The 115,343-nt window shown below is 35.6% G+C and carries 103 protein-coding genes and 3 tRNA genes (1 of these 106 running past the window's edge); 59 read left to right on the top strand and 47 right to left on the bottom strand.

What is annotated here, in order from left to right; translation table 11 throughout:
• The 9 genes from NK356_RS06540 to NK356_RS06500 form a co-directional block, all read left to right on the top strand.
• On the top strand, positions 1 to 1,697 hold the 3' portion of the coding sequence (locus NK356_RS06540; protein ID WP_253316529.1) for a TonB-dependent siderophore receptor. It extends 367 nt beyond the left edge of the window; the window shows 1,697 of its 2,064 coding nt (coding positions 368–2,064); the start codon falls outside the window, past its left edge; the stop codon is at positions 1,695 to 1,697.
• 10 nt (positions 1,698 to 1,707) lie between these two features.
• Positions 1,708 to 1,941, top strand: coding sequence for a MoaD/ThiS family protein (locus NK356_RS06535; protein WP_253316528.1), 234 nt, complete (start codon positions 1,708 to 1,710; stop codon positions 1,939 to 1,941).
• 87 nt (positions 1,942 to 2,028) lie between these two features.
• Positions 2,029 to 3,114 carry a HesA/MoeB/ThiF family protein gene (locus NK356_RS06530; protein WP_253316527.1) on the top strand — a complete coding sequence of 362 codons (1,086 nt, stop codon included), beginning with the start codon at positions 2,029 to 2,031 and terminating at the stop codon, positions 3,112 to 3,114.
• On the top strand, positions 3,111 to 3,548 hold the full coding sequence (locus tag NK356_RS06525; protein ID WP_253316526.1) for a molybdenum cofactor biosynthesis protein MoaE: 438 nt from the start codon (positions 3,111 to 3,113) through the stop codon (positions 3,546 to 3,548). Before NK356_RS06530 ends, NK356_RS06525 begins: the two co-directional genes overlap by 4 nt.
• A gap of 37 nt (positions 3,549 to 3,585) precedes the next feature.
• A complete protein-coding gene (gene moaCB / locus NK356_RS06520) occupies positions 3,586 to 4,491 on the top strand; it encodes a bifunctional molybdenum cofactor biosynthesis protein MoaC/MoaB (RefSeq protein WP_253316525.1) in 906 nt (301 codons plus the stop codon).
• A 45-nt stretch (positions 4,492 to 4,536) separates the two neighbouring features.
• Positions 4,537 to 4,761, top strand: coding sequence for a hypothetical protein (locus tag NK356_RS06515; RefSeq protein ID WP_253316524.1), 225 nt, complete (start codon positions 4,537 to 4,539; stop codon positions 4,759 to 4,761).
• Between the two features lie 272 nt (positions 4,762 to 5,033).
• Positions 5,034 to 5,834, top strand: a complete 801-nt coding sequence (modA, locus tag NK356_RS06510; RefSeq protein WP_253316523.1) for a molybdate ABC transporter substrate-binding protein — start codon at positions 5,034 to 5,036, stop codon at positions 5,832 to 5,834.
• Entirely contained in the window at positions 5,834 to 6,517 is a 684-nt protein-coding gene (gene modB / locus NK356_RS06505; RefSeq protein ID WP_253316522.1) for a molybdate ABC transporter permease subunit, read from the top strand. Before modA ends, modB begins: the two co-directional genes overlap by 1 nt.
• Positions 6,514 to 7,137: an ATP-binding cassette domain-containing protein gene (locus tag NK356_RS06500; RefSeq protein ID WP_253316521.1), complete on the top strand. Its 624-nt coding sequence runs from the start codon at positions 6,514 to 6,516 to the stop codon at positions 7,135 to 7,137. The genes modB and NK356_RS06500 overlap by 4 nt, the downstream gene beginning before the upstream one ends.
• A gap of 18 nt (positions 7,138 to 7,155) precedes the next feature.
• On the opposite strand, the gene NK356_RS06495 is transcribed toward NK356_RS06500, so the two are convergent.
• Together NK356_RS06495 and NK356_RS06490 are read right to left on the bottom strand one after the other, a co-directional pair.
• Positions 7,156 to 7,377: a hypothetical protein gene (locus tag NK356_RS06495; RefSeq protein WP_034698751.1), complete on the bottom strand. Its 222-nt coding sequence runs from the start codon at positions 7,375 to 7,377 to the stop codon at positions 7,156 to 7,158.
• A gap of 137 nt (positions 7,378 to 7,514) precedes the next feature.
• A complete protein-coding gene (locus NK356_RS06490; protein WP_156106559.1) occupies positions 7,515 to 7,676 on the bottom strand; it encodes a hypothetical protein in 162 nt (53 codons plus the stop codon).
• Between the two features lie 328 nt (positions 7,677 to 8,004).
• On the opposite strand from NK356_RS06490, the gene NK356_RS06485 reads away from it, so the two are divergent.
• The 5 genes from NK356_RS06485 to NK356_RS06465 all read left to right on the top strand — a co-directional run bounded on the left by NK356_RS06485 (position 8,005) and on the right by NK356_RS06465 (position 11,577).
• Positions 8,005 to 8,077, top strand: a tRNA-Lys gene (locus NK356_RS06485).
• Positions 8,078 to 8,303: 226 nt separating this feature from the next.
• On the top strand, positions 8,304 to 9,167 hold the full coding sequence (locus NK356_RS06480) for an AraC family transcriptional regulator (protein ID WP_034698725.1): 864 nt from the start codon (positions 8,304 to 8,306) through the stop codon (positions 9,165 to 9,167).
• 182 nt (positions 9,168 to 9,349) lie between these two features.
• The gene (locus NK356_RS06475; RefSeq protein ID WP_034698909.1) at positions 9,350 to 10,267 is read left to right on the top strand and encodes an alpha/beta hydrolase; all 918 of its coding nucleotides are present in this window, start codon (positions 9,350 to 9,352) and stop codon (positions 10,265 to 10,267) included.
• Positions 10,268 to 10,288: 21 nt separating this feature from the next.
• Positions 10,289 to 11,215 (top strand): alpha/beta hydrolase, encoded by a 927-nt coding sequence (locus tag NK356_RS06470; RefSeq protein WP_253316520.1) that lies wholly within the window; start codon positions 10,289 to 10,291, stop codon positions 11,213 to 11,215.
• Between the two features lie 289 nt (positions 11,216 to 11,504).
• Positions 11,505 to 11,577, top strand: a tRNA-Lys gene (locus tag NK356_RS06465).
• A 110-nt stretch (positions 11,578 to 11,687) separates the two neighbouring features.
• Here the strand turns inward: NK356_RS06465 and NK356_RS06460 are convergent.
• Together NK356_RS06460 and NK356_RS06455 are read right to left on the bottom strand one after the other, a co-directional pair.
• Positions 11,688 to 12,554, bottom strand: a complete 867-nt coding sequence (locus tag NK356_RS06460) for an alpha/beta fold hydrolase (protein ID WP_034698715.1) — start codon at positions 12,552 to 12,554, stop codon at positions 11,688 to 11,690.
• 158 nt (positions 12,555 to 12,712) lie between these two features.
• Positions 12,713 to 13,201: a GNAT family N-acetyltransferase gene (locus NK356_RS06455; protein ID WP_051934571.1), complete on the bottom strand. Its 489-nt coding sequence runs from the start codon at positions 13,199 to 13,201 to the stop codon at positions 12,713 to 12,715.
• 401 nt (positions 13,202 to 13,602) lie between these two features.
• Here NK356_RS06455 and NK356_RS06450 point away from each other — a divergent pair, with 401 nt between their 5' ends.
• The 3 genes from NK356_RS06450 (at position 13,603) to NK356_RS06440 (ending at position 20,375) form a co-directional block, all read left to right on the top strand.
• Complete coding sequence (locus tag NK356_RS06450; protein WP_253316519.1) at positions 13,603 to 15,096, top strand: hypothetical protein; 1,494 nt, start codon at positions 13,603 to 13,605, stop codon at positions 15,094 to 15,096.
• A 171-nt stretch (positions 15,097 to 15,267) separates the two neighbouring features.
• Positions 15,268 to 16,689, top strand: coding sequence for a hypothetical protein (locus tag NK356_RS06445; RefSeq protein ID WP_253316518.1), 1,422 nt, complete (start codon positions 15,268 to 15,270; stop codon positions 16,687 to 16,689).
• Positions 16,690 to 17,339: 650 nt separating this feature from the next.
• Entirely contained in the window at positions 17,340 to 20,375 is a 3,036-nt protein-coding gene (locus tag NK356_RS06440) for a reprolysin-like metallopeptidase (protein ID WP_034698712.1), read from the top strand.
• 114 nt (positions 20,376 to 20,489) lie between these two features.
• On the opposite strand, the gene NK356_RS06435 is transcribed toward NK356_RS06440, so the two are convergent.
• Positions 20,490 to 21,650 (bottom strand): NAD(P)/FAD-dependent oxidoreductase, encoded by a 1,161-nt coding sequence (locus NK356_RS06435; protein WP_253316517.1) that lies wholly within the window; start codon positions 21,648 to 21,650, stop codon positions 20,490 to 20,492.
• A gap of 27 nt (positions 21,651 to 21,677) precedes the next feature.
• The gene (locus NK356_RS06430; RefSeq protein ID WP_253316516.1) at positions 21,678 to 22,433 is read right to left on the bottom strand and encodes an AraC family transcriptional regulator; all 756 of its coding nucleotides are present in this window, start codon (positions 22,431 to 22,433) and stop codon (positions 21,678 to 21,680) included.
• A gap of 194 nt (positions 22,434 to 22,627) precedes the next feature.
• Between NK356_RS06430 and NK356_RS06425 the strand changes: the two genes are divergently transcribed.
• The 3 genes from NK356_RS06425 to NK356_RS06415 all read left to right on the top strand — a co-directional run bounded on the left by NK356_RS06425 (position 22,628) and on the right by NK356_RS06415 (position 25,195).
• The gene (locus NK356_RS06425) at positions 22,628 to 23,422 is read left to right on the top strand and encodes a class I SAM-dependent methyltransferase (protein WP_253316515.1); all 795 of its coding nucleotides are present in this window, start codon (positions 22,628 to 22,630) and stop codon (positions 23,420 to 23,422) included.
• 191 nt (positions 23,423 to 23,613) lie between these two features.
• On the top strand, positions 23,614 to 24,195 hold the full coding sequence (locus NK356_RS06420; RefSeq protein ID WP_034698705.1) for a Crp/Fnr family transcriptional regulator: 582 nt from the start codon (positions 23,614 to 23,616) through the stop codon (positions 24,193 to 24,195).
• Between the two features lie 64 nt (positions 24,196 to 24,259).
• Entirely contained in the window at positions 24,260 to 25,195 is a 936-nt protein-coding gene (locus tag NK356_RS06415) for a ketopantoate reductase family protein (protein ID WP_253316514.1), read from the top strand.
• Positions 25,196 to 25,283: 88 nt separating this feature from the next.
• Here the strand turns inward: NK356_RS06415 and NK356_RS06410 are convergent, their stop codons facing one another.
• The 6 genes from NK356_RS06410 to NK356_RS06385 all read right to left on the bottom strand — a co-directional run bounded on the left by NK356_RS06410 (position 25,284) and on the right by NK356_RS06385 (position 28,886).
• Positions 25,284 to 25,634 carry a 4Fe-4S dicluster domain-containing protein gene (locus NK356_RS06410; RefSeq protein ID WP_253316513.1) on the bottom strand — a complete coding sequence of 117 codons (351 nt, stop codon included), beginning with the start codon at positions 25,632 to 25,634 and terminating at the stop codon, positions 25,284 to 25,286.
• A 144-nt stretch (positions 25,635 to 25,778) separates the two neighbouring features.
• Positions 25,779 to 26,102, bottom strand: coding sequence for a 2Fe-2S iron-sulfur cluster-binding protein (locus NK356_RS06405; RefSeq protein ID WP_034698697.1), 324 nt, complete (start codon positions 26,100 to 26,102; stop codon positions 25,779 to 25,781).
• 5 nt (positions 26,103 to 26,107) lie between these two features.
• Complete coding sequence (locus tag NK356_RS06400; RefSeq protein ID WP_034698695.1) at positions 26,108 to 27,160, bottom strand: NAD(P)/FAD-dependent oxidoreductase; 1,053 nt, start codon at positions 27,158 to 27,160, stop codon at positions 26,108 to 26,110.
• Position 27,161: 1 nt separating this feature from the next.
• A complete protein-coding gene (locus NK356_RS06395; RefSeq protein ID WP_034698693.1) occupies positions 27,162 to 27,731 on the bottom strand; it encodes an NADPH-dependent FMN reductase in 570 nt (189 codons plus the stop codon).
• Between the two features lie 4 nt (positions 27,732 to 27,735).
• Positions 27,736 to 28,236, bottom strand: a complete 501-nt coding sequence (locus tag NK356_RS06390) for a DUF2480 family protein (RefSeq protein ID WP_034698691.1) — start codon at positions 28,234 to 28,236, stop codon at positions 27,736 to 27,738.
• 23 nt (positions 28,237 to 28,259) lie between these two features.
• Positions 28,260 to 28,886 carry a superoxide dismutase gene (locus tag NK356_RS06385; protein WP_034698689.1) on the bottom strand — a complete coding sequence of 209 codons (627 nt, stop codon included), beginning with the start codon at positions 28,884 to 28,886 and terminating at the stop codon, positions 28,260 to 28,262.
• Between the two features lie 194 nt (positions 28,887 to 29,080).
• Here NK356_RS06385 and NK356_RS06380 point away from each other — a divergent pair, with 194 nt between their 5' ends.
• On the top strand, positions 29,081 to 29,701 hold the full coding sequence (locus tag NK356_RS06380; RefSeq protein WP_034698686.1) for a metalloregulator ArsR/SmtB family transcription factor: 621 nt from the start codon (positions 29,081 to 29,083) through the stop codon (positions 29,699 to 29,701).
• A 36-nt stretch (positions 29,702 to 29,737) separates the two neighbouring features.
• Positions 29,738 to 30,385 (top strand): hexitol phosphatase HxpB, encoded by a 648-nt coding sequence (hxpB, locus tag NK356_RS06375; RefSeq protein WP_253316512.1) that lies wholly within the window; start codon positions 29,738 to 29,740, stop codon positions 30,383 to 30,385.
• Positions 30,386 to 30,689: 304 nt separating this feature from the next.
• Here the strand turns inward: hxpB and NK356_RS06370 are convergent, their stop codons facing one another.
• The gene (locus tag NK356_RS06370; RefSeq protein WP_253316511.1) at positions 30,690 to 31,316 is read right to left on the bottom strand and encodes an RNA polymerase sigma factor; all 627 of its coding nucleotides are present in this window, start codon (positions 31,314 to 31,316) and stop codon (positions 30,690 to 30,692) included.
• Between the two features lie 240 nt (positions 31,317 to 31,556).
• Between NK356_RS06370 and NK356_RS06365 the strand changes: the two genes are divergently transcribed.
• The 8 genes from NK356_RS06365 (at position 31,557) to NK356_RS06330 (ending at position 42,057) form a co-directional block, all read left to right on the top strand.
• Positions 31,557 to 32,513 (top strand): FecR family protein, encoded by a 957-nt coding sequence (locus NK356_RS06365; protein ID WP_253316510.1) that lies wholly within the window; start codon positions 31,557 to 31,559, stop codon positions 32,511 to 32,513.
• A gap of 52 nt (positions 32,514 to 32,565) precedes the next feature.
• Entirely contained in the window at positions 32,566 to 35,853 is a 3,288-nt protein-coding gene (locus NK356_RS06360; RefSeq protein ID WP_051934564.1) for a TonB-dependent receptor, read from the top strand.
• A gap of 315 nt (positions 35,854 to 36,168) precedes the next feature.
• Complete coding sequence (locus NK356_RS06355) at positions 36,169 to 37,461, top strand: hypothetical protein (RefSeq protein ID WP_034698675.1); 1,293 nt, start codon at positions 36,169 to 36,171, stop codon at positions 37,459 to 37,461.
• A 76-nt stretch (positions 37,462 to 37,537) separates the two neighbouring features.
• The gene (locus tag NK356_RS06350; RefSeq protein ID WP_253316509.1) at positions 37,538 to 38,461 is read left to right on the top strand and encodes a T9SS type A sorting domain-containing protein; all 924 of its coding nucleotides are present in this window, start codon (positions 37,538 to 37,540) and stop codon (positions 38,459 to 38,461) included.
• A 180-nt stretch (positions 38,462 to 38,641) separates the two neighbouring features.
• On the top strand, positions 38,642 to 39,385 hold the full coding sequence (locus NK356_RS06345) for a hypothetical protein (RefSeq protein ID WP_253316508.1): 744 nt from the start codon (positions 38,642 to 38,644) through the stop codon (positions 39,383 to 39,385).
• Between the two features lie 6 nt (positions 39,386 to 39,391).
• Entirely contained in the window at positions 39,392 to 40,732 is a 1,341-nt protein-coding gene (locus tag NK356_RS06340; protein ID WP_253316507.1) for a S41 family peptidase, read from the top strand.
• Between the two features lie 253 nt (positions 40,733 to 40,985).
• Entirely contained in the window at positions 40,986 to 41,255 is a 270-nt protein-coding gene (locus NK356_RS06335) for a hypothetical protein (RefSeq protein WP_253316506.1), read from the top strand.
• Positions 41,256 to 41,334: 79 nt separating this feature from the next.
• A complete protein-coding gene (locus tag NK356_RS06330) occupies positions 41,335 to 42,057 on the top strand; it encodes a sterol desaturase family protein (RefSeq protein ID WP_253316505.1) in 723 nt (240 codons plus the stop codon).
• Positions 42,058 to 42,065: 8 nt separating this feature from the next.
• Here the strand turns inward: NK356_RS06330 and NK356_RS06325 are convergent, their stop codons facing one another.
• Positions 42,066 to 42,488: a MarR family winged helix-turn-helix transcriptional regulator gene (locus NK356_RS06325; protein ID WP_253316504.1), complete on the bottom strand. Its 423-nt coding sequence runs from the start codon at positions 42,486 to 42,488 to the stop codon at positions 42,066 to 42,068.
• Positions 42,489 to 42,539: 51 nt separating this feature from the next.
• On the opposite strand from NK356_RS06325, the gene NK356_RS06320 reads away from it, so the two are divergent.
• Positions 42,540 to 44,789 (top strand): excinuclease ABC subunit UvrA, encoded by a 2,250-nt coding sequence (locus tag NK356_RS06320; RefSeq protein ID WP_253316503.1) that lies wholly within the window; start codon positions 42,540 to 42,542, stop codon positions 44,787 to 44,789.
• A 298-nt stretch (positions 44,790 to 45,087) separates the two neighbouring features.
• On the opposite strand, the gene NK356_RS06315 is transcribed toward NK356_RS06320, so the two are convergent.
• From NK356_RS06315 to NK356_RS06295, 5 genes are all read right to left on the bottom strand, one after another.
• Positions 45,088 to 46,128: a phytase gene (locus tag NK356_RS06315; protein ID WP_253316502.1), complete on the bottom strand. Its 1,041-nt coding sequence runs from the start codon at positions 46,126 to 46,128 to the stop codon at positions 45,088 to 45,090.
• A gap of 7 nt (positions 46,129 to 46,135) precedes the next feature.
• The gene (locus NK356_RS06310; RefSeq protein ID WP_253316501.1) at positions 46,136 to 48,946 is read right to left on the bottom strand and encodes a TonB-dependent receptor; all 2,811 of its coding nucleotides are present in this window, start codon (positions 48,944 to 48,946) and stop codon (positions 46,136 to 46,138) included.
• Positions 48,947 to 49,164: 218 nt separating this feature from the next.
• Positions 49,165 to 49,701 carry a TetR/AcrR family transcriptional regulator gene (locus tag NK356_RS06305; protein ID WP_034698653.1) on the bottom strand — a complete coding sequence of 179 codons (537 nt, stop codon included), beginning with the start codon at positions 49,699 to 49,701 and terminating at the stop codon, positions 49,165 to 49,167.
• 51 nt (positions 49,702 to 49,752) lie between these two features.
• Positions 49,753 to 50,466 (bottom strand): hypothetical protein, encoded by a 714-nt coding sequence (locus tag NK356_RS06300; RefSeq protein ID WP_034698649.1) that lies wholly within the window; start codon positions 50,464 to 50,466, stop codon positions 49,753 to 49,755.
• A gap of 123 nt (positions 50,467 to 50,589) precedes the next feature.
• Positions 50,590 to 51,474 (bottom strand): cupin-like domain-containing protein, encoded by an 885-nt coding sequence (locus tag NK356_RS06295; protein ID WP_034698646.1) that lies wholly within the window; start codon positions 51,472 to 51,474, stop codon positions 50,590 to 50,592.
• Positions 51,475 to 51,710: 236 nt separating this feature from the next.
• Here NK356_RS06295 and NK356_RS06290 point away from each other — a divergent pair, with 236 nt between their 5' ends.
• From NK356_RS06290 to NK356_RS06255, 8 genes are all read left to right on the top strand, one after another.
• The gene (locus NK356_RS06290; protein WP_253316500.1) at positions 51,711 to 53,006 is read left to right on the top strand and encodes an Ig-like domain-containing protein; all 1,296 of its coding nucleotides are present in this window, start codon (positions 51,711 to 51,713) and stop codon (positions 53,004 to 53,006) included.
• Positions 53,007 to 53,199: 193 nt separating this feature from the next.
• Positions 53,200 to 54,696, top strand: coding sequence for a sodium/proline symporter PutP (putP, locus tag NK356_RS06285; protein ID WP_034698643.1), 1,497 nt, complete (start codon positions 53,200 to 53,202; stop codon positions 54,694 to 54,696).
• A 165-nt stretch (positions 54,697 to 54,861) separates the two neighbouring features.
• Positions 54,862 to 55,773 carry a hypothetical protein gene (locus NK356_RS06280; protein WP_253316499.1) on the top strand — a complete coding sequence of 304 codons (912 nt, stop codon included), beginning with the start codon at positions 54,862 to 54,864 and terminating at the stop codon, positions 55,771 to 55,773.
• Entirely contained in the window at positions 55,760 to 56,395 is a 636-nt protein-coding gene (locus NK356_RS06275; protein WP_034698637.1) for an ATP-binding cassette domain-containing protein, read from the top strand. The genes NK356_RS06280 and NK356_RS06275 overlap by 14 nt, the downstream gene beginning before the upstream one ends.
• Positions 56,396 to 56,495: 100 nt before the next feature.
• Complete coding sequence (locus tag NK356_RS06270) at positions 56,496 to 56,660, top strand: hypothetical protein (protein ID WP_156106547.1); 165 nt, start codon at positions 56,496 to 56,498, stop codon at positions 56,658 to 56,660.
• A gap of 74 nt (positions 56,661 to 56,734) precedes the next feature.
• A complete protein-coding gene (locus tag NK356_RS06265; RefSeq protein ID WP_253316498.1) occupies positions 56,735 to 57,730 on the top strand; it encodes an MsnO8 family LLM class oxidoreductase in 996 nt (331 codons plus the stop codon).
• 58 nt (positions 57,731 to 57,788) lie between these two features.
• Complete coding sequence (locus NK356_RS06260; protein ID WP_253316497.1) at positions 57,789 to 58,340, top strand: AAA family ATPase; 552 nt, start codon at positions 57,789 to 57,791, stop codon at positions 58,338 to 58,340.
• Positions 58,341 to 58,382: 42 nt separating this feature from the next.
• A complete protein-coding gene (locus NK356_RS06255) occupies positions 58,383 to 58,946 on the top strand; it encodes a DUF6624 domain-containing protein (protein ID WP_034698631.1) in 564 nt (187 codons plus the stop codon).
• A gap of 61 nt (positions 58,947 to 59,007) precedes the next feature.
• Here the strand turns inward: NK356_RS06255 and NK356_RS06250 are convergent, their stop codons facing one another.
• From NK356_RS06250 to NK356_RS06240, 3 genes are all read right to left on the bottom strand, one after another.
• Positions 59,008 to 59,352 (bottom strand): YciI family protein, encoded by a 345-nt coding sequence (locus NK356_RS06250; RefSeq protein WP_253316496.1) that lies wholly within the window; start codon positions 59,350 to 59,352, stop codon positions 59,008 to 59,010.
• A 64-nt stretch (positions 59,353 to 59,416) separates the two neighbouring features.
• Positions 59,417 to 59,752 carry a nuclear transport factor 2 family protein gene (locus NK356_RS06245; RefSeq protein WP_253316495.1) on the bottom strand — a complete coding sequence of 112 codons (336 nt, stop codon included), beginning with the start codon at positions 59,750 to 59,752 and terminating at the stop codon, positions 59,417 to 59,419.
• A 93-nt stretch (positions 59,753 to 59,845) separates the two neighbouring features.
• Positions 59,846 to 60,982 carry a tetratricopeptide repeat protein gene (locus tag NK356_RS06240; RefSeq protein ID WP_253316494.1) on the bottom strand — a complete coding sequence of 379 codons (1,137 nt, stop codon included), beginning with the start codon at positions 60,980 to 60,982 and terminating at the stop codon, positions 59,846 to 59,848.
• Positions 60,983 to 61,139: 157 nt separating this feature from the next.
• Between NK356_RS06240 and NK356_RS06235 the strand changes: the two genes are divergently transcribed.
• The 8 genes from NK356_RS06235 (at position 61,140) to NK356_RS06200 (ending at position 73,837) form a co-directional block, all read left to right on the top strand.
• Complete coding sequence (locus tag NK356_RS06235) at positions 61,140 to 61,658, top strand: DinB family protein (protein WP_034698623.1); 519 nt, start codon at positions 61,140 to 61,142, stop codon at positions 61,656 to 61,658.
• 59 nt (positions 61,659 to 61,717) lie between these two features.
• Positions 61,718 to 63,481, top strand: coding sequence for a S41 family peptidase (locus tag NK356_RS06230; protein WP_253316493.1), 1,764 nt, complete (start codon positions 61,718 to 61,720; stop codon positions 63,479 to 63,481).
• A 553-nt stretch (positions 63,482 to 64,034) separates the two neighbouring features.
• Positions 64,035 to 66,197 carry a type VI secretion system Vgr family protein gene (locus NK356_RS06225; RefSeq protein ID WP_034698617.1) on the top strand — a complete coding sequence of 721 codons (2,163 nt, stop codon included), beginning with the start codon at positions 64,035 to 64,037 and terminating at the stop codon, positions 66,195 to 66,197.
• A gap of 5 nt (positions 66,198 to 66,202) precedes the next feature.
• Positions 66,203 to 67,462: a lipopolysaccharide assembly protein LapB gene (locus NK356_RS06220; RefSeq protein WP_253316492.1), complete on the top strand. Its 1,260-nt coding sequence runs from the start codon at positions 66,203 to 66,205 to the stop codon at positions 67,460 to 67,462.
• Positions 67,463 to 67,480: 18 nt separating this feature from the next.
• The gene (locus NK356_RS06215) at positions 67,481 to 72,274 is read left to right on the top strand and encodes an RHS repeat-associated core domain-containing protein (protein WP_253316491.1); all 4,794 of its coding nucleotides are present in this window, start codon (positions 67,481 to 67,483) and stop codon (positions 72,272 to 72,274) included.
• Positions 72,275 to 72,280: 6 nt separating this feature from the next.
• The gene (locus NK356_RS06210; RefSeq protein ID WP_034698612.1) at positions 72,281 to 72,871 is read left to right on the top strand and encodes a hypothetical protein; all 591 of its coding nucleotides are present in this window, start codon (positions 72,281 to 72,283) and stop codon (positions 72,869 to 72,871) included.
• Positions 72,872 to 73,039: 168 nt separating this feature from the next.
• A complete protein-coding gene (locus tag NK356_RS06205) occupies positions 73,040 to 73,534 on the top strand; it encodes a hypothetical protein (RefSeq protein ID WP_253316490.1) in 495 nt (164 codons plus the stop codon).
• A gap of 218 nt (positions 73,535 to 73,752) precedes the next feature.
• A tRNA-Ser gene (locus tag NK356_RS06200) sits at positions 73,753 to 73,837 on the top strand.
• Between the two features lie 453 nt (positions 73,838 to 74,290).
• Here NK356_RS06200 and NK356_RS06195 read toward each other — a convergent pair.
• The 6 genes from NK356_RS06195 to NK356_RS06170 form a co-directional block, all read right to left on the bottom strand.
• Positions 74,291 to 74,911, bottom strand: coding sequence for an NAD(P)H-dependent oxidoreductase (locus NK356_RS06195; protein WP_253316489.1), 621 nt, complete (start codon positions 74,909 to 74,911; stop codon positions 74,291 to 74,293).
• Positions 74,911 to 75,546, bottom strand: coding sequence for an NAD(P)H-binding protein (locus NK356_RS06190; protein WP_253316488.1), 636 nt, complete (start codon positions 75,544 to 75,546; stop codon positions 74,911 to 74,913). Before NK356_RS06190 ends, NK356_RS06195 begins: the two co-directional genes overlap by 1 nt.
• Positions 75,547 to 75,566: 20 nt before the next feature.
• Positions 75,567 to 75,968: a cupin domain-containing protein gene (locus tag NK356_RS06185; RefSeq protein WP_253316487.1), complete on the bottom strand. Its 402-nt coding sequence runs from the start codon at positions 75,966 to 75,968 to the stop codon at positions 75,567 to 75,569.
• Between the two features lie 72 nt (positions 75,969 to 76,040).
• On the bottom strand, positions 76,041 to 76,952 hold the full coding sequence (locus tag NK356_RS06180; protein ID WP_253316486.1) for an alpha/beta hydrolase: 912 nt from the start codon (positions 76,950 to 76,952) through the stop codon (positions 76,041 to 76,043).
• A 36-nt stretch (positions 76,953 to 76,988) separates the two neighbouring features.
• Positions 76,989 to 77,894 carry an alpha/beta hydrolase gene (locus NK356_RS06175; RefSeq protein ID WP_253316485.1) on the bottom strand — a complete coding sequence of 302 codons (906 nt, stop codon included), beginning with the start codon at positions 77,892 to 77,894 and terminating at the stop codon, positions 76,989 to 76,991.
• Positions 77,895 to 78,007: 113 nt separating this feature from the next.
• The gene (locus NK356_RS06170; protein ID WP_253316484.1) at positions 78,008 to 78,853 is read right to left on the bottom strand and encodes an AraC family transcriptional regulator; all 846 of its coding nucleotides are present in this window, start codon (positions 78,851 to 78,853) and stop codon (positions 78,008 to 78,010) included.
• Positions 78,854 to 79,426: 573 nt separating this feature from the next.
• Between NK356_RS06170 and NK356_RS06165 the strand changes: the two genes are divergently transcribed.
• On the top strand, positions 79,427 to 79,894 hold the full coding sequence (locus NK356_RS06165) for an NUDIX domain-containing protein (RefSeq protein ID WP_228421760.1): 468 nt from the start codon (positions 79,427 to 79,429) through the stop codon (positions 79,892 to 79,894).
• Between the two features lie 13 nt (positions 79,895 to 79,907).
• The gene (locus NK356_RS06160) at positions 79,908 to 80,612 is read left to right on the top strand and encodes an HAD family hydrolase (protein ID WP_253316540.1); all 705 of its coding nucleotides are present in this window, start codon (positions 79,908 to 79,910) and stop codon (positions 80,610 to 80,612) included.
• Positions 80,613 to 80,907: 295 nt separating this feature from the next.
• Here the strand turns inward: NK356_RS06160 and NK356_RS06155 are convergent, their stop codons facing one another.
• Positions 80,908 to 82,596: a recombinase family protein gene (locus NK356_RS06155; protein WP_253316483.1), complete on the bottom strand. Its 1,689-nt coding sequence runs from the start codon at positions 82,594 to 82,596 to the stop codon at positions 80,908 to 80,910.
• Positions 82,597 to 82,978: 382 nt separating this feature from the next.
• On the opposite strand from NK356_RS06155, the gene NK356_RS06150 reads away from it, so the two are divergent.
• On the top strand, positions 82,979 to 83,281 hold the full coding sequence (locus NK356_RS06150) for an aldo/keto reductase (protein ID WP_301287939.1): 303 nt from the start codon (positions 82,979 to 82,981) through the stop codon (positions 83,279 to 83,281).
• A 171-nt stretch (positions 83,282 to 83,452) separates the two neighbouring features.
• Here NK356_RS06150 and NK356_RS06145 read toward each other — a convergent pair whose 3' ends face one another.
• On the bottom strand, positions 83,453 to 84,631 hold the full coding sequence (locus NK356_RS06145) for a hypothetical protein (protein ID WP_253316481.1): 1,179 nt from the start codon (positions 84,629 to 84,631) through the stop codon (positions 83,453 to 83,455).
• A gap of 762 nt (positions 84,632 to 85,393) precedes the next feature.
• Here NK356_RS06145 and NK356_RS06140 point away from each other — a divergent pair.
• The 3 genes from NK356_RS06140 to NK356_RS06130 are packed head-to-tail and all read left to right on the top strand — an operon-like array spanning position 85,394 to position 88,130.
• On the top strand, positions 85,394 to 86,677 hold the full coding sequence (locus tag NK356_RS06140; protein ID WP_253316480.1) for a nucleotidyltransferase: 1,284 nt from the start codon (positions 85,394 to 85,396) through the stop codon (positions 86,675 to 86,677).
• Positions 86,661 to 87,089, top strand: coding sequence for a hypothetical protein (locus tag NK356_RS06135; protein ID WP_253316479.1), 429 nt, complete (start codon positions 86,661 to 86,663; stop codon positions 87,087 to 87,089). Before NK356_RS06140 ends, NK356_RS06135 begins: the two co-directional genes overlap by 17 nt.
• 15 nt (positions 87,090 to 87,104) lie before the next feature.
• Positions 87,105 to 88,130: a CBASS cGAMP-activated phospholipase gene (locus NK356_RS06130; RefSeq protein WP_253316478.1), complete on the top strand. Its 1,026-nt coding sequence runs from the start codon at positions 87,105 to 87,107 to the stop codon at positions 88,128 to 88,130.
• A gap of 319 nt (positions 88,131 to 88,449) precedes the next feature.
• Here the strand turns inward: NK356_RS06130 and NK356_RS06125 are convergent, their stop codons facing one another.
• Genes NK356_RS06125 through NK356_RS06115 form a run of 3 tightly spaced genes read right to left on the bottom strand, consistent with a single transcriptional unit; the run spans position 88,450 to position 93,901 of the window.
• On the bottom strand, positions 88,450 to 92,463 hold the full coding sequence (locus NK356_RS06125; protein WP_253316477.1) for a hypothetical protein: 4,014 nt from the start codon (positions 92,461 to 92,463) through the stop codon (positions 88,450 to 88,452).
• Complete coding sequence (locus NK356_RS06120; protein ID WP_253316476.1) at positions 92,460 to 93,509, bottom strand: radical SAM protein; 1,050 nt, start codon at positions 93,507 to 93,509, stop codon at positions 92,460 to 92,462. Before NK356_RS06120 ends, NK356_RS06125 begins: the two co-directional genes overlap by 4 nt.
• 2 nt (positions 93,510 to 93,511) lie before the next feature.
• Positions 93,512 to 93,901: a hypothetical protein gene (locus NK356_RS06115; RefSeq protein ID WP_253316475.1), complete on the bottom strand. Its 390-nt coding sequence runs from the start codon at positions 93,899 to 93,901 to the stop codon at positions 93,512 to 93,514.
• 784 nt (positions 93,902 to 94,685) lie between these two features.
• On the opposite strand from NK356_RS06115, the gene NK356_RS06110 reads away from it, so the two are divergent.
• Positions 94,686 to 95,915 carry a site-specific integrase gene (locus NK356_RS06110; protein ID WP_253316474.1) on the top strand — a complete coding sequence of 410 codons (1,230 nt, stop codon included), beginning with the start codon at positions 94,686 to 94,688 and terminating at the stop codon, positions 95,913 to 95,915.
• 92 nt (positions 95,916 to 96,007) lie between these two features.
• Here the strand turns inward: NK356_RS06110 and NK356_RS06105 are convergent, their stop codons facing one another.
• Together NK356_RS06105 and NK356_RS06100 are read right to left on the bottom strand one after the other, a co-directional pair.
• The gene (locus tag NK356_RS06105; protein ID WP_253316473.1) at positions 96,008 to 96,286 is read right to left on the bottom strand and encodes a hypothetical protein; all 279 of its coding nucleotides are present in this window, start codon (positions 96,284 to 96,286) and stop codon (positions 96,008 to 96,010) included.
• Positions 96,287 to 96,288: 2 nt separating this feature from the next.
• A complete protein-coding gene (locus NK356_RS06100; protein WP_253316472.1) occupies positions 96,289 to 96,558 on the bottom strand; it encodes a helix-turn-helix domain-containing protein in 270 nt (89 codons plus the stop codon).
• A gap of 379 nt (positions 96,559 to 96,937) precedes the next feature.
• Between NK356_RS06100 and NK356_RS06095 the strand changes: the two genes are divergently transcribed.
• The 3 genes from NK356_RS06095 (at position 96,938) to NK356_RS06085 (ending at position 98,968) form a co-directional block, all read left to right on the top strand.
• Positions 96,938 to 97,348 carry a single-stranded DNA-binding protein gene (locus NK356_RS06095; protein ID WP_253316471.1) on the top strand — a complete coding sequence of 137 codons (411 nt, stop codon included), beginning with the start codon at positions 96,938 to 96,940 and terminating at the stop codon, positions 97,346 to 97,348.
• A 39-nt stretch (positions 97,349 to 97,387) separates the two neighbouring features.
• On the top strand, positions 97,388 to 98,461 hold the full coding sequence (locus NK356_RS06090; RefSeq protein ID WP_253316470.1) for a DUF932 domain-containing protein: 1,074 nt from the start codon (positions 97,388 to 97,390) through the stop codon (positions 98,459 to 98,461).
• A gap of 63 nt (positions 98,462 to 98,524) precedes the next feature.
• A complete protein-coding gene (locus tag NK356_RS06085) occupies positions 98,525 to 98,968 on the top strand; it encodes a RadC family protein (protein WP_253316469.1) in 444 nt (147 codons plus the stop codon).
• 256 nt (positions 98,969 to 99,224) lie between these two features.
• Here the strand turns inward: NK356_RS06085 and NK356_RS06080 are convergent, their stop codons facing one another.
• From NK356_RS06080 to NK356_RS06025, 12 genes are all read right to left on the bottom strand, one after another.
• Positions 99,225 to 99,683, bottom strand: a complete 459-nt coding sequence (locus NK356_RS06080; RefSeq protein WP_253316468.1) for a DUF3872 domain-containing protein — start codon at positions 99,681 to 99,683, stop codon at positions 99,225 to 99,227.
• A gap of 13 nt (positions 99,684 to 99,696) precedes the next feature.
• The gene (locus tag NK356_RS06075) at positions 99,697 to 100,026 is read right to left on the bottom strand and encodes a conjugal transfer protein TraO (RefSeq protein WP_367399296.1); all 330 of its coding nucleotides are present in this window, start codon (positions 100,024 to 100,026) and stop codon (positions 99,697 to 99,699) included.
• 6 nt (positions 100,027 to 100,032) lie between these two features.
• A complete protein-coding gene (locus NK356_RS06070; protein ID WP_253316466.1) occupies positions 100,033 to 100,188 on the bottom strand; it encodes a hypothetical protein in 156 nt (51 codons plus the stop codon).
• A 64-nt stretch (positions 100,189 to 100,252) separates the two neighbouring features.
• The gene (gene traN / locus NK356_RS06065) at positions 100,253 to 101,152 is read right to left on the bottom strand and encodes a conjugative transposon protein TraN (RefSeq protein WP_253316465.1); all 900 of its coding nucleotides are present in this window, start codon (positions 101,150 to 101,152) and stop codon (positions 100,253 to 100,255) included.
• A 21-nt stretch (positions 101,153 to 101,173) separates the two neighbouring features.
• Positions 101,174 to 102,466, bottom strand: coding sequence for a conjugative transposon protein TraM (gene traM, locus NK356_RS06060; protein ID WP_253316464.1), 1,293 nt, complete (start codon positions 102,464 to 102,466; stop codon positions 101,174 to 101,176).
• Entirely contained in the window at positions 102,463 to 102,741 is a 279-nt protein-coding gene (locus NK356_RS06055; protein ID WP_253316463.1) for a hypothetical protein, read from the bottom strand. The genes traM and NK356_RS06055 overlap by 4 nt, the downstream gene beginning before the upstream one ends.
• Positions 102,742 to 102,751: 10 nt before the next feature.
• Positions 102,752 to 103,375, bottom strand: coding sequence for a conjugative transposon protein TraK (gene traK / locus NK356_RS06050; protein WP_115929551.1), 624 nt, complete (start codon positions 103,373 to 103,375; stop codon positions 102,752 to 102,754).
• 16 nt (positions 103,376 to 103,391) lie between these two features.
• Complete coding sequence (gene traJ, locus NK356_RS06045; RefSeq protein WP_253316462.1) at positions 103,392 to 104,384, bottom strand: conjugative transposon protein TraJ; 993 nt, start codon at positions 104,382 to 104,384, stop codon at positions 103,392 to 103,394.
• A gap of 1 nt (position 104,385) precedes the next feature.
• A complete protein-coding gene (locus NK356_RS06040; protein ID WP_227942496.1) occupies positions 104,386 to 105,018 on the bottom strand; it encodes a DUF4141 domain-containing protein in 633 nt (210 codons plus the stop codon).
• 20 nt (positions 105,019 to 105,038) lie between these two features.
• The gene (locus NK356_RS06035; RefSeq protein ID WP_253316461.1) at positions 105,039 to 107,549 is read right to left on the bottom strand and encodes a TraG family conjugative transposon ATPase; all 2,511 of its coding nucleotides are present in this window, start codon (positions 107,547 to 107,549) and stop codon (positions 105,039 to 105,041) included.
• Entirely contained in the window at positions 107,546 to 107,878 is a 333-nt protein-coding gene (locus NK356_RS06030) for a DUF4133 domain-containing protein (RefSeq protein ID WP_159478902.1), read from the bottom strand. The genes NK356_RS06035 and NK356_RS06030 overlap by 4 nt, the downstream gene beginning before the upstream one ends.
• An 11-nt stretch (positions 107,879 to 107,889) precedes the next feature.
• On the bottom strand, positions 107,890 to 108,195 hold the full coding sequence (locus NK356_RS06025; protein WP_159478904.1) for a DUF4134 domain-containing protein: 306 nt from the start codon (positions 108,193 to 108,195) through the stop codon (positions 107,890 to 107,892).
• A 181-nt stretch (positions 108,196 to 108,376) separates the two neighbouring features.
• Between NK356_RS06025 and NK356_RS06020 the strand changes: the two genes are divergently transcribed.
• Entirely contained in the window at positions 108,377 to 114,640 is a 6,264-nt protein-coding gene (locus NK356_RS06020) for a hypothetical protein (RefSeq protein ID WP_253316460.1), read from the top strand.
• Positions 114,597 to 115,271, top strand: a complete 675-nt coding sequence (locus tag NK356_RS06015) for a hypothetical protein (RefSeq protein WP_253316459.1) — start codon at positions 114,597 to 114,599, stop codon at positions 115,269 to 115,271. The genes NK356_RS06020 and NK356_RS06015 overlap by 44 nt, the downstream gene beginning before the upstream one ends.
• Positions 115,272 to 115,343 lie beyond the last annotated feature (72 nt).

Raw genomic sequence — 115,343 nt, 5'->3', positions numbered from 1 at the left:
TTGATATCAACAGTATTTCTGTGGAAAAAGGATTGGTTTCCGTTCAGTATGGTCCCAATACAATGGGTGGTGCTGTGAACATTATATCCAGAAAACCTGTAAAGGCCTTGGATATTGATGGGCAGTCAGGCGTAGGTTTTGCGGACGGGACGGGTATAAACTCTTATTTTACTGCGCTCAACATCGGGACAAGACAAAATAAATATTACCTGATGGGTTCCGCTTCCATATTGAAAATTGATAATTATTTAATTTCCAGAAAGTTTGACCGTACAGAACTACAGCCGTCATTGGAAAGAGAAAATTCAGGGTCTGTTGATGCCAGATTAAGTGCTAAATTCGGGTATACACCTAACAAAACAGATGAATACTCATTGAGTATTCTTTCACAAAATGCTGAAAAGAATATCTCACCCAATGCTTATAATAAAGGAAACAGCAATTGGCGGGATTATCCGGTATATGATAAGAAAAGTATATACATTAAGACAAAGACCTTAGTGGCTCCCAAAACGTTCCTGAATTTTACCGGATATTATGATACCTATTACAATAAAATGAAACAGTATGACGATAATACCTATACTTTGCTCAACAAAAACTCTTCTTTTTCGAGTGTGTATGATGACTATTCATTAGGTGCGATCCTCAATCTGACTACTGAAGCGGTTAAAAATAATGTCATTACGCTTTCAGTGAATAACAAATATGATTCACATACAGAATACAACGAAGAAATTTCAGCTGACAGCACTTCAGGGCAAAAGTTCAAAGCCGGAGAACCGGAACAAAACTATAAAGACAATACTTTTTATGTGGGTTTAGAAGATGTTGTGGCTATAAATTCCTTTTTAAAAGCAGTTGTTGGGGCATCGTTTAATGCAAGAAACAACATCAAAGCTCAGGAATACGGAACTCATTATGAGACAGGAGAAAAAAATGTTTTATATGACTTCCCGAAAGGATCTGATCATGCCTTTGATTACAAAGGAGGAATGATCATACAACCTTTTAAAAATCATACCATTACTGCATCTGCATCCAAAAGATCAAGATTTGCTTCTCAGAAAGAAAGATATTCCAGCCGTTTTGGAAATCAGGTTCCCAATCCGGATTTGAAATCAGAATATACGTGGGCTTACGACCTTACTTATTCCGCAAAATTGGGGAATAAGTTCAACTATGAAGTTTCAGGATTTATCAATACGATACGGGATGCCATTTTTGCAAGAACAGTGGGACATCAGGACAATGGAAATCCCATTATCCAGAATGTAAATATCGGTAAAGCAATATTTCAGGGATATGAATTGGCCCTGAATTATATTCCGGTTAAGAATATCACGTTAGGAGCCAACTATAGTTATATTGAGATGAAAGATATGACGGATGGAAGTGACGAGAAATTCACCGATGTTCCTAACCATAAAATGATGGCTTACACAAAATTAGAAGCTCCGTCGCTTCGTTCTGTCCTTAATGTCAATGTAGAATTTTATGGGAAAAGATATATAACCAGTACAGGAGATCAGGCTCCTGAATTTACTTTGGTGAATGCCAAACTCTCTGTAAATATTGTAAAAGGAGTAAACTTTGACTTCGGTGTAAGAAACCTGTTAGATAGAAATTATTATCTGTCTTATGGTTACCCGAAAGAAGGAAGATCATTCATAACAGCATTAAATTATCACTTTTAAAAATGAAATAATGACACTTAAAATATTTGGAAAACTTACAGACATCTTCAGGAAAGGTCAATATGATTTAGATACAGAAAACATCAATACTATTTCTGATTTAAAAAAACTGTTGTATGAAAAATTTCCGGCTTTAAAAGAACTTACATTTTTAATTGTAGTGAACGGGGTAAAGGCTGAAGACGGGCAATCCATTTCCGGTGATGCAGAAATAGCTTTGTTGCCGCCTTATTCAGGAGGTTGATTTTAATGGTTTGATAATCAGTAAGAATGAAAACCTTTGAGTCAGCCGTTGGCTAAACTTATGTTGAAAATAAAAACTTCTTTGAGAATGGATTTAAAAAGATACAACAGACAAATGATACTCCCGGACTTCGGCATCACTGCACAGGAAAAACTTGCTGAATCTTCAGTTTTGGTTGTCGGTGCAGGCGGTTTGGGGTGTCCGGTTCTTCAGATTCTGGTTTCTTCCGGAATAGGAGCAATAGGAATTGTTGATTTTGATATTGTAGAGATGGATAATCTCCACAGGCAGTTTCTGTATGATGAACAGGATGTGGGAACACCAAAAGTAATTGCTGCAGTTGAACATTTGAATAAGATGAATACAGATACAGAGATGGCTGCATTTCAGGAAATGCTCACATCAGATAATGTATTTTCCATTATTCATAATTTCGATGTCATTGTAGACTGTACGGATAATTTTACCACCCGGTATTTGCTCAATGATGCCTGCGCGCTGCTGAAGAAACCATTGGCCTATGCATCTATTTTCAGGCATGAAGGTCAGATTTCTGTTTTCAATGTGGAAAAAGACAATAAGGTAACCAATTATCGAGATCTTTTTCCGGTACCACCCAATCAGAATGAAGTCCCTGATTGTAATGAAGCAGGAGTTTTGCCAGCGCATTCGGCTGTGATAGGTACTTTTCAGGCCAATGAAGTAATCAAGCTGTTAATTGGCTCGGAAGATGTGCTGATTCATCAACTGTTGTCTTTCAATACCAGAAATTACCAATCAATGATTGTTAATTTTAATCCTTGTCAAGAAAAATCAGGACCCGAAACAATTGAACAATTTAAAAATTTCAACTATGAAGAATTCTGTAATATCAGGAAAGAAAATGAGATTCGGTCAACTGCAGATTTACAGATATTCCTGAATCAGAAAAACAGTATTCTGATTGATGTCCGGGAAGCAGATGAACTGCCGAGATTAAACTCATTTCAGGCTTTGGAAATTCCCTTAGCTTCCCTCGGACAAAATTTGAAAACATTAGAAAACTACGAGAATCTCTGCTTTATCTGTGCTTCAGGAAAAAGAAGCAGAAAAGCATTAGAACTTACAAAAACCTATTTTCCGGAAAAAGAAATCAAACATTTTCCAGCCGGAGCAAAATCAATATTATCATGAAAAAAATAAAAAATATATTTATTGAAGGCCCTATCAGTCCCTCATTTGTTGCAGAAAGTATCGCCAAACATACCGTTAAAACCAATATTGGCGGACACAGTATTTTTCTGGGGCAGATTCGTGAAGACATGATTCATGATAAAAAAATTCAATCCATGGAATTTACTGCTTATCAGGAAATGGCATTGGAAAAAGCCCATGATATCCGGGAAGAAATCATCTCAAAATATAAGCTGATATGTGCGCATATCTACCATTCATTAGGAAATATCAAAGTTGGAGAGATCTGTTTGTTTGTCTTCACTTCTGCTGAGCATAGAAAAGAAGCTATCGATGCCTGTGACGAAATGGTAGATAGAATTAAGAAAGAAATTCCTTTGTGGGGAAAAGAGATTCTGGAAGACCAATCCTATACGTGGAAAGAAAACAGATAAACATAGAATAAGGTTTCAACAATAAATTAATACAAAAATGGTCAATATCACCCATAAAAACAGTACCCTTAGAAAAGCTATTGCAGAGGCTATAGTAAGCGTAAGCTCACAGGATACGATCGATGCGATTGTAAATCACAAAGTTCCGAAAGGAAATGTATTTGAAATGTCAAAGACTGCAGGATTGTTTGCTGCCAAAAAAACAAGCGATGTTATTCCGGACTGCCATCCGCTTCCGATAGAATATACCTCAATTCAGTTTGAAATCAGGAATCTCGATATTCATGTCACCTCAGAAATTCATACCATTTACAAGACCGGAGTAGAAGTGGAGGCCATGCACTCTGCTTCTGTAGTTGCACTCACCATGTATGATATGCTGAAACCGATTGATAAAAATATCGAAATCAAAAATATTAAACTGCTGGAGAAAAAAGGAGGAAAATCAGATAGTAAAGATTCAGGGGAAGGTATTGATGCATCTGTAATTGTTTGTTCAGACAGCATTTTTGCCGGAAAAAAAGAAGATAAAGCAGGAAAAGCGATTATTGCGGCTCTGGAAAAACATCATGTAGATATCAATGATTATGTTGTTATCCCTGATGAAATCAAGGAAATTCAGGAAAAAATAAAATCAGATGTAGAGCAGGGGACAAGGCTTATCATTATCACCGGAGGAACCGGATTGTCAAAACGGGATGTAACTCCTGAAGCTGTTCGTCCGCTTCTGGAGCGGGAAATCCCCGGTGTTGCAGAAGCTATAAGAAGCTATGGACAGCTGCGTACTCCCTATTCAATGCTTTCCAGAAGTCTTGCAGGCATGATTGGCGATACTCTTGTAATAGCGCTTCCCGGTTCCACAAAAGGTGCTGAGGAATCAATGGATGCCATATTTCCGGGAATTCTTCATATCTATAAAATAGTGAAAGGAGCACAGCACTAAGAACGGAGCAAGATCAACACAACAAAATAATTTAAATATTTAAAAATGAGCATCAACATCCAATCCGCATTAGGAGAATATCTGTTTTTAGCCATGGGAGAATGCAACGGACATAAAGTCGTTATGGGAATTGGCTACACCCCCGAATATGCTGATAAAAAAGCTAAACAATTTGAATCATCAAGTGGTGGAGCCGTGAAATATATTGATATTTCTGTCATAAAAACCGGTGATAAAGAAAAATGTAAAACATTGGAAAAGCTAAAGTAATCTTGTTTTGTCATACTTTGATTGATTAGAAAACCTTATTTTTTAATCAGCAATTTGTTTAAACTTTTGTTTTTGAACCATTAAGACTGTATTAAGGTGTTAAGAATATTAAGATAAGCTTCGCTTTAGCTTAAAATCAGAATGATTCATCTTAACTATACTTTATTTCTTAAATCATTCTTAAGGGTTTTAATAAATATCCAATGTTTTTTGATAAGTTTAAACAAGTTCCAGATAATAATTTTACATCTTTCTTTTATGCAGTAAATGTTATGAATAAATTGACTCAGTTAAAATTTGTATTAAGTATATTTTTAATTTTCCTAGTTGTTTTCAGTTGCAAAGAAAAGCAATCCGGAAGCCAAAAAAGCAATGAAACCTCTGTGATTTCTATTGCTGCTGCTGCCAACCTCAGAGATGTTTTAGAAGAATTGAAGGAAGCTTATATACAAGAAAATTATGGTAGAAAAGTTGAAATAAGCTTTGCATCTTCAGGATTACTTGTTCAGCAAATTATAAATGGAGCACCTTTCGATCTGTTTCTTTCAGCAGATTCTTCATTTCCTGAAAAGCTTAAAAGTAACAATAAAACTTTCGGTAATTCTTCGGTCTACACTTACGGAAGAATTGCTTTGTGGAGCTCGAATTTGGACGTTTCCGAAGGTCTGAAGCTGGTATTAAATCCGAAGGTTAAAAAAATAGCCGTTGCCAATCCGCAATTTGCTCCATACGGCAAAAATGCTGTTGAAGCTTTGAAAAAATCAGGTTTATATGCGGCGATTGAACATAAAATCGTCTGGGCAGAAAATATTAATCAGGCAGCACAATTTGCCTCTTCCGGTAATGCTGATATTGCCTTTGTTGCTCTTTCCAACGTAGTGGGAAAAGAAATGAAAGGAAAAGGAAAATTTTATGAGCTTTCAGAACAGGAATCATCACCAATTCCGCAAAGCGGTATTATTCTTAAAGGAAAAACAACAACGGAAGCACAGCTTTTTTTCGATTTTATTAAAAGTGAAAAATCAATAAAAATCTGGAAAAAATATGGTTACAAACCTGTAATTGAATTCTAATGCTAGATCAGGATTTTATATATACTTTACTTCTCACCGGAAAATTGGCATTGGTGACAACTATTATTTTAATCATCATTGGAATCCCTGTTGCTTACTGGATTACATATTCACGGTTTAGATTAAAATTTATAGCAGAAGCACTCATTTGTATGCCTATGGTTTTGCCACCAACGGTGATGGGGTATTACCTTCTGGTGGCTTTCAGTCCTGACAATACTTTTGGACAATTTTTAGAGCAGTATTTTGATGTCCGGCTTGCCTTTTCTTTCAACGGAATTGTTCTTGCAAGCCTCATCGCCAACTTACCATTTATGATTCAGCCTTTACAGAACGGTTTTTCTTCATTACCGGATGAGTTGAGGCAGGCTTCCTATACGATGGGTAAATCCAAAATAGTTACTCTGATTAAAGTTCTTCTTCCCAACATAAAAACTTCCGTTATTACCGGAATTGCTCTTACATTTGCACATTGTATCGGCGAATTCGGTATTGTCATTATGGTGGGCGGAAACATTCCCAAAGAAACCAGAATTGCATCCGTTGCAATATATGACCAGGTTCAGGCGCTTAATTTTGAAGCGGCAAACCGATATGCATTTGTACTTTTTATTCTTTCATTTCTTACTTTGGTACTGATTTATAGTATCAACCGTAAAGTTAATATAACAACATTCCGATGATTGATATTTATATAAAGCACCAGATTTTTACCTCCTCAGGAAATCAGTTTCTTGAGATTAATGAGCAGCTTGAAGCGGGAAGTATTATACATGTTTCCGGAGATTCGGGAATTGGAAAAACTACTTTTTTTAAAATTGTATCAGGATTAATTACTCCGGATTCCGGACTCATTACAGTAAATAATACAGTTTTAACGGATACAAAAGGCAAAACCTTTCTGTCACCTCAAAAACGTGATATTGCATTGATGTTTCAGAACTATGCTTTGTTTCCCAACATGACTGTAAAGAAAAATATTGAATTTGCGCAGAAAAAAAAGAATGAAGAGATTATTAATCATGTTTTGAAAATATTTAATCTGGAAAATCTGAAAAATGCATTTCCTTCCAGGCTTTCCGGTGGCCAGCAGCAAAGAGTTGCGCTGGCAAGAACATTGGTTCAGAATGCCAGGATTGCCCTCTTAGACGAACCTTTTTCTGCTGTTGATCCTTCAATGAGGAAGATAATGAAAGAAGAGATCGTGAAAACCTCTATCAACCAGGGATCAACCTTTTTTGTGATCAGTCATAACGAAAATGAATTTGAAGATTATGCTCATAAAAAACTGGTTATCAGATGATTTTTTAAACCAATGAGCTTAACCGGGATATTCCATCATTTTCATTACACTTCCGAGATCTTTTAAATCTTTAATTTTATACTCGAAAATTATTTTAACCTTTTCTTTCACTGCAACAGCCAAATCATGAATAGGACAGGGATTTTTGCTGCTGCAGATTTTAAGACCTAAAAGACATGAAGTTAGAACTCCTTTTCTTTCAAGGCTTTCGTATATATCCTGAAAAGCATCAAAAAGCATTAAAAAACCTGCAAATTATTTTTGCAGGTCTTTTTATTTATAGTGTTTGCTATAATGTTTCAAAATGGCCGATTATTTAAATTAACGGACCAGTTGATTCTACTCGTACTTTTTGCAATTGAAATTCAGCTATTTCTTTACTCCTCATTTTTGGGCTTAAAGTTTCTCCCGACTCCCTGACGGAGAAATGTAATTTTTCCTTGTACTTTTTTCGCTTTTTCAAGGACTTCCAATGCTTTTGTTCGTTCGTTAATTTTGCCAGCGTGTGTTATATTATCCTGACGTTCATTTTTTTTCATATATCAATATAGTGATTTTTTTTGAGAAAAACAAATTATTGATATTAAGGCTGTTTCAAATTTTAAGAAAATAAAATTGATTTACTGATCGCCTGCGAGTAGCAAAGGGATTCACTGCTGTTTTCAATTTTTCAACGGAAGTCTTTTTGGCTCATTTTTGAAATTTACATTAAGAACCTCCTAAGGTGTGTAAAATTTTTATGTCTGATATTGTAAAAGTTAGCAGAATCACCGGCATAAAATGTCCGGAAAGTATTGTAAATAAAGAAAAAGTTTCTATCTTTGCAGTCCCTTAAATAAAGGGATTTACTTAAAAAAGTAAGTGGCCGACTCGGTAGCTCAGCTGGTAGAGCAATACACTTTTAATGTATGGGTCCTGGGTTCGAATCCCAGCCGGGTCACTTGAAAAAGCTTCAACGCACGTTGAAGCTTTTTTTATTCTCTTCCATGTAATATTTTTAATTTTCGTCATTCTGATAGCCTTATTTTATACTATCGATAAATAAGATGAAGATTATGAAGCACTCGTCTTTGAAAATCAGTAAAATATTTCTTTTTTACCTTAAAATGTATCCTTATGTTAGCAGATAAAGAAACTACTTTTGTATACACATTATTTCTGAAGCAATGGCTAATAAAATATTTAATATAAAAGAATTTGCATCATATCTGAACGTTGCTCAACCTAAAAATGAAGATTTGCTTATCATCAATTTTGAAAACGAGCAAAATATAAGGTTGAAATCTGATCTTGTTACCATAGATTTCTATTTGCTGGCTATAAAACCTCCTTTGGAAAAGAACTTTAAGAAAACCGATTTTTTGGAAGATCAGGCAAAATCCTTTATGTATGTTGATTGTCCGCAGAATAATCTGGATTGGGATATTAATACTCCTGAGTCCGGTTATAATATTCTGGTAAGCGCCAAATATATCAATAAGCTGGCAAAAGAATATAATTTCCCCCACTACAATAACCATGAGGCTTTGTTTCTTACAAAAGAAGAGGAGGAAATCCTGTGGGATCTTTATAAAAAGGCATATAATGAATTCCAAAAAGAAAATTATTCCAGAGATATTATCCTGTCTTATATTACCTTGATCTTGTCTTATACACAAGTGTTTTACGACAGACAGTTTGATTCAAGAAGCAGTATTTATGATTCAGTAATTGAAAATTTTTATGAAAACCTGAAACAGTATTTCAGTCAGAAAGAAGAAGTTTCAGGTCTTCCGTCTGTTGCATTTTTTGCACAGAAGGCCAACCTGTCTGCTAATTATTTTGGAGATCTGATCAAGCATTTTACCGGCGAATCACCTATAGAGCATATTCATAATTTTGTATTAAAACAGGCAAAAGACAAGCTTAAAAACACGTCACTTTCCATCAGTGAAATTTCTTACAGTCTGGGGTTTGATTATCCTAATTATTTTGCGAGATTTTTCCGTAAAAAAACCGGTATGTCTCCAAAAGTGTTCCGAGGAATGTAGCCATAAAACATCTGAATTATTCACATATTAAGCAGCCTTTGAGGTTGCTTTTTTTATTGGAGAAAAATTACAAACTGTAAAAAGTCTCCGTTTTAGAGTAATCTGTCTACGTATCTGAGCAGGTGCTCATGGTAACTTTGTTCTATCAAAATAACAAATGTTTTAATTTAAAAAATAAGATCATGTTACAAAAGAAAATCAGTATTAAAAATGGAAACGGACAGGATATTACCTTATCAGCAATTGTCAATTTCCCTGAAGGATTTGATGAAAATAAAAAGTATCCGGTGATAGTCGTTTCGCATCCCGGTGGTGGCGTAAAAGAACAGGCAGCCGGATTATATGCAAAGAAACTGGCAGAAAAAGGGTGGCTCACTATTGCTTATGATGCTTCTTATCAGGGTGAAAGTACAGGTGAACCACGCCAGCTGGAAAATCCTTATATCAGAACGGAGGATATAAGTGCAGTAATAGATTATCTGACCACTATTTCTTATGTAGATGCAGAAAGAATAGGAGCGATGGGTATCTGTGCCGGTGCTGGATATACTGCAAATGCAGCCATTAACGATCACAGAATTAAAGCTGTTGGAATGGTAAGCGCTGTAAATATTGGTTCCATGTTTCGTAATGGCTGGGAAAATAATATAAAAGATGCAGATGCAATGCCATATCTTATGGCAGGAGCCGGTGCAAGAACCAATGATGCAAAAGAAGGACTGCAGACTATGCCTTTAGCACCTATGAAAGAAGAAGATGCTCCTAACGAAGAATTGCGGGAAGCATGGGAATATTATCATACAGACCGCTGCCAATATCCTACAGCTCCGGGATGGGCAACATTAAGAAGCCTTACCCAGATTATTACCTATGATGCTTACAATAAAGCAGAATCATTCTTCACACAACCTCTGCTGGCAATTGTAGGAAGTGTGGCAGGAAGTGCTTGGATGAGTGATGATCTTTTAAAGATTGCAGCAACTTCAGATAAGAAAAAATATATCATAGAAGGAGCAAACCATATGTCATTGTACGACAGAGAAAATAATGTAAATGAGGCTGTTGATCAGCTGGTAACTTTCTTTTCTGAAAAATTATAAACATTACCCAATTTAATTACAATGAATACACAAAAAATAACATTTAAAAACATAGCTTGGGACAATGCTGGAATTTTGCATTTTCCATCCGACTTTAATCAGAATAAAAAATATCCAACCATTATTTCCATGCATCCTATTGGAAGCTGCAAAGAACAGACAGCAGGAAATGTTTATGGTAAAGCATTAGCAGAAGCAGGGTTTGTTGTGTTGGTATTTGATGCTTCTTTTCAGGGTGAAAGTGGAGGAACACCCAGATATATTGAAAATCCATACCAGCGTACAGACGATGTACGTTATGCCATTGACTATCTGGAAACTCTGCCTTATGTAGATACTGAAAAAATCGGGATATTGGGAGTTTGTGGAGGAGGTGCATATTCTTTGAATATTGCGATGACTGAACGCCGTATTAAAGCAGTGGTTTCCATTACCGGAGTAAACTTTGGACGTCTTTTACGTGACGGTTTTGCAGGCGGAAGCCCTATGGAAGTCCTGGGCCAGATAGCTGCACAAAGAAGTTCTGAAGCCAAGGGTGGTGATTTGTTGACTATCAATATGTTGCCTGAAAGTGTAGAAGCGGGTAAAGCCGCCGGGATTGAAGATATAGATGTACTGGAGGCTACGGATTATTATAAAACTTCAAGAGGGCAGACTGTTGGAGGAGCCACAAGTGCTGTATATTCACGTTTAGGTATAGGAATGGGCTGGGACGCGTTTTATCTTGCAGAAACCTTATTGACCCAACCCATCCTGGTAGTGGTGGGTGATAAACCAGGTGGATTCGGAGCATATAGAGACGGATACGAAATTATTCGCCGTGCTGCAGCTAAGAAAAAAGAATTATTGGTTATAAAAGGCTTTTCCCATTATGATCTTTACGACCAGCCTGAGCCGGTAAGACAGGCATTGGAAAAAGTTGTTCCTTTTTTCAAAGAAAATTTATAAGAATTTTAGGAAAGAAAGTAGCTTTAACAGGGTCTCTGGTTTTTATGATAAAAAGGATTGTTCAATAGAATAATCCTTTTTTATTGATAGTCTATTTTTGATCCGTTGTAGAAGATTTGAAATTTAAAATTTATATCTGTGGCAGAAGCAGTAAAATTTTTGTCTCTGATTTTGTAAAAGTTAACGAAATTCAGTTCTTGAAATTTTGCGAAAGTATTGTAAATAAAGAAAAAGTTTCTATCTTTGCAGTCCCTTAAACAAAGGGATTTACTTAAAAAAGTAAGTGGCCGACTCGGTAGCTCAGCTGGTAGAGCAATACACTTTTAATGTATGGGTCCTGGGTTCGAATCCCAGCCGGGTCACAATAAACGGATAAACTATTTTATAATGGTTTGTCCGTTTTTCTTTATACTGAGATTTTAATTTTGTGATATCAATACAAGTTGAGATGAATACATTCAGAATTACATGTTTAAATAAAATGATTGAGTTTCTCTACGACATGTATCCAAAGCCTGTCTTTCATATTTTTTTTGAAAAAACCAAAGTGGTCAATTTTTTTTAATCCTAATTCCGAAGGAATCAGTTTTGTGAAAGTGATATCTTCTTTACTGTCAATGTGCTGCCAATATGTTTCGGTGTTTTTCTGGCTTGAAATGGTATCATCAGTAGTCCAGAATAGATGAATGGGGAATGTATAATTCTTGAAATGCCCTATAGGGACAGTGGTGCCGTAAAATTGAGCATCGAAAAAATAATCTTTCTTTTCAAGCCAGTTTCGCCACTCATATACTACATTTTTGGGCAGGTTTTCCATTAATCCAAAGGTTTTGGCTTTTACATATCCTGTCATCAGAACACTTATGGGAGCAAACATATAAAAATAAAAATAGGCCTTCATTCTGTATGAGAACGGCATGTTCATATAATAGCCTGCAGATACAGCAAAATTGATCATTCCCTTTACATTGTCCAGGTTTTTCATAAATCCGATTTGCTGCCCACCGGCACTGTGCCCTACAATCATAAACGGAAGATCGGGAAACTTTTTATTTAAAAAATCTTTGATGGCAGGCATATCCTTTACTCCATAATCTGAAAAGGTAAACTCACAGGTTTTCAGATTTCCGGAAAAAGAATCTCCGCTTCCTCTGTAATCCCAAAGACAGCACAGAAAATCATTTTCAGCAAGATAGGAGAGGAAAGACAAATAGAATTCTTTTTTTGTTCCGGTTCCACAGTTAAACTGAATCACTGCTTTTGGATGATCCGGAATAAGAAGTACACCTTTAAGCTTTACACCATCATCACATATTGTTTCAAAATTTTCCGTTTTCATGTTTTAATTTAACTTAAAAAATTAATGATACATTGTATGGTAGATAGCTGTATCCTTTTTTCGTTGTTAAATTTAGTAAATAGCCTGATTCCATTATAATATTTAACTATGCAGTACTAGGTTTCTACATCAGGATTTTGTTGAGGGGTATTCAATTTTTATTCAGGTATATATTTCATCATAATACAATTGCTGATATCGTGGGCAGAAGTGTTTTCTACTTCCAAAAATCCGGTCTTTCTGTATAAATTGTAAGCTTTATCATTTCCCGGTGCAACTTCTAAAAAAATTTCAATATCATTAAATCGTCTGCCTGCTTCATGAATAACAGCTTCAATCAATCCCTGACCTATATTCTTTCCTTGAAATTCCTTTTTTACATACATTTGGTAAATAGTACCGGTATTTTCGTCACTTTTAACAAAAGTACATATGCCTATAAGCAGATCATCTGCGTAGGCACCCAATACAAATCTTCCAAAACTCTGTTCTTCAATATCGCTTTCTATTTGAAATTTTTCAATTTTCAGAGCTTCATGATAGTTGGCTCCAAATGATTCCGGGAACTGCTCCAGACTTTCCAGACGGATTGCTCGGTATGCTTTACTTTCTTCGGAAAGAAGTTTTCGATAGCTAATAATATTCATGCTAATCAGGTTTTTCATTTAAATATACAATATTAAGATCATTTTTATACAGCCTGCATTTTAAATAATGGATTAAAATTTTAAAACGATCTCATCTATTTGTAACAATTTTCATTTCAGATAGTCTTATTATAAACAAAACATACCTTTTTTGATCAGAAAAGCATATCAGTGCAGTCTGTAAATTTTGAAAAGTGTTTGTTTAAAGGGGGAATATTACATTACTTTATTTGAATGTTACATTTTTGCGAAATAACTCGTTTATTTCATAAGGAACATGATAAATTATGTATATTTATAACACTCATTGGGGAATAATATTTAAATAACGGTAGAAAATTATCAACTTATTTGTAAATAAGTGAATAGGTAGATATGTAGATATATAGGGAAAAGTGGTGATGGGAAAAATTGACTTAATCATCTTTAAAAATATAAAGACAAACTCAGAAGGTATAAAGAAAATAATAGCCTTTACAATCTGCATGGGAATATTTTTGGTTATATTTTCATGTCATAGTGAACCTCAAAATACAGATAGAGAAAACTTTGATATATCTCTATTGACTGAAAGTTCAGAACTTCAGCTGTCCGGTGAATATGAAGCTTTTGTCAAACTTAATAAAGAATATCTGAAGAAAGCTGCCAAAATGCGATATACAGGAGGAAAAGGACTCTGCTATCTGAATATGGCAGGGGTAAATGTTTCCGCCGGAAATTATGAAAAGGCCCGATTTTTTTTCAATAAAGCCGAAAAAGACCTGGTCAATTCTGAAAATACTTATCATAAAGCAGTCTTCTATGATGATTACAGCCTATATTATTCTCACCTTAAACTCAATGATAAGGCGATAGAATGTAATAACAAAGCATTTTATTATTTAAAACAGGCAAAAAAAACGAAACTCACCCAAAAACTTCTGCCTAGACTTTATGTAAACAAAGGAATTTACTATGCTTGGAAAGGATGGTTTGGAACTTCTTTGAAATGTTTTACCAAAGCAAATATGCTGGAAAATTCGGCGTATACCAATTGTATGGTAGCACAATATTATTTATTTACCCATAAGCCTGATTCTGCGGGTATATACATTGCCAGAGCAGATGAAAAAATGATCAGCCAGAAAACAACGGATGTGGAATCTCTTTGGGTTTATTATACAATGGGATATTACTATAATGAAATTGATGATAGTGGACAGGCTGAAAAAGCCCTTAAAAAAGCCCTGGAGATCAACATTAAGACAAGACGAACCTATTCATCCCATATAAAAGAAGTTTACAAAGCACTTGCAGAATTATACAAGAAAAAAAATGACGGAGGTAAGGCTTATTTTTATCTGAAGAAATATATGGAAGAGGAGGGAAGGTTTGATGCAGAACGATTTGCCGTTATGAATAAAGCTACCGAAGATTTTATTTCAGAAATGAAGCAGGAATCAGACTGGCATAAAAATGATCTTCCTTTGTTTATCGCGCTGTCTATCACAGTACTTACCGTTTCAGGGGTATATGTGCGGAAAATAATTAATAGGTTACAAAAGAAGAAAAATACTTTAAAAGAACAAACTGATACGTTGAAAAACCATGTCCAGACAAAGCAGCGACAGGAAGTGATTGAATTGGCTAAAAGGAATGATTCTTCTTTCTTGTTGAAATTTAAAGAATACTACCCTGAATTTATTAAGTCGCTTCTGGAGATTAATCCGGATCTTGAAAATTCAGAGCTGGCTTTCTGTGCAATGCTGAAATTACGTTTTTCATCCAAAGAGATTGCAGATTATACTTTTGTACAGCATAAATCTGTTCAACAAAAGAAATACAGGATCAGAAAAAGACTGAATATTCCAGGGGAAACAGATATTTATGATTTTTTTGAAAACTTAGCAGAATAAAGCATTATATCACAATAAAAGCAGGAGGATTCTGTTTTATGAAGAGATTTTAGTGTTGATCACATCCGAAATAACCATTGAAAATTTTATAATTATACAAAATCGTTATCTTAAGAAGATCATTGTTAAATCATAAATTTATATAGGAATTTAGCTTAATTAGAGAAACACATGATGCGTATTTTTCTTTCTGTTTTACTTTTTGTTTTAGTTTCGTGCCATTCTCATTCAAAGAAAGAGGCTGAAAAGAAATTTGACACCGCTTTGCTGAAACAGAATGAAAAGTTCAGAATTGCCGGAGCATATGATTCATTGATTAATCTTAATAAAAGATATTACAAAAAGGCCGATGAAATGAATTATGCAGATGGGAAGGCGCTCTGCTATATCAATCTGGCAGAACTTAATATATCGCTTGAAAATTTTCAAAAGTCACAAATTCTCTTTGATAATGCAAAAGAGATTCTGAATGATTCGGAGGACAACATACACAAAGCCAGGTTTTATAACGTCTATGGCCGTTTCAATATAGAGCTTCGAAGGCTTGATAAAGCTTTTCAATATAATAATGAAGCCATGAACTTTATAAAGAAAAGTGATCCGTCAGAACTTAAAAACGATCTGCTTTTCAGTATTTATTTCAGACAGGCTATTTATCTTGTTCAAAAAAAAGACTATGGAAAGGCCCTTGAATATTTCCATAAAGCAAAAAAACTGGATGGTACAGGTCTTACAGATTGTGCTATCAGTGATTATGTTTATATACGGAGAAACAAGGATTCTGCCTATAAATATATAACGACGGCTTACAACAAAGCCAATATGAGAGGTAAAGAGGACGGAATAGCTCTTTATGCTAATACCATCATGGGGGAATATTTTCTTTATTATAAAGAATATGATAAGGCAGAACAGGCGCTGAATAAAGCCTTGAAAATCAATGATAAAACAAAACGTGTCTATGCTTATTATGGTAAGTATATCTATAATGATCTCAGAATGTTATATGAACGGACTGGTGATAAAGAAAAGGCCTATTTTTATTTGGAAGCCTATACAGATGCTTTTTACCGGACCAATACCTCTTTACTGGCAACTATCAATCAGGATATGGAATCGTTTATTACAGTTGCCCAGCAGGATGCTAATCATCATAAAAGTAAAATCTATTGGATTGTTTCTCTGTCGTTTATTGGTCTTTGTCTGCTGGGATTATATGCCTGGAGAATTATTCTTGCTTTAGGAAAACGGAAAAAAGTTCTTGCTATAGAAGCTGAGAATCTGAAAATAAGAATGAATGATAATAAGCAGGAAGAAGTTATAGAGCTCGGTAAAAAGAATGACCCTGAATTTCTGGATCGTTTTAAAGAAACTTATCCTGAGTTCATCGTTCAGCTTTTAACCATTAATCCAAATCTTGAAAATTCTGAGCTGATTTTTTGTGCAATGCTTAAACTTCATTTTACTTCTAAAGAAATAGCAAATTATACGATGGTTCAGCATAGGAGTATTCAGCAGAAAAAATACAGGATCAGAAAAAAGTTGAATATTCCGGGCGAAACAGATATTTATCATTTCTTTGATACCTTATAATAATCCAAAAAAAAACTGTCTGATTTATCAGGTCAGACAGTACTCGAAATATTCTCTTTTCACCACTCGGTTTTTTTAGTGGTCTCAGAGTGGTCAAATATGAAAATTTTTAATGGAAACAAGAAAAAAGACTATACTACACGGGTACTACATGGTGTGTTTGAGTTTTTAAATACCTGATATTTAAGTCATTGTAGTTTTGTGTCAATTTTTTGACTTATTTTTGAAAAAGAGCAAGAGTTCTTGGGATGTCTCCCTTTTTTGACTACGTTTTTGATTATCCTTCTTTTTAATTCATCTTTTTTATCTGATTTTCAGTATTGTTTTTCATCCGTTTTGAGGTTGATATTTTTAATACTACTTACTCATAAAAAACAGAGCTATTCAAGACAAAATTGGGTTTTAAATGTAAGTGGTTGATAATTAATTAATTGTCGTTGCTGCTGTATACGTGTAGTATCATTTATTTTTGTTTTTTATTTAGAATATGCAAGTTTTGTGAAGTGATTTGTTGTGAATTTCTCATCATTGATTTTGTTTTGTTGAATTTATGATAATGTTTAAGTAATGTTAATCAGACTCCAAAATGATCTTTTGATAAGAAATAAGCAACCTATAATCATACAACCAAAGTAATTGTAAATAAATCTATGAAAAAAAGAACTTTATTCGTTTGTGCATTAGCATCTTGTTTTACGGTTTTCAATGCTCAGAGATGGGAGTCTGTCTCTCAGAAAACTTCACAGATAAGAGAAGGAGTAGCAGTACAACATTCTTATAGAGTGGATCTGAAATCTCTTCGAGAAATGCTGAGAAATGCTGAAGAGACCGGGAAAAGTGCAAGACCGGTTATTATTTCTTTACCTACTGTAGAAGGAAAGATTGAAAAATTTGCTGTTTACAGCAATCCTGTGATGGATGTATCACTGGCCGAAAGATATCAGCTTGGATCATATGTAGGAGTGGGCGTAGATGATCCATCTAAGTATGTAAGATTCAGTACATCTCCCAATGATATGCAATCTATGATCATTAAAGATGGTATATTCCAGTTTATAGAACCGATAAGTGCTGATAAACAGACTTATGGAGTGTTTTATAAAACCAAGGAAAAAGGAGATATGCATGGGTTTGAATGTGATACAGACCATGATCTTAAAGATATTGGTAAGCTGGTGGAAAATGGAAAAAAAATGCTTTCCAATGTAGGAATTACCAACAGACCCACGAATACCAAATATAGAACTTTCAGAATGGCTATGGCTGTCACCGGTGAGTATACACAATTTCACGGGGGAACAGTAGCTGGAGCAGTAGCTGCTATTAATAATACCATGACGAGGATCAATGGAGTTTTTGAGAGAGATTTCGGAGCTCATTTTAATGTTCTGGACCTTCCGGGAATTATTTATACTGATCCTGCTACTGATTTTTATACACCTCAGGCTGTTTCAACCGATCCGTCACTGAATTTACAATTACAACAGAAACTTACAGCAGATGTAGGAAATGCCAACTATGATATCGGGCATGTATTTCATCGCAATGCAGGACAAAGCAGAAATGGAAATGCAGGAGGAATAGGAATTGTTTGTACCAATCCTGCCACAAATACTTCTTTGGCAAAAGGATCTGCTTTCTCAATGAGTCCTGATCCCATAGGAGAGGTATTTGATTTAATGGCAGCGCACGAGATGGGGCATCAGTTGGGTGCAAACCACACGTTCTCAATGAGAACTGAAGCTTCAGGAGCTAATGTAGAACCTTGGGGAGGAACAACAATCATGGGGTATCCCGGTATTACACAAGATAATATTCAGGCAAATATGGATGGATATTTCCATTATAAATCGATCTCCCAGGTATTAAATAATCTGGAATCTAAAATAGGATGCGGAGTTGCTACTGATATCATCAACAATACTGCTCCGGTGATTACACCGCTAGCTAATTATTCCATTCCTAAAGGGACAGCCTATTATCTGGATGCTGTAGCAGCAGACGCAGAAGGTGATCTTGTCAATTATACATGGGAACAGTACAACAGTGTAGGAGACAGGAATACTATTTCAGGAGACAGTGGCTGGGGCTATAATGCAGAAGGTGCAATAGCCAGATCTTTACCTGGAACAGCTAACAGCAGAAGATATTTCCCTAAACTGGAAACTGTATTAAATGGTGTTTTGACAGACAAACAAGTATGGGAAACCGTTTCTTACATCCCAAGAACATTGAATTACGCAGTAACAGTAAGAGATCAGAATGCATTGAGACCAATGACGTCTACTGCTGAGACAGTAATAACAGTGGGTTCTGACGGACCTTTCAAATTCAGTGGTCTTACAACAACATCCGTTTTATACAATGATGCATCCAATACCATCACATGGGATGCTGCAAACACCAATAACGCTCCCTATAATGTTGCTGCTGTAAAAATAGACTATACAACCAATAACGGAACTACATGGACGGATCTGGTAGCTTCTACTCCAAATACAGGAAGTTATGCTGTACAAATGCCGGCTAATGTAACCGGTGCTGTTAAATTAAGAATATCAGCACTAGGTAATATTTTCTATGCGGTATCTCCGGCTGTAACAGTAGGAGCTGCTCCTACATCTACTGTTAATGCTCCAACTGGAGTTTCTGCGATAGATACGGAAGTTTTAAAAACAACGGCAAGAATATCATGGAATAAAGTACCAGGAGCTACTTACTCTGTCAATTACAGAAAAGTGGGTACAGCAAGCTGGTCGAATATAGCAAGTACAGCCAATTCTGTGTTGTTGTCGAATCTGGAAGATGAAACCAATTATGAAGTACAGGTAGCAGCTGTTGTAAATAGTGTTCCAGGGGCATTCTCAACTAATTATGCTTTTAAAACCAAAGGGTTGAGAACAGGCATAGATTATTGTTTAATGACTACAGGAGGAAATGGTGGAAACTTTAATAGTGGCCTTGTAAGATTGACCCTGTCTAATCTTGCCTATGTATATACTGGCCTTGATGTTTATAAAACCTATCTTGACTTTAGTGAAGATGCTGCCAAAGTGGTTAACTTAACAAAAGGAACTCAGTATACTGCCAGCTTTAGAAACCTTGCTGGAGGAAATTATAATGACTGGCTTGAAATCTGGATAGACTACAACAGAAACGGAGTTTTCGAAAGTTCAGAAAAAGTAGTTACCAGTGGGGCTCTTCCTTTCTACGTCGCCGCTGCTCAGGCTTATCTTCGTGATGGAAGTGTAACATTTACAGTACCTGATACCGCTTATTCTGGTGATAAGTTATTGAGAATGAGAGTGGCAAGTACTTTCTTTAACGCAGCCAGCGGACCTTGTGGAAGCCCTACCGTACCTGTAAATGGAGGTGGAATTGTTTCTGTAGGATCTTTCAGAGATTTTTCAGTGAAAATTTCTGAAAATGCTAACCTTGCCGTAAGAGAAACCGTAGATACAAAATCATCAGACGTCTCAATTTATCCTAACCCTGCAGATACATTTGTAGAAGTGAAAAACCTTAAAGGTAAAGGTGATTACAAAATTTACAGTGCGGATGGAAGACTTGTTCAGGAAGGTAAGATTGATGGAAAAATTAATGTAGCTTCTCTTGTAAAAGGAATGTATGTGATCACCATAAAAGATGAGAAAAACACTTACAACACCAAATTAATCAAAAAATAAACAGCACGAATGAATCTCCGTATCAGGATCTAAAAGCGGAGAGAAAAAGAATTATTTCAAGAGGGAAAAAAGGCTGTCTTCAACAGAAGGCAGCCTTTTGATTTTTGATGATAATTAATCCAAATGGCTATTAAAAAAATCAAGCATAGTGGCTAATGAGGTTTCAGAATGCATTCGTTCTCCGTTCTCAAGGGATTCTTGTGTGGCAATAGCAGCTCTTGTTCGCATTGTCTGTTCGTAACCGGAAATAGCTTCCTGTAAAGTATTATAATGATTATCCGTTAAATATTCACTCAGTTCAAGGGCGTCCAGCATCGCCATATTAGCACCTTCTCCAGCAAATGGTGGCATTACGTGCGCCGCATCACCTATCAGTGTCAAATTAGGTTGACTTTCCCATGTTTGATCTAAAGGCATAGAGTAAATCAAACGTGGAATAAAAGGAGTTTTTGCATTTTTAAAAAGTTCCTCCCAGATAGAAGTCCATTCCGAGTATTCTGTTTTGAACCATTTTAGCATCTGTGTATTATCAGAAAAATCAAGGCCACTGATGATAGGCCAGTTTTCATCAGCTTTAAAGCTTGCATAAAATCCGAGATCTCCATTGCCTTTTTGTCCCAGTAAAATATTTTGAGAATTTCCGAATGCCATTATTTTCCCCCCTTTGATTAAAGCATCAATCTGAGGGGCATTTTCTTTTGAAATATTTCCTTCCAGCATAATGATCCCAGAATAAACAGGTTTATTATCAGTAAGATAAGGGCGGATTTTAGAATTGGCACCATCTGAAGCAATGACAAGATCAGCGTACACAGAATTTCCATTTTTGAAATGCAGCAGCCAGCCTCCATTCTGCCGCTCCATAGAGAGAAAATGACTGTCCCAGACAACAGTTTCAGGAAATAGGGATTCCAGCAGCATATTTCTTAATGGACCACGATCTATTTCAGGGCGAAAATGTTCATGTCCGAAATCTTCTTCAGGCTTTGTTTCATGATCGTTAAAAAATATTTCGGCCTTTTCATTCATGATCAATGTTCTGTCTGCACCCGGACGGAAAGTCTTTTTAAACTCTTCCTGAAGTTCTGCCTTGCGTATGGCAGCCAGCCCTGAATCTTCATGCATATCAAGAGGAGAGCCCTGTACACGGGCATTTTTATTAAAATCTCTTTCATATACTTTTACATCTGCACCTTTCAATTGTAAAAGTCTTGCCAGTGTAAGTCCTGCCGGACCACCACCAACGATTGCTATTGATTTATTGTCTATCAGCATTGTTTATTTAAATTTTACAATGCAAATTTATTTTCCTTTCAATACAGATAATAGTACAAATCGGTCGTTTTTATTTTTGGATAATTCTTTAGGAGCGACTCCTGAAAATTTCTTTACTTCTTTGATGAAATGATTCTGATCGGTATAATTGAGTTCCGGGAAAAGTCTTCCCTGAGCAATATGTTCCAATGATGCTCTGAAACGCAAAATAGTAGAGTAGGCTTTTAATGACAAACCAAGTTGTTTGGTAAAGTACCGGTTAATCTGTCTGCTGCTCCAGCCTGTTTTTTCTGAAAGTTCCTGTACGCTCATTTCCCCTTTTGAAGCATACACCAACTCAAAAAGTTTGATTTTTCTTTCATCTGTTTTTTGAGGTAGCAACGCTTGTATTTTTTGAGTGGCTTTCGTACAGCAATGATTAAAATCCTTTATATCGTCAGCTTTAAAATTCCAGAAATCAGGAGAAAGCTCTTTTCCGATATTCAATAAATCAGCAATGGAAGTATTTAAAATATATTCCACAGCAAGAGGTTTGAAACTGACAATAAAAGCTGTGGTATAAGGAGCAATATATCTTTGTTCAGGATAGGTTTCCAGTCCGAGAAGGGTAATATGGAAAGGTTCTGAAGCCGATTGTGAGAAAAATAAATCAATTCTTCCGTCAGGAATAATTACGACTTCTTTAGCTTCATCCGAAAGGTTCTGAAAAGTACCCAGATTTTCAACAAAACCTGCGATCTCTTTGTCAGGTTCGATGAAATTGTAAGTGAAATCATTATCCATAATTGTTGCCTGTATAGCTGCTTTAATTAAGAAAATTACAAAATTTGTGATAAACTGCAAAGCCCAATAAAATTCATGATGATCCTTGAGGGCTAAACTGGACCAGTACATTTTAGAAAATCTGTACCAGTTGAATGGCTTCTGAATACAATATTTTTGTAAATTGACAATTAAATGACCAGAAAATAAAAAATATGAAGGAGCAAGAAATAGATTTTTTACACCATAATGAGTCGGCCTGGAACAAACAGGCATTAGCACAGAACGAATGGTCAAAAGCGGTAAGCTCAGAATTGATTAATGACGCAAAAGAAGGAAAATGGGATGTTCACCTGACTCCCAAACCATTGAATAAAGAATGGTTGGGAGATGTGAAAGGAAAGAATATCCTGTGTCTGGCATCGGCAGGAGGACAGCAGGCTCCGGTATTGGCAGCAGCAGGAGCTTCTGTTGTCGTTTTTGATATTTCCGGGGAACAGCTGAGACAGGATGAAAAGGTAGCAGAACGTGATGGACTGTCTCTGAAAACAGTTCAGGGTGATATGAGAGATTTAAGTTCATTTGAAAATGAAACGTTTGATATTGTATTTCATCCGATATCCAATCATTATGTGGAAGATGTAAATCCTGTTTGGAAAGAAGCCTATAGGGTTTTGAAAAAAGGAGGAATGCTGTTGGCCAGTTTTTTTAATCCTGTTGTATTTGTAGCAGACCGAAATCCTCAGGATATAAAAGAGGGGATTATCAGACCGAAATATACACTTCCTTATGCAGATATAACAGATTTGAATCAGGATCAGATCAACAGAAAACTGGAAAATAATGAAGCTCTGGTTTTTGGACATACCCTTTCAGACCTTATCGGAGGACAATTGAAAGCAGGTTTTATGATTTCAGATTTCACAGAAGAAATGCAGCCTAATCCACGCTTTTTAATTGATAAGTACCTTCCTACTTTCATCGCAACAAAAGCAGTAAAGTTGAAATAACATAAGTCATATAAGTCTCAACGGTTTTTAGAAGTACCATTTCTAATGATGAGAAAAATTCCCCTCCATTGGAGGGGTGGCGAAAATTCAAAGAATTTTTGACGGGGTGGTTTTAAAGCATCTGATTATCCAGACTTTCACGAATTATCGCTACTTTAGATGGCTCAAAGTATATTTATGAGGACATTTTAATGGACAAATCATTACTTAATACCTACTTTCATTCCTTATTCAGTATCAAAGCTGAGGTGGTTGAAAAAATTACTGAAAAATTCAGTCATTTTGATTTAAAAGCGAATACTGTTTTGTTGGATAAAGATGCGATCAGTACCAAAACCTATTTTCTGGAAAAAGGCTATGTAAGGTCTTATTTATTGAATGAAGATAATGAAGAGATCACAACGAATATTTATACAGCTCCCTGCTTTGTAAATGATTTTCTGTCTTTTTTCAGGCAGCAGCCTACCAAAGAAATATATCAGACTGTAACCGATTGTGTTTTCTGGGAAACAGGATTGGAAAATGTACAGCATAATTTCCATAACATTCCTGAGTTCAGAGAATTCAGCAGGCTTCTTTTTGTCCTTAATTATTATAATATTCATGACAGGTTGATCGAAATGGCGAGCCAGAAGGCTTCCACAAGATATTTTAACCTAATGAAGAAAGACCCTGATATTTTTCAGCATGTCCCTTTGAAAGTGATTGCTTCTTACCTTGGAATTAAAGACAGCTCCCTGAGCCGGATCAGAAGAGATATTCATAAATTGTAATTTCTTTTCATTTGTCAAGTGATATTTTAAATGCCATCGCTGATCTTTGCTTAAAAATAATTTCATGAACAAAAAACATATTGTAGTAGTAGGATTGGGTGGTGTAGGTGGTTATTTTGGTTTTAAAATCAATCAGACGAATGAAACTACAGGAAAATATACCGTTTCTTTTGTTGCCCGCGGAGAAACTTATGATAAAGTAAAAGAAAACGGATTGACGTTGTTATCTCCTGAGCATTCCAATTCACAGACACATCCAAATGCTATTGTAGAGAATATCAGTGAGATCAAAAACCCTGATCTCGTGTTGATCTGTGTGAAAGAATATGATCTTGAAAATGTCTGCAAACAATTACTGCCAGTCATTCATAAAGATACTGTCCTTCTTCCGATGATGAACGGAGCGGATATTTATGACAGAATACGCACCATTATTCCTGATCATACTGTTCTTCCAACCTGTGTGTATGTAGCTTCTCATATTAAGAAAAGAGGAACTGTAGAACATAAAGGAAATGCAGGGAAAATCATTGTGGGAAGAGATCCTGAACATTTTTCTGTACCTGTAGAATGGATTACAGAGCTATTGAGTGAAAGTAAAATCGACTTTGATTTTAAAGATAATTCATTAAAAGATATCTGGACAAAATTCATATTCATAGCAAGTTTTGGATTGGTAACAGCGAAGCATAACTCGTCCATGGGAGCCGTATGTACCGATGAGCAGCAAAAGAATGAGGCCACCGGAATTATGAAAGAAATCAAACAGATTGCTGCTAAAAAAGGAATAGATCTTCAGGAAGATATTATTGACGCTACTTTTAATAAAGCCTCTACATTTCCTTTTGAAACTCCAACTTCTTTACAGCTTGATATCAATTCAGGAAAGAAGGATAACGAATTGGAATTGTTTGCAGGTGCTGTATTGAAATATGGTGCTGAAACAGGTGTAGAAACTCCTTTTACTCAAAAAATTTATACTGAGATTAAAGCAAAATAGGTTGAGGCTAAAGCCGAATGAAAAGAATGATAAAAAGGCGGGTTAAAACCCGCCTTTATTGAAATTAAATATAAAAGATAGAAATTTATTAAGCACTGTGCATGAATTTTTGTCTGTCCAATAGTACTTCTTCGGTTTCCCTGTGATCAGGATCATCTATACAACAGTCTACAGGGCATACAGCTTTACATTGAGGCTCTTCATGAAAACCTTTACATTCCGTACATTTTCCGGATACGATATAATACACTTCATCTGAGACCACCGGATGGTAGGCATCAGCATCACCTTCTGTGCCGTCGGGGAATGTAATATGTCCTGAAAGCTTGGTTTTGTCTTTCCAGCGCCAGTCGATAGCACCTTCGTAAATGGCTGAGTTGGGGCATTCAGGTTCGCAGGCTCCACAGTTGATACAGGCATCTGTTATTTTTATAGCCATATTGTTTGAATTTAAAGGGTTTAAAAAAGGGATTTCTTCAACGTTGAATGGTTTGGAAATCCCCGCTAAACTTAATTACAGCAGTTCAACACTGTTCTTTGAAAATAAGCAGCATAAAGTGTGCTAATTTTTATTTTTAACTCATTAATCTGCAGCAATTTCTACCGACAGCCCATCCATTTGAGCTGTAAGATGAATCTGGCAGGCTAATCTGCTTGTAGCCTTGGAGGTAAATAGTTCTGATAATAACGCCTCTTCAATATCATTTTTTTCAGGAAGAGCAGATGTTTCACTCAAAACAAAGCAATGACAGGTGGCACACATAGCCATACCTCCACACATGGCTTCCATAGGTAATTCATAAGCTTTGCAGATATCTTTAAGGGTAAGCCCCATTTCTAAAGGGCATAGCAAAGTGTGTGTAGTACCGCTTTGGTCAATAACAGTAATGGTAATCTCGTTCTCCATAATCCTTAGTCAATAGTGGCTACTACCTGTTTTTCTGCTTGTTTTTTTGTTCCGTCAAAACCTTCGATTCCACTTACCGTAGTATATTTTAAGACAAATTTTTTATTCGGATTAAGACGCTGATAAATACTTTGGCAGGCAATGGCCGCTTCATGGAATCCGCACAGGATCAGTTTCATTTTATAAGGATACGTATTAATATCACCTACGGCATAAACTCCGGGAATATTGGTTTGAAAATCGGTGCTGTTGTCTACTTTTATGGCATTCTTTTCCAGCTCAATTCCCCATTCTGCCAGAGGTCCCAGCCTTGGAACCAATCCGAAAAGAGGAATAAAATAATCTGTTTTAATAGACTGTATTGAACCTTCTTTTTCAACCAGAATTTCCTTCAAATAATCCTCTCCATTTAATCCTACTACTTCTGCAGGAGTAATCAGATTGATTTTGCCTTCCTGTTTTAATTTTTTCACTTTTTCAACAGAATCCAGCGCGCCACGGAATTCATTTCTTCTGTGAATAAGAGTAAGAGAGGAAGCTATCTCAGCAAGATGAATAGTCCAGTCCAGCGCTGAATCTCCACCTCCGGCAATCACTACATGTTTTCCGGCATAGTCTTCCGGATTTTTGATAAAATAATTAACTCCACGCTCTTCAAAAGCTGAAATATTTTCAATAGGCGGTTTTTTAGGCTCAAAACTTCCCAGTCCTCCGGCAATAATAACGGCTTTTGCTCGGTGTTTTGTTCCTTTATCGGTAATGACTTCAAAAAGATTCTCTTCCAGTTTGAGAAGATGTATGGCTGTTTCATTAAAGGTAAAGCCTGGTTCAAACTGTTTGATCTGTTCATAAAGGTTATCAATGAGTTCTCCGGCAAGTACACTTGGAAATCCGGGAATGTCAAAAATAGGTTTCTTGGGATATAATTCTGATAACTGGCCTCCCATCTGTGGCAATGCATCGATAATATGGCATCGCATTTTGAGAAGGCCGGCTTCAAATACCGTAAATAACCCTGCAGGGCCGGCACCAATGATCAGTATATCTGTTTCTATCATGTTATGAATGGTTTATAGTCGTTTTTTCTATTTTTTTAGAGGTGGCAATGCTGATAAGCTTATCAAACTTACCGGAATAGAGCTCCGAAATTTGCGTAGATGGGTCAGCTGCGAATAATGATGATCTGACAATCGGAACGCTGAATGGCAATGGCCAGGCACGCAATGATTTGGCAATAGAATCCATGGCATTGATTCCCTGCATAGCCTGCAGACCATCTGCCCAGCATACCAAACCCACAGTTTTATCCGTAAGATAAGGTTCGTATCTGTTGGCAGTTACTTCAAGCCAGTCCAGACAGTTTTTCATCACTCCAGGAATACTTCCGTGGTAAAGAGGAGCCAGCCAGATATGCAAATCAGCATCAGTAAACATCTGAGTCATACGTTCTACAGCCAAAGGAGTTTTGGTAAGGGTAACATCAAATAAAGGAATACCGGAATCAGCAAGCGTAAAAATATCAGTCTGAATTCCCAGTGTTTTCAGACGTTCTGAAAAATAATCTGAAATCAGTCCGGAAGTAGATAATGCCCTTCTTTCCAGGGATCCGTTGAATATGATTGCTTTCATTTTTTTATTGTTTAAAAATTACTTTGGGTAATCCTATCTCACCGTACATCAGTGTTTTTACCAGAGGTTTTAATAATCCTGCTGCTAATAAATACAAAGCAGGATCATGACTGGTGCTTGCCCGGACAACCACTTTCTGATTTTTATATTGTTTAAGGTCAGCGTAAATGAGACGTCGTTTCCAGAGATCGAGCAATATTGTTTCTGCGTTGTTTAAATCTACATAAGAAGCATAGGGAGACAGTTTTTCCATAATGAGCATGTAAGCCCACGGGGGAATGATGGCATCTGTAGAGCAGATAATTCCCACTGCTTTTTCATTGTATATAGAAAAATCCACCACAGCAATTGATTCCTTAAATTCTTTCTCCTTCACAATCATTCCCATAAAAAGATGATCTTTGATATCCAGTTCTACAATTTCCGTAGTGGGTTTGTATTCTGAAAGGTCAAGGGCAATAATACCCGAAGCCTTTGCTTTATTGATAAAATTTTCCTCAGTCATAGTTTGTTTATATTCAGTATTATTTATCTTACTTTTGACAAAGCTTCTTCATATTTTCTTTCAACGGCAGACCAATCCAGTACAGACCAGAAAGCATCAAGGTAATCTGCACGTTTATTCTGATAATTCAAGTAATAAGCATGCTCCCAAACGTCTATTCCAAGAATCGGAAAACCTCTGTTTGTGGGAAGAATATCCATCATCGGATTATCCTGATTAGGAGTAGAGCTGATGGCCAGAGATCCGTTGAACTTTACAAATAACCATACCCATCCGGAACCGAACTGTGACAAACCTGTTTTTTTCATTTCTGCTTTTAGATTGTCAATACTCCCGAAAGTGGCTGTAAGATCGTCATGAAGCATTCCTTCAGGAAGAAGTTTAGGTTGAGGAGAAAGAATTTCCCAGAATAAAGAATGGTTATAGTGGCCGCCCCCATTATTTCTTATAGCCGGACTGTATTCGCTAATTCTTTGCAATAAGGAATCCAGATCAGGATTCGTTTCGTTGGTTTGCGCCAAAGCATTATTCAGATTATCTACATAAGCCTGATGATGCTTTTGATGGTGAATCGTCATTGTTTCTTTATCTATAAATGGTGCTAAGGCATCGTAAGCATAAGGTAATTGTGGTAATGTAAATGGGTTCATCGTCTTTATTTTTTTGATTACTATGTGACAAAGGTAGAAATATATTTCAATAAAACAACTTATTGGTTGTTTTATTGATTTTTGGATTTGAATAAATAAAGTGTTGTAAATCTTTGTTTTAAGCTTATTTTTTTAAGGTTATAGAAAATGACTATATTTGTTGTTGAAAAATAAAACAACCTAAATATTGTCAAATGAAGAAGCCGGCAGCAGATCGTATTCTGATGTTTTTAAAGATGAGAGGTGAAGCCACCTCACTTCTTATTGCTGAAGAATTGTCGATCACTAAAGAAGGCGCAAGAAAACACTTGCTCAACCTTGCTCAGGAAGGATTGATCCGGTCTTCGGTGAAGAGCGAAGGAGTGGGCCGTCCATCTACGTATTATACGCTTACAGAGAAGGGGTTATCTCAGTTTCCTGATACTCATGCAGATGTCACAGTTCAGATTTTGAAATCAGTGAAAAATCTTTTGGGTGAAAATGCTTTGGAATTATTGATCAGTGACCGGGAAAAAAACACCCATGACCGGTATGAAAAGCTACTTTCTAAGACAAAATCTCTGGAACAGCGTCTTGAATCCCTTTCAAAAGTCCGTAGTGATGAAGGGTATATGGCAGAATGGAAAAAAGAAGGTGAAGATTATTTTCTGATTGAAAACCATTGTCCGATATGTGCTGCTGCAACCGAATGTCAGGGCTTCTGCCGTGCTGAATTATCCAATTTCCAATCTCTGATAGGGAAGGAGTATAAAGTGGAAAGAGTAGATCACATCATTTCAGGTGGACAGCGCTGTGTATATAAAATCAGCCAATAATTCATCATCCATAACTCATCATTTATCATTAAAAAAATGACTTTAAAAGCAGTAATATTTGACATGGACGGTGTTCTGATAGACTCAGAACAATTCTGGACTCAGGCAGAACTGGATGTATTTTCATCCTATGGAGTGCAGGTTACAGATGATCTTGCGGCACAAACTAAATATATGACCACTCAGGAAGTGACAGAATTCTGGTATGAAAGATTCCCATGGGAAAATTTTGATTCCTCTGACTTGGAAAATAAAGTGGTTACAAGAGTGATCGAAATGATTCAGGATCAAGACTGCACAATGTCCGGTGTACAGGAGTTTATTAAAAATCTTAAGAATAAAGAATATAAAATAGGGCTGGCTACCAATGCTCCTTTGCGTGTAGCCCATGTGGTTCTTGAAAAACTTCAGGTTCGTGATTTGTTTGATACCGTTCATTCATCAGAGTTTGAAACTCAGGGAAAACCTCATCCGGCCGTGTATCTTACTTCTGCAAAAAATATGGGAATTTCCCCGGAGCACTGTATTGCTATTGAAGACAGTCAGTCAGGATTAAAAGCAGCAAAAGAGGCTGGAATGCAGACTGTAATCTTCACCAATAATGATGCAAGCATAGATTCAAATCTTGCCGATTTTAAAATCCTGGACTTTAATACTGGTTTTCTGCCGATCTTTAGTGAATAATGAATTGTCAATCCGCTTCGCTGTGAATTTTATATGATGTTGTAAAAATTGACTATTGACTGTGAAGCAAATTGACCATTGACTTTAAAAGTGAAAGGTGAATAGTGAATCCGCTTCGCTGTGAATTTTATATGATGTTGTAAAAATTGACTATTGACTGTGAAGCAAATTGACCATTGACTTTAAAAGTGAAAGGTGAATAGTGAATCCGCTTCGTTGTGAATTTTGATAATGGGTGTAAAAAATTGACGATTGACTGCGAAGCAAATTGACCATTGACATATCCTCAAATCCCGCACCCCCATCAATACCCCGTCAAAACCTCCATCAATAACAGAATAGAAACCAGCTTTTTAGAAGACTTATACTCCGGATTCAGTTGTTCACGGATTTCTCCCAAAGCTTTGCTTAGTTTATTGCTCACGGTTTTGTTGCTGATTCCCAGTGCTTCTGCTGTTTCATTGACCGACATATTTTTCCTGATTCTCATATCGTAGACCTGCTGCTCTGTTGAGGGAAGTTGAGCAACCACCTCATCAATCATAGATAACAAAGCAGAAATTTCATTTTCCTCAAGAATCTCAAAATAATCTGAATCTGCCATTTCAATTTCATTAGGAATATCAAACTCGTCAATACTCAGAGTAGGAGGGGCTTTTTTATAGCTGTTATAAAAATCAATAATCCGGTAGTGAAGATGACGGAGAAGATAGCCTTTGGCACTTTCTGTATCATCGGTTTGTATCACGTCTGTATTTTCAAGAATCTTCATCCATAAGTTCTGGAGAATTTCTTCAGAGACTTCTTTATCCCGTGTCCGTACAAAAACAAAGCGATATAGACTATCCCAGTATCGGTCATACAGCAGCATAAATGCAGGACGGTCGCCTGATTTTATTTTCTTTAATAATGTATAGTCTGTTGGGCTCATATTGTGATACAAAATTACCTAAAGGAAAATTAACTTTTTGTGAACTTTGGGTGTGATAAGATTAAATATTTCTGAAAAACAGAACTCAAATGTGACGTTAATGTTGAGTAAATGTGAAATAGGATGAAAATTATTAACAATTTGGTTGTAATGTGAATATAACATTAAGAATGCTCCGGGGAAGTTTTTCATTTTCACTGTCTTATAGATAGAAGTATCTGTGAATACATGAAAGACCTTATGAAAAAACGTTTACCATATAAAAATATTGAAGCCTTTGTTTTCAGACTTTGGGAAAGGGAAGTTTTGGAAGACTCAATCTCTGAAAAAGAAAATGAACTTTTAAATCAATGGAAGAATCTTACAGAAAAAGATCTGGATATTCTTCATCTTAAAGAATCCAAAGAAAGAGTATTATCCGGACTGGAACATTACTTTCCTCAAACAGATAGTATTTCTATTTCATCTGTAAAAAGCTTTACAATACATCTCTATAAAATAGCTGCAGTTATTATTCTGCTTTTATCATTGGGCGGAATATTTACCTACACCATGTTCATTAAGCCTGATGTATATATTGCAAAATCCGGAAACCGTATTGTTCATCTTGAAGACGGATCTGTAGTTACTCTTTTGCCAGGCGCTGTACTGACTGTAGAAAAATCTTTTCCTGCGTCTACCAGAGTGGTGGATTTAAAAGGAGATGCAATTTTCTCTGTGGCAAAATCTAAAACACATCCTTTTATCGTTCGTGCAGATGGCTTCAGTACCAAAGTATTGGGAACGGTATTTAAAATCTCACAATCAGGGAAGAATAAAGCTGTGGATCTGTATGAAGGCAAGGTAGCGGTATCCTCTCCTGGAGTTGCGGTTTCTTTCCTTACACCGAATCAGAAGTGGACCAATTTCGGAATTGCCCATACTACAGCGGTTATTTCATTGAAGCCTGTAAAAAATTCAGCAAACAAAGCTCCTGCAATATTGTCTTTGAGCTTTAACGATGTTCCTTTAAAAGAAGTAGTAGCAGTCCTGGAAAGTAATTACACTACAACGGTTCTGTATCCTAAAGAATCTGAAAATAAAAAGATTACTGCCGATTTTACCGGTGGAACTGTTGGCGAAAATATTGAATCCCTTGCCTTTATTCTGGGATTGGAAGTACAGAAAAAAGAAAACACCTATATCCTTAAGAAATAAATCATTATTCAAAAAAAATTAAATAATCATAATCAAGAGAACACTATTAAGTATGAAAAGTTTGAAATGTGGGATTACCATAGCAGCCTTATTTTTTACTGTAGCCGCAGAAGCTCAGGAGCTGGTTCAGAAAGTAACATTTTCTGTACCTGCCAACAGACCGTTGATTGAAGTTTTGGAAGAATTTGCCGGAAAAACGGGAATGAGACTGGCTTATTCCAAGGTTGATATTAAAGAGCTGAAGGTAAAAGGAGTGAAATGTGAAAATACTTCTGTCAACAACTGTCTGAAGGATATTACCAACGGACTTCCTATAGTGTACCGATTGCATGGTGATCTTATTTCGATAAAATATGAAAGCTCTGCTATTTCTGCATTGGGAAACGGACGAATTTCCGGTAAAATAGTGGATGAAGTAGGAAATCCCATTACCGGAGCAGAAGTTACTGTAGCTCAGAAAACAGTGGTCACTGATAATAACGGTGACTTTACCATAGATCTTCCCTCGGGAACTTATAATCTGACAATAAAAGCACCTAAATATAATACGCTGAGAGTTGAAAAATTATCTGTTACGAACAAAGAAACCAATGCTGTTTCATTTGCTTTAAACAAAGCTTCGGATAAAATTACAGACATCAAAGAAGTGGTAATTACGGCTGCCCGTAAAGCGGATACTCAGGCAGGACTTCTTGCCCAGCAGAAGAAAGCAGCGCAGATGAGTGATGGTATTTCGGCGGAACAGATTTCCAAAACACCGGACAGCGATGTAGGAGGAACTTTGAAAAGAGTAACAGGAATCACGACTATTGATAACAAGTATGTAGTAGTACGATCTATGGGAGAACGCTGGAACACTGCTGCCATGGACGGAATCAACCTTCCAAGTACGGAAGCTTATAACCAGAACTTTTCATTTGATATCATTCCTACAGCAATGGTAGAAAGTGTGGTGGTAAGCAAGTCTGCAACCCCGGATATGAACGCCAGTTTTGCAGGAGGCTATGTAGAAGTGAGAACGAAAGATATTCCCAATGAAAATTTTACAACCGTAACGTTGGGAACTTCTTATAATGACCAGTCGGCCTTCAAAGAATTTCTGACCCGTAAGCGTGGAAAGTATGATTATTTCGGATATGATGACGGTACAAGAGATTTTCCAAAAGGACTGGAGCCGATGAACTGGACAGATCCAAGGTTTTTTGAACAGTCCAGGCAGTTTACCAATGACAATTTCAGTACCTATAAAACCAGAGGTGACATGGGATCTAATATACAGCTGGCATTGGGAAGAACCTACGCGCTTAAAAACAATAATAAATGGGGATTTGCCGGAGCATTTGTCATCAGAAATGAGCAAAACAAACTGGATATTGACCATACCGGAAGGGGAAACTGGCTGGATACAACAGGAATGCCTGATGCGAACGGACAGATTCCGTTTTATAACTTCAAAAACAGTGGAGCTTCCTATAATTACAATTCAACGCTTGCAGGGATGTTAAATTTCGGTTTGCAGCTGGGAAAAAGCAGAATTTCATTCCGTAATTCATATACTCATATTTTTGATAATACCCTGACAAGAGTAACAGGTTGGAACGAATACTCAACGGGTAGTGGAATGGCTGCCAACGCTGAATTAGCCTATAATTATTTCTATAACGGAATTATTCCCAATAATGATCCCGTTCAGATCAAAAACTTAGACAGGCCTTATACTGATAATACCAATTACCCGATTTTTCAAACCTTTTTACAAAATAAACTGGAAGGAAACCATAAAATTGGAAATGCTGAGGTAAGTTGGTTTGCAGCCCGCACAGGAGTAGCTTCTGATACCAAAGATTACACTCAGTATATTACCAGATATGACTTTATCGGAAGGGAAATTCTGGCGTTTCATAAGATCTACAATTCCGGCGCAGATTTCTACAGAGGCTATATTGAAAACAGAGAAACAGATTACAACTATGGTGCTTCTGTGAAATGGGATATGGATGCAGGAAGTTTTAAAAATACCATTAAAGCCGGATATGCCGGAGCCATAAAAAACAATACCAACCAACAGCAGAAGTTTTTTCTTCGTGTTGACGAAAACCGGGACGTTCCCAATAGCGAGAAGAACTATTTGACGATGTATGGTTCGCTTGCTGGCTGGTTTGATGGTTCCCATTATGTTCCGGGTGGTATTGGCTGGGAAACCAGAGGACTCTATAAAAACGATAAGTATGAAGGAGAGGTTAATCAACAGGCTGCTTTTTTGATGTTTGATAACCGTTGGAAGAAACTCAGATTAGTATGGGGACTTCGTGCAGAATATTTTAAGTACGATCTGATTTCTCAGCAGCTGGATCCTTCCGATTCCAAATACATCGTGAGAGCAGCAATAGATGATAAACCATGGCAATGGATGCCTTCTGTGAATTTTACCTACAGTCCTACCAATAAAATCAATCTGAGACTTGCTTACAACAGATCTGTTATCCGTCCTCAGTTCAATGAAAGAACAGGACTTCCATATTTCGATCCGATAGCTAATGGTTTAATTTATAATACAGAAATGACATCCTCAGTCATTAATAATTATGATTTCAAATTTGAATGGTTTCCAGGGTTGGGAGAAATATTTTCTGCAGGATTGTATTATAAAAATATAGACCGGCCGATAGAACGTGAAGGTCATATTTCCAGTGAAGGAAATCTTTTCCTGTACAATGGAAATTCAAAAAATGCAAAACTGATAGGAGTGGAAGCTGAGGTAAGAAAAAGTTTAGGATTTATCGCCGACGGAACTTTTCTGGAAAAGCTTTTCATAAGTGGAAACTTCACTTATAACCATACAAAAGTAGTGGCTTTTAAAGACCTGTATAAAACGGGCGATAATGATGAAACCTATGAAGTAAAACGACCGCTGTACGGGCAGACTCCTTATGCCTACAATCTTGGACTGGTCTATGATGGAAACCGTTTTGGGATGAGTTTCCTATATAACGCTAAAGGAGACCAGTACATTACAGTAGGATATGCCTATAAAGGAGAGGAAATTCAGCGTCCTTATGCTGTAGCAGACGCTCAGATTTCATATAAATTCCTTCGTAACAAAAATTTTGAAGTGAAATTTAATGTAAGAAATCTTTTCAACAGAGTAAAGGAATATTATAACAACTTCAATTCTTATCTGGCTGCAAAAAACGGTGGCGGAAGTAACGTAGGGACAGAAAGAGAAGGCTGGGAGCTTCTTCCCGGAGCCACAGACAAGTATGATAAAAATATTGATAAGATTATGTTCCGGGCATATAGCGGAAGAATGTTCAGCCTAAGTGTGAATTATACTTTTTAATAATAAATACACCAGATACTACAGTATAGAAAGATATCTTAATTATAGAAGCGTACAGGTTTCGGGAACCTGATCAAAAACTGAAATAATACTGATGATGCGCACAGCAGTACAGTTCTGAAAAAACCGGACGTTAACATCTTTTCCCAGGCTTTAACGATTCTCATGGGAACGCCCGCAATGCAGTTCCTCCTGCAGCGATGGGATGAACACCAAAAAACAAATCGAAGGAATAGAGAGGAAGATATTCCTGAATATTAAAAAACTGATCTGGTATAAAAATAACACGACCGGATTGTACTAAAAATTATAACAATGAAAAGACTAACTCTAATTGCAGTGGCAGCATTATCTCTTACAGCTTGTCAAAATGATCAACTGGCAGATTCATCTTCTCCATTCGAAATGAAATCTACTTCTGCGGAGTACCTTACAGCTTCTGCGCTTCCGGTAACCAGCGTAAGCGGTGATATTACTTCAAATACTACATGGAGTGGGGTGGTTGAACTTAATGGAGTGGTAACGGTAAAAAATGGTGCTACATTAACAATCCAGCCTGGTACATTCATTAAAGCTAAGCCAAGCACAAACAATACAGCTACAGGAGTTTTGGTAATTTCTAAAACAGGAAAAATCAACGCTACAGGTACAGAAGCGCAACCAATAATTTTCACAAGCTACAAATTGTTAGATGGAAACGAAGATACAACTGCTGCTCCTGGTGACTTCGGTGGAGTTATCATATTAGGAGATGCTCCTACCAACACCCCTTTCACAAAAACAATTGAAGGATTATCTGGTCCTGATTTCTATTACGGAGGTACCAATGCTTCTCATAATGCAGGAACATTGAAGTATGTACGTATTGAATTTGCAGGGTACGACCTTTTAGCGCCAAACTCAGGAAATGAAATCAACGGTCTTACTTTAGGAGGTGTTGGAAACGGAACTACTTTGGATCATATTCAGGTATCTTTCGGGAAAGATGACTCTTTTGAATTCTTTGGAGGTACTGTAAACGCTTCAAACCTTGTTTCTTTTGCTGCAGATGATGATAACTTCGATTTCGATAACGGATATACAGGAACTATTACTTGTGCATTAGCTTTGGCAGATTATAACTCTACACACAGTCTTAGCGGATCAAGCCCTGATTCTAACGGTATCGAGCTTGATAACAACGCAGACGGTTCTTCTACTACATTGTTAACTCACCCGGTGATCAACAACCTTACTATCGTGGGGTCTAAGAATTCTACTAAAGGTGCTTTGTATGAAAACGGTATCCACATCAGAAGACACGGAAGATTAACATTAAATAACGCTGTCGTTACAGGTTACCCTGTAGGAATCAAAGTGGAAGGTACAGGTTCTGAACTTTCTTCAGCTTCAGCTTACAGCACAATCCAGGTTCACGGATTTACTACTTCTGTTACTGGTACAGGTACAGCAGGAATCCCTGCAGCTAACTTAGCGACTGGTACTCCTGCATCTCTATGGGGTATGAGCCAGCCTTTCTTCAACGAAGGTGGTTGGAACGTATCTCCAAGAAACTGTGGAAACTTCCAGGGGCTTTGGACAAAATACAATTTTTCTATTGTAGAATAATAAAAACTTTTAAAAAGCAGGGAACAGCACATGCTGATTCCTTGCTTTTACTTCAAAAACATTAATAATAAGTATTATGAAAAAAATAATTTTATCATCTGTTCTGTTTTTATCTCATCTGGCTGCAGCGCAGTCTCTGGTATGGGGGAATTCTTTTGATACACCTGCAGATCTTCAGGGATGGACCTTTCATGACCTGAACAACAATGGCAACGGATGGGTACAGGGGGAGAACATTTATCACAACGGAACTACCTTAACCTATGGAACCACAGGCGTTCTTCGCCATTCCATCAGTTTAGTACCAAGCGGAAGCGCCACTGGTTTTGCAACAGAAAATGACTGGGTCATTTCTCCTCAGATTGACCTTACGAACACTGTAGGTACTGTTACTTTGGCTGCAAATATCGGAAGACAGAGATCTACCCATACGATTGTTGCCAGAGAACTTTTTATCTATGTAAGTACACCGCAAAAAGAAGTTCCCACATTGGCGGATTTTCAGGCCATGACAGTAGATGCAGATGGTAATGATGTTCAAAGCCTTTATAAAATACAGGTAGGAGACTCAGCCAATCCATTTCCTGCTGATCTTACCCAGTTTGTACAATCCCTTGTAGATCTTTCTGCTTTCGCCGGGAAGAAAATCTATATCGGAATGTGGTCGAACAGAAAAGCAAGCGGAAATAATATCCAGAATATCAATATTGATGAAATAGGAATTTATGCTACGGAATTTTTAGGAACTAAAGATGTAAAAGGAAACAAAACACTCACACAAATAGCAGAAAATCCGGTAAGAGAATCTTTACAGCTGCAGCTTAACCCGGCATTGAAAGAAAATACAACTGTAGTCAATATTTACAATGCAGCAGGACAAAAAGTATTGACAACTCCATATGCTAAAGCGATTAATATGACTGGTATGATATCAGGAGCGTATATCGCTGAAATTACGGATGGAAAAACTACGGAAAGACTGAAATTTATTAAAAAATAATCATTCTGTCCCCTTAGAATCTGATTTTTAGAAACACCATGAAATTTTATATAAAATAATGGATAGTCTTTGAAAGAAGAGTATCCAGAATATATCCAACTAGTTTTTTTATAATTATATATTGCCCGGCTCATGGGCTGGGCAATATTTTTTAAGTTTTACAAGAAATAATTGAAAAAGATGAATAAAATCTTTGCATTACTACTGTTTTTTACTGCACTTTTTTCATGTACAGACAGCAATACAATGGAGTTGTTTGATAAAGTACAGAGACCCGGAGAGGTTAATATTAAAGGATTTTCAAAACCTGATGTCCTTCAGTTGAGGTTGAACGGACAGCCTGTATCTATAGCCGGAAAAACGTCCTATACCAATAAAATTGAAACCCAGCTTCAGTTTGTTCTGGATCAGGGAGAAACCAATAAACTGTCTGTTTATAACAATGAAACAGGCGCTGAAATTGCAAAATACAATATTACATATGACAATATAAATGATTATAAAGACCTCTATTTCTTTAATCTTCCGGGAATTTACCTGCAGACCTATGCGGTAAAACCTCAGGTTAATCTCGGGAAAGTAGGTTTTGAATTTATTTTTCCCAACCTGGGAGAATTTTCCGGAACTTCTCTGAAAGATGTAAAGGGAATTTTGAAAAGAGAAAACGGAGTAGTGCTTGCCGAGTTTGATAATATAGGAAAGGACAACTTTACTGCAGTGAAAATCTATAGTTTCTTCAGCTCGACAGCTCCTATATATCTTGAATTATACAAACCGGGAACTACAGAGCCTTACTCTGGATCTAAAATGATTCAGGTGAAATTAAAACAACACACGGGCGCCAATATGATTGTCCTTCAGGAAAAAATGGAAAATGGAGAATGGGTAGTGAAAGGAGATATTGACGTAACAGAATATCTGTAATTGTATATGAATAGCTTTTTAAAACTTCAATGCATTGCCATCGCAGTCTTTCTCATTTCGTGTACCAATAATAATGACGAAAGCACACCTGTTTTTCCGGAAGGAAGTACAGCATCTGTGAATCTATGGGTTCAGGACAGTATGAAACGGTATTATTATTGGGCAGATGAGATGCCCGTAAAACCGGATTATCAGCTTCCTGTAAAAGATTTTTTCAAAAGTCTGTTGTCTTCCAAGGATCGGTTTTCTTTCATGGTGAATACGGAAGATTCCTCTTCGTATCCGCGTTCAATAAGAAATATGTACGGTTTTGATTATACGGTGGTTCAACTTGGCAATAATGAGGTTGTTACGGTGGTAAAGCTGGTGCTTCAGAATTCTCCTGCTTTTAATTCGGGACTGGAAAGAGGAATGATCATTACCAAAGTGAATGGAAAAGTAATGACAGCTGCAAATGCCGAAGCAATGGCTTCATCCATTAAAGACCAGACGGTTGTAGACCTTACCGTTGGAAAGTGGCAAAACGGAGGCGTTGCGGAGGAAAAAAACATCACGGTTTACTATGGTTTCTCTTTTGAACAGCCTGTTTTATCTAAAATTTTTGAAAAAAACGGTAAAAAAACAGGATATCTGTACATCTATGATTTTCCAGACGGGATGGCTCAAACGCTATATCAGAAGTTTGGTGAATTGAAATCCGCCGGAGTGAAGGAATTAATTCTGGATCTTCGATACAATTATGGAGGTTCGGTATCATCTGCCGCAGCACTTTGTTCCCTGATTCCTTCAGGATTATCATCCGGTTCACCCTTCATCATTTTTAAAGGAAATAAAAACGGAGGTGAAGTAAAAAGAACATTTGCGCAACAGATTGCTTACGATTCCAAAGCTTTGGATTTTACAATTTTGCGAGCCAATGCATTGGGATTGCAGAAAGTTTTTATCCTCACATCAAACAGTACAGCATCTGCGGCCGAAATTGTAGTGAATAACCTGAAACCTTATATGCAGGTCATTCAGCTGGGAGATACTACGCTGGGGAAAGATATGGCAGGATTTGTGGTGGAAGACAAGCGTAAACCGAGAAAAATTTCCTGGCAGATTCATCCGGTGATCTATAAAGTCTTTAATGCCAACGGAGCCGGGGAATACAGCAATGGAATTTCACCACAGGTGCTCGTCAATGAATTCGCAGGACTTCCATTATTACCTTTGGGTGATCCTAATGAAACGCTTATTTCTTCTGCTCTTAACGGAGGATATTTCAAATCTGAAGGCCAGGAAAAGAACGGAAGCGTTACAATTCTCTATCAGAGTGATGTGCCTCCGGTGATGATGGAGAAATAGAATTTGAAGCGAAAATGCAGTAATATTTTTAAACCATTAAGAAGTTTGAAGAATTAAAGTATAGTTAAGATCAATTCTGATTTTAAGTTAAAGCGAAGCTTGATCTTAATAATCTTAACACTTTAATACAATCTTAATGGTTCAAGAAAAAATTAAAAGGTTTATCTAATAATAAAAAATAATATCGAATAGTAAAAGGTTAAAACCTTTTTGCCCTTTTACCTGTTCAGGAACACCATAAAACCACAAAATCATGCAGGGAATAGAACCGAAACTTCACATGAACCTGACCAGCCGTATTGAATATTACCGTCTGCTGATAGAAGCTGCAGAAGACCCTGAAAGCCAGCCTTCAGATGTGATTACTCAGATTTCAGAACTGGGTCATCTGTATGAGGAATATCTTCTGAACAAGAAAAATCTGGAGAACAGCATTAAAAACTATCGGGAATATCATAACAGTTTAAGAAAGAAACTGACGTCAAGACTGCGGGAGTTGAGAAGAAAAGCAAGACAGAAATAAGGTATGGAATATACTTTATCGATTAATTTTACTTTGAAATTCATACCTTTATGACATCAAGCTGAAGGATGAAGGGCTTATGAATTTTAATCAAACAGAACTTTCCGGTTATTTACAAATATTTTGGCAGTTTTCCTGGCCACAATGGATTATATTCAGTCTGATCGCTAATATCTTCCTATATCTGTTTTCTATAGGGTTGTATATTTTTATCGAAAAAACTTGCCCTAAAAGTCAGTTGCAGGAAAAAAATCATCCTGTTACCCAATCTGACTTTTATCTTAGTCTGCTTACTATAGCATGTAACAGCTTTGTAATGCTTCTGGGAGCTTTCTTATGGAAAAACGGATGGATAGTGCTGGGACAAACAGAATCTGTAATTGGGATAATAGCGGAAGTGGCTGTTTTACTTCTCTTAATGGATCTTCTGATGTATTTGTTTCATTATTCAGCACATTTACCTTTTATCTACAAAGTTTTGCATGGAAAACATCATGAACATATCAGTACCAATTTTTTGAGCCTTTTTGTTCTGCATCCTTTTGAAACCATAGGATTTGGACTGATGATGCTGGTTTTACTTATAGGTTATGATTTTTCTGTGATTTCCATTTCAGTTTATCTTTTGCTTAATCTCATCTGGGGAACGATAGGGCATCTGAACAGAGAGTTTTTTCCGGCTTCTTTTGACCGTTTCTTTGTAGGAACAACCAGGTTTCATAATCAGCATCATTTGGATGAAAGTAAAAACTTTGGGTTTTATACTTCTATCTGGGACAGGCTATTTGGGACATATAAATAGAAGGGATATTACAATTTTAGCTGATTCAGTACTTTGTCCAGCAGGTAATTAAAATTTTTCAATTCTTTAGAAGTGAGTATAGAAGCTGTCTGGTGGGTGATCGCCTTACGGAAGGTTTCCGAATTATCTATAATAAACCTTCCTTTGTCCGTTACTGAAAGATTGAATTTCCGGTGATCTGTTTTCTCCTGTTCCCGGACAATGAAATTTTGGTCGATCAGAAATTTTAGTTGTTTTGAAATGGCTGCCTGGCTAATGTTGAAAGCTATTGATATTTCTCTTCCAGTAGCTGTCCCTTTCCTCATAATAAATTCAATAATATTATAATGAGCAGCAGTTACTCCGTTAATATCACCCCGGTTCATATGAGCCAGAATAAGGCACTGGAAATCAGTAAATGTGTTAAAGAATTCTTTTTCAATGGGTTTCATGAGAATTATACTTAACTTAGTTAATTATTAACAAAGTTAAATATTTTTATCATGGAAAATATAGAAATTACCAATGCCCGGCAGAATAATCTCAAAAATATTTCCATAAAAATTCCGAAATACAAGATTGTGGTTTTTACGGGAGTATCAGGATCCGGGAAGTCATCACTGGTTTTTGAAACCATCGGGGCCGAAGCACAGAGACAGATCAATGAAACCCAAAACAGTTTTATCAGAAACCGCCTGCAGCATTATGGTTTGCCGGATGTAGATAAAATTGAAAATCTTAATGTTCCTATCATCATCAATCAAAAAAGGCTAGGAGGAAATGCCAGATCTACCGTGGGAACAGCAGCGGATGTGTCTGCTTCTCTGAGGTTATTGTTTTCGAGAATGGGAGAGCCTTTTGTAGGATATTCTAATGTATTTTCATTTAACCATCCTCAGGGAATGTGCCCCGAATGTGAGGGATTAGGTTTTGTTCAAACTTTGAATGTGAATGTTTTAATTGATCGTGAAAAATCTTTACACGAAGGTGCCGTCCGGTTTCCAACTTTTCAACCCGGAGGATGGCGCTTAACAAGATATACTTTGTCAGGTTATTTCGATAATGATAAAAAACTAAAGGATTTCAGCGATAAAGAATGGGAAACTCTGTTGTATGCACCGGAACATAAACCGAAACATCCTCATAAAGAATGGGGAAAAACAGTAAAATATGAAGGAATTGTTCCAAGGATTGAAAAAGCATTTCTGAAAAAAGATTCAAAAGAAAATATAACAAGAAAAGATGCCCTGAAACATGTCGTTATCACCAAAACATGTCCTTCATGCAGTGGAAAACGTCTGAATGAAAAAATCTTATCCTGTAAAATTCAGGGAATGAATATAGCAGAGTGTATGGCGCTCTCTGTAGATGAATTGTTGGAATTTATTAACTCTCTGGATTCCGATAGGTATGAAGTTGTCATCAAAGAACTTTCCGCAAAGCTACAGAATATCATTACGATAGGATTGCAGTATCTGACTCTGGACAGAAGTACGAATACGCTTTCCGGAGGAGAATCTCAGCGTATAAAAATGGTTCGTAGTCTGGGAAACAGCCTGATAGACCTTTTATATATATTTGATGAGCCAAGTATCGGCCTTCATCCAAAAGATCTGCAAAATATTATCACCATTATACAGCAGATCAGAGATAAAGGAAATTCGGTTTTAATCGTGGAGCATGATCCGGATCTGATTAAAATGGCAGATCGGGTGATTGATATAGGCCCTGGTTCAGGAAGAAATGGAGGAGAGGTAGTGTATAACGGGACATTTAAAAATTTAAAAAAATCGGCAGGTAAAACAGGCTCTTATTTTGCTGAAAAGCCAAGTGTAAAGCAAACATTCAGAAAGCCTGACGATTATCTGGAAATTAAAAATGCCAACAGGTATAATCTTAAAAATGTGAATGTAAATATTCCGACTGGAATAATGACGGTAGTAACAGGTGTGGCAGGATCTGGCAAAAGTACCCTGATTAATCGTATTCTGCCAGAACTTTATCCTGATGTGACCATTATTGATCAATCCCTATTTGCAGCAAGTGCCCGTTCCAATTTACTTACTTATCTGGGAATATCAGATATTGTGCGTAAGCTTTTTGCACAATCTAATCATGTTTCAGACAAACTGTTCAGTAGAAATAGTGAAGGAGCCTGTAAAAACTGTAATGGATTGGGAATAGAAAAAATTGACCTTGCTTTTTTGGATGATATTGAGCAACCATGTGAGGTTTGCGGCGGATCGGGATTTGAGCCAAATGTATTGAAATATACATATAACGGAAAAACAATTGTAGAAGTTATGAATATGACGGTTTCTGAGGCAGTTGTTTTTTTTAAGGAAGAATTTGTTCTCAAAAATTTTGATCTGCTGATACAATTAGGTCTTGATTATCTGACATTAGGACAAAGACTGGATAGCTTTTCCGGAGGTGAAAGGCAACGTCTGAAACTAACAAGAGAATTGAAAAACACTAATCAGATTATTATTCTTGATGAACCGAGTACCGGGCTGCATCCAAGTGATACCCAGAAGTTGTTGACATTTTTTAACGGTCTTGTAGATCAGAAGAATACATTGATTGTTATAGAACACAATCTTGATATTATTTCGCAGGCAGACTGGATTATTGATATGGGCCCCGGTGCGGGGAAATTTGGCGGTGAAGTATTGTTTGAAGGAACTCCGCCGGAGCTATTGAAAAACAAAATATCATATACCGCGGAGTTTCTGAGGAAACATGTGGAATAGAAAAGTAGTGTTAAAAACTCAAAATAAAGCTGCAGAGCTGCTTACGACGCTTAAGAATAAAACTTTTGCTTCATCAGTTGATTGAAAATCAACTCTTTCTTTGCACCCTTAAAATATTAGATCATTTAAAATAACCTTTGCGTAAAAAACTTTAAGATCATAAACCATTAAGAAGAATGAAAAAATGAAGAGTATTAAGATGAGCAGCCTGTCATTGCGAACCAAAGGTGAAGCAATCTCATCAATGACAGATCAACTTAATACTCTTAAAACCTTATCAACCTTAATGGTTTAAAGATTATTTTTTATTACCTGCTTTCATCGCAGATTGTATAGCTTTTTCAACCATTCTCCAGTCGTAAAAGTGGAATATCCTACCATTACTCATGGCAACAAAAACTCCTTTTGGAAATTTCGGTCCCAAGTTAACATTGGTCACTTCAGATCCATCACTTTCCAGTGTAGAAACCGGAATTTCTGCTATTCTTCCTTTTGATTGGTCTTCTCTTAAATAGACATTGAAGGTATCATTCTGCTGATTTGAAACCAGAATATATCCTTTCCCTTTAGCAGTAGGATAGATCGAAATTCCTTCCACGTCAGATTTAAAATCTCCTTTCCCGAAAACGGATAACTCTTCATTGCCTTTCTCCGGATCAGCATAATATTTATGAACTCCAAACTGCTCATCCGAATAATAGATATAGCCCATTTCGTCATCTACAGCAATGCTTTCAATCTCTTTCAGACCACTGTATTTCCCGAATTTACGCACAACTTCTCCTGTGACAGACCCATTTTTCTCAGAAAGTTTATATTGCCAAAGGTAGCCTTCACTTGGACCAGATTTTCTTCCGGCAATCACAAATATATCTCCGGTTTCCGGATTTTTATACATTGAAACTCCCATCGGACCACGTTCAGTTTCTCCGTCAAATACTGAAATTTCTCCCACTTCTTTCAGTTCAGGGAGCGAGAATAATTTTACTTTGTTGGTTTCTCTTTCAGTGACTGCAGCGATATCAGTTTTCTTTCCATTTAAAATAAAACCATATTCAAGATCAACATTGTTGGGACGTTTCAACCCTAACACTTTATTGATGATTTTCCCGTTAAGATCAAAAGCATACAATCCGCCATCAGTATCTTTATCTGTTCCGATGATAATACTTTTGGAAGCATCCTGAGGATTGATCCATATGGCAGGATCATCCGTATCATGAACCACCGTTTCTGTAATAACGGTAGGTTTTAATCTTTCTATAACTTCTTTCTGCCCTGTACAGTTGATCACAAAAGGAAGAACTGAAAGAGCCAATATATAATGTATGTTTTTCATGTGTATTTTAAAAATCAAATTTCACTCCCATGGTAAACCTTGGTCTGTAATATTCAGCCTGAGCGGTTCTGCTCTGGATTCCCTGGTAGTACCTTAACGGTTGATTGGTCAGATTATTGGCTTCCGCAAAAATTCTCAGCTGACTTGTAATCTTGTAAGAAGCATTGGCATCAAGGAAAAACTGTTTGTCGTAATAACGGTCATCAAATGCCTTGCCACCAAGTTCATCAATATAATGAGAGGCATAGTTCATGGAAATTCTGGCTGAGAAACGTTTGTTTTCCCATGAAAGCGATCCGTTGAACATGTGAGGAGCAGCTCCCGGAAGCCCTACATCTGTTCTTTCCACTCCATCTTCATTGGTAATTCCTTTTGCTTTGGATTTAGTGTATGTATAGTTCACATAAACCCCAAGTCCTTTCCAGAAAGCTCCGGGAATGAAATCAAGCTGTCTTTGTAAAGCGACTTCAAATCCATAAATATCTACATTGTCACCATTACGTTGCTGGGTAAATTTCCAGTTGCTTTCTCCGGCAGGAATAGGGTTGGTTTGCCCTGCAAAATCATTGGCAAAGTCATTCGCAGTATAATTTCTTTTCGAATAGGTATAAATGAAATCGTTCAGGTTTTTATAGAAAATACCTCCGGAAAGAATCCCTACAGACTTGAAATATTTCTCAGCCATGAAATCAAAATTGTAGGCATAGGTTGCTTTCAGATTCGGATTTCCGGCTGCAACAATTTCATCTTCTGAAATAACATTCAAATAAGGAACCAATGAGTAATAATTCGGACGGGCTAGAGCCGTAGTAAATGCTGCACGAAGTACAAGATCCTGCATCGGAACGTATTTAAAGGAGATATTCGGAAGTACGTTTGTATACGTATTGGTATTGTTGATTTGTCCTACCAGATCCTTCTCATTCATCACATAGTTTCCGGTATAATCAATTTGAGTGGTTTCAATACGTGCCCCAACGATCATCGATAGTTTATCATTGAAGTCCTGATCCCAACGGATGTAACCTGCATAGATCTGCTCCTTTGCATTGTAGTTACTGGAAAGGTATTTTTCAGGTTTCAGCTTACCATTAAACAGACTTGGATTGAATAAATCTAATCCTCCGAGAAAAGAAGGATCAACAAAAGTTCCCGGAACATAATTTCCCGGCTGGAAGTTTTCGCCATTAAGATGTATGGTAGGTACTGATAAAAGACTTCCCATACTGTTGACCGGAGTAAAAGCATAGAAATCATTCTCTCTTTCCTTTTTCTTCAAACGCATGCGGAAACCGGTACGAAGACGTCCTTTTTGCCCATCAATCACGGAAAATGGAAAACGTACATTCACTTTGGCACCAAGCTCTTTCTCTTGTGTAAAGTTATTGGCATCAGAAAGATCACTCAGTTTATAGCTCCCTAAATTATCTGCTGCCAGCAAATTGAACATTGGTTTTTCAGGATTACTAAGGTCTGGAGCAAAATTCATCTTGCTGTTTTCAAATTCTATATAACGCTGATGAGGCTTATCCTCACTTGCGATAGCATAGTTTACGGACCAGTCCAAATCCACTTTGGAACCCAATAAATGTTCTCCTCTCAAAGCATAGTTCTGAACTTTCTGCTTTTCCAGGCGGGTGTTATCGTTATCGGCATCACCTCCTTTATTCTGTCTTGTGATGCTGCCTTTCCAGTCTGTAATCTCAGTTTCATCAGCATTATAGACAGGTTTTATTTTATATCCTAAAGCAAATCTGGTTTCCTTATCATTCCTGAAGTTGTACATCGCAGAAGCGTAGATCTTGTTTTTAGAATTGAATTCATAATCCATATTAAGATCAAAACTATGTCTGATACGGTGTTCATTATAATAGCGTACTCCCATTTTGCTTACATAAACCGTTTGGGCAAGATCATTGGCCTGGCTCCATACAGGTTCTATATTGTCTGAACCAAAATTGTTGTTATTATAGGAAAAGCTGAATACAGCGCCTAGTTTTTTATCCAAAAACCTGTTTCCATAGACAAATCCGGCGGTATAATTTCCTTTTTCACGGATGGGGTTGTATCCTCCGGCAACGGTGGCAGAAATCCTTTGTCCGTTCGGGGAAGCTCTGGTAATAAGGTTTACAGAACCTCCGATAGCATCGGCATCCATATCCGGAGTTAAAGTCTTATTAACTTCAATGGTAGAAATCATATCGGACGGAATCAGGTCCATCTGGACATTACGGTTATCTCCTTCAGCAGACGGAATTCTGTCACCATTCAAAGTAACCGAATTAAGATTAGGAGCAAGGCCTCTGATGATAAGGTTTCTGGCTTCACCCTGATCATTCTGTATGGTAATTCCCGGAACACGCTTCAGTGCATCTCCAATATTGGCATCAGGAAAACGTCCGATCTGATCAGAAGAAATCACATTGGTAATATTGGCGTTATTTTTTTGCTTGTTTAAAGCTCTCGCCTGATTTTTTAAAGTAGAACCCGATACCACAATGGCAGCAATTGACGTTTCTTTCCTGTCGAAGATAATATTCTGACGGGTATTTTTTTCTGGCTCTACTGTTACATTATATTCATGTACTCCATAACCCAGATAATCAATCTTCATGGTATAACTTCCCGGAGGAACATTGAGAAATACAAAGTTTCCATGTTCATCCGAGGTAGTATAGATATTTCCCGGGCTTAGAGATATTTTGGCTCCAGGCAGGGCAATTTTAGAATCGTCATTGAGGTTTCCGGAAAGAGATCCGGTTTGTGCATAGAAAAAAATAGAGGCACAAAATAAAACGGATGTAAAAATTTTTTTCACTTTTCTTAGTTTTAGATAAAAATCAGAGCAAAATTAAACGTCCGTTTGGAAAAAGAGTTGAAGAGAAAATTAAGGTTTTCTTAAGAATTGTTAATATAGAAGGTGAAAGATAAAAGATGAAAGATGAAAGATTTTGTTGTTGAAATTCAATAGGGGTGGGCTTTAGCCCGCCTTACAAATTGTAAATAATTCTAGTGGCCCAAACCTGGAATTTTCGTTTATTGGGGAATACTCAGTATATCCTGTACGATTATTTTAGATTTCTCTATCAGTTCATTGGATCTGTAAAGCTGGCTGGTAAGTATGGAGCTTTCAAAAAGAAGATAGATGTGCGCTGAAATCATATCGTTTTGAATATCTTCATTGAAACTTTCTCTCAATGTGTTTTTATGATTGCGGATAACCTTGTGAATTTCTTCTTTATCAGCAGGAATTTCCGACAGAATATTCAGAAAGCTGCATCCTCTGAAATCTTCTCTTTCATTCATGTAAATCAGGAAATCAAAGGATTTCTGGAACTTTTCCTGCAATGTTTCTGCTTCCGATGTGAATTTTTCAAGCTCAGACACCCAGTAATCATACCTTTTATTAAGGAATTCAATACAAAGATCATCTTTAGATTTAAAATGCTGGTAAAAACTTGCTTTGGATACATCAGCTTCATCAATGATTTGATTGATGCCCGTATTGTTGTAACCTTGTCTATGGAAGAGAACCATGGCAGTGCTTACTATTCTTTCGCGAGGTTTGGGCATGATGTAAAATTTTTACAAATTTAAATAAAATATGAACAGACTGGTAGGTTTTTAAATAAATCCTCTCGCATAATAGAGCTGAATAACAAAGAAGAGTACCGTGAAAAACCATACAACATAAGGGTGATAGCTGAAGTTATTTTTCAGAATATAATGCAACGCTTTGAACAGCTTGAAAACACCAATGGCTCCAATGATGATAAACACAAGAAACACCAGGAAAAACAAATAGTCTCTGGTTCCATATTCACTCACTTTACCCAAACGGTCCATATAAGCATCTACATTTAATGTTTGCCCCAGAAACATAGCCGAACTGATTAATATAAAAAAAGGAGTGGAGGTATACACCGTTGTATAAATGAAAGAAAATAATAATGTCCGGAAGGTTATTGTATTCACTTTCTCTTTTTTGTACCATAATAAAGCAACACTGAATACTACTGCAGTAATATTATTCATCAAAAATATAAACAGAGCTTTTTCTACCATACTTAGTCCTTTGATCTTTGAGATAATATTGTGCTCACCACCATAATCCATTAAAAGTACGGAGACAATGACTGAGGTGTAAACAGAAAGTTTGATAGGAGAGAGGTAGTCGTGAAAACGCTCAGTTTCTTCTTTTTCCATCTCATGCACAGACAGGTCATAGCAGCGGCGGGGATCCTGAAACAATTTGAAGATGGTTACCGGAACCAACAATATTTCAATAATAATCTGCAGGCACAGCTTCTCAAAGCTATCGATCAACTTTTCAAACATATAGACGGATATTAAGGGAACATTTTGCAATTTAACTAATTTTTGAATTGCATCTTAAAAGATAATAAAAAAGTGGATGATTCAGGTTAAATCATCCACTCATTAATTATTTAAAAAGTTTTATTACTTTTTGGGAAGCCCTTTTTTCAAAGCAATATGAGCTCTTTCTACAGCTTTTCTTTCTTTCCAGTCCATATACCTTTTTTTGTATCGGCCTTTCATGAAATTATCAAAATTACGCTGAACAGCAAGATTCCAAAGAGAATGTGCTTTTACAGCCCAGCTTTTATCCCATGCACGCAGTGAAATAGAGAAAGATCCATCCAGATATTTCATCCAGTGCCACCAACCTGTAGGCATGAATAATGTATCTCCATGTTCAAGGAAACACTCAATTCCTTCAATACCATCCAATGCCGGGAATTTTTCAAAATCAGGATTGGCAATATCATAATCTTCCAGTGCATAGGTGGCATAAGGAAGCTTATACAGACGTGTTTTCCACTTGTATTCAAATAGAAGAACATGCTTTCTTCCATTGAAGTGAGTGTGGAAAATATGCGGCATATCGATATCGTAATGAAGGAAAGTCACAGAACCTTTACCTCCGAAAAACATACTTGGATATTTATCTAAAAATCCACCCATAAGATTCTTTGGCGGAACATAATCGTCCAGCAGTTTTGGGGCAAATTTTATAGGGTCAAAGAAGAAGATTCTCAGATCTGTAGGCTCTCTCTGAATAAGGTCCACATAATCACTAAAAGGCATCTTCGTAGTCGGAGTATTGATAGGAGCGGCAGGATCTGCTTTGGAACTGTCATAAAGGGGAACTTCAACGTCGCCTACTACTTCCTTCATGTAATCCATCGTCCATTTTTGATAGGCGGGCCACTTTCTTGCCATATTTCTGATTACCACTGGCTTACATGGCTTTAGATATTTTTCACGGAAATCTTCTTGTGAAATGTCATCTACAATATCAATTGGTTTAAGGATTATTCCCATTCGTTCAAATTATTAAGCTAAAGTATTAAATATTTGCGACAATAAAATGGAAAGAATTAAAATTATTTGGAATTAATATAAATAAATAATAAAACCCCTATTTCGGTTGTTCTTTTTTTAGAGTTATTACGATATGATTTTACCTTCTGTTCTTTTAAAATCTATAGTGTTTACAAGGTAAAAGATGGTTGTGAGATACAATAATTGTATGTATAATTGCCGTATTAAAAATAACCATGAAACGTTTTACTACAATTATTTTTTCACTTGTATTTGCCACTGCTTTTTCACAGAAATCAACCAGGATTTTCACTTCAGATATTGATAACTTTTGGGTGGCTTATGACAGCATTCAAAAAACAAATGATTATTCCGGAAAGCTGGATCTTATCAAAAGATTATATACTGATAAAGCAACAAAAGGTTTAAAAGCTTTTATGAATGCCAGAGATTATAATGATAGTGTGTATGTAAAAGTCATAGAAAAATATCCTGAATTCTGGAATTCGGTAAGACCGAATACCTTAACGATAAAAACCAAGACCAAAGAGTTGGAAGCTGGGGTTGTCAGGCTGAAGCAATTGTATCCTGAACTTAAAGATGCTGAAATGTATTTTACAATTGGCGGGCTTAACGCTGGAGGAACTGTGAGTGGAAATATGGTATTGGTAGGCGCTGAACTTGCTACGGGAATTGGGTCTACAGATGTCTCAGAATTTAAAGATGAATGGCTGAAGGGTATGTTTGCCAATCAGTCTCTGGATAATATCGTTTCTCTCAATATTCACGAATATATACATACTCAGCAGACCGGATACCAAAATAGGGTTTTAAACCAGGCCATTAAAGAAGGATCATGCGATCTGATTGCCGGACTTGTGATGAATGAATCTCCGCAAAGAAAATATATTTCTTACGGAATGGCTCATGAAGCTGAAATTAAAGCTCAATTTAAAAAAGAAATGTTTACCGGTAATCTTGCCAACTGGTTTTATAATGGAAGACAAAAAGAAGAGGGTGCGGATTTAGGATATTATGTAGGCTATGTGATCAGTAAAATGTATTACCAGAATACCAAAGATAAAAAACAGGCTATAAAAGATATTATTGAACTGAACTATAGTGATAATAAAGCTGTTGAAGACTTTCTGGACAAATCAAAGTTTTTCAAAGAAAAGGCCAGTACGCTTGTTAAAGAATATCAAAATCAATTACCGTATGTAGTGAAAATAGAGCCAGCCAATGGTTCCGTAGAGGTAAGTGCCAATACCAAAGAACTTAGAATTACTTTTTCGCAGGAAATGATTCCCGGAAAATATTCCTTCAACCTATCCGATAAGGGAAAAGAATATAACCCGATGACCAAAATAGCAGGGATGGAAAATAATAATAAAACGTTGCTGGTATTAGTAGATCTTAAACCGAATAAAGAGTATGAGTTTGTACTTACCAACAAAGGCTTTATTTCTAAAGAAGGTTATCTTCTGAGAGATGAGAAACTTCTTATCAAGTTTAAAACCGGCAATAAATAGTTTGTTTATGAACGGAGTGTTAACAAGAGGGATTTGAAAATTAATTTCTTTTATCCTTGATTATATTATTAGTTGTGTGTTAAAATTTTATTGATTTTATGGTTTTTTCAGCCTTTTCATAAGATTCTATGGATGGGAGGAAATTCAGCCTTTTTCAAAAAAAGGTTATATTCGGCTTCGTAAAAATAATAATATGCAAGTATATGAAGGGATTTCTGTGGGGTTGTATCTGTTATTAATGATAGGTATAGGCATATATTCTTATAGAAAATCAACAAGTAATTCAGAAGAATTTTTAATTGGTGGCCGAAAAATGGGAGCTGCCGTAACAGCATTGTCTGCAGGAGCAGCCGATATGAGCGGATGGCTTTTGATGGGCGTTCCCGGAGCAATGTATCTGTCCGGAATTTCAAGTTCCTGGATTGCAATAGGCTTAACCATTGGAGCTTATCTCAATTATATTATTGTAGCCCCAAGGCTCAGAATTTATACAGAAGTGGCACAGAATGCCATTACGCTGCCTGTATTTTTCGAAAACAGGTTTAAAAATAAAAATCAGCTTCTGAAAATCACATCCTCTATTTTCATTCTGGTATTTTTTACCCTGTACACTTCTGCAGGAATGGTATCCGGAGGAAAATTATTCGAATCAGCCTTCGGAATGGATTATACTGTAGGCTTGCTCCTGACAAGTCTGGTGGTAGTGCTGTATACATTTTTAGGTGGGTTTCTGGCGGTTAGTCTTACTGATTTTGTGCAAGGCACCATCATGGTATTGGCATTGGTGATTGTTCCGATTGTAGCCATTACCCAAATCGGAAGCGTGGGAGAGACGTTTTCTCTGATTGAAGCAAAAAATCCAAAATATCTGGATCTGTTCAGAGGAACCACCACTGTAAGTATTGTATCTTTATTGGCATGGGGATTAGGATATTGCGGTCAGCCTCATATTCTGGTACGTTTTATGGCCATTGATAAGCCGAAAGATCTGATCAAAGCAAGACGTATAGGGATTACATGGATGATCTTTACTGTTGCCGGAGCCTTAGCCATAGGATTGGTAGGAATCGCTTATCTGCAAAAGTTCGATATGAATACCATGATGAAATTTGACGGATCAAAGACAGAAGCAGAAACTATTTTCATTTATTTCTCCCGTATATTATTCCATCCGTTTATTGCAGGATTTTTACTTACAGCCATTCTTGCAGCGGTAATGAGTACGATTTCTTCTCAGTTATTGGTGACTTCAAGCTCCTTAACAGAAGATATTTACAAAGCCTTTCTGAATAAAAAAGCAACGTCTAAGCAATTATTAATGGCGAGCAGACTTTCTGTTTTACTTGTAGCCGTAATTGCGGTACTTTTATCTCTGGATCCTAAGGATAGTATTCTTAATCTGGTAGGTAATGCATGGGCGGGCTTTGGATCTGCATTCGGACCGCTGATCCTGCTGTCTCTTTTATGGAAAAAGGCAACATGGCAGGGAGGTTTTGCCGGGATGATGGTAGGAGGAATTACTGTATTAGCTTGGGTTTATCTACAACACCCACTGAAAGACTGGTACGAAATCATTCCTGGGTTTACGCTTTCTCTGTTGACTAACGTGATTGTTTCATTATCAACATATAAACCAGATGCTGTTATTGAAAGTGAATTTAATGAAGTTCAAAAGATCATGCAGGAGTAAAACCCAAAACTTAGATATTACATTTTATTAAATAGAATTTCCCCTTGCACAAACAAGGGGTTTTTTATGAATCTCAGGTATGCTGATGAAAAATATTTATCTTTAGCATCAAAAATCTGCAACCTTCAGGTGAAAATATTCTGAAAATAGAACTTTTAGTCCCCATTGAAAAAACTTTTACACCATTTAAAATTCAGACTACATCAAAGTTTCAGGCTGCTAAACCTGAATCCAAGAGCAAGTATTCCTGTTCTGATCATACTTGGAGCGCTGATTGTCGTGAAGCTGCCTGAAGCCTGTTATTATCCACCTTTGTTTTTTATACTGGCATTGCTGTTTCATTATGAAAGAAAAGACATTCCTTTTTTGAAAAAAGTTTTTGTCACCAGCTGGCGATGGGTTATTATGTTGGAGGCTGCATTTATTTACAGTATTTTACTTTGTGGAAACATCCATTATAAACTGGAGAAAACCGCATTGTTTTCATTACCTGCATTGGTCTTGCTGGCTTTTATCACGCCAAGGACAAGATCCTGGCTGGCATTACAATGGAATTATATTCCGGATGATTTATTTGAATGGAAAAGTTTTCTGAGAAAAAATACCTGGCTAGCCATTTTAGGCTTTTTGGTGATCTGGGGCTCTGCTTATCATCCTGTAACGTTGATTCTTGCGGGAGTATTTGCGCTGGATTATGTCTCACATATTTATGAGCTTAATGAAAATAAAGAAATGCTTGAAATGTATTTCAGGAAATATACTTTAAAAGAAAAGCTCAGAAGAAATTCTCTGTTTTTTAATATTTTGCTATTGCCTGCATATGGTTTATTTCTCGTTCTGCATCCTGCTGAAACGTTGTACATCCTTTATTATTTCGTCTTTATGAATCTGTATTTCTTACTGATTCTGACCAGAAAATACAAACATTATCATTATAAAGAAAAGGGGAATTACTTTAATATGGGAGTTTTTATTGAATATACAATATGCAGTATGACCATCATTCCGGCAGTATTTATATTGAAAAAAAATATAAAAGAAGCTTCTCAAAATATCAAAACTTATGTTGGAGATTAAAAACGTACATGTTCATTTTAAAAATCAGAACGTTTTAAACGATCTGAATCTAACCATAGAAGAAGGTTGCATTTTAGGATTGCTTGGAAAAAACGGAGCTGGAAAGACCACCTTGTTTGAATCTCTGTACCAAAGTACTCCGTTTTCCGGAAAGATCACATGGAAGAACGAACAGCTGAAACGGGAAATGATTTCCTATCTTGAAACTGAAAACTATTTTTATCCCTACATTACAGGAGAAGAATACCTTGCTTATTTCACCTCAAAAAAAGAAGAAGAAATTAAAGGCTTCCTTGAAAGATTTAATCTTCCTTTAAAAAAATATGTACAGTATTATTCCAGCGGAATGAAGAAAAAGCTGGCCCTTACGGGAATGCTCATGCTGGATAAGCCTATTAATATTCTGGATGAACCTTTCAACGGAGTAGATTTTGAAGGAGTTCATATTCTTTATGATATTATCAGACAGTTGAAATCTGAAAATAAAGTGGTGGTGGTAAGTTCCCATATTATTGAAACCCTTTTTCATACCTGTGATAAAATTGCTCTTCTTCAAGATGGGAAAATTGAAAAGATCTACAGAAAAGAAGATTTTGGTCAATTGAATGCTCTTAAATTTTAAAAATAGAATCGCAAAATTTATTACTATTTAACAGTCTGTGCTAAAGGTGCTTTGCCATTTTTTTACTATTTTTCCATTTCAAACTAATAACTTATTTATTATGAAAAATCTAAAGAAAATCGCAAGACAAAATTTAAAATCAATCACAGGAGGTCGCCCGCCTGCAGCCAGTGAATGCATGGCATGTGGTTGTCCAACCCCGATCTGTTATTATCTTAATGGAAACGGCGGCGGTGGAGGCTGTGGAACCCTTTTATGTGCATAATCACTTTTTATAAAGAAACCTTCCGATAAGCGGAAGGTTTTTTCATAACTTCACCATAAAATTGATTCAATAGTATGAAGCTGAAATTGGGGATATTAGATCAGTCACCTGCAATAATGGGAGATCATGCGGCATCTGCATTGAAAAACAGTCTTCATCTTGCTCTATTAGCGGAAGAAACAGGATTTCACAGCATTATGTATTCTGAACATCATGGTGTAGAAGCGTATGCAAGCTCCAGCCCTGAACTTTTAGCAGCCATTGTTCTCAGCAAAACAAACCGGATCAAAGTAGGAACGGCAGGAATTATGATGAGAAACTATTCTGCCTATAAAATTGCAGAGTGGGCCAAAATGCTGTCTACCTTGTATCCTGAACGTTTTATTCTCGGATTGGGAAAAGCTCCGGGAGGATTAAAAGATGCTGTAATGGCACTGAACAATCATAAACCAGTCATTTTATCCAATATGGAAACCAAACTGGAAGAGATCATTCAATTCATAAAAGACGAAAAAGGGATATATGATGGGCTTATTGCACAGCCGACTCATGTACAGCATATCCCAGGAATCATGTGGCTGGGTTCAGGAATAACTTCTGCCAAAGAAGCGGCCAGGCATGGGATCGGATATTCATTCGCAGCGTTTATGAATAGTGAAAATGGAAAGGAAAATACCGATACTTATCTCAAAGAATTTGATAGCACTCAATATTTTCCTCAGCCTTCATTACAGGTTGCTGTGGCTGTATCCGTAGCAGATAAAATTGAAGATGCCAGACGGAATGCTTATGGAATGGCCTATCAGTTTTTGCAATCCAGACAATTGGCAAGTCCCAATGCGGTTCTTTCTCCGGAAGCGGTGGAACAGAAAATTTTGGGAACAAAGGATGAAGAAGAATTCTTTACTATTTTAAACAGAATTATTATAGAAACACCACAATCTGTTGATCAGAAATTAGTTGAAATTTCCCAAAAGTACAATACAGATGATCTTCTGATCTTATGTAATATGTACCGGGAAGAAGATCGTATTAACACTTATAAAAGTATCATTAAAAATAATAGATAAACTCCACAGTATGAAATTTCTGTTGTGCTATGGAGTTTTTATACTATAATTCAAATCCATGAAACAGAATATATCAACATTATATATCCTTACAGGAGGTCCGGGAGCAGGAAAAACAACGTTGCTGGATGAACTAAACCGACATGAATTGATAACTGTGCCTGAAGAAGGAAGAAAAATCATTAAAGAACAGATAGATTCCTGTGGTGAAGGACTTCCATGGCTTAACAAAGAACTTTTTGCAGAACTGATGTTTAAGGAATCTGTAAAAACCTACCTGAAAATAAGTAAGATGCCCCATAAGAAACCTGTTCTCTTTGACCGTGGGATATTGGATACGTTGGGCTATATGAAACTTGAACACATTTCAATTCCGGTATCTATGGTAGCAAAAGCAAGAGAAATGGTTTATCATCATAATGTTTTCATTCTTCCCCCATGGAAAGAGATTTATGAAAACGATCCTGAAAGAAAACAAACCTTTGAAAAAGCGGTAGAAACCTTTGAGTGTATGAAAGACATTTATCATGAATATGGTTATACTGTTATCGAAGTTCCTAAAGTTTCAGTAGAAAACAGAGCGCACTTTATTCTTGATCGAATCACATAGAGAAAGACGCTCATTCATCAATCATCATTTATCAACTACTATATGAACAATCTTCCTTTTGAAAAAGAACTGATCGAAATGGCTGGCCAGGATCTGTCCGTCAGAGAAAAACTATTGCTGGCTGGAGAATTATCCGGAAGCTATCATCCTGAAATGGAAAATATTCATAGAGCCAATGCGAAACGGCTGCGGGAAATTATAGCAGAAATAGGTTATCCTACCATCTCAAAAGTGGGCGAGAATGCTAATGATGCAACCTGGCTGATTATCCAGCATGCCATCGGTGAACCTGAATTTATGAAAACATGTTATGCTATGATGGAAGAGCATTCCAATGATATTAATCTTTTGCATAAAGCCTATTTATACGACAGGATTCAGGTTTTTCAGAGTAAACCTCAAAAATATGGGACACAGTTGACCTCTGAAGGAACAATTTATCCCGTAGAAAACAAAGAAAACTTAAATGCAGAGCGTGAAAAGGTAAATCTGCGGGTCCTGCCTGAATCAGATATTAACAAAATTCCGGAACCTGAAGACATTCCGGAAATTGATAGCAAAGACGTTGAATATACAGTTTGGAGAAAAAAAGCAGGATGGATTTAAAGCAATGCTGAATGCATGAAGAAATTTTCAACTTAAACTGTAATTCCTCCCAAATTCCACCTTACTTGCCGGTCTTCAAGACTTCACGAACTTCAATATTTCCTCCAATTTTAAAAATTGGGTTTCCTTTCGCTATTTCAACGGCTTCATCAATAGATTCTGCCCGTACAATAATATATCCACTAATGAATTCTTTAATCTCGGTATAAGGGCCATCCGTTACCATATTATCTGGTTTTACGGTTTTGGCAGCTCCAGAAGTAGGTATTAAAGTATTTCCTTCATCCACCAGTTTGTTTTGTGCAGCAATGTCTCCAAGCCAGATCATACGCTCCCGGATCTGTTCAGGAGAAGGTTTAAAATCAGAAATGTCTTTCAGTCTGAAGATCAATGCAAATTCTTTCATAATCATATTCTTTTTTTTATGACGATTAAGATAGATGAACAGGGACAACGTTTTTAAGGTGTTTTTATTTATCCAATAAAGGTCTGGGATCAAACAGAACTTTTAATGTTTTGATTTTTCCATTCTGTACGTGATACCATCCTGAAGATTCAATAGTTTTTTCTCCCATGTTAATATTATACCAAAAACATACATCTTCACCGGAAGTAAAAGTCCTGAGAATTTCATACTTAAATTTCATCTGCTTCATATCTTTCATATAAACAGAAGCTCCTTCTCTCTTACCCAATACTCCTATAAATTTAAAATCAGGATCGAGACAGCTTTCAGCCTTGTCAAAATTTTCTTCATTTAAATAGTGGATAAACTGTTCTGCAACGTTTTGAATGGTATTGCTCATAAAGATTGTTTTTATTGTTGAATACAAAATTAAAGGTTCACTGAGCATTCCCTTGTGACTATAATCACAAAATGCTTTTATCTCTTTTTGAATTTATTTTAATACGGGAATTCTTCCTTTTGCATAGGCAATCTGTTCTTTTTCTTTGTTCTGATCCGGATTGTTTTTAAGATACATCTGATAGTATGTCGCTGCATTCTTAGGCTGTTTCAGGTTGAGATCATAAAGAAGTCCCAAACGGTAATAAATAATATTGCTGGTACCAAAAGTCAGTCCTCTTTTATAGGCTGTTACCGCCTCGTTATATTGGTTTTGGGCTTCATAAATACCCGCCAGCGCAGCATAGTAAAGGTTGGTGTGGTCTGAAATAGCTTCATCAATAGTTTTTTGTGCATAGATGGCCGCATTGTTATAATCTTTCAGTTCACGATAGCTCAGTGCCAGAAAATATAATGTGCCTTCATTTTGTATACCCATATCTTCCATCGCTTTGTAAAGCATAATGCATTTCTGATAATCCTTTACATAAAAATAAGCTTGTCCCATATCGTTCATTACATTGACATCAGCATGATTTTTCAGAAGCTTTTCACCAATCTCAATCACCTCTGGATATTTGGTGAGCTGATTGGCAACCGGCAGTAGAGCTTGTTGTAAAGTAAAGTTTTCAGTATCAGCAGCGATTGCTGTTTTCAATACATCATAAGCGGGTTGATATTGCTTGAGACCGCTGTAAGTAATGGAAAGATCATAAGCTACATCAGGATCGGTGGCATTCAAGGTATTGGCTTTTTTAAGATAATTAAGTTTGGATTCAGGTGTTTCTGCATAACCAGCAAGTTGTTTATAAGCACTGAAATTAAGACTGTCAAGCTGAATAATCTGTTGAAGATAGGTTTTGGCATTAGAAACATTTCCACGTCTGGAGTTGATACTTGCTAAGCTGAATAGAGTAGGCAGGTTGTTGGGTTGAATGGTGTTGATTTTCAGATAACTTTTCTCTGCATCCGGCAGTTTTCCAGCCATCATATTACAGTAAGCAATTTGTGAAAGGGCTTTTATATCCTGTGTATCTCCGGGATATATGCTCTGAAGATAAGTAGCTGCATCAGCATAACGTTGTGTTTCATAATATTCAAGAAGTTTTTCAGTATCAATTTTTGCAGACTGGGCAGTAAGATTTTTAAAACTTAATAGAATAATACACAAGCAAATTCCTCTTTTCATCATGGTTATTTTTTAACTAAAATATTGGTTATTTATTGAGCTTCCAAATTTTAGACTCACTTATTGGGGATTTTTTTAATCTTATGACTGATTTACGATAAAACCCTAAACCCAATATTATTAGATTTCTTATATTCACTTTATAGAAAAAGCAAAAGATATGGAAATAAAAACTGTACACTCATTCCTGGAGTATTATGGGAAAATAAGAGAAAGAACCAATCGTATTATTGAAGTTGTTCCTCCTGAACATATTGATTTTTCTTATAAACCTGGGAAATTTACTATTGGCGATCAGATAAGGCACATTGCTGCCATTGAACGGTATATGTATGGAGAAACCATTATGGGAAGGAGAAGTGCTTATCCCGGATGTGGTAAGGATCTTGCCGACGGTTATGAAAATACAGTTAAGTTTTTCAATGAAATGCACAGACAGACTCTGGAAATTATTTGCAGTCTTTCAGATGAAGATCTCACAAGGAAATGTCTTACTCCAGCCAACAGTGAAATTTCCGTATGGAAATGGCTTCGTGCTATGATAGAACATGAAATCCACCACAGGGCAGAATTATATATCTATCTGAATCTTTTGGATGTAAAAACACCTCAGATTTATGGACTTTCTGCAGAGGAAGTGCAGGAGATCAGTGTGAAAGTTAATGTTCAAAGGGAATAATTGAAGAATGTTCAATCGGTTGAGGTTAATTTGTATATTAGCCCATTCAAAAAATAATAATGGCCAGACCTCTTATACTCCCTCTTTTGTTATTCTTAAACAATGTATATGCACAGACCAATTTGGATCTTAAACCGGGAGACACCCTGAAATATTTACCACAGTCTCGTAAATCATCGTGGATCTCAGTACAGTCAGTTGATGCTAATCTGGGAATTGCTTTGTTCACAGATGGAAAAAAAATGAGAGAGCAGGATGATTCGAGAGGAATAAAAAGTATTGAACGCTTGTATTTCACTCCTGAAAAAGGAAAAAAATATGAAGTGAAAATATGGGCTAAATCTTATCTTGAAAAAAGTAAAACCGCGAAAGTCTCTATTACAGAGTCCAAAAGTGTAACGGTTCTGAATGGCCAGTTCAGTTCCGATCAGTTTGTAGAAGATCTAAGAACATTCCGCTCTATCAGAGAAAAAGCAAATTCCGGACTCTATGTATACAGAAACAAAAAGCAGATAGACAGCATCTACCAGCAGGCGGAAGCAGAGGCCAGAAACAGTAAAAATATTTTTGATTTCTATAAAGTCATTGCCAAACTTACCGCATTTGAAGGAAGCTGTCACAATTATACAGATCTACCCAACCATGCTTCGTATTATCTCACTCAGAAACCAGAATATTTACCCATTACACTAAAGAATATTGATGGCCGTCTTCTTCAGGATTCTAAAGATAATGCCATCCCTCTTGGGAGCGAAATTCTTTCTATCAACGGGGTTTCCGCAAAAGAAATAATCAGCAGGTTTTCTCAATACTATTTTTCTGACGGATTTTCTATGCCTTACAAGGAAACAACAGGTTTTGAAAGAGGAATGTTGGATAAATTTTATATGGAATTCGGAAACCATAAAAACTATGTGATTCAGTATAAATGGAATGAAATTGTAAAAGAAATTTCTATGCCGGGAATACCATTGGAAAATTTTAAAAAACTCCAGGAATCCAGATATTCGCTTGCTTTTGACAAAAAATTGCTGTCTGAAAAATATAGTTTTAGCAAAGAAGGGGAAGATATTTATAGGTTATCTTTGAGAGGGTTTGATTTTGCAACCGGAAAAGAAGATCCCGCCTATAAAAAATTCAGTGCTTTTCTTGAGCAGATGATGGATACTCTGGAAAAAGAGAAGATACAGAATCTGATTATTGATCTCAGAGGAAATACAGGAGGCACAGGAGCTCTTTATGAAAAAGTATTCTCTTATCTTACGCAAAGACCTTTCAGGGATAGTCACTATGCGTATACCCAATTCAATGAAGTTCCTTTGGAAGAAAAACTGGTTATTACACCTCTTTTCCTTTCTAACGGTGTACAGGATAAGCATGGACTGAATGCCTATTTGAAACAGCTTTACCCTAAAAGTATTCAGGGAAAATATTATTGGGCAGATGACAAAAACTCTTCCATTATGCCTAATGAAAGAACTTTTAACGGACAACTTTATTTGCTTGTAGACCAGAGGGTTGCTTCCGCAGCTTCACATTTGGCCTCTCTTATTAAATCATACACCAATGCGGTTGTGATTGGAAAAGAAACTGTAGGCGGATATTATGAACATAATGGACATCTTCCCTTAGTGTATGAACTACCCAATACAGGAATTCAGACGGGATTTTCTATTGTTCATGTCATTCAGGATGCTCAAAACCTTCCTGATCAGAAAAAAGGACAGGGGATTATTCCTCATATTACAATACAGCAGACTGATCAGGAATTTTTGGATCAGACCGATGTTTATCTGAAAAAAATATCAGAAATCAGAAAATAATAAAGAAACTCAGTCATATCTATAAAGCAGCTGTACATTAAAAGTGTACAGCTGCTTTTTTATTTTCAATCAGCAAAAATATTTTAGATTATTTCTATTTTAAGTGATAAATTAATGTTTTTCAATTATTAAAAATTGTTAATTATTTATTTGGTATAGAGGTATTTATTTCTTTTTTTTAATCATTCATTTTAGAATTATTTATAAAAAGTCGTAGAACTACGACAAAATTTCAGATTACATGATGAAAATTTTCTGAATAGCGATTACCGTTTTATCTTTGTAATACCACCAATCCAATTACAAAAAATTAATAATGATTAAAACCCACATATTACAAGAATAACATCAAGAGAAATCTTGAAATTCAACAGGGTTATAAAGTAAGCTTACTCTTATATTTTTCCTTTTTAACACCCTGTTCTGACCTCAATATCCGGATTTCACCATTACCAATGGAGTGCGGATAACGAAAAATGTATCTGAACTTTGTTGTCCAGATCAATTTCAGACTTAAAAAAACGGACACTCAATCAATCAAAATATTACAATTATGTTTCAGGACGATCATTCACCCAAAATGCCTGTTTCCAAAGATAAAATTTCAGCTGTAAAGAATATTAAAGAAACATTGACAGATCAGGCTGTCAGCAAAGCTGCTCAGGAAGTACAGGAAAAATCGAGCGGAACCGTTAAGAAAGCTACAGAAAAAATGGCTCAGGCTCAGGCGTATACAGGTCTGGTTCAAAACGGTTCTCAAATGTTTATGAATCAGGTTAAACAACCGAACCCTCCCACACTGGTAGAAGATAAAGTATGGTCCAAACAGCCAACTTCAGGAATTTATAATGCCAATACAATTCCTGGAAATCAGGTTGCAGGAATTAATCGTGTGGTAAAACTTGAAATTGTAATTGACGGAAAGGTAATTAAACATTTCAAGCATTTTCAGCTTAAACAAAGTGCTGTAAAACATCATGAATTTGATTTGATGCTGGCCCACGATACCTTAGGAAGCTCAGAAAATCATAATCTTGAAGAAGCACAAAACTTTCTTGGAAAGAGAATTACTGTGATTTTCAGATATAAAGACGTTGAAGACGGCCCGGAAAGAAATTTTGTAGGAGTGATCACAGAAGTAGGTTTCAGCCAGGAAAAAGGAAGTCTGGGAAATATTGTTCTTACAGGATCAAGCCCTACGGTTCTTTTGGATGCAGCTCCTCATATTCAAAGTTTTGGCGGAGCACAGGAAATCAGTCTCAACAGTATTGCAGATCAGGTGATCAAAGAAGGACTCGGACAAAACAGTTTTGATTTCAGGGTAGATGCAGCCCATGGAAATGTTTCTTACAGCTCACAATATGAAGAGACTCATTATAACTATCTGGCCAGAATTGCAGAAGCCTACGGTGAACAGTTCTATTACGATGGTGAAGTATTGCATTTCGGAAAGCTTCCACCTCAGGAAAAACCTGTGAAGCTTACGTATGGAAGCAGTGTGAGTGATGTCAAGATAAAAATGAAAGCTCAGCACGTGAATCCTTCATTTTATGGCTATAACAGCAGTAAAAATGAAAAATTAACAGCAGGAAATTCAAAAATTAATCATACTTCAGATATAGCCAAAAGAGCGTATGAAATTTCAGAAAAAACTTTTACAACTCCATCGTTAAGAGTGGCTCCCATAAAAGCTGTGTCTTTCATGGATGTGGAAAATTCTCAAAAAGGAACTGCAGGAAGTAAGGCCGCTGAAGTATTTGTTATTTCAGGAATTACCACGGTACCATTTCTTTACCCTGGCTGTATTGCTGATATTGAAATGAGAAAAGCTGAAAGCAGCGAAACGACCTATTTTACTAAACTGATGATTACAGATATGTATCATGAGGTAGATGCCAGAGGATATTATACCGGAACTTTTGAGGCAATAGCTTCTGATACCGGATTTATCCCTCGTCCGGAGTTCCATACCCCAAAAGCAGATGCACAATTTGCCAAAGTAATTTCCAATGTAGATCCTTTGAATCAGGGTAGAGTTAAAGTACAGTTCGACTGGCAAAATGGTTCTACCACAACAGAATATATCAGAGTAATGACTCCGGATGGCGGAGGAAGCGAAAAAGTGAGTAAAAATCGTGGTTTCATGGCGATTCCTGAAGAAGGAGATCAGGTAGTGGTCAATTTTGCCCATCAACATCCTGACCGCCCGTTTGTGATGGGAGGAATGTTCCATGGAGGAGTTGGCGGAGGCGGAGGAGCCGGAAATAATATTAAAAGCTTAAGCAGTAAAAGCGGACATACGATGAGTCTGGATGATGCTGGTGGAATTACCGTAAAAGATAAAGATCAAAATTCTGTTTTTCTGGATGGAGCCGGAAATATAACGATAGACAGCAAAATTTCCATTACGCTGAATTGTGGAAGCAGTTCGATCTATATGGATAAAGAGGGTAATATTCAGATTAAAGGAAAAGAAATATTTGTACAGGGAGTCAATATTGGTGTTGGTGGAACAACGAGTATCGGAGTAGGAGTAGGACCTGAAGACGGTGAACCTACTTCAGGTGTCGGAATCAAATCTGATACGCTCGATATCGGAACCAATACACTTTCTATGAGGGGTGATACTGAAGCCAATCTTAGCAGTGGAGGAAAAATCAATGTTGGAGGCGGAAGTGAAACAAATATTGTAAGTGGAACTGTAAAACTGAATTAAGACAGATGAATCCAGTAGATTTGGAGTTGGTGAAGTTAAAAAGACAATGGCAGAAAGTCGTTTCAAAGAATGAAGAAAAACCTATGCTGATCTGTATAGGAGAAAAACATGAAACGGATCTTTTTGACGGATTTATCAAGTCGAAGCTTTCTGAAGATGAAGAAAATGATGATGTTTTTTTACTCCACTATCAGGAATTTAACGGAATGAACTCTTTCGGACAAACCTTATTGGATGAATGGACTGAGTTCTATGAGATGTTGAAAAAAAGCGAAGAGAATATTCCCCAATGGGATCTGAAAAACCCGGAAGAAAACTTTAAAACAGATGCGTATAAGGCATTTTATCCTTTAATGGAATTAAAGAAGAACTTCCCTAATATTCAGGATTCTAAAATTTACATCTACATTGCTCCACTCAGGATCAGTGATACCGAGGAACTTTCTTTGTGGGTGAAAGAGTGGTGCAGGATCTGTGAGAACTCAGAAAATAAAGATATTAAACTGGTTTGGGCAGAACATCATACCTACAGAACCTTACCCAATATCTCTTCCGCACATCGCTTCAGAGTGGAAGTAGACATTCATCAGTTAATGCAGAATACGGCAGCTCATACCAATCGCAAGAAGAACAGCCCGGATACGGATTTTCAACAGCAGATTCTTATCGCAAGTAATCATTTAAGCAAAGAAAGATTCAAAGAAGCAGAGCATGCATTGAAAACAGCAGTGAAACTTGCTAAAGAACAAAAGAATAAACAAGGAGAGATTTCTGCTTATTTTATGCTTACACAGGCTTATACCGCAGACAGGAAGAAAGAAAAGGCAGAAGATACCTACCGCACAATATTAGAAGAAGTAGAACCGGATAGCCCTTTAGCAGTTCAGATGTATATGAATTATGGTAGTTATCTGTTAGGAAACTCCAAAAAATCCAAAGCAGAAAAAATATTTGAAAAAGCTGCAGAAACCGCTCAGAAAATAGGAGAATATGCAATGGCGATTGAGTGTTACAGAATCATCGCTACATTGAATGATACGGTTCTGACAAAAGATAAAATGATCAGATATTTTGAAAAATGTCTGGATATAGCAAAAGTAATGGATTCTTCAGCAAGAGAACTGAGCAGTCTGAGGTTTGTAGCCTCAATGCTTATTCTAAAATATGAAGGCGACACTGATAAAAAAAGAATACTGGACAATGAAATGAAGACTTATTTTGGTGATGACTGGAAGGTGAGTGTAGAAAAACCAAAAGCAGGGTAATCTCAAATTAAAAGAATCATGGCAGATCTGAATAAAAAAACAGTAAAACCGATCAAGGTAGCAAAGCCGGACATGAACCCGGACCGCTCCTGGAAGGTAAACGCAGACGTTACTTCGGTAAGTTGGGATAAAACCACACAGGGCTGGAAGAACGGAATGAAAAATAATTTTGATTCCCTGAATCCTGTTTCTATGGTGAAGTCCATTGCGGGCGGAGAGCCTGATCAGCCCGCAAAAAGCAGCGGAGGCGGAGGTGGAGACAGTGCGGTGACTGCAGAGCGCGCAGCTCCGGAAAGCAAAGTAAAACTGATTAAGGTCAATAACCCTGCAATGCCTTCCACAGCCATTCAGCATACAAGTAAACATTTTGATATCGTGCTGGCCATTGATATCCATTGGACTCTCATTCCGCCGCCACCTTCATTCATGTTTATTCCCTTGCCATTGCCGCATCCGTTTATCGGGATTGTTTTTGATATTATGGATTATATTACCATCAAGATTCCGGTTCCGCAATTTGCAAGAAATCTGATGCCCTCTCTTCCGGAAAGTATTCCGATGGGAGGCTCAATATATGTTCACGGAAGGCATAAAGCAACCACTACAACCAGTGTGATGGGAGTGGTTATTCCATTCAGACACGTTACATCGCTTATTCCGGTGTATCTCATTCCTTTTCCTCAGGAAGCTCCCCATGAAGGAGAAGTGTATTACGGTTCACAGACCGTTCTGGCACAGGGAAGTAAAATGAGCGGAAATCAGCCTCAACAGGTATTAACCTGTATGGGATTCCCTTTCGGAATGACCATGCTGCCTGCCATGCCGGATAAACCAAAGAAAAATCCGTTGGCATACTTTGCTTTCTACAATAATTTTTCAAGCATGTATATCCAGATCAATACGGGCGGCCCTGTATTGGTGGGAGGAGCATTTGTTCCTCATACTTATACCCCTGGAGAAATGCTCATGCGTCTTGCCGGAATGTTTTTAATGAGAAGTTTAACCAAGAAAATAGGAAAACTGGGAGCGAATGGTTTAAAAAAACTCAATAACAGTGTCCTTAAAAAAGCTCCTTTCAATAAATTCAAATTTGCCAATGCCCTATCCAAGAAATTATGTCATTACGGACTTGAACCTGTGAATTTTGCAACAGGAGCAATGGTTTTCGAATGGGATGATTTTATCATTCAGGGCAGTACACCTTTAACCTGGAAAAATATATGGCACAGTGACAGGCCTTATGATTTTGGACCTCTTGGAAATGGTGTTTTCAATAATCATGACCTGTTTATTCTGCCTGAAGAAGATCATAAGTTTGCAGGGTGGATGCATCCCGATGAAAATATAGCAATGCTCATTCCTGCACCAGAAATTGGAGAGGAAATGACCTATTTCAGAGATCACAAAATCTGGCAGTACAGACCTGACAGCAGTATTTGGGTTATCCGAAAAGGTACTGATATCTACACTTATAAACGCTTTCACCATGCTACAGAAGGAGTGATATACAAAGTAGCCAGGATCGAATATGGTGACGGAACCATTCGTGAATATGAGTATGAAAGTCGTAGCATTGTTCTAAAAAAGATAAAAGATGTTAATACTGAAACGAGTATAGAAACAACGATTCACCCTGAACATAAAAAGATAACAGAAGTTTATTATTGCTATAAAAACCAAAGAGATCTGCAGGTTCGTTACAGTTATGATGAACGGAGTAATCTCACTCATGTTTGGGATGTCCACAAAAAGGCCATTATGTTTGAATATGATAGAAAAAATCAGGTGGTGAAAAGAACCAACCGAAACGGAATGAGCTATCAGTGGGAGTATGATAAAAAAGGAAGGGTAGTACATACCAAAGGAGTAGATGGATATATGGAAGGGAAACTTCATTATCATGATGAGGAAGGCTTTACAGAAGTGATCTATCCGAAACAAAACAATAAAACAGAGGAATATCATTACGATGAAAACTTTCTGGTGTATAAAAAAGTAGATGGAGAAGGTGGAGAAACCTGGTATGATTATACTGCTCACAACGAACTAAAGATGTGGGGAACACCGGAAGGACGGGTTCAGGGGTATACTTATGATGAAATGGGAAATATTACAATATTCCATACTCCGGATGGTGAAGAATATTATTATCATTACAATGAATACGGACAGGTTACGGCCCGCTTTTCCCCTTCAGGAGCTTCGGAAATATGGCATTATGATCAAGATGGAAAACTGTTAAGCTACACCGATCCTGCAGAAGAAACTATCAGCTATGAATATCCTGAGGGAGGGAAAATCCCTGAAAGAAGTTTAAAAAGAGATATTATTACACATTATGGATATAATGACAGAGGGCAGCTTATCCTGCTTACGAATAGTGCTGGAGCGGAGCAGTACTGGAAGTATGATGCTTATGGTAGACTTCTGATTTATAGTCCAAAACCTTTGACCAAAACTCTTTGGAACAGAGATAAAATAGGAAGGGTTGTAGAAATGAATGAACACGGGCAATTGCCGTTAAAACTCAGTTATGATGCTTATGATCTTCCTGTATATGCTACAGACGGGCGTGCAGAATGGTTGATGAGTTATACACCGATGGGAAGCCTGAAACGTCAGATTCGACGGAATGCACAGACCCATAAAAAAGAAGAAACTTTAGTCTTCGGATATGATGCTTATGAAAATTTAATGAGTATTACCAATGAAAAAGGAGAAAGCTATTCTTTTGAAAGAAATAATAACAATGAAATCATTGGAGAAACAGGCTTCGATGGTCAGAAAAAATTCTTTGTAAGGGATAAAGACGGAATGGTAACCCAAAGCAGAACTCCTCACGGAAAAGATATTTTTTATGAATACGATCTGGCGGGAAGATTGACACAGAGCCACTATCCAGACGGAACCTGGGAAGCTTATCAGTATAATACTTCAGGGTTATTGGTAAGGGCAGATAATGAAAACAGCAGCGTTATCTTTCAGAGAAATAAACTGGGATTAGTCACCAGCGAGCAGCAAGGTGAGCATTCCATTCAATATGAATACGATAATCATGGTAATCTGATCAGTTTACAGAGTAGTTTGGGTGCAGAAATCGATTATTCCTATAATGATTTTGATCAGCTTATAACAGTTTCTGCTGCCAGTCAAAGTTCAGCTCTACCCTGGGAAATGAATCTTGAGATCAGCCGTAACGGACAGATGTATTCCCGTCAAATGACTGGTGGAGTAGAAAGTATCTTTGAATTTGATCACATTGGAATGCCTGTAAGTCAGAAAGTAACAGTGAATAAAACTCATACCGCTTTCCATAAAGATTATGACTGGGCAGCAGGAAGCCGTTTGCTGCATACCCTGGATAGAGTAACGGGCGGAAGAACAAGGTTTGATTACGATGCTTTCGGAAGCCTTCTGGCTGCAGAATATTCCAACGGGGAGGTACAGTATAAAAATCCGGATGCTACAGGATGCTTACATGAAAGTGTCCGCCAGACAGACCGAATCTACGACAAAGGTGGAAAGCTGATGCGGGATAAAAACTGGTTTTATCACTATGATGAAGAAGGAAATTTATTGTTAAAAAGTAAACGGCCGATCAACAATGCCAAGCAGGAGCATACAGAACAACAAGAGCATGTACACCCTTATTATAAACCCATAGCTTCAGATTGGTTAAGTAATCCGAAAATGCTGAAAGAAACCGACCTGCCCAATATACATACTGTGCTTTCAGAAGAAATCCAGAATCCAGAATGGGAATCCGGAGATTGGGCGTACATCTGGAATGCCAACGGAATGCTGGCAAAAGTAAAGCGTCCTGATGGTAAAGAAGTAAGTTTTGAATATGATGCACTTGGACGGAGAATTTCAAAAATCATAGAAAATAAAATAACCAGATTTGTATGGGATGCCAATGTTCTTTTACATGAATGGAGCTATGACATAGAAGAAATTCCTAAAACACACATCAATGAGGCAGGTGAATTGGAAACAGAAGATGAAAAAACAGAAAATCTTATTACATGGGTATATGAAAGAGGGGCACTTTTTCCTTGTGCAAAAATGATAAATGGAGAGCGCTTCAGTATCATTTCAGATTATATCGGAAGACCACTACAGTCCTATAATGAAAAAGGAGAGTTAATCTGGAAAGCAGAGTTTGATATCTATGGAAACTTGAGAAACTGTACAGGAGATCTTTATTTTATTCCATTCAGGCAACTTGGCCAGTATGCAGATCAGGAAATAGAAGGACATTATTATAACAGATGGAGATATTATGATGCTGCTTCTGGAATGTATATATCAAAAGATCCTATTGGATTATTAGGTAATAATGATACAATGTATGCTTTCGTGAGTGACACCAATACCTGGGTAGATGTTTTTGGTCTGCATAATGATCCTGTTAACTTTCTACAGGAGCTGGTAAGGGATGCACACAGTACACTTGGTGATGCCAAAGGGTTTAGTGTCACAGCAGTAGGTACAGATGGCAATGGTAATTACTATGTTTCTTCAAGTAAAAAATATGTGCCTAGGCAGATAAAAGAATGGGCAAAAGAAATGGGAGTCACTGTGATACAAAGCAAAGCAGACAATGTTCACGCTGAAGAAGCTTTAATTAATGCTAAAAAAGGAATTAAGGAAATTGAACCTAGCACGAAAATTTGTATTGATTGTGAGCATCACATGAACAATAATAATGTTAAATTTGAAGAAGGAACAACCGGCAAGTTTAGTAAAAATAGACAGGAAGGAGGGAAGTACCATATTCCTGAAGGAAAGTATCAACCAAAATATAAATAAACAGACATGAGCGAAAAGTCAGTTAAAGAAAAATCATTAAATCTTAGTAAAGAAAATAAAATCAAATTTAATCTGTCATCACTTATAAGAATTAAAGACCTGTATCAACTTTTTGAAGAAGAAATTAAAGATGATGATTATGATTATGCTCAGCGTTTTAAGAATGGGAGTGTGCAGCTTACTGAGTTTTCAGACTATGTTTTAAGCCAGATCTTTATGGGTAATGAACTGAGTTATTCAGATGTAGAGAAGTTTACTATTCTTGATAATTTAGCTCCTGAAGATGATGAATACAGTAGTTATCAGGCAGCCATTGCAGTAAATATTGTCTTGGTTGCAACCAATATCATCAAAATTGTAAAAGGAGAGGAGTCGAAGATAAAATCAACAATTGATTATACTTTAGATATAATCAATAACCTGAAATCTGAAGAGTTTTTTACTGATAATCCAGATGGAGATGATGAAGAAAGTGAAGAATATCTTGAACAGTTTTATGATAAGGAAATAGCTACAGAAGATAGACTGATAGATATTCTTGACAATATTTCACAAAATGATTTTATAACATTTAATGAAGAAAACAGGGTCAATTAATAAAAGAAAAATATTCATAACACACTTCATTCCAAAGATAAAACTGTCAGAGAAAGATATCAGAAGATTTTGCTCAATAAAGACTGCAGTTCCTGCTATAATTATCTGACAGATCTGTCTGTTATACTTAAAATGGCAGACGAAAACTAACCCAAATCCAATCCATATATGAAAAAAATATTCTCAGAACTTAAAGGTTTTGTGGTGTTTAGTCCACAGCTTTTAGCAAAATATCTGGAAGAAAATCATCTTGAAGGTAATAATATTTTAAAATATTTTGTAGAAAACGAACATGGGGATGAAATAACAAAATCAGGAATTGCTATTCCAATCATAGGGGTAGAGGAAGACTATTATGCATTCCGGGTTTCTGTAAATGAAGAAAAAATTCTGAATGATGATGAAGTAGAGGTAGAGTCCAGAGGCTGGGTATTCCAGACGGCCAATAATGAAGTGAAAATTGTAGGAATTGGCTATTTAAAAGATATTACCACAATAAATGAAGAAAACAGTATTACTTTATCTTTAGAAAATGGGTGGTATTCTTTAAAAATTCGGGGAGGAAGTAAAAACGGAGACCGGTTATTCGAATTGCATATGGAAAAACAGGAGGCGTACCCGGCGTTTAGCGGAGATGTCACTACCGAATATTACTATGGATAAAAAATATTTTTAAAAAAATTATCCAGATAGAAATGTTTTTATTTCTGAATTCAAATGTCTGATGTTGAGATCATAATACCTGTGTTTTCTTTGATTGAGAACACCGCTATCCCTTTAAAACTCTAGAAAATTCGAATTTTATTGAAAAAATATTTTGTCAGTAATAAAAAACTTTCTATATTTGCACCACTGAAAACAACGGTACTACCGGAGTTAAAGGAGAGTTGGCAGAGTGGTCGATTGCGGCAGTCTTGAAAACTGTTGACTGTAACAGGTCCGGGGGTTCGAATCCCTCACTCTCCGCTTAGGGAGACGTTTATTTTTAAACGTCTCCTTTTTTTATGTTTGTTGTTGGTTGATTTTCAGTTAATTATATTGTTTTAGAATAATGTAAAAATGTGTTCGAGTTTTCGAATGTTTTTTAATATATAAAAATATTTGTGATTAAAATATTCCTATTATCCATTATTATGTGTTCAATATTCCTTTAACCAATTAATCTCGCAACTTAAGATTTCAATAAAAATGATGATGAGGTAATTTAACCACGGGTAGGATTGCTAGTGTAGTATTTCTTCAATTTTAGGGTCAGAGTAACCACTCGGGCTGCGATTGATAAGTAATATTTTCTTAACTAATGCATTGGCTATACGTTCCTGTATTACACCATCGCTTACCATTCCAGTAGCTCCGGTTATAATAACTTACAATTCCAATTTTCTAGTTTTAAAATTTTTCTGTTTAATTATTTTGTATTTATAGAATACCTGCCAGATGCATTTTGTAATTTTCAAGGTCATCTTTTGGTGTACCATTTTTAACCACATCAAAGCTGTTGAATCCCGGAAGGATGCTACTGCCACAAAATGCGTAGTTACTAGTAATGTTCAGCAACAGGTCATCGGTTGTTTTACCTTGCATTAACCTTTGCTCAATATTACCGAATGCTTCTTCTGGAGCATTCCATGTAGCAGATACCATAAACCTTTTCCCGGTTAGTTTACCTCCGGAACCATATTGTTTGCTCACATCTTGTCTGCTGCGTCCATCACCTTCTAAAAACTCATGATTGGCATATCCGGCTTCGAACAGCTCATCCGTATATTTTTTGTAAATCCAGGGAGCGCCAAACCAATTTATCGGAGTTTGAAGGATAATAATATCTGCTTTCAGATGCTTTGCAACCTCTTCCACTGGGTTATAGCCGTTTTCCACTTTGGTTTCCAGTACATGATATCCACTGGATATAAAAAAATCCCGTGCGACCTGCTGAAAGGACGCATTGAGTTTCCCTTCTGATCTATTCGGATAGGTCAGATGTGTATTGATGAGTAATACTGTTTTATTGTCCATTTGTCTTCGGAAATAGTTTAACATTAATAAAATGCTGGTTTGTCACCTTCGGAACCCGGTTTTTGTACACCTATACTTGCTTTGATACCTTTTGAAGGTTCTTCTATAACAGAAGCAATATATACCCCAACGGCTTTTCTTGCGACTTCTGTTCCGGTAAACTTTTCGCCTTTTTGTGTGGTTTCAAAATCTGTTTCATCCTTATCGGTCAACCAGGATGGGCGTACAATAGTATAGTTAAGTGTTGATTTTTCAATAATATCAGCAGCTTTTCGGTATCTTACTAATTCAGAACCTATCATGCGGTTATTCCATTCCCCAAACTTTCCGGCAACTTCATTGTAAATACCCAAAGCAGTTACGAAAATCAATCTATTGACTCCATTAACATGCATTGATTCTATAATTATTTTTGCCATTTGGTCAACTGCTCCGGAAAGATTGGCATAAACAATATCCTGTCCTTTAATAGCGTTGTTTATATCTTCCTTGCTCAATACGTCCCCTTCGATAATCTTCGCTGTTGATTTAAAATTGTTCAGGTGTTCACTGTTTCTTGCAAACAAAGTCAATTCTATATTTTCATTTTTCTGAAGAAACGATATGACGTGATAGGCAATAGCTCCTCCAGCACCTAACACTAAAACCTTTGTTTTCATCTTTAATATTTAATCTGTAATTAGTATTGATTGTATTCTTCATCAGACACTGGTTCCATCCAGTTCACGAGACCTTTTTCGGCATTAAGCCCGATTGCTGTATGGATCATAATGCTATCGGGGGATGCGCCATGCCAATGCTTTATACCGGACATAACGTTTACAAAATCCCCTGCTTCTATTTTTTGTATCGGCTTTCCTTCTTCCTGATATAAACAAATACCTTCACGTACCAATAAAATTTGGTTACTTTCATGCGTATGCCACTTGGTACGAGTTCCTGCTTCAAATAGGACCTCACCGATATAGGCATTGGTTTTTTCATCCGGATTTACATATGTTTTTAGGAAAGCTCTTCCTGTAAAATAACTCTCCGGAGCAGGGCTGTAGCCCATTGCCGTTATTTCTTTTTCTGTATACATTTTTTTAATTGAATAGAAAATGCCAATGACCTTACAATAGATAAAGTCATTGGTATTATTTACTGTTAATAATTAAAGGTTTTCTTGATAGAACGGGATCAATTTTTCTAATGCAATTTTCACGGGTTCAGGTTTGTCGTAAAGATCATAGTGTGACCATCCATCAACAACAACCAATTCTTTTTTGGTAGAAGCTGCACGGCGAATGATTTCGAAGCCATCTCTATAGGCACCGAAAGCTCCAGGTTTGCGGCCTACGATGACCAATAATGGTTGTGTTAATAATTTCTCCGCTAAATTGTATGCATCCCAGGTCAATGCTGATGCATTATGAGAGAATAAGGTCTTGTTTACCCCATTTGGTTTTTCACCGCGTGAAGTACGGTAATATTCTGTTGCTTCTAAAAGGTCAATGTCCGCATCTGCTTCTTTTGCCATTTCATAGGTTGGATAAAGCCCCTGGTCAACTCTAAGAGCTGCGCCTCTTGCCTCGGCAGTTCTTTGTGCTGCAATCGCTTCAAGGTTGGCAATAGGATCACCGAACTCACGCATTACACGACCATAGTTTGCCCCAGTAAGTGTTGCAACTGCCTTAATACGGCGTTCTTTCATTGTTGCGCTGATAACATAGCCACCTGCACCACACATCCCTAATGCACCGATACGGTTTTCATCAACAAAAGGAAGCGTTACAAGATAGTCACACGCATAGCTGTAATCTTCTACTCGAAATGAGGGATCTTCTAAAAACCTTGGTTCGCCGCCACTTTCACCTTGAAAAGAAGCATCGGGAACTAGTACTACAAAACCTGCATCAGCAAATGCCTGTCCGTAAACGTTTCCTGAAGTCTGTTCTTTACAACTTCCAATTGGGTGCGTACTGATGATAACAGGGTATTTTTTGCTTTCATCAAAACTTGGTGGGAAAAGAAGATCTGCTGCAATATCCCAATAAAGTGCCTTAAATTTTACTGATTTTTTCATTGTATTAAATTTTAGAAATTAATATTTATTTGTTGTTTAGAGGTTGTTTCCGAAAAATTGGGTGATTTTTTCAATACCCTGATCTACGTATTGTGGAATGTCATATAAATCAAAATGATTGGCTCCATCCACAATAAAATATTCCTTAATCTTGCTTCCTGCGTTGGCATAGAGGTAATCACTGTTCCATTTGGAATTAGCTTCACTACCTACAATCACAAGTAAGGGTTGTGTTAGTAGGCTTTCAATCCGGTCAAATGCCCGGAAATTAATAAGTCTGCTTAAATCGGTTAATAGAAATGCTCCTGTAGAATTCGGATGCTGTGCTCTTTCTGTCCGATAGTAATCATAGCCGTCTGTTGCTTCTTTACCATATTCAGGATTGCGGTCACCCAACCAATTCAGGAATATAGGCTCTGCTCCTTCAGCTTCAGCTGTACGTTGATTTGCGACAGCTTTCAATATTTCCTGTATGTTGACTGTTCCTCCTTTTCCGTTCCATCCCTCATGGTACATCTGTCCGATATCAACACCGCTTACTGTTACCAGGGCTTTGATACGTTTATCTTCTTTTGTGGCGGCAACAAAATATCCTCCACTAGCACAGATACCAATTCCACCGATATGTTCTGAATCTACGTAGGTTAATGTTGTCAGAAAATCAACAGCAGCACTAATGTCACTAACTCTGGCTGACGGGTTTTCAGTGTTTCTTGGAAGACCACCGCTTTCACCTTGATAACTGGCATCAAAAGCAAGCGTTACGAATCCTTTCTCTGCCATTTTTGAAGCGTATATTCCGGCTGTCTGTTCTTTTACGCCTCCGGCAGGATGACCAATTACAATTGCGGGGTACTTATTTGTTGTATTGAAATCCTCAGGAAGGAAAATATTTCCAGCTATGTCGATTTCTCCATTCTTGAATTTTATGGACTGTTTCATTGTCTTGTTCTTTTTTTAAATTGAATGCCAGACATTCAACCTTTTTGGTAGAACAAAGGTAAACAGACCTTTAAGCTATATTTGAAAACAAAATACTTTAAAAACGAAACGTTTTACTGATTTCTAAATATTTTAGGTGAGATTCCTGTTTTTTGGCGAAAGAAGCGTGTAAAATAAGTGGGATATTCAAAACCTAGACTATATGCAATTTCATTGATGGTAAGTTTGGTTTCCCGCAGTTTTTTCTTTGCTATTTGAATAATATATTGATGAATATGTTCTATTGGTGATTGTCCAGTAAAATGTTTGATAACATCACCAAAATAATTAACGGAAAGATTGGCTTTTGATGCAAAATAGTTGACTGTAGGGAATTCCTCTTTACTATCATTTTCAAAATATTGGTCTAATTGCTTATAAAAGTCAGCCACAACCTTATTGTAAACTTTACTTCGGGCTTCAAACTGACGTTCATAGAAAGTTTGTGTATAAGAAAGAATTAAAGTGGCATAGGAGATAAGCACATCTTGTGAAAAACCATCTCGTTGATATTCTTCGTAAGCTTTTATAAAAAGGTCATATAAAATTTTACTTTCCCTGTCAGTCAAAAAAAGTGCTTCATGGCGGGTATAGCCTGTGAAAGTATAATCTTTTGCAAACTTATCCAATAATTTTGCATTCACAAAAATACCATAACCGATAAATGGACCGGACAAATCCCATTCCATACTATTTCCCGGTTTATCAAGAAAGAGATAAGAACTTGACATTTCTTCAACAGGGGGATATACATCTATGTTGCTTTTGATAGCCATCAGGTAAAATTCCAGTTGTACAGGGGGCGATTTCAACAATATATTTTTGTGCTCATCATAATGAATTACCTGAACTCCATCGTCATTTCTACCATTAATATTGATGTACTTTAAAAACGCTGGTATGTTGTAAGATTTTGCCATTGCTACAAAAAACTGTTTATCCTGCAAAGTTAAAAAAATGAAATAGCTACAAATGAAACGTTCAACTGTAAAAACGAAACATTTTACTGTTTTGGATAAAACAACGTAATATGTTAGATAAATAATTCCTGCAAAGGTCCACCATTCATCTGAAATCGAAGCTTACAGTTTTTGTTAAAGGAACCCAAAAAAGATCAGATTTTACTTGGAAAAATCCTTTATTCTTTCAGGAGCAGAACTTTTCACATCTAAATAAAAGAAGGTCGAATGAAACTTTAAAATGATGTATGTTGATTTTTCAAGACCAACTGATTTACTGTGTTTTGCAGTGCGTGTTGGGAAGTATCACGACCAGAAGTTTATTCACAACGCAAACAAGCTAATTGTCAAAAATTTTGGAAATTGATATTAATAACTATAAAATATTCTGACGTATGTTGAGTTTTGCTCAAGATACAAGAGGTAATTTATAATTTTGTTGAAGATATATGCAGTTCAGGTATTGAAAACTCTTTTGGAATTTTATTATTTTTGTTTAAAAAGGTAAAAAACATGAATAATTGTGTGAATGGAATGAAGAAGGTAGCTACGCTATGTATATTAAGAAACAAGGATAAATTTTTGTTGCTAAAACGACTAAAAGAACCAAATAAAGATATGTATGTTCCTGTTGGCGGAAAAATAGATCCATTTGAAAATCCTGACGATGCTGTGGTACGTGAAGTAATGGAAGAAACGGGAATTCATATTACTTCGAAACAGTTTTGTGGGATTTTAACTGAAACATCACCTGTGAAATACAATTGGATAAGTTATGTATATGTATCAGATATCGAATTTGTAGATGCCCCATATTGTAATGAAGGAGAACTAGAATGGATAGAAGCTGAAAATTTGGCGGATATTCCAACACCTTTAACTGATTTATATATATATGATTATGTTTCTAAAGGTGAGGTTTTTGCGTTTAATGCTATCTATGATTCAGAATTAAATCTGATATCTTTATGGGAACAGTACAGTAATACCCAAATTAGATAATATTAAAAATTGAATAATTAATATAAATAGAGAATCCATCAAGATTATAGCCTTTGATGCGGATGATACTTTATGGATAAATGAACCCTATTACCAAAAGGCAGAGGTTGAATTTTGCCAATTATTAGAAAATTATCTTCCTCAACATTCAATATCAAAAGAACTGTTTGAAACGGAAATGAATAATCTATCCTTATATGGATATGGAGTGAAAGGTTTTATACTTTGTATGATAGAAACAGCGAGTAGAATCTCAGCAGGCCAATTATCTTTAAAAACGGCTAATAAGATTATAGAAATTGGACAGGATCTACTAAGGATGCCAATTGAATTGTTGGATGGTGTAGAAGATACATTGGCTCAACTTAATAAAAACTACAAATTGATAGTAGCCACCAAAGGCGATCTTTTGGATCAGGAAAGGAAACTAAATAATTCGGGTCTCCAAAAGTATTTTCATCATGTTGAGATTATGAGTAATAAAAAGAATAATGATTATTTAAAGCTCATGAGTAAACTTGAATGCGAGGCAGGAGATTTCTTGATGATTGGGAATTCAATAAATTCAGATATTTTGCCCGTTTTAGAAGTCGGAGCGCAAGCAATACATGTTCCGTATCATATAACTTGGGAGCATGAAAAAAATGATGAGAAAGTCAAACCAAATAATTTTTTACAGATAGAAAGTTTGGCTCAGCTTCTACCTATCCTGTTGTAGAAATGTACATTGTGGGTAGTTTATTAATGGCTAACTATTAGATTAAGTCATATCTATTACAATGTACGAATTATCGTTGATGGAATTTTTGAAGAATGTTAATAAGCTTAGGGAGACGTTTATTTTTTAATGTCTCCTTTTTATATTTTTTGTTAATTGAATTTCAGTTGATTATGTTGTTTTGGAATAATGTAAAAATATGGTTGAGTTTTTGAATGTTTCTTAATATAAAAAATATTTACCATTAGAATATTCCTATTATCCATTATTATGTATTCAATATTCCCTTGATTATTCAATCTTGTAGGTCAAGATCTTTTTGTTTGAAGATAGTAGCCAGCATGTATAAGAAATCTAAGATAACAATTGCTTCATCTTCATTGACACGTACTCCATTATTTTTCAGGATTTTCATTGCCTGAATAGTAGAAACCATTCGTCCAGAAAAGAATTTTGTAATCCTGTTGATATTTTTCTCGACGAGTCTTTGAGTGTTATCAGATCTTTTACTGATTAATCCATCACACATTGTTACTTTTTTTAGAATAGGATTGACTTGTATGGTCTTAAAATCCATTTGGGATATATTTATTTCAGAAGGCATAAACATACTTACAATATGTCTTTTACCGACGAAGTCTTGAATGTTATAGACTTGAAAAATGTTAATCCAATCTTTTGACTCTATTTCTTTGTCTTTATAAAAATCCATATTCAATTTCTGTATAAGATGCTGTAATCTCTCGTTTAAATTATGAGAGGTTTGATTAAACTCTTTTTTAGTATCTCTGAAATCTTCAAAGTCTATTTTTCCAGCCAATAAATACCTTCTTGCTTTTGCTAGAAGCTCCTTATTCTGATAAATTTCCGCAAGGACGACTTTTTTATCATTCAATGCTTGCCTTCTTGCTGTGAATATATTTTCGTCCTCGAGAATGAGGTCAAAAAGTTCATGTACACTAGGAAGTAACGAGATTTTTTTTAAAAGACTTTCGTATGATTTTTCTAGAAGATCTGCTCTAAACCTGCCTTTGCATTTAGATGTACTACAATGATAGTACCTGTATTTTTTGTTTTTGCCCTGAGATGTACTTCCTGTCAACTTTCGCCTGCAGAAAGGACAATTTATGAACCCTCTGAGTGGGAATAGAAGTTTTGATTGAAGTTTTGACTCATTCTGTTTGCGTTTACTTTTGAGTAATAATTGGACAGTTCGGAAAAGGTTTTCTGTTATGATTGGCTTATGAATTCCTTTTACATATTGAATATCTTCAGTTTTAGTTGCTTTAACCGTAATTATTCCACAGTAAATGGGATTATGCAGTATCTTCCAAAAATTATTTTTACTGCACAGTAGACCTCTTTGGACGGTCATAGTTCTCACCTGATTGATTGAATAGGTACCAGTAGCAAACTGCTCAAAAGCCCATTTAATTAAATCAGCCTGTGGCTGTTTAGGTCTCATGATTTTTCTGCCATCTTGTGTTGACTGGTTTATATATCCCATTGGAGCTTTTCCTGGCCATCTCCCCATTTTTCTGGCTCTACGCATTCCATCCGAAGCATTTCGTCCTCTTCTGTTGTTTTCAGCTTCAGGAATTGAAAGATAGACAGCAAGCATCACTATACTTTCAGGAACATTAAAATCGATTGGTTGGTCAATAGCGAATGGTTTTGTGTTTAAACTTCTTAATATACCAAGCATTTGATAGGCATATTCAATGTTACGGCTGAACCGATCCCACTTAATAAATAGTATATTCTCTGCAGGTCTTTTTCTGTTATTTTTTAAAGTTTTAATAATCCTTTTCCATTCAGGCCGATTAAAGTCCTTTGCTGAAAAGTCTTCTCTGAAGATTCCTTTAACAGCAATTTGATTCAGTTCACAATATTTCAACAGCCTTTCCTCCTGCTCAGGAAGAGAATAGCCTTTTCTCATTTGTTCATCAGTACTAACTCTGACATATAAATACGCTGATTTCATAAATATAGGGTTTATGAAATATCAACGGTTAAATAGTACTGCTTTATTTGAAATAAGATTTTAGACGTAAATAAAAAAAGGTATTTCTAAAAATCTGCACTGCAATCGCAATCTACAATATATTCTTCTTTGTAAAAATTCATAAACTTTCTAATTGCTATAAATGTTTCATCATATTTAAACTTAAGTAAAGCTTCGATGAGTTTGAAAATAGGTGATTTGATTTTGTATGCACAATAGCATCTCGTAATTCCTTTAGCTTCGTAATGTGAGCATTTGTTGGAGTTTGTGTTTTAAAAAAGTTCTTTTTGTAATAGTAGGGTATAACATCATTTATCTTGTCCCAAAATCTAATGTGAATTTGAATCTGTTCTTTATTATAATGTTCTGTTCTTTCTTTTCTGATATTAATAAAAGGAGTGTACTAGTCGAGTTACTTGTGAAAATTGCAAAAAGAAAAAATGGAACGCCAGTACAGATTGCATTAGCCTGGCTTTTGGCTCAAAAACCTTTTATTGTTCCTATTCCTGGAATGGATAAGATTGAATACATCGACAACAATTTAAAATCATTGGAGGTAGAAATTTTACCTAATGATTTAAAAGAAATTGATGAAGCATTATCACAGATGACAATTCAAGGAGCACGTTTAAATGAAGACCTCCTAACAATGTCAGAAGAATAGATGCTATAGCTAAACAGGAACTTCGCAATACGCGAAGTTTTCCTGTTTCTAGTAAAAGAAAAAAAGATTTGTCCAATAACTTTATTGACTCACCAAGATTGTGTAAAAAGTAGGGCTTCTACGGAAATAAGGAGTGAATCAATGATGTTGCTTTATATTTTCTTTTTGTCTTTAATTAAAAATATTGAAATTGATTTTTTTATTTTCAATCTTAGAAATGGTCTCAGTAAAGTCGGTTGGTTTTATATCTTTGGGTTTAAATCGGCTGATGTCGATAAAATCAAAATCCCTATTAATATAATTTAAATGTTGGTTTATTGAAACAGCTTCATTAACGACTATTTCAATTCTAGAATCATTATTAAAATTATTCTTTGCCAAAATATGAATCCCCTCAGCTAGACTTTTGTGACCATATTGAAAATCGTCCTGCGAATTATAGTTCATTGGATTACTGATTATTTCTAACCCCATATTAATTTTAGTCAACCCCATGTTTGTATTCTTATCTAAAGAATTAGCATTTGTTTTTAAAATTTGTTTTACATTTTTTCGGGTATTAAATAAATGAGAATTTAAAGGAATGTCTATAATTGATGAATTATTGCTTTTGTTTAATGATGCCTCAAATACAAACTTTTCGAAGGAATTAACTGTATTGTTTCTATTTGATAATTGTAGCCAGGCGGTCAAATGTTTGAAAAATAAATTGTGATAAAGTTCTTCTCTGTAAATATGTTCTAAATCCCGTTTTATGATCTTTAGTCCAAAAGTAGCAGTATTATTTGGGAGTCGTTCTATTAATTCTACCATTCTTGCATACCCAACTTGAGCTGTATATTCAAGACTAGCACTGAAATCACATAAAACTGAGAAGTCAGACTTATCAATATCATTGATGAAATCAGGAACAGAATCTGACAAACGTCCCATAACGATCCCGATTTTCGCAAGTGCTTCATGAGCAATATTTTTGGGAGCAATGATACCAGCTGTAACAAATCCTTCGAGGCGGCCCATTATTTCGTCATTTATGTTTCTGACTTTTTCTATAATTGTTGTGGGTGGAATTACAGCTTTAAAAAAGCTATCAAGTAATTTCTGGTGACTTGTTTCTTGAGCCCATATCTGAGATATACAAGTAATTATCAGGTCCTTTTCGTGATTGCCAATATTTGGAAATGCTATAATGCTCTTTTCAATATGTGGTCTTTTATACAATTCACTTACCAGACCTTCTCGTCTTAAACCTATATTAAGCCAGTTCCATAATTCAATCTCTGGCTTATTAACAAAAGCTTTTGCCAACTCTTCTTTTGCTTTGTCTGCTAGTTTAATGATATTGTCCATAATTATAGTTTTTTTTTGGGTTGAAGGATAATTGATTACAGCTACGATGAAATTATACCTAGTATATTTCTTTTAATTGATCCAATAGTGTAAATAGTACCGGAGTAAGGAGATATAAGTGTTTGTAACGCTAGGTACAGCCCATCGTATTTTTTTGATACCTGTTGAGAATATTATCAAAATAAATTAGCGTTGGGCTCTTTTATTGTGGGGGATTAATTTTACATTTTCTTTAATTGGTTATTTGCTATATAAATGTAAAAAATTATTAACAAAGTTGGCACAACTAATTCGAGAAATATTATAAAATAGAAATGTCACCAATATTAAGAATGTAAACATTAATTTCTTATTCTTTGGTTTAATATAATAAAGAAACTGATACCTATAGACCTATGGATGGCTTATCAACTTAATGATGAATATTCTGACTTATCAATTCATTCATATAAAAATGGATCACTGGTTTTAAGCAATTCTTTTGATGAAAATGGTAAGTTAACCAAAGAAATGTCTTTTTAAAGATGATAGTATACAGGAAGTTAGATATTATGATCAAGATGAAAAACTGAAGTCAACCGTAACTTATAAAGATAACATACCTTATGTTATCTCTATATGTTGTGGTATACCAATTTAATATATTTTATTACGGGTTCCCGTATCATCGTTAAGCCAATTTTTTTTATTTTTGAGAATGTAGGTGATTTTAATTATCTAATCCTACACCACAATAATATTAAAAAGAAATTTATAATAACCATGATAACAATAGGAGAAAAAAACGAATTAGAAGAAATCTTAGATACATTGGGCGAAAATCTCAGTATTACGGAAAGTCAACATGATGCAGCAGTAAGAAGCTATAAAGCTGTAGGGGCATGGCTAACAGGTGATGATTCGGAGCTGGCAGAATATAATCCAGTAATTAGCCCACAAGGTTCTTTTATAATCGGGACCACTATTCAAACTGTTGATCCAGATGGTGATCTGGATCTTGATATTGTATGTGAATTGAATGGAAAAAGGGTAAATTGGACACAGAAAGATGTTAAAGAACTCGTAGGGGGACAATTGTCTAAACATAAAAAATATGAATCATTGCTAGATGAGGAAGGTAGGAGATGCTGGACATTGCGATATCGGGAAAATGGAGTACCGAATGAACGTTATCATATGGATATTTTGCCCGCTATTAATACGAAGGGGTATTCTGTAATTTTGGAGAAAGCTTATAGTAATCTTAAAGACCAGAATATTGATGAACTGGTACTAAGTATTACAGATAATGAGAGGCCTGAGTACCACTATTCAATAAACCCTGCTGATTGGCTCCAGAGTAATCCATTTGGTTATGCGAAATGGTTTATGAGTATAGCAGAAGATATTAAAGGATTTAAGAGCAAAATGTTTTCCCTAAATGAGTCTGTTAATCCTACGCCTAAATATCAGGCGGATAGATTACCCTTACAAAGGGCGGTACAATTGCTTAAAAGGCACCGTGATATAATGTTTAAGGATTATAACGAAGAAGACAAAAAGGAAAAACCTATATCCTGTATCATAACAACTCTAGCTGCTCATGCATACAATGGGGAAGATAATGTTACGGATGCGCTTATAAATATTGTCAGTAATATGCGAAATTATATTGAAGATCGTTTTGATGAAAAACTGTATAGAAATATAAAATGGATTTCCAATCCTGTAAACCCTACTGAGAATTTTGCTGATCGTTGGCCTCTTCCTGGCTCAAAAAGAGAGCAGTTCTTTAATGATTGGCTGGATAAAGCTAAGGAGGACTTTCTTAATCTTCGATTTCCAGAAAATAAAAGAATGCTTAATGAGTCTTTACAAAGCTATTTTGGAAGTGAACCAGTCAAAAAGACTTTTTCGGATATTGGCAATAAAATGAGATGGTTAACTGAAAGTGGGAATAATCACGTAGATCGTAATCTAGGTGTAATTGGAACAGCTACATCAGGACTTTCTGCTGTTTCTAAAATAAAGCCTCACAATTTTTTTGGGAATGATAAAGAAGAATAAGTTAAGTGTAATTGAGCAGTTGGCATCATTAAAAAAGGAGTACAGCTTTGGAAAAACAACTATGCTTTGCCGAAATAAAATCAAATGGGAAGGATATCTTAAGTCATCTCCGCTTGGTGATGAATATTTAGTACGCCTAATTTACAAACTTAATGATGTGCCCCAGGTTTTTGTTTTAGAACCTATACCATTAGAGTTACCTGAGGAAGAATCAAGGCTAAAACATGTGTATAATCAAGACAAGCAGGAGCTTTGTTTATATTATCCTAAAGCAAAAGAATGGACAAGTTCACAGTATATTTCACATACTATTATGCCCTGGGCAATTGAATGGCTGTATCATTACGAGATTTGGTTAATGACTGGAGAATGGACTGGCGGGGGAATAGTTCATACAAGTGATAAAAGATAGTTAGTAGGATTGATTATGAGTGAAAAATTTAATGTATTATCAATTGATGGAGGGGGTATAAGAGGGATCTTTCCAGCAGTTATTTTGGCAGAAATAGAAAAAGAACTTAAGGAAAAAGGAAAGAAAGATTGGCAGATATATCAAAATGTAAATCTTATTTTCGGGACATCGACCGGCGGCATTCTTGCATTGGCATTATCCCTCGGAATTCCTGCTTCTAGAATCAAAGATTTATACTTTGAAAATGCGAAAAAAATTTTTGGTAACAGGAGAAACAAGTTTTGCTCCTTATTTGGAGCCACACATAAAAGAAATTCCTTAGAAAAATTAATTGTTGAGATTTTTCAAGAAAACCATGGAGGCAAAATTCCACTATTGAAAGATTGTAAAGTTCCTGTGGCTGTTTCTGTTTATGATTTACACAAGGGGTGTCCTTCTGTTTTAAAAAGTATGTATCATCCACGGTTTACGAGAGATCCTAATCTGCCATTATTTAAAGCAGCATTATCAACATCATCTGCACCAACTTATTTTGATCCATATTCCTCTGAAAGTTACTTAGATCTTGATGGAAATAATGTGGATTTTAAGTACAAAGTAGATGGTGGTGTATGGGCAAATAATCCGTCACTTATAGCTCTTATTGAAGCTCAAAAAGCCTTTAAAAAGGAACTTAAAGATATCAACCTATTATCAATTGGTACTGGGCAAAGTGTTTTTCTAGAGGAAAACAGAACCAAAAGATTTGGTATTTATTATTGGGTGCTTAGTAAGAAGAAAAGAATTATTGAGCTTTTTATGCAGGGACAATCTCAACAAGCAGAAAATCTGATTAGCCTTTTGAAAAATGGTATCGATAAAGCAGAACCTGATAACTTTGGATATTTACGATTGAATACAACTTTTGCAAAAGAGGAAGATGCTATTCAAATGGATGAGGTTAACAAAGATAGGCTAGCATTATTAGAACAAAGAGCTCTAAGTGTTTATGCACAATATAAAAATGAAATATTTAATTTGTTCAATATAAACAACCTGTAACAGAATTGAAGTAGCGACTCATATTCTCGGTATTTATTAATATACAAAAAAAAATATCTTCTGTCTTTAAATGAGATAGAAGTATTAGTTAATACTGTTTAGGGTTTAAGGGATGCTGAAAGAATATCATCTATATTATTTCAGCATCCTTTAAAGTAACTAAATGTTATACGCCAAGATTGCATAGTCGCCTCAAATCCTCTAGTAGGGAGTTCGAGTTTTGTACCATCAAGTAAACTAAATTTGGACTTTATTAGAGTGATGTTATAGTCTCTCTTATAAGGTTCCCTGTTATATATTAACTATATTAATACCACAATTATATAATAGCAGAATAACGCAAAAACTTACGTAAATCTTTGTAAACAGGGTTCAAACTACTATCATCATATTTTCCAGACTTGGAAGCAAATTGATACCAAACTAATTCTTTCTTTTGTTGTTTAATAAGTCTCTCAATTACTGTTCTTTTAATGTAATAGAGTTTAGCGGATTCAGTCCAGATGAATTGAGTTACTTGTTCATTTTTATTGTTATAAAAAGATAAGTCTAGTAGATTAAATTCCAATTTATCAGCATTAGAAATTTTAGGATTTAAAAATGGGAAGTTTGGATTTTGTGAGCGATTATTAGACCAGCTTGCCCATCTGTAATTCCAAACAAGCTCATCCATATTAAAATCAATCTCGCCATAAGATTTCTCTCGTTTTTTTAGAAAGTTACTCCAGCTAATTTCTCCACTATAAATATTGTACAGCGAATTGCTGTCGGTCGGATAATAATTGCATTTTTTAATACTTTTTTCAAAGCTAGCAGCCTTTTCATTAGGAATTAGATAAGCATGTAAAGATAGGTCAAACCGTGTATCATTTTCTTTTCCTTTTTGGCTAATAGAGGCAGACATCAATACCCATTCTTCATCTGAAAAGAGGTGGTGTATGTAATAAGAATCAATAAAATTCTGATCTTCAGAATTTATCCATCCCTGTACATCTCCTTCTTTAGGTGGGAAAAAGCAATCTGCTATAATCTGATTTCGTTTGGGTAGTCTTGGAAAGCCAGGATCATAATACAAATCTAAACATCGGTATCTGTTCTTATCTTCTGATGTAAGTCTATTCTCTAAAAATAAATATCCTATAAATTCAAAATACGCCTGCCAAAGGTACTTTTCAGAATAGAATTTAATTTGAGGACCATACCCATACCCATAGTTTTTATTCTCTTTAAATTCTTCGTTAATGGATTCAAACAATTTTTCATCATATCCATTTTCTTTTACCCTATTCAAAATAATTTCTATACAGTCACTTTCTGAAAAAGTGCTTTGAGATGTAATTCCTGCAATCTGATATTTCACAAAATCATACATATCAACACCCGCAAGAAATGTATTAAAACGAGAATATTGTTTTCCTTTTCTAAACTTTGTAGAAATTCTAAAACTTCTGCTGTTAAATTTTAATTTTTTATGATAGTCGAGTTTAAAAACATTATTAGCAAATTCTATTATGGTTAGAATGTATTCTATAATCCCAATATGAGTATTTTTCCATGTGGTTAAAAAATTATTGGTTAAAAATATCAATGCTTTTTCTGTTATTTCTTTCTCTCTAATTGATATTAAAACTCCACACAGTGCTGCGGTAAGTGATTCTAATGCATTTGTATCCTTAAAATCATAACATTTTTTGCAAAAACTAAGTAATTGTTCAGGAACTCTTCGGCCAATTAAATATAGGTTTTCTGTAGCAAGATCTCTGAGGATTTGATTGGAGGAAACTGTACTAATAAAGGAAGTATAAAAATATTCTTCAGCATCAACCGAAGTCAGTGCCTCTCGTTGAACATTTTTATTAATTGTTTCTAATAGATTATAAGTTGCAGAATTATTTTTTCTAATAATTTCTGTCCAACTGATATCAATTTCAATTTGATTTAAGGGGAGCAATATAGAAATTGCAAATAGAGAAAGCCCATGAACTTTTTTCTGATAAATGTTCTCATATAACTTGTTCAAAAGAAGATGATGGGTAGGGTGATCTTTTGATAAATCTGCGCATATTTTCCTTATTTTCTCTTGGCCTGAATCATTACCGATGTAATAATCTATATTTCGATAGCAGATTTCTAAAGCCGTAGCATCTTCAAATACTTCAAAAAACTCAATATTGTATTTTGAAGGTAGCAAATATAGCAGGGAAATCATTATATCTTCAGCCAAAGAATGTGCAGAATCCCCGGAGAATAATTTATTTTGGATATCAATATTATAAAGCCTGGTTTCTATTTCTTTTACGGTTTTGACTTCTGCTAATAAAATTTTTGAAGCTATTAGATAACCTGCAACCAAATCATAGGCAAACTGAATTCTTTCATTATCACTTTCATCCAAGTTTCGCTGAAATAAGCATAGTCCTTCATCCAGTATTTTATCAGCGGGAGTATTATAAAGTTTATGACTTTCTGGTGAAATGATAGTAGCAAAATCAATAATGTCTACATCTCTAGAATTGTCATTCCATAGTTTTTCACATAACTGTGCTATCCTTTTATTTATTTTGTGCTTAAGTACTATGTCATCATCTGTAATCTTTTTTATAATATTATCATAATATCTGTCAAAACTTTGAAAAATATTATCAATAGAAATATTAATATTTTCGCTTTCCTGATTGGCTTCGGAGAATATTTTTAACAATAACGGATGTTTAAACAAATCTTTATTAAAATTCCAGGAGGTTGGAACAATATTATATTTCTCAAAATATTTTGGTATGGCTGATCGCTTCTGTTTTTCAGTTAACCCTTCTAAAACGAATTTATTTTTGATATCGGAAATATTTTCTTTTTCAAATATGGTATTGATATATCGGTCTCTACAGGTTGTAATCAAACAAATATGGTCCAGTTTTTTTATTTCAGCAATTATATCAAAGATATTGGTTTTCCAAATATCTTTGTAAGGATTACTTTCATTAAGTCCATCAATAATTATAGGTATCTTAACTCCTTTGCTGAAGCCCAATGTATTTAATGCTTGCAAGAATTGTTTAAAACTATAGTCTTTGTCAATTCCTATAGATTCTAAGATTATTTTCTGTGGAAAATCTAGCTTTCTAAACGTTGAACCTAATATTAAAACTGCAGGTATATTTTTTTCAATACAGTTTTGAGCTATGTTACATGCTATATTAGTTTTACCGTATCCTGCACTACTTAATATATGTACTTCTTTTTGAAAAACAAGGTCTAATAACTTTGTAAGTGGAGTAGGAATTGGTCTATGACTATGAATCCTTTCTTCAAATTCTTTAATTTGTACAAAATGGCTGTGTAGAATGTTGATTTGTTCAATGATATCTTGGTGTTGCCAATCATATTGTTTTAGCTTTTTGTTTTTTGCCCACTTGTCTTCTTGAATAGTCTTGTTTAACTTATTAGCGTAGGTACGATATGTTTTAAGATAAATATCAATTTTATCATTTAAATATTTACACTTTTCTATATTCAATTTTGAAACTAATGTTGTAATAACTTCGTCTAACGTTTTACAAATAAAGTCTATGAGTTCCAATATGTTTTTTGAATAGCTCGGATCTAAAAAGGATTCTAAATCATTTCTTTGAATGCTTCGTCTTGCATCCTTGATATCATCTTTTATATATGTACTTTTTATTTCTAAATCGCTGAAGATTTTTTTGTAATCAAGTAGATATAATATTTCCTTGTCATAGTCTGAAGGAACATATAGATCTGTGTCAAATTTGGTATGTAAGTATTCAATTTGTCTTTCCGTATATTCTTTTACTATTTCAAAATTTATGAAGCTAGTATTAAAGTAATGATGAAATATTGCTCCGAATTTTGAATGCTTATCTGAAAGGAAATTTTTAAAAGTCTCTTTATTCCAATGCAAAATTTCTGTTGCGGGTGATATCGCTTTTAAGCTAATCTTTAGATCTTTAAAGGTACTTTCTTTAAAACTGGAAGGGGTACAAATAATCCAAAGTTTTATATGGGCATGTTCATTGAGAGTTGTATTGAAATTGTTGATGAGTTGTTCTCGCCTATCTTTTAAAAGACTTGTATTGTCCTCCGTGTTATACCACCATTTCACCTGCCAACCAATTTCGTCGCCTGCTTTGAGGTTCAATTCCTGGCAATCTGTATGGAGATGTAAATAAAATTCTGAACCAGGAGTGTTATAAAAATTATCAAAATAACCGAATTCATGATAACGTAGGTATGCAAGTTGAAAACAAAAGGATTCAAAACTTATATCTTTTGCCTGCTGGTTAATGTCAAATTGACTCCATGAAATATTCGTCATATCAGTGCTTCTGCCGGATTTTCTGTTTTACATAAGTTAATTTGGCTATAGTAAGGGCAGCCTCCTCTACAGTTGCTACTGTTTTTACATGATCTCTCACAAGTATTTACTTGGGCACTTCTATAAGTTTCCCAATGACTATTCCATATTTCGGAGAAGTTTTTTTCTTTTAAACTATAAGTATCTCTGTTGTGATTGGCAAATGAACAAGGTTTAACGTTTAGGTTCTCATCTACGTAAGCAGAGAAAAAAGCGCATTCACATGGTTCAATAAAGTCAATAGTAGTATCGGTAAAGTGCATCAACATCGGCATAAAACAAGAATCAAAGCCTATATTGAGATGACAAGAATGACCATCAATTAGTTTGCAAAATTTTTTCAAATCATCATTCAATTCTAAACAGAGGTCTTCTTTGCCTCTTCCCATAGGTTTAAATGTTAGGAAAATTATTGAATTAAAACCATTAAGAAGATGATTATATTTTCCTTCTAAAATCTCTATTCCTTGTTTTATACTTTTCTTATCAAGAATAAAATGAATGTTTGTTTTAATTCCTTCATCAATAAAAATATGAGCTTTTGATAATGGTATCGATCTAATATTTGGAAAAGATATAGCAACAGCCCCAACAAGTGGTTTTATTTTTTCTGCAATATCTTTAGTAATATGCATTGCATTTGTAGTGAAGTTTGGAACTACATTGTATTTTCTTGTAATTTCCAATATTTCAATAAAATCTGGATGTTCCAATGGCTCACCACCACCCAATGCTACTTGAAAAACATTTCCCCAACGTTCATCATTTAAGGACTGGATTACATGTTCATAATCATCCAAACTCATAAAAACATTATTTGGTATACTATCTCGGTAGCAAAAGGTACACCCCTTTGTACAATGGTTTGATATTGAAATATCTACCAGTTCAGGAATTGGAGCCCGATAAGGATCATCATTAACAGTTTTTCCCCACCGCATGGTTACGCCTGAGTCTTGGTCAGCTATGAAATTATAACCATCACTATGTCTTCTAATTAAGTTCATAATTAATAAGTTTGTGTTTGGGTTACACCGAATCCGTAAATTTTACCTAGCTCTCCTTTCATGATATACTCACCATAGATATATTTCCATATTTCTTCATCATCCATTTGGGAAAGATCAACTTCTTTTCCTTCTGCTTCTATCCATTCTTTCGTATTGGTACCACCATCCGTATCGAATTCAATTTTTTTGTAGTAAATGTCTTCATCTCCAAGATATACTCTGGTTCCATTTTGAATCAAATCCTCTTTTACGAAATCTCTAATTTTTGCCATCTCTTTATCAGCATGATGTCCGAAGGCTCTTTCCATTGTTTCCAACAGTTCTTTTTTCATTGTTATGATATAACTGACAGAACTACTATTGGAGACAAAATCATTTCTAATTTTCATAATTATTAGTTTTGAAATTTTACAATCCTTTAAGATTTTTATATTTTATTCAAAATATTCTAATTCTTTATTAGTAAATATACAAAAACTCAATTAAGATGTTTCGTTTTACTTTAAAGAAATCACGCATAGGTAATTAACTGTTCCATTTCTATTTATTGAGAAAATCTGGAACTTTTTATTAGACTGTTATAGTTGAAAGATGAGAACGATTATTTTAACTTCAATGTTTTAATTTATATGTACTGGTTTAAAATCCATCCGACTTCTAGCAGATATTTAACTTCAATTATATTTCTCTCTAAAAGTTGGCTATAATATAAGTCTTGAAAGATTAAATAATTTAATATGATTAGTAAGCAGCTCAATTTTGAATAGAATTAATAATTTTATAAGTAAAGAAGATTTTTATTTTCATGAATATTGAATAAATGATTGATTTTCAATTATTTAATTTTATTCAAGAGACTCAAGAGGGGTATAAGGGGTTCGACAGGACTCTCTCTCATCCCGCAGAGTAGGAAAAGTAAATTTTTCAAAACCACACAAAAATCTATTAAAAAGCTGTAATTTAATTAATTACAGCTTTTTTTATGCTTTTTATATGTGCATAATTTTTAAAATTGCTTATAATTATTCTGGCAGAATCGTGGCAGTTTAAATACGATCAAAAAACTGCCATAGAATTGAGTTCAAATGTCTGTAGATGAACTGGTTAAGGTAGTTAACGACTTGACTTTATGGTAATTTAATTCGAATTTTAATAATCCAAAATTTTCGAATTATGTTAGAAAAAAGTTTAGGCGTTTCTTTTTTTTTAAAGACGCCTTGGAAAAAAGGTGATAGTTTCCGATTTGTGTATCTAAGAGTTACAGTTGATGGCGTACCAAAAGAAATCTCGACAAAAAGAAAGTGGGATAGCCAGCGATGGAATCAGAATGTTGAGAGAGCAATAGGTAACAAGGAAGATGCCAGATCTTTAAATCAATATTTAGATTCAATTATTCTAAGAATCAGTAATTTTAGAACAGAATTGATAACTAATGGAAAATCCATTACTACAAAGGCTATTATTGATTTTATTCAGGGAAATACAATAGCTAAAACAACTGTACTGCAAGAATTTCAAAAACATAATGACGAGATGTTAGCTTTAGTTGAAGTTGGTGACTATGCTAAAGGAACACATGATCGTTATTTAACGGCAAGATCCCATGTGAAGGATTTTATTTTACATCACTATGAATGTGACGATATTGAATTCCGTGACTTAAACTATAGTTTTATCATCAATTATGAATTTTACCTTAAAACAACAAGAAAGTGTTCTAATAATACAACACTGAAATATATTGCAAATTTTAAAAAAATAGTTTTGCGTGCCATAGCCAAGGAAATTATAACGAAAGATCCATTTAAACTGTTTAAATCTCAAAAAACAAAACTTGATAAAAAACCTTTAACTAGTAAAGAGTTAAGCAAAATTGAGAATAAAGTTTTTTCAACAGACAGATTAAATACTATTAGAGATATTTTCGTATTTCAATGTTATACCGGTCTTGCATATATTGATGTAAAACAACTTAGGAAAACTGATATTAAAGATGGAATTGATGGATCGATGTGGATTATTTCTAAACGTCAGAAAACTAAATCTCGAACAGATATCCCGTTGCTTGAAAAAGCAGTCTTACTTATAAATAAGTATAGAAAGCATCCTTTTTGTTTAGAAACTAATTTAGTCCTTCCTGTAAAATCAAATCAAAAAATGAACGAATACCTAAAAGAAATTGCTTCGATTTGTGAAATTGAGGGAGATTTAAATACCCATAGAGCACGCAGAACATTTGGTAGCACAGTGACCTTGAAAAATGGTGTTCCAATTCATGTTGTAAAGGAAATGATGGGGCATCATTCAGTTACACAAACTGAAGATTATGCGATTACAACCCAAGAAATGATCAATAGAGAAATGCAAATTTTAAAAGAGAAACTTAAGACTGAAAAAATATAGGGAGCTAATGCCTAAACGAAAGAGAGCTTAATGATTAAAGCTCTCTTTTTTATTTGCTGAAATTCAATATCCGAATTCGTCAAGTGAATTAGTCAAGATTGCATCCGTATATAACTTCTCACTTTTGGATGATAGGAAGGATAGTAGGTGATGTAACCGATTGCCTGTAGTTCTTTAAAATATTTATGATACGTGGGTAAAGTTAGGATGTGTGATTTCTTCATAAGTATACTTCTGCTGACTCTAATGGTTTTTGTTTCATGCTGATCTATACCTAATTGCATAATTGCCATTAGAAGAACAAGATGCCAGACATTGAGTCTTTCGTCTTCCGAAATTCTTTTCAAAAATATTTTCCAATACTTATCCATTATCATTCTGTTTTAAATAATAGTTCTAAATCATTTCTGTTATAGTAATAAGATCCCAGTATTTTTTTATACCTGATTTTTTCACCGATACGAAGATTTTGCAAGGTTGCAGGTGAGATTGCAAGTAATTTCCGAATTTCCTTACTTCTAAGCCAATCCCATTTATTTTCATTTTTATCTAAGTTCTTTCTGTTTTCTACAAATACTTTCTGTAATTCGTCAAACAGTTCCTTCTTAAATTCACTTAAATCATCTTTTGTTAAATATTCCATGTTATTGATATTATTCAATAAAATTATTTCTAACAGTTCGTAAATACAGGATATTTCACTTTCAAGGGTACTTTGGCTTCTTCTGTCTTATTGTTTAGTTGAAAAGTTTACATTTTTCATAATCAACCGGTAAAAAGGCAGCTAAGGTATTGTTGACAGCCATTCCTATTGTCAGCAAAAGACTACGGCATAAACGGTTTCCTCCCTAAAGGTTCCCTCCAATTATTCCGTTTCCTTTTGCTCTTGTTCATTGCCAACACTTCATATCTGCTTTCTTTTTTCCGGTTTTCTTTTGAAAAATATTCAGCGAAGCCCTGAGAGGCTTGGGAGATTGGAAAAGAGAAGAAGTGATTTTAATGTATAATCAAAAAAAACAGTTATGAACATTATCGGAAGACTGACAAGAGATGCGGAAGTCCGTACTCTGTCAAACAAAAAACAAGTAGTCAATTTCTCTATTGCTACCAATGACAATTATCGCAACAAACAAGGCGAGCGAATCGAACAGACAACTTTCTTTGACTGCTCCTATTGGATTTCTTCAAAAGTAGCTGAGCTGCTTACGAAAGGGACATTAGTAGAGCTAATTGGAAGAGTTTACACAAGAGCATGGATTGGAAAAGATGGAGAAGCAAACGCAGGTCTGAACTTCCATACATCACAAATTAAATTACACAGTAGTCATAAAAGAACTGAAGGCAAGTCTACATCCGTCAACAAGAAAAATGATAAGGAAATCGGTCAACCTAAATCCAACGAAAGTGATAAGGATGATGACCTTCCATTTTAAGTCAATCAAAACAATTTTATAACATTAAATAACAATATCATGGCACATAATTTAAATTTCAACAACCGAACAGGAAAATATTCATTTTTCAGCGTAAAAGAAAAAGTATGGCACAACTTAGGGCAGATTGTACAAGAACATCCGACAAGTGAAGAAGCCATTAAATTTGCGGGGCTTGACTACGAGGTAGAAAAATCTCCTCTATTTACGAAAGGTACAGAGCTAGTAGAATCTCAAGATGGACTAAAATTGAGTGATTCCGAATTGGAAGTTCCAAACTATTTTGCCAATATCCGCACTGATAATAATACTGTATTAGGTGTAGTTGGTAAAGATTATCATATTGTACAAAACCTTGAAGCATTTTCTTTCTTCGATTCTATTGTAGGAGGTGGTAATGGTATTCTGTATGAGACTGCGGGAGCATTGGGAAATGGAGAGCGAATTTTTATAACAGCTAAACTTCCCGACTATATCCGTGTCGGAAACGGGGACGACATCACAGAAAAATACATTTTTTTGACGACCTCACATGATGGAAGCGGAAGCATTACCGCCGCATTTACACCCATTCGTATTGTTTGCCAAAATACTTTAAATGCGTCATTAAGAAATATGAGTAACGTCGTACGAATAAGACATACATCAGGCGCAAAACAACGTTTGGAAGATGCTCACAAAGTCATGGGGTTAGCAAATAAACTAAGTACTCAATTAGAGGAAACTTTTAATTATTGGGCAAAAATTAAGATTGGTGACGCTGAAATGAAAAAATTAATTCAATTAGCACTTTACCCCAATAAAGAAACTTTAAACCATCTGCAGAAAGGAAATGCTGAAGAATTGTCTACGGTTTTTAAAAACACGGTGGAGGATGCATTTGCCTATGCAATGATGAGTGATGCCCAACAAATGGAAACCACGAAAGGAACTTTATTCGGTGCTTACAATGCAGTGACAGGTTTCTATCAGAATGTAAAAACCTACAAAGATGACGAAGCCAAATTACAATCCATAGTTATGGGCGGAACAGCTCAAATGAAGTCTCAAAAAGCGTTTGAGCTTTGTGAAAACGTTGCTCATTTTGGAGTAGACATTTTAAAAATGAACTGAAAATAATTTAGTAATTAAAAACATGCGGTAAATGCAAGTCTCCACCGTATAGGAGCATATCAAATGAAATTCAAAATTGTTAATGAAATAAAATTAAGTTATTCACGAAAAGGTAATTCCGACATAGTAATCAGTAATTCATATGATGCGGCAGAGGTATTTCGACAACATTTTGATTCTGATGAAATAGATTATAGAGAATCTTTTTTCGCTTTATATTTAAATCAGAGTAATAAGGTTTTAGGAATCAGAAAGATTTCTGAATCCGGAATTTCTTCAACTATAGTGGATGTTCGGATAATTATGCAAACAGCCCTTCTCTGTAATGCTTCTTCTATAATTGTAGCACATAATCATCCATCTGGAAATTTAAAACCCTCTAATGAAGATTTAAAAATTACAAAGAATATAAAAAATGCATCCGAATTCTTAAATATTAAATTACTAGATCATTGCATTTTAACATCGACAGATTATCTGTCTTTTGCTGATAACGGATATTTGTAAATTTCTAACTAATAAAATAAACGACAATATTGAATTGTCGTTTATTTAAAATTTTCGGCGAAAAGACAATTCCTTCCTGTGGTCGGAAACGTCTTTTCGCAAGTCATTAAGAGTAACCCTATTGATAAAAATTTTTTCACTTAAATTTTTTCAAAAAGGTTACAGTTATTTCGAGAGGCTACTTCTTATAGCCTGTAATGTGAAGAAAAATTAAAGGTTATTTCTAATAAAATAGCCTAATACATTATATTTTACATTATACAGTTTCTGCGTTTTGAGGACTAAACTGTATGCTCAGCTTTTGCTCATTTCCCATATTGTCTGAAATCCAAATGTCAAAACTTTGAGATACTGTTGATTCAGAAGTATAATATAACCTAAATTCCTTTTCAGCCAGGAGATATGAATCGTTGGGTAAAAAATGAGGTTCATTGAATAAACGTAATGTACCCTTTCCATCAAACTGAAAATACCTGAAGAAATACTCAGTTTCACTATAGTTACCAACAGAAATAATGCGACATCTGATTTCCACAGTTTCTCCGTTAGCAATGTATTTTGAAACAGGCATTATCTGGACTTCAAAGGGAAAATTTTTCTGTAGCTGTAATTCATCTTCTGAACAAGATGAAAAACAAAACTCTACAACAAATAAGGTTGCTAAAACATACATAGTTGCAAAAAAATGTTTTTTGATATTGATTACATTTTTCATAATAATCTTTATTTTATAAGTTAAATCTGATTCCAAGACCAACGCCAGGTCTTATGTTTTCAAGTGAAGTATTCCATACTATTTTTGCTTTATAAAAGCCTGTTAAAACAATCCTATCCGACAGATAGGTTTCAACACTAATTTTTACACTTCCCCCATACACCCACGATGATTCATTCAAGAGTACGGCTCCGTCATAGAGTAGTGTCTCACTTTTATTAATATTCTCATATCCTCCGGTGGCGGAAAATGTAGAATTGATTAAAAAGCTTTTTGTCAGACCCGCAATCAAATTAAAACTATAACCGACTTCAAGACTGCAGTTTTCAACTGGAACATCAATAGTTTTCTACGGAATGGTCTGTCTGCTGTATTGAAATGAATAAATCGAATAGTTCCCTTTTTTTGAATAGATAATAAAATCGGTATTGACGAAATAATTTCCGGATGACTTTTTCAACAGTAATCCTGTATTGATTCCGATACTTTTTTGCTTCGGTAACATTCTTTGTGCTTTGACTATGTAAAAACATAAAAACACTGTTATTAACGATAACAAACTCTTCATGTTAGTTTAGTTTTAATTGAATATCATTGACCACTTTGGCACTGATCAAATCTGAATTTTCTATCTGAATCTTCTGATGTCGTCCGCCATCTTTTTCCATCAATTCAATCTCTACTATCTGATCTTCTAAAAGCGTAAACTGGTCCATGAGATAAAGAAATTCACCGTCGGATTGGTAGTTGACTGTAGGGTTAGGAGAATAAGTCCTGAGAGGAGATAATACCCTATCCTGAACGACAGTTCTTTTTAGATTCTTTTTGTCGGTAATTTTGAAAGTGACAAAATCAACGTCAAAAGAAACATTGCTTTTGTTTTTAATTTGAAAAATAAAATAAAACTTTCCTTCATGTACATACAGAGATTTTAACAGAAACTGAATTCCAAAACTTTTTGAACCAATGTGCTTTACTGTTCTTTTGGGAAGTTGGTACAAGGTTTTTATCAATAATTCAGTCAATGATGAAGATTCTCCCTTAAGTTCTTCAAACAGGACATCTGTAGAGTATTCTTTTTCCTGATTTCGTTGTAATTTCAGAAGGTCAATATTCAGAGTGTCTGGGTATGAACTGTAAAAAACATCAAAATTGTAAAATTTACCATCCTCAGTAATGACCGAAAAGTTTGTTTCTTCGTCGAAATCTCTTACTGAGGATTTTATTCTGAGAACATTCGCTACATCGTCCGCTTTATTGGCAATCAAATTTTCGCTTCCCAGATCCACGTATCGGATGGGAGATGGAAATAATAAATGTGTTGTTTTATTGTACGTAACTTCCATCTTGTACGGTTCCAGTTTGGCCTGAGAAAGCGATGCGAAACCTGAATTTTCCTGAGCTGCTAATCTGCAGATACCGAAGAGTATCAACAGAACCGAGAAACATATATTAAGTCGTATTTTCATTAATTTTAATTTAAAGGTTAATTATTTTTTTGAAACTAAAAGCACCTGATGCCCTGCCTTAACAGTAACTTTAGGCTGTCTTACTTTCTTTTGAAAGTATCCTGAAACTCCCTGAACCAAACCTCTGGTGAGATCGGCAGCAACCTGTTGTCCTGCCGATTGGGTCATCATAATATTGGTGCCGGAATTCTGGCTCATGTTGGATGCTATATCCTTAATAGCGGTCTGTTCTGAAGAGTAGGGAACGTAAAGCCCCAACTGCCCATCATTATCATGAATATTAATCTCGACAGGGGTTATAGTGCCTTTATATTCAATACTTGAAATTGCGAGTAACAGTCTTCCTCCCTGAAGTTTTCCTGCTGCTTTTAGTACAGTACCTGAAGGAATGGTTATCTTTCCAAGGAGCAAACCTTGTGTTAGTCGTAAGGGTACAACACTTTCATTTACCAATGTCATGGTTTCATGTATTACTGCATGGATACTGCTGTGATTTTGCGATACAGTATTTTCCTGTTCATTCCGTAACCCCAAAAATCGGTTATGACTGATGGATGCTGAAAACGTACTGTCTGAAGGTTCTCGATACAAACTGGATACGACGTTGCGTTTTTGAAGTTGTACTGCCGTTATTTTAACTTTGTTTTCTTCAGGCTTTGCCTCAGAGGTTTTCTTTGGTTCAGGCTCTTCCTGCTGTTTTGGCGCAGGTAGATATTTTGCAGCCATCTGATAAGACTTTTCCATCAATTCTAACTGATCATTAATTCCTACAGTACTTGGAACTGCATCCTTATGTGAAATTTCATTCTTAAGCCTGTTAATTTCCCTTTTTAATTGGGTAACCTCATGGTCGTCTTTTCTGTAAAATGAGCTTAATGTTTGTTGTGCATTACGGTAGCTGTTTAAAGCATTCTGATCTGCGTTCGTATTGTTATAAGATTCTGGAGATAGAGCGGTCAGCTGATTCGAGCCGTTTGATTCACTCCAATAATCTGAGAGGCTTGTCATAGCATTTCTTTTTTCTTCATTTTTCTGCTCCAACAATTCTAGCTCATACGCCTTCTGCTTATCTGCTTGTAATTTGTCATCCGCGGCTTGTGGTACTTCAGCATTTAAACCTACCTCTTGATTAGTTGTTTTATCATCTTTTGGTTTAAAAATCAGATACAAGGATCCCATACAAGCAATGAACATTAAAAAGTAAATGATCGGCTTTTTAAATTTTTCCCACCTTGGCTTACGATCCAAAGGTTCATTTTCGTCTGAGGAATGTATACTTCCTTCAGTGATTCTGATTTGACTTGTCTCTTTCATGGGGATGTTTTATGGGGTGAATAATTAGCTGGCTTTTCAAGCGGCTGATGTTGCATCTTTATCTTCTTTGGAATGTTATTGATATGTCCAACTGAAAGAATGGTTCGACTTTTTGAATCTTTTGACCATAGATGAATAACCGTTAAAATCGTCATTATCGCATACCCTGAAAAAAATATCTTGGTCAAAGAGCGTTGTCGTTTGGTAGGTAAAGATTTCCATTTCCGTTCTGCTTTTTTAACGAATTCCTCTATTTTTAATCTTAATTTTTTCATATAGCTGTTTTTATCGGTTAACAGTTTCAACATCTTTGTTCTCAATGACATTGAATTTTTCAATCGTAAACCCCTGAGGGTTGCTGTCTGACCTCACGGAATTGACCAGTTGACAATTCGTTACAAGATTTCGGATCGTTAAATTACTTGCGCGGATAATGAATTGCTTCCCATAAGTTTTTACAGCATAGGGATAGTTGTTAAAATCTGCTACTACACTGTCAATTTCAACTCGCTGTTGAATATTTCCGCTGATGATCCTGTTGTAATACCCTTTCTCAGAGAGATCCTTATAGTAATTGAATGCAGATTGGTCGGCCATATTAAAAGCTCTTTTTACATTGCTCTCAATAGCACTTTTATCAGGAGCTACTGTAAAAAAGAGTTCGTGAAAACGTCTTACATGTTCTCTGGCTTCTACAGGTCTGTTGATAGACATATCCTGGGATAGGGCAACCATCAGTGATTTACCATTGTCAAGGACATATATCTTTTGTCTTTGTTCTTCCGCAAAACTGTACGATTTGTACACAACAATGCCGACAACTCCAAAACAAAGGATGGCAAAAACAAAGGTGAACAATCTGATTTGCTTAAAACTGTTCTCTATATTTCTTAAGGTTTTAAATTCCATTTTTTTGTTTTTTTGATTATTTAAGGAGTTGTCCTGAAATATTACCTGCCGCTGCGCCAGCAGTAGCACCCGCAACATTTCCTGACTTTTGTGTCATCTGGGTAACATTACGCATAAAGTTTCCGGCTCCGCCCGCCTGAATGATCCAGCCTGTAACGGTAGGCACAGTGAAATAGCCAATGATTCCAATGATCATGTAGATAATGTAGACCGTATTGGAAGTATCTGGAATAAAGTTAGGATCTGCCAGCATTTCAATATCCCTTTCTATAATAAGGGATTGAATCTTTGCCAGGATAGCACTGAACATATCAGCCACCGGTAACCATAAGTACACACTGATGTATCTGGTCAGCCATTGGGTAAGCGTAGACTGAAAACCATCCCAAACCGATATGGCAAATGCAATAGGACCAAGGATCGAAAGCACAATGAGAAAGAAAGTTCTGATTGTATCAATCACCAATGCCGCTGCCTGAAAGAGTATTTCCAGAAACTCTCTGAAACCGTCTCTGATATCTTTTTTAATGGCAAACATTTCCCGCTCTATATACATTCCCGACATCGTCACCAAATCAGAAGGTGACCATCCTAGTTCTTCCAATTTTTTGTCAAATTCTTCATCAGAAATGAGATAGGCCATTTCAGGATTTCGAAGCATAGCCTCCCTTTCCAGCAGATCTTTTTTCTGCTGGAGTTCATTAAGATCTAATACCTGACCCTCCAGCATGGAGTGGCTGCCTTGAACGACCGGACTTAATACTCCGTTGATGCTGCCCAAGACAATTGTTGAAAAGAACATAATGCAGATTCCGATGGCAAATGGTCTGAGCATAGGAAAGAGATCAATCGGTTCGGCACGGCTTAATGCCTGCCAAACCTTTACAGCCAAATAAAATAATGCTCCTAGCCCTGCAACTCCTTTTGCTACTGCTGCCATGTCAGCACACATCGGCATCATCTCTTCATACACGGAACGAAGCACCTCATGTAAATTAGTAGGTTCCATCTTACCAGTATTTTTGATTAACAGTACCATACAGGTTGAGAACTCTCTGCGTATTGTTCTGCTTTTTGGCTCTCAGATAACTGACAGAGATATTCTTATTGGTGTAATATCTTACCAGATTGTGATAATCTTTCACCTCTTTATATACTCTGTCAATAATTTCCATTCTTTCCTTATCATTCAATGATAGATTGGTAGAAGTGACAATCTGCTTAAGTTCTTTAAGCAGTTCAGTGCTTTCGTTCAATAGTGTTGAATAACCGTTAGCGATAGCGGTCAACTCCTGAGCATTGAAATTGGGATCATTCAGCATCTTTCCGAAATTATTGACATACATTTCGGAAACATCACCCACCAATAAAACAGTCTGCTGAACTTTACGGGCATCTTTTACTAAATTGTTTACTGCTTTCAGTTTGTCATAATATTCCTTACCCTGCTCATAAACCTTTTTAACTTCATTGAAGTTCTTAACTACATTCGAAACAGTCGATGAGGTCTGTACAATTTCATTGGCGGAGTTGAGTATTCCTGAAGCCAGATTAGCCGGATCAGTAACCACAAATTGCGCTTTTGCAAATGATGTTATAGCTAATACAATAACCATAACTGTTGTAATGATTGAATTTTTCATTGTTTTAAAATTTTAATGATTTAAGTTTCTTTTGTATTCGATTTGATTCTCTTAAGAGAAATCCTCTTGATGGCATGCTCTACACTGCCATCAAGTTCAGAAGCCAATTGCATGACTTCCATTTTCTCCGTTTCTTCTGTGGTATAGGCCAAATATTCTTCTGTGGAGACTTCCGTGGCATATACAGCAGAGTGCGTTCCTCCTAATCCGATCCAGACTTCTTTATACAGTCTTTTCGGATCATTATTCATATTGATGGAAAGAACCTGTGCTTTTTCTTTGTCTGTAAGACCCAGCATAGACTGAATATCATCAAACTTGTTCATGTATTTCCGCTGATCCAAAAGGATCTTACAGTCTGAATTGTTGATGATGCTTTCCTTAACAATAGGAGACTGAATGATGTCATCCACCTCCTGTGTAACAACAATGGCTTCTCCAAAGAATTTTCTTACAGTTTTGAAGAGATATTTGATGTATTCAGCCATTCCTTCTTTAGCAATTGCCTTCCAGGCTTCTTCAATCAGGATCAGTTTTCTGATTCCTTTCAGTCTTCGCATTTTGTTAATGAAAACTTCCATGATGATAATGGTTACAATGGGAAAAAGGATTTTATGATCCTTGATCGCATCAATTTCAAAAACGATAAATCGCTTAGAAAGAAGATCTAATTGCTTTTCTGAATTCAATAAGAAATCATATTCTCCGCCTTTATAATAAGGCTCTAAAACATTCAGAAAGTTGGCAATATCAAAGTCTTTTTCCCTGACTTTTTTTTGCTCTAATACTTTTTGATAATCATTTTTTACATACTCGTAAAAGCCATTAAATGAAGGGAACTGTTCATTATTTTTGATTCGATCAATATAGCCGCTGACTGCATTGGATAAAGCAACTTCTTCGGAGCGGGTTGGCGGTTCATCATCTCTTTTCCATAGTGTGAGAATAAGTGTTTTGATGCTTTCCCGTTTTTCTATATCAAAAACTCCATCATCAGTATAGAATGGATTGAAAGCAATCGGATTGTCTTCTGTATAAGTAAAGTAAACTCCATCTTCAACCTTTGTTTTACCTTTGATCAGTTCGCATAACCCCTGATAGGAATTTCCGGTGTCGACTAACAGAACATGGGCTCCCTGCTCATAATACTGCCTCACCATATGGTTGGTGAAAAAAGACTTCCCACTCCCCGAAGGTCCCAAAATGAACTTGTTTCGATTGGTAATGATTCCCTGTTTCATCGGAAGATCTGAAATATCCAGATGGATAGGTTTTCCCGTCAATCGGTCTGCCATCTTTATCCCAAAAGGTGAAGGGGAATCCTGATAATTGGTTTCTTCAGTGAAAAAACATAAGGCAGGTTCTATAAACGTGTAGAAACTTTCTTCACTCGGAAAATCTCCTGCGTTCCCGGGAATTCCTGCCCAGTATAATGTGGCAGTATCTGTTGTATTATGCCGTGGCTTACATTCCATAAGTGCCAAAGCACTTCCTGTGTCATTTTTAAGTTGTTTCAATTCATGGGGATAGTCAGACCACGACATCACATTAAAATGAGCACGGATGGATTGTAATCCAAAAGAATGAGCTTCGTTGAGGTATTTCTCAATCCATTCTTTATTGATCTGATTGGCTCTGCTGTACCTTGCCAGTGAATGCATATTTCTGGCGGATTTTTCAAACTTGTTCAGATTATCATCACTGTTATCAATAAACAGATATTGATTGTAGATGTGATTGCAGCTGAGTAGCAGCCCAACCGGAGATGCAAATGAGAGTAAGCAGTCACTTCTGTCGGTACTTAACTTTTCGTATCTGCTGTGCGAAGAAACTGTACCCGGAAGATCATCCGTATCCGAAAGAGTGTGCATGCTGATGCGGTTGTTACCAATACGCATTTCTTCTGCTGCTAAGTTGAGGTCTTGGAGAGGTGGATTAATTTCTCTCGACAGAGTCAGATACTGTTCTAACAATCCCGATTGTTTTGCTGTTCCCGTAATTTCATCAGCGGTCATTTTTTCAAGAAAAACATACCCACTGTCATTCATAATCCTTTCAAACTGATCAACCGCTTCCATGAATCTGCTGATCACTTCTTTATCCCTGATCTCTTTTGGAATCAAAACTCCTTTACAAAGTGATGAGAAATTACTCTGCGCTCTCATCCTTTCCTTTGTTGTTTTGGTAAGAAACAGATAGCAATAATGATTCAGGAAAGGTCTTTCGTTAAAGTGCCTTTCAAAAGACTTGGATAGAAAACTTTGATCGTCATTAGATAAATCGGGACGGTAATTTTCCTTGATAAACCAATCCTGTTTGTGAACGATGCTGTAATCAGGTAATGTCTTTATGGCTTTAAACCAAGCCGAATGGATAGCTTCATACTCAGCTGACGCTACCGTAAACAGTTCCGGAAGCCTTACCTTGAAACAAACCGTAACATCAGCATCTTTTGAAATAATGCAGTTCTCTTCTACACCTAGCAGTGGAAATCTGCTTTCCAGCGTTGTCGCTTTGGATTGATTTCTCATGCTGTAGCTTTTTTAGAGTGTACCTTGATATACCTGAAAATGGATTTTCGGCTGATGATGTACCTTGGATGCTTCTTTTTTGCTCCCAATTTCATTAATCCATGTTCTCCATACTTTCTGTTGAGAGAAAAGGTCTTCCAAATGAGAAGACCAGAAGTAGTTCCTCCAAGAAGTAAGCAGATATAGGTATTGACACCAGCCATATACATGATCATGATAAATACAAGTATTCCCAATAATCCTCCTGCAAAAATGAACAGGTACTGTGCTTTCAATCCTTTGAACTCAACCGTTCTTCCTATTCCCTTGTTGATATGATAGGTATTCATCATCAATGATTTTAAAGGAAGAATGAACGTAGGATGGTAGCTGCAACTATTAAAAAAATACAAGCTCCAAACCAGCTGGCAGCAGTTTTACTGGTATCAGGGTCACCACTGCTGAATTTGTTGTAAACCTTGACCCCGCCAATTAAGCCGACCACCGCACCAATGGCATAAATCAGTTTCGTTGCAGGGTCAAAATAGGAAGTAACCATTTGAGTTGCTTCATTGATTCCGGCAGAACCATTTCCCTGAGCATTCGTACTCAATCCGATTAACAGAAGCAATGCTGTTAACACGATTTTTTTTCTTTGTCTTTTCATAATGAATAGATTTTTATGATTATGAAAACCCGTGCTTTAAGGGTTCTGAGACAAAGGTGTTTGATATAGAAATGCTTTTTAAATATCTTGTACTATGGGGAATTGTTTGTCGTTGAAAGACTTTTTTGACTAAAAAATTCTATATTAGTATTTGCTTTTTAATTTTAAAGTACAGGAATAAATGTCAAATGATTTAGTTGCTTATTCGAGAGCAGGTGATGTTTTCCATTACAGATGGGCTGCACGCCGTTGTTTATCACTAATACATCCAAATCCTTCTTTAAGATCTATAGTAATAGAAGGATCTGAAGAAAATGAAAAAGAAGGAGAGTATGCTATCGACGTTTCCGAGTACTATAAAGAAGAGAATGATCTCAAGATTATTAAATATTATCAACTTAAGCATACGACACAGCAAAAAGATAGCCCTTTTGTTCTTAGTGATTTACAAAGTACTATAGAACAGTTTGCAAAGAGATTTTCTCAGCATTTAAAAGAAAAAGATGTTACCCGTTTCTCTTTCCATATTGTAACAAATAGACCAGTAGACAGTTTTTTCAAACAAAACATATTCTCTTTAGCAACAAATAACACTGTTAATAAGAGATTTTTAAAGACTATTGAAAAATATACAGGGTTAAATTCCGAAAATCTATCTCATTTCTGCTCGATATTAGAATTTCAAGATGGAGAAGGGGATTATAATTTTCAAAAAAATGAGTTACAATGGGAAATGTCACAGCTTTTTGCTGGAGCTATAGATACTGCTCAAGTTGAAAGTGTTGTTGCTCTTGTACAAGAAAGAGTACTGCCCCATTCGAATGGAATTATTAATCGTGAAGATATTTTAAAACGATTTCACATTTTTTCTGAAAAAGTATTATTTCCAGCGCCAGCAAGGTGGGAAAATATTGAAACTATTATTGAACGAGAGGAGCATAATAGCCTTATTACAGAAATTCAAAATTCCTCACATCCAATAATTTTACATGCGCCTGGAGGTGTGGGTAAATCTGTTTTTTGTAAAAAACTTGTTGAGTCAATATCTTCTAGTTCATTGGCAATAGCTTATGACTGTTTTGGAGCTGGGAGCTATAGAAATCGAAGCGAACCTAGACATAGGCATCGTGATGGGCTAGTTCAAATAATAAATGAATTAGCAATAAAAGGACTTTGTGAGACACTTGTCGTTCAAGAAAATTCACTTGAAAGTAGTATAATGATGAATTTTCTATTGAGGGTTAGACAAGCAGTAAAAAAATTGAAAGAAATTGATGATTCTGCAATATTATATATATTAATAGATGCTGCTGATAATGCTGAAATGGCGGCAAAGGAGTACAATAATCCTTGTTTTGCTAGCGAATTACTGAGAGAAGAAATACCTGAAGGATGTAAGCTTGTTTTATTATGTCGAACTGAACGAATAGAAATGTTAAGACCTTCATCTATCATCTGTCAGTTACAGCTTAAACCCTTTTCGAAAGAGGAAACAATATTAAATTTAAAAAGATGGTTTCCAACTGCGAGTCATAAGGATGGAGTTGAGTTTCACCGCCTGACAAGTGGAAATCCCCGAGTTCAGGCTAATGCTTTGGCAATTGGTGCCTCATGCGTCTCTGATTTACTAAGTCAATTAGGTCCAGGTGGAAAAACGGTTGAAGATCAAATAGAATTTCAATTGAACAACGCAGTTGCAAAAATAAAAGATTTGTTATCTGATTCGTATCAGACACAAATACAAGCAATATGCATAGGATTAGCAAGTTTACCTCCTTATATTCCTATAAAAATTTTAGCTATAGCGGCTGGCGTAAGTGTAGATGCAATCAAAAGCTTTATTTCAGATATGGGTCGCTCTTTGTGGCTCTATGATGAATCTGTGCAATTTCGTGATGAGCCTACTGAAACTTGGTTTAGAAAAACATTTTTTGCAAAGAAGGAAAAATTCGAGACATACATTAATTTATTAGAACCATTAGCAATTCGCTATCCTTATGTTTCAGAAGTGTTACCCCATTTTTATTTACACGCAGAAAAATATAAAGAGCTTATACAACTTTCTTTGTCTGAAGACTATTTGCCAGAAGACAATCCAATTGATGCAAGAAATGTCAAGGTATATCGATTACAATTTGCCTTTCGTGCAAGCTTGCGTGCTAAAAACTATAATGATGCAATCAAAATTGCCATTAGAGCGGGAGAAGAGATGGCAGGCAATCAGAGACAGCTTGATCTTTTTAAAACCAATATAGATCTGCTAATTGCTTTGCAAGAAAAACAGAAAGTTCAGGATATTGCATTTAAAAGAGTACTAAAAGGAGAATGGAATGGTTCTGAAAATATTTATACAGCTTCGTTACTTTCAGGAATTGAAGAGTATAAAGGAGAAGCGAGAGGATATTTACGAGCTGCCATAAATTGGCTGCAAATCTATTACGAGGATATAGATAATAATGAGCATCATATTCGTCAAAATCTGGTTACCTCAAACGATTTTTTAGAAATAGCTTATTCATCATTCAATATCAATGGTGTTAAAGAATGTGTTGCGTTTATTGATCGTTTAACTGATAAAAACTATGCTTTCGTTATTATCAAAGACCTAATTAAAAGATTGGTTGATATAGGTAATTTTAAGGATATTAACAGCTTTCTAGAACATTGTACAAGAGAACCTTACTATATGGTTGCAATAGTTGATGAACTTTTAAAAGTTGGAGTTTTTCCAGAAAAAAAATATCTTGAAAATTGTATTATCCTTTTATCCGCCTCAAAATATCGAATAAAAAAACTAGATCAATTTCATAGAAATACAAGGTTAACGTCTTCGATTATATCCTTTGTTGAGGCTTGTGTTTACCATAACTTTGAAGCTTGTGTACTTCTTAGAATATTAAGGCATTATGTTCCCGAAAGAGCCTCTTCTTTGGTTCATAGTGACCATCAATCAACAGAAAGAACTATTTACCTTAGAACATTAGCGATTAGAAGTTTTTTTACCGGAAGGTCAGAAGTTGATTTTGAGTCAATATTACCAAAGAATTTGATTGATAAAAATAAAAAGAATTATAAGCAAAGCAATGAGGTCAAGGATTTTAAACAAGTTATTTTGGGATTACTACCATGGTATCTTGTTAGAATAAAGATTATTGGTTCGATCGATATAAATTTTTTGGCGGAAGTTACTAATGTAAAAGAAGAATCAATAAAAGCTCGATCAGGCAGATATAAATCTTATGATACACTACCTAACGAAATTGCGTTTGTGCAGTCAGAGATAATTATACTATCTAGAAATTTGAATTATGATAATATAAAGCATTTTTATGAAAATTATATAAAAGATAATAATAGTTTATGGATTCCTGATGAACTCGCAATAGTTAGAACAGCATTCAGAGTTTCTCATCTTGCATTCATTAAAGAGGATCTCGAACAAAAGTTTTATACTCGAATTAAAACTATGGCTGATGATGATCCTACGCAAAAAGGTGAGAGATTTATCGGTCTAGCAAGAGCTGTGTTGAGTTCGGCTCCCGAAGATGCATCCATATATTTTGAAGAGGCTTTAGCTATTTTGTCGAAATTTGGAGATGAGGTTGCCTTGAGATGGGAAGGGATAAGTTCATTATCTAAACATGGATGTTTATCACATAATGTTTCTGATAGACTAGCTTACAGGTTTATTCGTTGTGCTGAAGTGGTCGGAGATTATGGTGGTAATGATCTTATAGATAGAGGTAAGGCAATTGCGATTTGTACGAGAATGTCTAGTGGTGTGGGTATAGCAGCAGTAAGCAGATGGCGCGATAGAAGTATTGGTAGATTTGATTATCAGCTAAAAGCTCTCTTATATGAACTTTTAAAGAGTGATAAAATATCTCCATCTACGGCATGGGCAATGTCGAGGCTCTTTTCAGACAATAAATTTGAAAACTTACTTTCTTTATGTCTAAATAAAGAAAAGGAAGAGAAAATTAAAAATGAAATTTTTGCAGATGCTGTAAATCTGCTCCAGATTGGCGGAGTAGAACTTGAATATTATAGAATAATTAAACAATTAGCTAAAGACTCAAATATCAATGATTCAGCTTTAAATCATATATTACTTTTTGTTGAAAAAACTAGAGCAGATAGTAAATCAAAACAATCCGTTGAAAGTATTGTTCCGAAATCACATAAAAATATCAATGATATAAAATGGACTGATCTATTTCAAGATGTAGATTTACTAATCGGTGAAAATTTTGAAAAATGTTTACAATTATTTAGAATAAAAAGAAAACGTACATTTTCAAATATTGAAGATTTTTGGGTTGAGGTTTTTAAAAGGTTAGATAGTAAGGATTATTTTAAATTTATTGACGTAGTTTTTATTTCTACTCTAAATCGCTATGAGATTAGTTTCTTTTTCAAGTTACTCCTTGATATTTGGAAAGACAAGATAAGTTTTAAGAAAAAATGGCCAATCATTCTGAAAAGGATTGGTGAAAAATATGCACATGAGCTCACTAATAAATATTCATTTAATATACTTATTGAGGAATTGAATTTAAATGAACAAGATGTTGATATTCTTAAGAAAGGTATGTTTGATGGCTTGGCAAGTGGATATGAGTTTTCTAATGCTGAAATGTTCTTTGGTTTTATAAGCGTTGCAAGTCCTGTTATTGATCCTAATGATGCGTTAGAATTAACTGACTATGCATTAAAAAGATGTGAAATTCACATAGAAAAAGATTTTGGTGATGGTGAATGGGCAGAGTGGTTAAAGACTTCCGATTCTATTAATAATCAAATTGCTGGTTTTATTTGGTCTGTTCTTGGTTCTCCTCGATCAAATGAACGTTGGAATGCCGTTCATACCATTAGAATGTTAGGTAAATTGAATTGTTCCGACATTCTCGATGATTTAATTAAATGGTTGGAATTTGGGAAAACAGGAGCTTTTGGACATTATAAATTTCATTTCTATGAACTTCATGCGAAAATGTACCTTTTAATTGCTTTTGCAAAGGTTTCTAAAGAAAATGAAGAAATATTAAGATCGTACAAGGATTTGTTTGTAAAAATCAATGAAGAAGAGCAGCATATACTCATTCAAAAATTTGCCGCAGAAATAGTTTTCAATATGTCATCCAATAAGAATGATAACTTTGATCAATATGTTCGCCAGCTAGATATATTCAAAAAAAGTAATTTACCAATGTTAACTTTGGCATATAATGAGACCGTAAATAGCTACTGGCATATAAACAATGAAGTTAATACTGAACATGGATTCCATTTCGGGCTTGACATAGGTGATTATTGGTTCAAATACTTGGGGGAAGCATTTGGGATCTCTATTAAACAAGTCGAAGATTTGGCGGCTGAAGTTATCATTAATGAATGGGGGTTGGGGAAACTAAATGGATATATGAATGATCCTAGACATATTCTATGGGATAGATCCTATGGTGAAAGAGAAACCTGGTATAGCAAAACAGATTATCCAAGATCAGACGATGCAAACTTCTATTTATCTTATCATTCAATGATGGTAGTTGCTTCAAAATTACTCAAGGAAATGCCTCTTATAGCTAAAGGGGATTGGAATGATGGATTTGAATATTGGTTAGATAGATATCTTTTAACCTGCGAAGATGGTCTGTGGTTATCAGATTTTCGTGATCCTGTACCTCTTTCCCGCCCCAAGTGGATGTTTAAGGATGACGACGATAATTGGAGATTTAAAATTTCAGAACAATATTTTTATGATACTTTAATATCAGATTCTTTAAGTGATGATATTTGGATTAATATTGAAGGTGGTTGGGAAGAAAAAAAACGCGATAAAACTGAAAGTGTTCATATAAGATCAGCATTGGTTTCTAAGGAAAGTTCTTCAGCATTAATGAATGCTTTGCAAACATGTATTGACCCCTATGATTACAAACTTCCACATTATAAAGAGGGAAATGTTGAAATTTACTCAAATAAATTTAAATTAAATGGTTGGATCAAAGATTCGTACTCTTCTAAAAGATTTGACGAGTATGATCCTTATGCTGATAATATTGATTATCCTCCATATGAAATAGGAGAAGAAATTATTAACACGTTACATTTAAATTCAAATGAAACTGCGAAGGAATGGTATTCACCATCTTCTGATCAACCTTCAATGACTTGTAAGATTTGGAGTAGTCATCGAAATCGATTAGATGAAAATCCCGATCAATCAGGTAAATGCTTAAGCGCATCATTAAGTTTTTTAAGAGATGTGTGCACAACTCTCGATTGCGATTTTATTATTGAAGTCGAGATTAAAAGAGATGTTACCTACAAGTATCGTCAACACGATGACGATTATCAACATATAAGACCAAAACAACAATTATTTTTATTATCATCAGATGGAAGACTTAGAACTACAGAGAAAAATTATAAACTTGGGTAAACTTTTTGTAAAAGAACTTAAGTTAGAAACAAGTGTCGATACTTTATCTCGATGGATGGCTCACTATATAGCTGAAAAAATTATTGCTGCTGAAGAATCCGCTGGCTTAGAGAAACAAGATGCAGAGAAAGAATGTTTTGAGGCTATTTTAGAATTATGGAAACATAGGAATTCTCTTCCTTATGAAAGAAGACCTTTTATAAAATTTGAAAATATACTTGAAACGTTAACGGAGCTAGATCCGGAAAGAGAAAAGCCTTATTTCTTTAGCCTAATGAGAAATCCAGAGACAGTCGAAGTCACAAATGAGAACTTTGACTATTATTCAGTAGAAGAATGCCTTAATATGATTAAAGAAATTGATAAAACAGCTAAAATATGGATTGAATATTTATTACAAAATGCTGCAAAAAATGTTATAGATGAAAAAGTTATAGAATGGCTTAAAAATGCAGTTCATCTTCCTGATAATACCGATGCAGTTATAATTAGTACTATACTAGATAAGAATCCCCAGTTTTATGATGATGAGCATAATGAAGAATTTTTAAAAAATTATGAAATCCAAAGGCTGCAAAAAAGAATAACAGAATTAAAAAAGTTTGAAGAGATAAATAGGTTTTTGTGGTAGTATCTCACTAACTGTGTAAGTTAAAAAGTTATTCTGGAAAATTTTGAGCCCTTATAGCTCAAAAAATTTTAC

Origin of the sequence: Chryseobacterium sp. S0630 (assembly GCF_024158915.1) — a bacterium.
Lineage (GTDB): Bacteria > Bacteroidota > Bacteroidia > Flavobacteriales > Weeksellaceae > Chryseobacterium.
This window is presented reverse-complemented; position numbering and strand designations above follow the sequence as displayed.

Excerpts from the sequence above, each read along its gene's own strand:
- NK356_RS06480 (WP_034698725.1), top strand. The coding sequence starts at position 8,304 with ATGGCTAATAAAATATTTAATATAAAAGAATTTGCATCATATCTGAAC.
- NK356_RS06180 (WP_253316486.1), bottom strand. The coding sequence starts at position 76,952 with ATGAAAAAATCAGTAAAATTTAAGGCACTTTATTGGGATATTGCAGCA.
- NK356_RS06130 (WP_253316478.1), top strand. The coding sequence starts at position 87,105 with ATGAGTGAAAAATTTAATGTATTATCAATTGATGGAGGGGGTATAAGA.
- NK356_RS06295 (WP_034698646.1), bottom strand. The coding sequence starts at position 51,474 with ATGGGAATAATCCTTAAACCAATTGATATTGTAGATGACATTTCACAA.
- NK356_RS06495 (WP_034698751.1), bottom strand. The coding sequence starts at position 7,377 with ATGCTTTTTGATGCTTTTCAGGATATATACGAAAGCCTTGAAAGAAAA.
- NK356_RS06165 (WP_228421760.1), top strand. The coding sequence starts at position 79,427 with ATGAAGAAGGTAGCTACGCTATGTATATTAAGAAACAAGGATAAATTT.
- NK356_RS06410 (WP_253316513.1), bottom strand. The coding sequence starts at position 25,634 with ATGGCTATAAAAATAACAGATGCCTGTATCAACTGTGGAGCCTGCGAA.
- NK356_RS06170 (WP_253316484.1), bottom strand. The coding sequence starts at position 78,853 with ATGGCAAAATCTTACAACATACCAGCGTTTTTAAAGTACATCAATATT.
- NK356_RS06235 (WP_034698623.1), top strand. The coding sequence starts at position 61,140 with ATGGAAATAAAAACTGTACACTCATTCCTGGAGTATTATGGGAAAATA.
- NK356_RS06210 (WP_034698612.1), top strand. The coding sequence starts at position 72,281 with ATGAGCGAAAAGTCAGTTAAAGAAAAATCATTAAATCTTAGTAAAGAA.
- NK356_RS06145 (WP_253316481.1), bottom strand. The coding sequence starts at position 84,631 with ATGGACAATATCATTAAACTAGCAGACAAAGCAAAAGAAGAGTTGGCA.
- traJ (WP_253316462.1), bottom strand. The coding sequence starts at position 104,384 with ATGGAACCTACTAATTTACATGAGGTGCTTCGTTCCGTGTATGAAGAG.
- NK356_RS06525 (WP_253316526.1), top strand. The coding sequence starts at position 3,111 with ATGAAAAAAATAAAAAATATATTTATTGAAGGCCCTATCAGTCCCTCA.
- modA (WP_253316523.1), top strand. The coding sequence starts at position 5,034 with ATGAATAAATTGACTCAGTTAAAATTTGTATTAAGTATATTTTTAATT.
- NK356_RS06360 (WP_051934564.1), top strand. The coding sequence starts at position 32,566 with ATGAAAAGTTTGAAATGTGGGATTACCATAGCAGCCTTATTTTTTACT.
- NK356_RS06390 (WP_034698691.1), bottom strand. The coding sequence starts at position 28,236 with ATGACTGAGGAAAATTTTATCAATAAAGCAAAGGCTTCGGGTATTATT.
- NK356_RS06395 (WP_034698693.1), bottom strand. The coding sequence starts at position 27,731 with ATGAAAGCAATCATATTCAACGGATCCCTGGAAAGAAGGGCATTATCT.
- NK356_RS06490 (WP_156106559.1), bottom strand. The coding sequence starts at position 7,676 with ATGAAAAAAAATGAACGTCAGGATAATATAACACACGCTGGCAAAATT.
- NK356_RS06365 (WP_253316510.1), top strand. The coding sequence starts at position 31,557 with ATGAAAAAACGTTTACCATATAAAAATATTGAAGCCTTTGTTTTCAGA.
- NK356_RS06095 (WP_253316471.1), top strand. The coding sequence starts at position 96,938 with ATGAACATTATCGGAAGACTGACAAGAGATGCGGAAGTCCGTACTCTG.
- NK356_RS06215 (WP_253316491.1), top strand. The coding sequence starts at position 67,481 with ATGGCAGATCTGAATAAAAAAACAGTAAAACCGATCAAGGTAGCAAAG.
- NK356_RS06155 (WP_253316483.1), bottom strand. The coding sequence starts at position 82,596 with ATGAAATCAGCGTATTTATATGTCAGAGTTAGTACTGATGAACAAATG.
- NK356_RS06435 (WP_253316517.1), bottom strand. The coding sequence starts at position 21,650 with ATGCTGATAGACAATAAATCAATAGCAATCGTTGGTGGTGGTCCGGCA.
- NK356_RS06245 (WP_253316495.1), bottom strand. The coding sequence starts at position 59,752 with ATGAGCAATACCATTCAAAACGTTGCAGAACAGTTTATCCACTATTTA.
- NK356_RS06035 (WP_253316461.1), bottom strand. The coding sequence starts at position 107,549 with ATGAGAAATCAATCCAAAGCGACAACGCTGGAAAGCAGATTTCCACTG.
- NK356_RS06025 (WP_159478904.1), bottom strand. The coding sequence starts at position 108,195 with ATGAAAAGACAAAGAAAAAAAATCGTGTTAACAGCATTGCTTCTGTTA.
- NK356_RS06070 (WP_253316466.1), bottom strand. The coding sequence starts at position 100,188 with ATGTTACCGAAGCAAAAAAGTATCGGAATCAATACAGGATTACTGTTG.
- NK356_RS06415 (WP_253316514.1), top strand. The coding sequence starts at position 24,260 with ATGAACAAAAAACATATTGTAGTAGTAGGATTGGGTGGTGTAGGTGGT.
- traM (WP_253316464.1), bottom strand. The coding sequence starts at position 102,466 with ATGAAAGAGACAAGTCAAATCAGAATCACTGAAGGAAGTATACATTCC.
- moaCB (WP_253316525.1), top strand. The coding sequence starts at position 3,586 with ATGGTCAATATCACCCATAAAAACAGTACCCTTAGAAAAGCTATTGCA.
- NK356_RS06175 (WP_253316485.1), bottom strand. The coding sequence starts at position 77,894 with ATGAAACAGTCCATAAAATTCAAGAATGGAGAAATCGACATAGCTGGA.
- NK356_RS06135 (WP_253316479.1), top strand. The coding sequence starts at position 86,661 with ATGATAAAGAAGAATAAGTTAAGTGTAATTGAGCAGTTGGCATCATTA.
- NK356_RS06500 (WP_253316521.1), top strand. The coding sequence starts at position 6,514 with ATGATTGATATTTATATAAAGCACCAGATTTTTACCTCCTCAGGAAAT.
- NK356_RS06055 (WP_253316463.1), bottom strand. The coding sequence starts at position 102,741 with ATGAAAAAATTAAGATTAAAAATAGAGGAATTCGTTAAAAAAGCAGAA.
- NK356_RS06015 (WP_253316459.1), top strand. The coding sequence starts at position 114,597 with ATGGAAGACTTAGAACTACAGAGAAAAATTATAAACTTGGGTAAACTT.
- NK356_RS06100 (WP_253316472.1), bottom strand. The coding sequence starts at position 96,558 with ATGGAATATTTAACAAAAGATGATTTAAGTGAATTTAAGAAGGAACTG.
- NK356_RS06030 (WP_159478902.1), bottom strand. The coding sequence starts at position 107,878 with ATGAATACCTATCATATCAACAAGGGAATAGGAAGAACGGTTGAGTTC.
- NK356_RS06115 (WP_253316475.1), bottom strand. The coding sequence starts at position 93,901 with ATGAAAATTAGAAATGATTTTGTCTCCAATAGTAGTTCTGTCAGTTAT.
- traK (WP_115929551.1), bottom strand. The coding sequence starts at position 103,375 with ATGGAATTTAAAACCTTAAGAAATATAGAGAACAGTTTTAAGCAAATC.
- NK356_RS06230 (WP_253316493.1), top strand. The coding sequence starts at position 61,718 with ATGGCCAGACCTCTTATACTCCCTCTTTTGTTATTCTTAAACAATGTA.
- modB (WP_253316522.1), top strand. The coding sequence starts at position 5,834 with ATGCTAGATCAGGATTTTATATATACTTTACTTCTCACCGGAAAATTG.
- NK356_RS06315 (WP_253316502.1), bottom strand. The coding sequence starts at position 46,128 with ATGAAAAACATACATTATATATTGGCTCTTTCAGTTCTTCCTTTTGTG.
- NK356_RS06105 (WP_253316473.1), bottom strand. The coding sequence starts at position 96,286 with ATGGATAAGTATTGGAAAATATTTTTGAAAAGAATTTCGGAAGACGAA.
- NK356_RS06380 (WP_034698686.1), top strand. The coding sequence starts at position 29,081 with ATGAAGAAGCCGGCAGCAGATCGTATTCTGATGTTTTTAAAGATGAGA.
- NK356_RS06270 (WP_156106547.1), top strand. The coding sequence starts at position 56,496 with ATGAAAAATCTAAAGAAAATCGCAAGACAAAATTTAAAATCAATCACA.
- NK356_RS06430 (WP_253316516.1), bottom strand. The coding sequence starts at position 22,433 with ATGGATAATGATTTCACTTACAATTTCATCGAACCTGACAAAGAGATC.
- NK356_RS06425 (WP_253316515.1), top strand. The coding sequence starts at position 22,628 with ATGAAGGAGCAAGAAATAGATTTTTTACACCATAATGAGTCGGCCTGG.
- NK356_RS06335 (WP_253316506.1), top strand. The coding sequence starts at position 40,986 with ATGCAGGGAATAGAACCGAAACTTCACATGAACCTGACCAGCCGTATT.
- NK356_RS06250 (WP_253316496.1), bottom strand. The coding sequence starts at position 59,352 with ATGAAAGAATTTGCATTGATCTTCAGACTGAAAGACATTTCTGATTTT.
- NK356_RS06515 (WP_253316524.1), top strand. The coding sequence starts at position 4,537 with ATGAGCATCAACATCCAATCCGCATTAGGAGAATATCTGTTTTTAGCC.
- NK356_RS06325 (WP_253316504.1), bottom strand. The coding sequence starts at position 42,488 with ATGAAACCCATTGAAAAAGAATTCTTTAACACATTTACTGATTTCCAG.
- putP (WP_034698643.1), top strand. The coding sequence starts at position 53,200 with ATGCAAGTATATGAAGGGATTTCTGTGGGGTTGTATCTGTTATTAATG.
- NK356_RS06305 (WP_034698653.1), bottom strand. The coding sequence starts at position 49,701 with ATGCCCAAACCTCGCGAAAGAATAGTAAGCACTGCCATGGTTCTCTTC.
- NK356_RS06240 (WP_253316494.1), bottom strand. The coding sequence starts at position 60,982 with ATGATGAAAAGAGGAATTTGCTTGTGTATTATTCTATTAAGTTTTAAA.
- NK356_RS06345 (WP_253316508.1), top strand. The coding sequence starts at position 38,642 with ATGAATAAAATCTTTGCATTACTACTGTTTTTTACTGCACTTTTTTCA.
- NK356_RS06440 (WP_034698712.1), top strand. The coding sequence starts at position 17,340 with ATGAAAAAAAGAACTTTATTCGTTTGTGCATTAGCATCTTGTTTTACG.
- NK356_RS06300 (WP_034698649.1), bottom strand. The coding sequence starts at position 50,466 with ATGTTTGAAAAGTTGATCGATAGCTTTGAGAAGCTGTGCCTGCAGATT.
- NK356_RS06150 (WP_301287939.1), top strand. The coding sequence starts at position 82,979 with ATGTTCTGTTCTTTCTTTTCTGATATTAATAAAAGGAGTGTACTAGTC.
- NK356_RS06420 (WP_034698705.1), top strand. The coding sequence starts at position 23,614 with ATGGACAAATCATTACTTAATACCTACTTTCATTCCTTATTCAGTATC.
- NK356_RS06405 (WP_034698697.1), bottom strand. The coding sequence starts at position 26,102 with ATGGAGAACGAGATTACCATTACTGTTATTGACCAAAGCGGTACTACA.
- NK356_RS06185 (WP_253316487.1), bottom strand. The coding sequence starts at position 75,968 with ATGTATACAGAAAAAGAAATAACGGCAATGGGCTACAGCCCTGCTCCG.
- NK356_RS06470 (WP_253316520.1), top strand. The coding sequence starts at position 10,289 with ATGAATACACAAAAAATAACATTTAAAAACATAGCTTGGGACAATGCT.
- NK356_RS06110 (WP_253316474.1), top strand. The coding sequence starts at position 94,686 with ATGTTAGAAAAAAGTTTAGGCGTTTCTTTTTTTTTAAAGACGCCTTGG.
- NK356_RS06290 (WP_253316500.1), top strand. The coding sequence starts at position 51,711 with ATGAAACGTTTTACTACAATTATTTTTTCACTTGTATTTGCCACTGCT.
- NK356_RS06340 (WP_253316507.1), top strand. The coding sequence starts at position 39,392 with ATGAATAGCTTTTTAAAACTTCAATGCATTGCCATCGCAGTCTTTCTC.
- NK356_RS06255 (WP_034698631.1), top strand. The coding sequence starts at position 58,383 with ATGAACAATCTTCCTTTTGAAAAAGAACTGATCGAAATGGCTGGCCAG.
- NK356_RS06220 (WP_253316492.1), top strand. The coding sequence starts at position 66,203 with ATGAATCCAGTAGATTTGGAGTTGGTGAAGTTAAAAAGACAATGGCAG.
- NK356_RS06320 (WP_253316503.1), top strand. The coding sequence starts at position 42,540 with ATGGAAAATATAGAAATTACCAATGCCCGGCAGAATAATCTCAAAAAT.
- hxpB (WP_253316512.1), top strand. The coding sequence starts at position 29,738 with ATGACTTTAAAAGCAGTAATATTTGACATGGACGGTGTTCTGATAGAC.
- NK356_RS06370 (WP_253316511.1), bottom strand. The coding sequence starts at position 31,316 with ATGAGCCCAACAGACTATACATTATTAAAGAAAATAAAATCAGGCGAC.
- NK356_RS06530 (WP_253316527.1), top strand. The coding sequence starts at position 2,029 with ATGGATTTAAAAAGATACAACAGACAAATGATACTCCCGGACTTCGGC.
- NK356_RS06090 (WP_253316470.1), top strand. The coding sequence starts at position 97,388 with ATGGCACATAATTTAAATTTCAACAACCGAACAGGAAAATATTCATTT.
- NK356_RS06205 (WP_253316490.1), top strand. The coding sequence starts at position 73,040 with ATGAAAAAAATATTCTCAGAACTTAAAGGTTTTGTGGTGTTTAGTCCA.
- NK356_RS06040 (WP_227942496.1), bottom strand. The coding sequence starts at position 105,018 with ATGAAAAATTCAATCATTACAACAGTTATGGTTATTGTATTAGCTATA.
- NK356_RS06445 (WP_253316518.1), top strand. The coding sequence starts at position 15,268 with ATGATGCGTATTTTTCTTTCTGTTTTACTTTTTGTTTTAGTTTCGTGC.
- NK356_RS06385 (WP_034698689.1), bottom strand. The coding sequence starts at position 28,886 with ATGAACCCATTTACATTACCACAATTACCTTATGCTTACGATGCCTTA.
- NK356_RS06350 (WP_253316509.1), top strand. The coding sequence starts at position 37,538 with ATGAAAAAAATAATTTTATCATCTGTTCTGTTTTTATCTCATCTGGCT.
- NK356_RS06275 (WP_034698637.1), top strand. The coding sequence starts at position 55,760 with ATGTTGGAGATTAAAAACGTACATGTTCATTTTAAAAATCAGAACGTT.
- NK356_RS06085 (WP_253316469.1), top strand. The coding sequence starts at position 98,525 with ATGAAATTCAAAATTGTTAATGAAATAAAATTAAGTTATTCACGAAAA.
- NK356_RS06190 (WP_253316488.1), bottom strand. The coding sequence starts at position 75,546 with ATGAAAACAAAGGTTTTAGTGTTAGGTGCTGGAGGAGCTATTGCCTAT.
- NK356_RS06195 (WP_253316489.1), bottom strand. The coding sequence starts at position 74,911 with ATGTTAAACTATTTCCGAAGACAAATGGACAATAAAACAGTATTACTC.
- NK356_RS06265 (WP_253316498.1), top strand. The coding sequence starts at position 56,735 with ATGAAGCTGAAATTGGGGATATTAGATCAGTCACCTGCAATAATGGGA.
- NK356_RS06120 (WP_253316476.1), bottom strand. The coding sequence starts at position 93,509 with ATGAACTTAATTAGAAGACATAGTGATGGTTATAATTTCATAGCTGAC.
- NK356_RS06455 (WP_051934571.1), bottom strand. The coding sequence starts at position 13,201 with ATGAATATTATTAGCTATCGAAAACTTCTTTCCGAAGAAAGTAAAGCA.
- NK356_RS06330 (WP_253316505.1), top strand. The coding sequence starts at position 41,335 with ATGAATTTTAATCAAACAGAACTTTCCGGTTATTTACAAATATTTTGG.
- traN (WP_253316465.1), bottom strand. The coding sequence starts at position 101,152 with ATGAAAATACGACTTAATATATGTTTCTCGGTTCTGTTGATACTCTTC.
- NK356_RS06020 (WP_253316460.1), top strand. The coding sequence starts at position 108,377 with ATGTCAAATGATTTAGTTGCTTATTCGAGAGCAGGTGATGTTTTCCAT.
- NK356_RS06260 (WP_253316497.1), top strand. The coding sequence starts at position 57,789 with ATGAAACAGAATATATCAACATTATATATCCTTACAGGAGGTCCGGGA.
- NK356_RS06080 (WP_253316468.1), bottom strand. The coding sequence starts at position 99,683 with ATGAAAAATGTAATCAATATCAAAAAACATTTTTTTGCAACTATGTAT.
- NK356_RS06460 (WP_034698715.1), bottom strand. The coding sequence starts at position 12,554 with ATGAAAACGGAAAATTTTGAAACAATATGTGATGATGGTGTAAAGCTT.
- NK356_RS06355 (WP_034698675.1), top strand. The coding sequence starts at position 36,169 with ATGAAAAGACTAACTCTAATTGCAGTGGCAGCATTATCTCTTACAGCT.
- NK356_RS06475 (WP_034698909.1), top strand. The coding sequence starts at position 9,350 with ATGTTACAAAAGAAAATCAGTATTAAAAATGGAAACGGACAGGATATT.
- NK356_RS06125 (WP_253316477.1), bottom strand. The coding sequence starts at position 92,463 with ATGACGAATATTTCATGGAGTCAATTTGACATTAACCAGCAGGCAAAA.
- NK356_RS06140 (WP_253316480.1), top strand. The coding sequence starts at position 85,394 with ATGATAACAATAGGAGAAAAAAACGAATTAGAAGAAATCTTAGATACA.
- NK356_RS06225 (WP_034698617.1), top strand. The coding sequence starts at position 64,035 with ATGTTTCAGGACGATCATTCACCCAAAATGCCTGTTTCCAAAGATAAA.
- NK356_RS06450 (WP_253316519.1), top strand. The coding sequence starts at position 13,603 with ATGGGAAAAATTGACTTAATCATCTTTAAAAATATAAAGACAAACTCA.
- NK356_RS06535 (WP_253316528.1), top strand. The coding sequence starts at position 1,708 with ATGACACTTAAAATATTTGGAAAACTTACAGACATCTTCAGGAAAGGT.
- NK356_RS06400 (WP_034698695.1), bottom strand. The coding sequence starts at position 27,160 with ATGATAGAAACAGATATACTGATCATTGGTGCCGGCCCTGCAGGGTTA.